This window comes from Geodermatophilus sp. SYSU D00697, from assembly GCF_054050175.1.
This window is the reverse complement of sequence record NZ_JBJGYV010000010.1, coordinates 1-115343: the sequence shown is the minus strand read 5'-3', so window position 1 is coordinate 115343 and position 115343 is coordinate 1. Positions and strand designations below refer to the sequence as shown.

Below are 115343 nucleotides of genomic sequence, written 5' to 3'. Positions count from 1 at the left end.
GGACTTCACGACCGCGCCGTCCGGGGACAGCGAGCCGCGCAGGATGGTCAGCCCGCCGGTCTTGTGGATCGGGTCGTCCATCGCGTGGACGATCGTGCCGTCCAGGTCCGGCGGGGCGATCTCGGCGAGGTTCTCGGCCATCGTCTTCCCGGTCACGGTGAGGACGTCGCCGTGCAGCAGCCCGGCGTCGAGCAGCGCGCGCAGCACGACCGGCACGCCGCCGACGCGGTCGATGTCGGTCATGACGAACCGGCCGAAGGGCTTGACGTCGGCCAGGTGCGGCGTGCGGTCGCCGATCCGGTTGAAGTCCTCGAGGGTCAGGTCGACCCCGGCCTCGTGCGCGATGGCGAGCAGGTGCAGCACGGCGTTGGTCGAGCCGCCGAGCGCCATGACCACGGTGATCGCGTTCTCGAACGCCTCGCGGGTCATGATCTGGCGGGCGGTGATGCCCAGGCGCAGCAGGTTCACCACGGCCTCGCCGGAGGCGATGGCGACCGCGTCGCGACGGCTGTCGGGGGCCGGCGGGGCGGCGCTGCCGGGCAGGGCCATGCCGAGCGCCTCGGCGACGCTGGCCATCGTGTTGGCGGTGTACATGCCGCCGCAGGAACCCTCGCTGGGGCAGGCCGCCTTCTCGATGGCGTCGAGCTCGTCGCGGCTGATGAGCCCGCGGGCACAGGCGCCGACGCCCTCGAAGACGTCGATGATCGTCAGGTTGTCCCGGTCACCGAGCCGTCCGGGCAGGATCGACCCGGAGTAGACGAACACGCTGGCGAGGTCGAGCCGGGCGGCGGCCATGAGCATGCCGGGCAGGGACTTGTCGCAGCCGGCCAGCAGGACCGTGCCGTCGAGGCGCTCGGCGAACACGACCGTCTCCACCGAGTCGGCGATCACCTCGCGGGAGACCAGCGAGGCGCGCATGCCCTCGTGGCCCATCGAGATGCCGTCGGAGACCGAGATCGTGCCGAACTCCAGCGGGTAGCCGCCGGCGGCGTGCACGCCCTCCTTGGCCCGCTTGGCCAGCCGGTCCAGGGAGAGGTTGCAGGGGGTGATCTCGTTCCACGACGACGCGACGCCGATCTGCGGCTTGTCCCAGTCGTCGTCGCCCATGCCCACCGCGCGCAGCATCGCCCGCGCCGGGGCCTTGGCGATGCCGTCGGTCACCTCGTAGCTGCGCGGCTTCAGGGGGCTGTGGGTCCCGCTGTGGGACTCGTGTCCGGGGATGAGGTCCTCGCCGATGCTCACGTCCGCAGAGCGTAGGCCGGTCGCGGGGTCCCGCCGAGAGAGCATCGATACTGGTACCGACACCACCACCGACGTCCCGGGAGCCGCCGTGCCGCCGTCCGCGCGCCGGGAGCTGGCCGACTTCCTCCGCTCCCGCCGCCGCCAGGTCGACCCCCGCGAGGCCGGGCTCCCGGCCGGCGGCGCCCGCCGCACGCCGGGCCTGCGGCGCGAGGAGGTCGCGCTGCTGTCGGGGGTGAGCCACACCTGGTACACGTGGCTGGAGCAGGGCCGCGACATCCGGCCCTCCCGCCAGGTCGTCGACGCCCTGGCCCGCACCCTGCGGATGTCACCGGCCGAGCACGAGTACGTCCGCCGGCTGACCGGGCACGGCAGCACGCCCGTGGCGGCCGCGCCGGAGGGGATGCCGGCCCACGTGCAGCGGCTGCTGGACGCCCTCGGCTCCTCCCCCGCCTACGTGATCACCCCGAGCTGGTCGATCGTCGGCTGGAACCGGGCCTACGAGCGGCTCTACCCGGGGGTGGCCGCCGTCCCGCCCGCCGACCGCAACCTGCTCTGGCTGGTCTTCACCGACCCGGCGGTGCGCGAGCTGCTCGGCGACTGGACGACCGACAGCCGGCGGTTCCTCACCCAGTTCCGCGCCGAGGTGGGGCCGCGGCTGGCCGACCGGGACGTGGTCGACCTCGTCGCCCGCCTGGAGGCGGCCAGCCCGCACTTCCGCGCCGGCTGGGCCAGCCACGACGTCGACCGGTTCAGCTCCTCCGAGCGGCGCTTCGAGCACCCCGAGGTCGGCACGCTGCTGCTCGAGCACCACCAGCTGACGCCCGCGGACGCGCCGGGCCTGCAGATGGTCGTGTACACCGCCGCGGAGGGCAGCGACGCCGCGGGCCGGCTCGCGCGGCTGGTCGACGGCGGCCGTCTGGGAGGATGAGCGACCGTGGTCGCTCCCGCCCGGTTGCGGATGAGCCGGACGGCGTTGCTCCCGGTCGGCTTCCTGTTCATCTGCGCCGTCCCGCTCGCCTTCGCCGCGTCCTGGACGCCGGTGTTCCTGCTCGTGCCCGTCCTCGTCGCGCTGTGGGTGCTCCGCGTCGGCGTGGACGTGGGGGACGACGGCATCACGGTGCGCTCCCTCGCCGGCCGGCGCCGGGTGCCCTGGGCCGAGCTGGCCGGCATCCGGGTCGCCGAGCGCGGTGACCTGTGGCTGGTCACGACCGGCGGCACGCAGGTGCGGCTGCCGGTGCTGAGGGCCCGCGACCTGCCCCGGCTGGCGGCGCTCTCCGGCGGCCGGATCCCCGACCCCGCCTGACCTCCGCCGCCCGGTCACGAGGCCCTTTTGCATGACCATTCACCGGCATGCATACTCTTACCCGTGTCCAAGGTGCTCACGTCCCTGCCCGTCGGCGAGCGCGTCGGGATCGCCTTCTCCGGCGGCCTCGACACCTCCGTAGCGGTCGCGTGGATGCGCGACAAGGGGGCGGTCCCCTGCACCTACACCGCCGACATCGGCCAGTACGACGAGCCCGACATCGCCTCGGTGCCCGGCCGTGCCAGCGCCTACGGCGCGGAGATCGCCCGGCTGGTCGACTGCCGGGCGGCCCTCGTGGAGGAGGGCCTGGCCGCCCTGACCTGCGGGGCGTTCCACATCCGCTCCGGTGGCCGGGCCTACTTCAACACCACCCCGCTCGGCCGGGCGGTGACCGGCACCCTGCTGGTGCGCGCCATGCTGGAGGACGACGTCCAGATCTGGGGCGACGGGTCGACCTTCAAGGGCAACGACATCGAGCGCTTCTACCGCTACGGCCTGCTGGCCAACCCCTCGCTGCGGATCTACAAGCCGTGGCTGGACGCCGACTTCGTCACCGAGCTCGGCGGCCGCAAGGAGATGTCGGAGTGGCTGCTGGCCCACGACCTCCCCTACCGGGACAGCACGGAGAAGGCCTACTCCACCGACGCCAACATCTGGGGCGCGACCCACGAGGCCAAGGCGCTCGAGCACCTCGAGACGGGCATCGAGATCGTCGAGCCGATCATGGGGGTGCGGTTCTGGGACCCCGACGTCGACATCGCCCCCGAGGACGTCACCATCGGCTTCGCCCAGGGCCGGCCGGTGACGATCAACGGCAAGGAGTTCGCCTCGGCCGTCGACCTGGTGCTCGAGGCCAACGCCATCGGTGGCCGGCACGGCCTGGGCATGTCCGACCAGATCGAGAACCGCATCATCGAGGCCAAGAGCCGGGGCATCTACGAGGCGCCGGGGATGGCGCTGCTGCACGCGGCCTACGAGCGGCTGGTCAACGCCATCCACAACGAGGACACCCTCGCCACCTACCACAGCGAGGGGCGGCGGCTGGGCCGGCTGATGTACGAGGGCCGCTGGCTGGACCCGCAGGCGCTGATGCTGCGGGAGGCGCTCCAGCGCTGGGTCGGGACGGCGGTGACCGGCGAGGTGACGCTGCGGCTGCGGCGGGGCGAGGACTACTCGATCCTCGACACCACCGGGCCCGCGTTCAGCTACCACCCGGACAAGCTGTCCATGGAGCGCACCGAGGACTCCGCCTTCGGGCCGGTGGACCGGATCGGCCAGCTGACCATGCGCAACCTGGACATCGCCGACTCCCGCGCCAAGCTCGAGCAGTACGCGGCGATCGGCATGGTCGGCGGCGCCCACCCCGCGCCCATCGGGGTCGCGCAGGCGGCCTCCACCGGGCTGATCGGCGCCATGGCGGAGGGCGGGGCCGAGGCGATCGCCTCGCGCGGCCGGGTCCCCACCGACGAGGAGCTGCTCGACCGCGCCGCGATGGAGTCCGGCACCGACTGAGCGCCCGGCGTCAGTAGACCCCGACCACGTTCGCCAGGGGCTCACCGGCCAGCACCCGCGCCAGCTGGTCGGTGACCGCGGCCGCGGCGCGCTCGTTCGTGCCGGGCACGTTGCCCGCGACGTGCGGGGTGAGCAGCAGGCCGGGGGCCGACCAGAGCGGGTGGCCGGGTGGCAGGGGCTCGGGGTCGGTGACGTCCAGGGCTGCCCGCAGGCGCCCGGACCGCAGCTCGGCCAGCAACGCGCCGGTGTCGACCACGACCCCGCGGGCGGCGTTGACCAGCAGCGCGCCGTCCCGCATCGCGGCGAGGAACCGGGCGTCGACCAGGCCGGTCGTCTCCTCCGTCACCGGGACGACGACCACGACGACGTCGGCCTCCGGGAGCAGCCGCGGCAGCTCGTCGGTGCCGTGCACGCCCTCGCGGGGAGTGCGGGCCACGTAGGTCAGGTCGACGTCGAACCCGGCGAGCATCCGGCCGACGGTGCGGCCGATGTCCCCCGCCCCGACCACCAGCACGCGCGCGCCCACCACGGTGCCGAACGCGCTCGGGGTCCAGCGGCCGGCGTCCTGCTCGCGGACCAGCTCCGGGATGCCGCGCTGGGTGGCCAGCACGGCCGCCACCACCCACTCGGCCGTGGCCGGAGTGTGCGCCCCGCGGGCGTTGCAGAGGACCACGCCCTCGGGCAGCCGGCCGACGAACCGCTCCGCGCCGGCGCTGAGCAGCTGGACCAGCCGCAGCCGCGGGAGCGCGGCGAGGAAGCCCTCGGGGACCCCGGTGCCGCCGCCGGGGACCCACACCTGCGCCTGCGCGGCCTCCCCGGACGGGGGCCCGCCGGCCGGCGGGACCCGGTGGGCGCGGACCCGTGGGGAGACCGCCTCCACGGCCGCGGCCAGGGCCGAGGAGGGGACGAGCACGTGCAGCGTCTCGTCCGGGCCGACGACCTGCGAACCGGTGATCTCGGGGGCCACGGCCATGAACCCTAGAAGGACCCCGTCCTCCCCACCCTTCGCGAGCTCAGGGCGGGACCCGGGACGGGGCCGCCCCCGCCCCCGCCGCTCGTCGGCTCGCAGCGGGCCCCTGCAGGGGAACCGCCCGTCCTCCCCACCCTCGCGAGCTCAGGGCGGGACCCGGGACGGGGCCGCCCCGCCCCCCGCCGCTCGCAGGCTCGCAGCGGGCCCCTGGAGGGGAGCCGCCCGTCCTCCCACCCTTCGCGAGCTCAGGGCGAGACCCGGGACGGGGCCGCCCCGCCCCCCGCCGCTCGCAGGCTCGCAGCCCGCCCCTGCGCGGCGCCGGGGCCCGGCACGGGGCCGCCAGGCGCACGTACTGTTCAGGTGTGGGCGGGCGGCGCGGCAGACGGGCGGGAGCCGCGGCAGGCACCGCCGTGCTGACGCTGGTCCTGGCCGCGTGCGGCAGTGGCGGCTACGAGCCGTCCGGCCCGTTCCGGCCGCTGCCCGAGGGCCCGCCGCCGCAGGTGGGGCCGCCGACCGAGTCGTCCCAGCCGCCCGCCCCCGGCGATCCCGCCGAGCCGAACTCCGGCGAGGAGGGCGGCGACCCCAACGTCGTCGCCTCAGGCCTGACCGTGCCCACCGGCCTGGTCGTGCTGCCCGACGGCAGCGCGATCGTCGGCGAGCGCGAGACCGGCCGGCTGCTGCAGGTCTTCCCGGACCGCTCCCCCGCCGAGGAGCTGATGACCGTCGGCGGCATCGACACCGCCGGGGACGGCGGGCTGCTCGGGCTGGCGCTGTCCCCCACCTTCGCCGAGGACGGCCTGCTCTACGCCTACGTGTCCACCGCGACCGACAACCGCGTGGTGCGCTTCCCGATCGGCGGCACGCCCAACCCCGTGCTCACCGGGATCCCGCGCGGCGAGACACACAACGGCGGCGGGCTGCTCTTCGGCCTCGACGGCACGCTGTACGTGGGCACCGGCGACACCGGCAACGCGGGCCTGGCCCAGGACCCCGCCTCGCTGGCCGGCAAGGTGCTGCACGTCGACGTCTTCGGCCAGCCGGTGGGCGGGGACGGCCCGGTGTTCAGCCAGGGCCACCGCGACGTCACGGCGCTGTGCCTCGGCGGGGACGAGACGGTCTTCGCCACCGACGACGCGGCGGACGGCGCGGACGAGCTCAACGCGCTCATCGACGGCGGCGACTACGGCTCGCCGGAGGACCGGCCGGACAGCCTCGGCCCCGTCGCCGACGTCCCGGCCGTGGAGGGCGGCCTGGGCGGCTGCGCCGTCTCCGGCCGCACCGTGTTCCTCGGCGCCCTCGACGGTCGGCGGGTGCACGCGGTCCAGCTCGACGCGACCGGGGTCGCCGTCGAGGAACCCACCGCGTTCCTGACCGACCGCTACGGCCGGCTGCGGACCGTCGTCCTCGACGCCGAGGGCGCGCTGTGGATCACCACGTCCAACCGCGACGGCATCGGCACCCCGGCCGAGGACGACGACAAGGTGCTGCGGATCCTCCCGCCGGGTGGCTCCTCCGACTCCCCGTTGTGAGCCCTCGTGCCCGAGCGGCCCGCGAGGGGTCCGCTCGGGCACGAGGGCCGGGGCTGCACGCAGCGGGGGCGGCACCTGGCCGCGGTGTCAGAGCACGCGCTCCTCGAGCATGCGCTTCACCGTCGCCGCGTCGGCCTTGCCGCGCGTGGCCTTCATGACCGCCCCCACGAGCGCGCCGAGCGCCTGCACCTTGCCGCCCTGCACCTTGGCGACGACGTCCGGCGCCCCGGCGATCGCGGCCTCGACCGCGGCCACGAGCTCGTCGGACTCCCCCAGGACCGCCAGGCCGCGGGCCTCGACGACCTGCTCCGGGTCGCCCTCCCCGGCCAGCACGCCGTCGAGCGCCTGGCGGGCCAGCTGGTCGTTGACCGTGCCGGCGGCGACCAGCGCGGTGAGCTCGGCGACCTGTCGCGGGGTGACCGCGAGCTCGGACAGCTCGACCCCGGCGTCGTTGGCCCGGCGGGCCAGCTCACCCAGCCACCACTTCCGGGCGTCGGCCGGGGTGGCGCCGGCCGCGACGGTGGCGTCGACCAGGTCGACGGCACCCGCGTTGGCGATCCAGGCCATCTCGGTGGCCGACAGGCCCCACTCCTCCTGGAGGCGGGTGCGGCGCGCGGCGGGGAGCTCGGGCAGCTCGGCGGCGAGCTTCTCCACCCACTCGGCGTCCGGCGCGACCGGGACGAGGTCGGGCTCGGGGAAGTACCGGTAGTCGGTGGCCTCCTCCTTGCTGCGCCCGGGCGAGGTGGTGCCGGTGTCCTCGTGGAAGTGCCGGGTCTCCTGCAGCACCCGCCCGCCGGCGTCGAGGACGGCGGCCTGGCGGCGCATCTCGTAGCGCACCGCGCGCTCCACGCTGCGCAGCGAGTTGACGTTCTTGGTCTCGGTGCGGGTGCCCCACTCGAGGCTCCCGCTGGGCGCCAGCGACGTGTTCACGTCGCAGCGCAGGCTGCCCTGCTCCATCCGGACGTCGGAGGCGCCGAGGGTCTGGATGATGTCGCGCAGCTCGGTGACGTAGGCGCGGGCCACCTCGGGGGCCTTGGCGCCCGCGCCCGGGATGGGCCGGGTGACGATCTCGACCAGCGGGATGCCGGCGCGGTTGAAGTCGACCAGCGAGTAGTCGGCCCCGTGGATGCGGCCGGTGGCGCCACCCACGTGCAGGTTCTTGCCGGTGTCCTCCTCGAGGTGCACCCGCTCGATCTCCACGCGGTGGGTCTCGCCGTCCACCTCGACGTCGAGGTGCCCGGCGGTGCACAGCGGCTCGTCGTACTGGCTGGTCTGGAAGCCCTTGGGGATGTCCGGGTAGAAGTAGTTCTTCCGGGCGAAGCGGCACCAGGACGCGATCCGGCAGCCCAGGGCCAGCCCGATGCGGATGGTCGCCTCGATGGCGGCCGCGTTGGCCACCGGCAACGAGCCGGGCAGGCCGAGGCAGACCGGGCAGGTGTGGGTGTTGGGCGGGGCACCGAAGGTGGTCGCGCAGCCGCAGAACATCTTCGACGCGGTGCCCAGCTCGACGTGGGTCTCCAGGCCGATGACCGGCTCGTAGCGGGTGAGGACCTCGTCGTAGTCGACGAGGGCCTCGCCGGTCCGGGTGGTGGTCATGAGGGGTTGCCCTCCTTCGGGCCGGTACGGCCGGAGAACCAGGCTCCGGCGGCGGTCAGCAGGCCCAGGACGATGAAGACGGCGAAGAAGACCTCGCCGGTCGCGATCCAGCCGACCAGACCCACGACGACGACGAACGCGGTGAGGGCCCAGGCGGCCTTGAGCGGCCCGTTCACGCGCGGACCCCCTGCGTCGCCGTCCGCCGGGACAGCTCGTCGAGCAGCCGGTGCCCACGGGCGGAGTCCAGCGCGGCCTCCACGGCGGCGGCGACCCGGTAGCACCGGTCGTCGGCCAGCGCGGGGGCCATCACCTGGAAGCCGACCGGCAGCCCGTCGGAGAGCCCGCACGGGACCGAGATCGCCGGCAGCCCGGCGAGGCTGGCCGGCAGGGTGCACAGGTCGGCGGCGTACATCGCCAGCGGGTCGTCGACCCGGGCGCCGATCGGCCACGCCACCGTCGGGCTGGTCGGGCTCACCAGGACGTCGACGTCGGCGAAGGCGGCGGTGAAGTCGCGGGTGATCAGCGTCCGGACCTTCTGCGCCTGGCCGTAGTAGGCGTCGTAGTAGCCGGCCGAGAGCGCGTAGGTGCCGAGGATGATGCGGCGCTTCACCTCCGCGCCGAAGCCCTGCTCGCGGGTCAGGGACATGACCTCGTCGAGGGAGTGGCTGCCGTCGTCGCCGACCCGCAGCCCGAAGCGCATGCCCTCGAAGCGGGCCAGGTTGGACGACGCCTCGCTCGGGGCGATCAGGTAGTACGCGGGCAGCGCGAGGTCGAACGACGGGCACGAGACCTCACGGACCTCCGCACCCATGCCCTCCAGCAGCGCGACCGTCTGCCGCACCCGGTCCAGGACACCGGGCTCGTAGCCGTCGGTGTGCCCATCGCCGCCGAGCTCGCGGACGACGCCCACGCGCAGACCGGCCAGCTCGCCGCGCGCGCCCTCCTGGGCGGCCTTCACCAGGACCGGCACGGGGGCGTCGATGCTGGTGGAGTCACGCGGGTCGTGCCCGCCGATCGCCTCGTGCAGGACGGCGGCGTCGAGGACGGTGCGCGCCATCGGCCCGGCCTGGTCGAGGCTGGACGAGAAGGCGATGAGCCCGTACCGCGAGACCGAGCCGTAGGTGGGCTTGTGCCCGACCAGCCCGGTGACCGCGGCCGGCTGGCGGATGGAGCCGCCGGTGTCGGTACCGAGCGCCCACGGGGCCAGGCCACCGGCGACCGCCGCCGACGACCCGCCCGAGGACCCGCCGGGGATGCGGTCGGGGTCCCACGGGTTGCGGGTCGGCCGGTAGGCGGAGTTCTCGGTGGACGAGCCCATCGCGAACTCGTCCATGTTGGTCTTGCCCAGCAGCACCGTGCCGGCGTCCTTGAGCCGCTTGGCCACGGTGGCGTCGTAGGGCGGCCGCCAGCCCTCGAGGATCCTCGAGCCGCTGGTGGTGGGCACGCCCTCGGTGACGAAGACGTCCTTGAGCGCGACGGGCAGGCCGGCCAGCGGGCCGAGCTCCTCCCCCGCGGCGCGGGCGGCGTCGACCTCGCCGGCGCGGGCCAGCGCGGCCTCGGCGTCGACGTGCAGGTAGGCGCCGATGGCGTCGTCCTCGGCGGCGATCCGGTCGAGGTAGGCGCGGGTCAGCTCGGCCGAGCTGACCTCGCCGGCGGCCAGCCTGCGGCCGAGCTCGGTGGCGTCGAGGTCGGTCAGCTCCACGCTCACTCCTCCTCCCCGAGGATCTGCGGCACCCGGAAGCGGTCGTCCTCCGCGGCCGGGGCCTGGGAGAGGACGACGTCGCGCGGCAGGCTCGGGGTGACGACGTCGGGCCGCGTGACGTTGGTGAGGGGCACCGCGTGCGTCATCGGGGGCACGTCCTCGACGTCGGCCTTGCCGACCTGCGCCACCGCGTCGAGCACCGCGCTCAGCTGACCGGCGAAGTGGTCGAGCTCCTCGTCGCTCAGGGCCAGCCGGGACAGCCGCGCCAGGTGGGCGACGTCGTCCCGCCCGAGGCCGGCGGTGTCCGGCGCCGGGCCGGCGGCGTCCCGCGCGGCGGCGGTTTCCTTCGGGGAGGGGGTGCTCATGCTCTGGCGGAACTCCACTTCGGCGGGGCCTCCGCGGCCCCGCTGGGGACCGGGATCCAACCCCGCCACTGTACGTGGGCCTCTAGCGCGACCAGCCGGCGCGGAGGTCTCCCGACGGTCGGCCGGGGGGCCTCTCGACCGCCGGCCGCCCCATGCGGGAAGCTGACGGCGCCCGCGATCGACGGAGATCGGCCCGTACCCCGCGCCCCGGAGGAACCGTGTCCTATCTCCTGCGGCTGGTCGTCCCCGACCGTCCCGGCATCCTCGGTGCCGTGGCCACCGCGCTCGGCACGGCCGGGATCGACATCGTGTCGGTCGACGTGCTGGAACGGGGTGGCGGCGTCGCCGTGGACGACGTCGTGGTCGACCTGCCCGCCGATCGGCTCCCCGACAGCCTGATCACCGCCGCGCACTCCGTGGACGGCGTGCAGGTCGAGTCGCTGCGGCCCTTCGCCGGGCCGCTGGACACCCACCGCGAGCTCGAACTGCTCGAGTCGCTGGCCCGCGCCGCCACCGATCCCCCACCCACCCTCGCGGTGAAGCTGCTCGCCGCCGAACTGCCCCGCGTGTTCCACAGCGGCTGGGCCGCGGTGCTGCAGGCCGAGTCCGAGGGGACGCCGTGCGAGGTGCTGGCCGCCTCCGATGCCGCGCCGACCTTCGACGGGATGACGATGCCGTGGCTGCCCCTGGCCGCGCCGCGGCTGCTGCCGAGCGATGACGACTGGCTGCCGGAGCGGTGGCGGGAGATGGCGATCGAGATGATGGCCGCCCCCTTCGGTGGCCCGGGGACGGCGGTGGTGCTGGGCCGGTCCGGCGGACCGGCCTACCGGCGGTCGGAGCTGCTGCGCCTGGTCCACCTCACCGGCATCGCCGCGAGCGTGGCCCACCTCCCTCCGGCCTGAAGGAGGGCCCTCCTGCCCCCCGCCACTCGCAGGCTCGCGGCGGGCCCCTGCAGGAGGGCCGTCGGTGAGGACACCGCCGCTCGGCCGGCGGTCAGGGTCCGGCGGGCTCGCTGCCGTCGCCGATCGTGGCCACCGCGCGGGCGGCGTCCGGCCCCTCCTCGAGCAGCACCCGGAAGCCGTCGTCGTCCAGGATCGTCGCCTTGACCTGCACGGCCTTGTCGTACTTGCTGCCCGGGTCGGCGCCCACGACGACGAAGCCGGTCTTCTTGCTCACCGAGCCGGTGACCTTGCCGCCGCGCTCCTGGATCGCCGCGATCGCCTGGTCGCGGCTGTGGTCACGCAGCGAGCCGGTGACGACGACGGTGACCCCGGTGAGCGGGCCCGGTCCGGCGTCCTCGCCCTCGTCGGCCATCCGCACCCCGGCCGCCCGCCACTTCTCCACGACCTCGCGGTGCCAGTCGACGGCGAACCAGTCCCGCACCGACCTCGCGATCGTGGGGCCCACCCCGTCGGCGGCCGCGAGCTCCTCCTCGGAGGCCTCGGCGATCCGGTCCAGCGAGCGGAAGTCGCGGGCGAGCGCCTGGGCCGCGGTCGGGCCGACGTGCCGGATCGAGAGCGCGACGAGGACCCGCCACAGCGGGACGTCCTTGCGGGTCTGCAGGTTGGCCAGCAGCTTGCGTCCGTTCGCCGACAGTGCGCCGTCCTTCTTGGTGAAGAACGCCGTGCGGCACAGCGCCTCCTCGTCGAGGGAGAAGATGTCGCCCTCGTCCTGCAGCAGGGAGCTCTCCAGCAGCGCGACCGCCGCCTCGTAGCCGAGCACCTCGATGTCGAAGGCGCCGCGCCCGGCGACGTGGAACACCCGCTCCCGCAGCTGCGCCGGGCAGGACCGGGCGTTCGGGCAGCGGATGTCGGCGTCCCCCTCCTTCTCCGGCCGCAGCTCCGTGCCGCACTCCGGGCAGTGCGTCGGCATGACGAACTCGCGCTCCTCGCCGGTGCGCGCGGCCGCCACCGGCCCCAGCACCTCGGGGATCACGTCGCCGGCCTTGCGGATGACGACGGTGTCCCCGATCAGCACGCCCTTGCGCTTGACCTCGCTGGCGTTGTGCAGCGTGGCCAGCTGCACGGTCGAGCCGGCCACCTTCACCGGCTCCATGAACGCGAACGGGGTCACCCGGCCGGTCCGGCCGACGTTGACGCGGATGTCGAGGAGCTTGGTGGTCGCCTCCTCCGGCGGGTACTTGAAGGCGATCGCCCAGCGGGGCGCGCGGGAGGTGGAGCCGAGCCGGCGCTGCAGCGCGATCTGGTCGACCTTGACGACGACGCCGTCGATCTCGTGCTCCACCGAGTGCCGCTGCTCGCGGTAGCGCTCGATGAAGGCCCACACGCCCTCGAGGTCGTCGACCACCGCGTAGCGGCTGCTCACCGGCAGGCCGAGCTCCCGCAGCCGCTCGTAGGCGGCCGACTGGAGCTCCGGGGTGAAGCCGTCCCGCGCGCCCAGCCCGTGCACGACCAGCCGCAGCGGCCGGGAGGCGGTGATGCGCGGGTCCTTCTGCCGCAGTGACCCGGCCGCGGCGTTGCGCGGGTTGGCGAAGGGCGCCTTGCCGGCCTCGACCATCCCCGCGTTGACGTCGGCGAAGGCTGCGACCGGGAAGTAGATCTCCCCGCGGACCTCGAGCAGCGCGGGCACGTCGTCGCCGGTCAGCTGCTGCGGGACGTCGTCCATCGTCCGCACGTTGGCCGTGACGTCCTCGCCGGTGACGCCGTCGCCCCGGGTGGCCGCCCGCACCAGCCGGCCACGCTCGTAGACCAGCGCCACCGCGACGCCGTCCACCTTGAGCTCGCACAGGTACGTGGCGACGCCGCCCACCTCCCGCTCCACGCGGGCGGCCCAGCCGGAGAGCTCGTCGCTGCTGAAGACGTTGTCCAGGCTCTGCATCCGCTCCAGGTGCGCGACCGGGGCGAAGGTGGCCGTGAAGCCGCCGTTGACCTTCTGGCTCGGTGAGTCCGGGGTGACCAGGGCCGGGTGCTGGGCCTCGATGCCCTTGAGCTCACCCATGAGCTCGTCGTACCGGGCGTCGCTGACCAGCGGCGCGTCCTGCACGTAGTAGGCGAAGGCGTACCGGTCGAGCTCCTCGGAGAGGTCCCGGTGGCGGGTGCGCGCCTCGTCGGGGACCTCGGTGAGGTCCTCCCGCTCGGTGGCGGCAGCCACCTCGGGCGCGTCGACCGACGACTCGTCCAGCTCGGCTTCGGTGGTCACGGCCGAACCGTATCCGGAGCCTGGGACAGCGAACCGGTCGTTCCCCCAGGCGTGTGCGTCACTCCGGCTGCAGGTACCGCGCCGCCTCGCGGACGTGGGTCATCGCCTCCCGCGCGTAGCCTGGGGTCGCGCCGGCCAGGCCGCAGGAGGGCGTGAGGGTGACGGCCGTGTGCAGCTGCTCGGCGGGGAAGCCGAGCTCGTTCCACCAGGCCTGCACCCGGGAGGCGGTCGCCTTCGGCGCCGGCAGGGTCGCGTCGGTGCCCGGGACGACGCCGGGCAGCAGGTGGGTGCCCGCGTCGACGGCGGTGCCGACGGCGTCCAGGTCCTGCACCAGCCCGAGGTCGAAGGACAGCGCCGCGGCACCGGCGGCCCGGAGCAGCTCCAGCGGGGCGCGGTTCGCACAGCAGTGCAGCACGACGGGCACCGGCAACGCCGCGACCACGGCAGCCAGCTCCTGCTCGACCACCGGGGCCGGGACGGCGGGCAGTCTGCCGAAGCCGCTCACGGTGGGCAGCGCCCCCTGCAGCACGGCGGGCACCGAGGGCTCGTCGAGCTGCACGACGATGCGGGCCCGCGGCACCCGGGCGGCGACAGCGGCCACGTGGGCGGCCAGCCCCTCGGCCAGTGACTGGCCGAGGTCCCGGCGCGCACCCGGGTCGACGACGGCCCGGTCGCCCCGGGTGCGTTCCAGCGCGGCGGCGAGCGTCCACGGCCCGGCCGCCTGCAGCTTGACCGGCCCGTCGTGGCCCTCGGCGACGTCGTGGAGGGCGTCGAGGTCGCGCGCCAGGAACTCCTGCGCCCGGCGCAGGTCGATGCCCGGACGCGGGACCAGCCGCCAGCCGGCCGGCGTCAGCTCGACGGCGAGGTCGACCAACAGCGCCGCGGTGCGCCCCACCATGTCGGCACCGGCGCCGCGGCCGGGCAGCTCCGGCAGGTGCGGGAACTCCGGCAGCTCACCGGTGACGATCCGCACCGCCTCGGCGGGGTCGGTGAGGGGCAGGGAGCCGACGCCGGTGGCCGGGCCCCACGTGGTCGGGGTCGCGGCGGCGTCGTCCGCTGTCGGGTCGCTGGGCGAGACGGGGTCGATCGGCGAGGCCACGACGGCGACGCTAGTCGCGCGGCCCCGGCCCAGGGGCCCCGGCCTCAGGCGGCGACGGGCCGCCCGGTGGCGACGACGGCGCCCTGGCCGAGCACGAGGTCGCCCCGCTCGGCGTCGGGCGCGTACAGCACGGCGGACTGTCCCGGCGCGACGCCCCGCTGCTCGGCGTCCAGCCGCAGCCGGAGGCCCCCGTCCTCGGCCGCGGTCACCTCGCAGGGCACCGGCGTCCCGTGGGCGCGCAGCTGCACCTCGGCCCGGAGGGGCAGTTCCGGCGCCGGACCGGTCCAGGACGGCGCCCCCGTGCGCACCTCGGTCACGCCGGCGAGGTCGGCGGTGCCGATGGTGACCGTGCGGCTCACCGGCTCGATGCCGAGCACGTACCGCGGCCGGGAGTCCCCGACGGCCACGCCGAGCCCCCGCCGCTGGCCGATGGTGAAGCCGTGGGTGCCGGCGTGCTCCCCCACCGTGGCGCCGGTGGCCGCGTCCACGACCGGCCCGGGCCGCTCCCCCAGCCGGCGGGCGAGGAAGCCGCGGGTGTCGCCGTCGGGGATGAAGCAGATGTCGTGCGAGTCGGCCTTGGTCGCGACGGCGAAGCCGCGCTCGGCGGCGATCTCCCGCACCCGCTGCTTGGTCATCGACCCGAGCGGGAACAGCGCCCCGGCCAGCTGGCCGGCCGTGAGGACGGCGAGCACGTAGGACTGGTCCTTGCCGGCGTCCACCGACCGCCGCAGCTGCCCGTCGGCCAGCCGCGCGTGGTGGCCGGTCACGACGGCGTCGAAGCCCAGCGCCCGCGCCCGGTCGAGCACCGCGGCGAACTTGATCTTCTCGTTGCAGCGCAGGCAGGGGTTGGGGGTCCGGCCGGCCGCGTACTCGGCGACGAAGTCCTCGACGACGTCCTCGGTGAACCGCTCGGCGAGGTCCCAGACGTAGAACGGGATGCCCAGCTCGTCGGCGACCCGGCGGGCGTCGTGCGCGTCCTCCACGCTGCAGCAGCCGCGGGCGCCGCTGCGCAGGGTCTGCCGGTCCGGCGACAGCGCCAGGTGGACGCCGGTGACGTCGTGCCCGGCGTCCACGGCCAGGGCCGCGGCGACCGCCGAGTCCACGCCCCCGCTCATCGCGGCGAGGACCCTCACGACCGGACCCGTCCGGCTCCGCGGTCGCTCCGCTCCTCGCTCGACGACATCGGTCGCCTCCGCGCTCGCTGCGCTCCTCGCTCGCTGGCGCTCGCTGCGATGCCCACTCGCTGTCGGCTCCGTGAGCTCGCCGCGAGGCCCACTCCCTGCCGCCTCACCGACGCCCCATCCCCGCCCGGCGCGCCCGCTCCACCACCGGCTCGATCACCTCGAGAACGGCGTCGACGTCGGCGTCGGTGGACGTCGTGCCGAAGGAGAACCGCAGCGAGCTGCGCGCCCGGTCGGGGTCGGCGCCCACGGCGAGCAGCACGTGGCTGGGCCGGGCCACGCCGGCGCTGCACGCCGACCCGGTCGAGCACTCCACCCCGCGGGCGTCGAGCAGCATGAGCAGCGCGTCGCCCTCCGCTCCGCGGAACGACAGGTGGGCGTTGCCCGGCAGCCGCCCCGGCCCCCCGGCGACGACGTCGTCGAGCGGAGCGCCGTTGAGCTGCACGTCGGGCACCTGTGCCATCACCCCGGCCACCAGCCGGTCGCGCAGCGCGGCCATCCGCGCGGTCCGCTCCACGCGGGTGCCGACGGCGGTGGTCGTGGCCACCTGCAGCCCGACGATGGCGGCGACGTCGAGGGTCCCTGAGCGCACGTCGCGCTCCTGGCCCCCGCCGTGCAGCAGCGGCGTGCACTCGGCGTCGCGGCGCAGCAGCAGCACGCCGGCGCCCATCGGCCCGCCCAGCTTGTGCCCGGTCATGGTCAGGGCGTCGACCCCGCTGGCGGTGAAGTCGACCGGCACCTGCCCGACGGCCTGCACGGCGTCGGTGTGCAGTGGCACGTCCACCGCGTGGGCGACCTCGGCGAGCGCGGCCAGGTCGCTCACGGTGCCGATCTCGTTGTTGGCCCACATGACGCTGGCCAGCGCCACGTCCTCCCCGTCGCCGAGCGCCGCGGCCAGCGCCTCCGGGGTCACCCGGCCGGTGGGCTCGACCGGCAGCCAGGTGATGTCGGCGGCGTCGTGCTTGGCCAGCCACTCGACGCTGTCGAGGACGGCGTGGTGCTCCGCGGGGCTCACCACGATCCGGCGGCGGCGGGAGTCGGCGTCGCGGCGCGCCCAGAACAGGCCCTTGACGGCCAGGTTGTCGCTCTCGGTGCCGCCGCCGGTGAAGAGCACCTCCGACGGCCGGGCGCCCAGGGCGTCCGCCAGCCGCTCGCGGGACTGCTCGGCGGCGCGGCGTGCGGCGCGGCCGCTGGCGTGCAGCGAGGAGGCGTTGCCCACGCGGCCGAGCTGCTCGGTCATCGCAGCCAGCACCTCGGGCAGCACCGGCGTGGTCGCCGCGTGGTCGAGGTAGGTCATGACGCAGCCAATGTAGTCGCGGGCGCGGGAGTGCCCGCCCCGGCCGGGGCGGCCGCCCGCGGGGCCACGACGGCGCCGAGCACGGCCAGCCCGGCGAGCAGCGCCGCGGCGAGGGCCACGGCGCCCGGCAGCGGCAGCAGCGCGGCGGTGGCCGCGGCGACCAGGACCCCCACCACCCCGACGCAGAGGGCCGATCCGGTGACGTCGGCGATCTGGAAGGCCGCCGAGTCCGCGCCCCGGCGGTGCTCCGGCGACGCGGCGAGCAGCAGCACGCCGACGGTGGGCATCCCCAGGCCCATGCCGAACCCGGCCACGGCCCAGGTCAGGTAGGCCGGCCACCCGCCGACCCCGGGGACGGCGACCAGCGCGCTGCCGCCGACGCCCAGGGCCAGGAGCACGAAGCCGGTCCGCAGCAGCCGGGCCCGGGACACCGCGGGACGGCGGCCCTGCAGCTGGGACGCGGTCGCCCAGCCCACCGCGCCGGCGGTGAGCGGGAGGCCGGCGGCGGTGGGGCTGGCGCCGTGCAGCTGGGTCAGCGCCAGGGGCAGGAGCACGTCCATGCCGAAGAACGCCCCGGCCAGCAGCCCGCGGGCGCCGACGACGGCCGGGAGCCCCGCCCGGGCGCGGACGACGCCGGCCGGCAGCAGCCGCCGCAGCCCCAGGGCGAGCGCGACCAGACCCGCGCCGGCCAGCGCCACCGCGGCGAGGTCCAGCCGCTGGCCGGCCACCTGCAGCGCGCCGATCCCGATCCCGGCGAGCCCGGCCCACGCCGTCCGGGCACGCCCGCCGGGACCGCCGGGGTCCGCCGGCGCCGCGAGGTCGCGCAGCGCCGGGAGCACCAGCAGCAGGCTGACCGCGGCCAGCGGGAGCAGCCCGAGGAACACCGCGCGCCAGCTGACGTGGGTGGTGACCAGCCCGGCGACCAGCGGCCCCACCAGCGCGGGGAGCACCCAGGCCGCGGAGATCGCGCCGAACAGGCGGGGCCGCAGCGCGGCGTCGTAGGCCTGCCCCGCGACGACGTAGAGGGAGACGGCGATCAGCCCGCCGCCCAGGCCCTGGACGGCCCGCGCGGCCACGAGCAGGCCCATGCCACCGGCCAGCCCGGCGGCCAGCAGGCCGGTGCCGAAGACGGCGACACCGGCCACCAGCGCCGCCCGGGGGCCGCGCCGGTCGCCGAGGTCGCCGCCCACGACCATCCCGACGACCGAGGCCACCAGGTAGGCGCTGAAGGGCCAGCCGTACCAGGCCAGCCCGTCGAGCTCGGCGACCACCGTCGGCATCGCCGTCCCCACGGCCATGGCCTCGAAGGCGACGAGGGTGACCAGCAGGAGCAACCCGGAGGTCGGCAGCCGGTGCCGCCGGTCGAAGATCCCGCCCCCCGGCGCCTGCACGTCCACCTCCCCGCCAACCGTTCCGCGCGGCGACGGCTTCCCGACACGCACCGAGCGCCGGCCCCGTCGGACGGGACCGGCGCTGGGCCTGGCCTCGCTGCAGGGGCCCGCGCCGAGCGTCAGCGAGGCGTGGGGGCAGCGAGGTCCTCCTACTTGCGGGCGGTGATCAGCTCGGTGGCCTGCGGGACGACGGTGTTGAGGTCGCCCACGACGCCGAAGTCGGCCAGCTCGAAGATCGGGGCCTCGGGGTCCTTGTTGACCGCGACGATCGTCTTCGAGGTCTGCATGCCGGCCCGGTGCTGGATCGCGCCGGAGATGCCGACGGCGATGTACAGCTGCGGGGAGACGGTCTTGCCGGTCTGCCCCACCTGGAAGGTGTGCGGGTAGAAGCCGGAGTCCACCGCCGCGCGCGAGGCGCCGACGGCCGCGCCGAGGGAGTCGGCGAGGGCCTCGATGATCGAGAAGTTCTCCGCCGAGGCGACGCCGCGGCCGCCGGAGACGACGATCGAGGCCTCGGTCAGCTCCGGGCGCGAGGACTTCTGCTCGACCACGCGGTCGACCACGCGGGTGGCCTTGGCGGCCTCGGAGACGGTGACGGCCACCTGCTCCTCGGCCGCGGCGGCCGGGGCCGGCTCGGGGGTGACCGAGTTGCCGCGCACGGTGTAGATCGGCGTCCCGGTGGTGACCTTCGAGTGCACGATCGTCGCGCCGGCGAAGGCCACCTGGGTGGCGGTGCCGTCGGGGGCGATGTCGGTGACGTCGGTGAGGAAGCCCGAGCCGGTCTTGACCGCCAGCCGCGCGGCGACCTCCTTGCCCTCCTGGGAGGAGGGGATGACCACGGCGGCCGGCGACGCGGAGGACACCAGCTGCGCGAGCACCTCGGCCTTGGGCGCGACGAGGAACTCGTCGACCTCCGGGGACTCGGCGACGTAGACCTTCGCCGCGCCGTACTCTGCCAGCTGCTCGCGGGCGGCGGCCGCCGAGCCGGGCGCGCCGACGACGACGGCTGCGGGCTCGCCGAGCGCGCGGGCGACGGTCAGCGCCTCCAGCGTGGTCTTGCGGACGCCGTCGCCGGTCGGGTTGAGCTCGACGAGGACCAGGACCTCAGCCATGGGGGTTGCCTCTCTCCTTCGTTTCGGTCCGGGTCAGACGATCTTCTGGCCGGCGAGGAAGTCGACCAGCTTCTGGGCGCCGTCGCCCTCGTCGGCGACCTTGACCCCGGCGCCCTTGGGCGGCCGGCCGGCGAAGTCGAGGACCTGGCTGGTGGCGGTGGCCAGGCCGACGGCCGAGGGGTCCAGGCCCAGGTCGGCCAGCGACTTCTTCTCCACCGGCTTCTTCTTCGCGGCCATGATCCCCTTGAAGGAGGGGTAGCGCGGCTCGTTGATGGTGTCCCAGGTGGACACGATCGCCGGCAGCGGCGCCTCCAACGCCCAGTAGCCGCCGTCGGTCTGCCGCTCCACCTTCGCCACACCGCCCTCGACGGTGAGCTTGCGGGCGCCCGACAGCTGTGGGATGCCCAGCCGCTCGGCCAGCAGCGCCGGCATCACCGACATCTGGCCGTCGGTGGACTCCGCGCCGCACAGCACGATGTCGTAGGACAGCTGGGACAGCGCCGCGGCCAGGACCGCGGACGTCTGCACCGCGCAGGAGCCGTGGATGGCGTCGTCGGTGACGTGCACGGCCTTGTCCGCGCCCATCGACAGCGCCTTGCGGATCGCGTCGGCGGCCGAGTCCGGCCCGACGGTCAGGACCGTGACCTCGCCACCGTGGGCCTCCTTGAGCTGGAGCGCCTCCTCGATCGCGTACTCGTCGATCTCGTTGACGACGTTGTCCGCGCTCCCCCGGGCGACGGTGTTGTCCGCCGCGTCCAGGGTGCGCTCGCTCCCGGAATCGGGGACCTGCTTGACCAGAACGACGATGTCCATCGCCAGACCCACCTCCGCGCTGGGGTCGGTGTCGCGGGTCGACGCCCGCCTGCTCGATACTGGAGGTTACCGCCGAGTAACGGGGCCGCCCGCCCGGGTCCGGGTGAGCCCGGTCACGCCCGCCGCGGACTACGCGCGGGGCTCCGCCGGCGCGACGAGGACCGGGCGCTGCGCGGGGGTCACGGTCACCGCGGTGCCCGGCACCAGGGCGGCGCTGTCGGCACTGGCGACGTCCACGGCCACCTCGACGTCGCCGGGCAGCGCGACTGCCAGGCGGGTCACCGCGCCCGAGAAGGTGCGCGTGACCACCCGCCCGGCGCCGTCCGGGTCGGCCGCGACCGCGAGCGACTCGGGCCGCACGAGGGCGACCACCGGACCGGCCGGCGGCACCGGCCCGGCGACGGGGCGGCGGACGCCGAGCAGCGCCACCTCGGAGCCGGCCCGCTCGGCGGGCAGCCGGTTCATCGTGCCGACGAACTCCGCGACGAACGCCGTCGCCGGGCGCTCGTAGAGGTCGTCGGGCGAGGCCACCTGCTCCAGCCGGCCCTGGCGCAGCACGCCGACCCGGTCGGCCACCGAGAGCGCCTCGGCCTGGTCGTGCGTGACGAAGACGGTGGTGATGCCCAGCTCCAGCTGGATCCGGCGGATCTCCTCCCGCAACTGCACCCGGACCTGGGCGTCCAGCGCCGACAGCGGCTCGTCGAGGAGCAGCACCTGGGGGGCGACGGCGAGCGCGCGGGCGAGGGCGACGCGCTGCTGCTGGCCGCCGGAGAGCTGGTGCGGGTAGTGGCGGCCGCGGTCGGCGAGACCGACCACCTCGAGCAGCTCCGCGGCCCGCCGGCGCTGCTCGGCCTTCCCCTGGCGGCGGACCCGCAGCCCGAACGCCACGTTGTCGGCGACGGTCAGGTTCGGGAACAGGCTGTAGGCCTGGAACACCATCCCCATGTCCCGCTTGCTGGCCGGCACGTCGGTGACGTCCCGCCCGTCGAGCAGCACCCGCCCGGCGTCGGGGCGCTCGAAGCCGGCGATGGCCCGCAGCGCCGTCGTCTTGCCGCAACCGGAGGGACCGAGCAGGGCCAGCAGCTCGCCGCCGGCGATGTCGAGGTCGAGCCCGTCGAGGGCCAGCACGGAGCCGTAGCGCCGGCTGACGCCGGCCAGCCGGACGGCGACCCCCGGGCGCTCCCGGAGGTCGGCCGGCGCCGCGGCGACCCGGGCGGCGGGCAGCGGGGTGGTGGTCATGCGGACTCCTTCCCCGCCCGCCGGCGGTCCAGCGCGGAGATCAGCAGCAACAGCAGCCAGGTGAGGACGAGGGACAGCACCGAGACGGCCACCGACAGCTGCGGCCGCGACCCGGAGATCTCCAGGATCCAGGTCGGGAAGGTCCGGAACCCGAGGATCTGGGCGATCGTGAACTCCCCCAGCACCAGGGCCAGGGTCAGGAACGACGCGTTGAGCACCGACGTCCGCAACAGCGGCAGCACCACCGAGACCAGCACCCGCGGCCAGGAGGCCCCCAGGTTGCGCGCGGCCTCGGTCAGGGTGCGCAGGTCGGTGCCCCGCAGGCCGGCGTCCAGGGCGCGGTAGACGAACGGCAGCGCCAGGACGACGTAGACGAGGACCAGGATCCACGGCAGCTCCGGGCGCTGGAGGGCGAAGAACGCCTCGGCCAGCGGGGTGCCGAAGAAGTGGTCGGGGGCCCAGGCCAGCACGCTGCGGACGCCGACGACCAGGGCGATCGGCGGCAGCACCAGCGGCAGCAGGGTCAACAGCTCCACCGTCGTCCGCAGCCGCGGCAGGCGCAGCTCGACCAGGACGACGGTCGGCACCATGAGCAGCAGCGACAGCAGCACCGTGAGGACGGCGATGGTCAGCGACCGCCCGAAGGTCTCGGCGAACCCCTCCGCGGTCGGGATGGTCGTGTAGTTCTCGGCGGTCAGGCCGCCGGTGCCGCGGTCCCGGATGGTGAACCACACCGACGCCCCGATCGGCACGAGGAAGTACAGGCCGGCCAGCGCCAGCACGGCCCAGCGCCAGGCCCCGGCGCCGCGGCGACCCGGCCGGACCGGGGTCTCGGGGGCGACGCTCCCGGCCCCGGCGATCCCCGAGGTCGACAGCGTCGTCACGACAGCCACCGCTGGGTGCGCCGCTGAACCCAGGCGTAGAAGGCCATGACCACGCCGATGAGCGCCACCATGCCCAGGGCCAGGGCCTTGCCGAGGTTCTCCGACCCGACGACCACGTCGCTGGACAGCGCGTCGGCGATCTGCAGGGTCACCAGCGGGATGCTGCTGCCCACCAGCGCCCGGGCGGTGGCGTAGGCCGCGAACGCCGAGGCGAACAGCAACATGGTGGCGCCGATGACCGGCGGGGCGAGCACCGGGCCACCGACGTACCGCCAGTACTGCCAGCCGCTCGCGCCGAGGTTGTCCGCCGCCTCGCGCCACTGCGGGCGCAGCGCCTCCAGCGCCGGCGTGATGGTGAGGACCATCAGCGGGACGAGGAAGTACAGGTACACCAGCGCGAGGCCGGCCATCGAGTACAGCGAGAAGCCCGACCACCCGAGGGTGTCGGTGAGCAACGCGGTGACCACGCCGGCGTTGCCGATGGTGGCGATGAAGGCGAACGCCAGCGGGATGCCGCCGAAGTTGGCCAGCACGCCCGACGCGGTCAGCACCAGCCGGCGCAGCAACCGGCCGCGCCGCGCGCGCAGCACGGCGACGGCCAGGGCCAGTCCCAGGGCGGCGCCCAGGACGGCGGTGACCACCGACAGCTGCAGGCTGCCGACGTAGGCCCGCCGGTAGGCGCCCTCGGTGATCGTGCCGAGGTTGGCCGCCGACCAGCTCTCCTCGAAGGTGACCGGGTCGGTCACCCGGAACGCCTCGACCGCCAGGACCGCGACCGGCAGCACGAGGAAGACCGCGACGTAGAGGAAGAACGGCACGGCACCGAGCCAGGTCAGCAGCCGGCCCCGGCCGCGACCGCGCACACGCGCAGGGTCCGGGGCGGCGACCGCGGGGTCGCCGTCCCGGACCGGGGTGCTCGCCGTGGTGCTCAGCCGGAGATCTCCGCGTTCCACCGCTGGCCGACCGCCTGCTGGGCGGCGGTCTCCTGCTCCTGGGTCGGGAAGTCCGCGGTGCCCTCGACCGGCGGCAGGGCCGCCAGCGCGTCGGCGTCGGCCGTGCCCGCCTCCTGCATCGCCGGCAGCCGCACCGGCCGCGCGCCGCCGTTGAGCCAGAGGTTCTGCCCCTGGTCGCTGTAGAGGAACTCCTGCCAGAGCCGCGCGGCGGCCGGGTGCGGCGCGAACTTGCTGATCGCCTGGCTGTAGTAGCCACCGAAGAGCCCGTCGCTCGGGACGGCGACCTGCCACTCGGCGCCCTGGTCGGCGAGGTCGTCGGTCAGCGCGGCGTTGTTGTAGTCCCAGTCGATGGAGATGGGCGTCTCGCCGCTGAGGATGGTCGCCGGGGTGATCTCCACCGGGTTGAAGTTGCCGACGTCCTTCACCTGGCGGAAGAAGTCGATGCCGGGACCGATGTCGTCGAGGCTGCCGCCGTTGGCGAGCGACGCCGCCCAGACCCCGGCGAAGGCCGCCGCCGCCTGGGTCGGGTTGCCGTTGAGCGCCACCTGGCCGGCGTACCGCGGGTCCAGCAGCTCGGCGAACGTGGCCGGGCACTGGTCGATGACCGAGGCGTTGCAGCCGATGGAGACGTAGCCGCCGTAGTCGTTGTACCAGTGGCCCTCGGGGTCCTTCTGGTCCTCGGGGATCTCGTCCCAGGTCTGCACCTTATAGGGCGCGAGCAGGTCCTGGGCCTGGGCCTGGCGGGCGAAGGTGGTCCCCAGGTCGAGGACGTCGGGGGCGCGGTCCTGCCCGCGCTGGCTGGTCACCGCGTTGAGCTCGTCCTGGCTCGAGCCGTCGGGCAGGGCGCTGTTGACGGTGATGCCGTACTCCTCCTCGAAGGTGGAGATCACCTCGCCGTAGTTGGCCCAGTCCGGCGGCAGCGCGATGACGTTGAGCTCCCCCTCGGCCTGCGCGGCCGCCACCAGGGCGTCGAGGTCCCCGAAGTCGGCCAGCGAGGTCGCGCTCGCCGCCTCACCGCCCGAGCCCCCGCCGCCGGAGCCGTCGTCCCCGCCGCCGCAGGCGGTCAGGGCCAGCGCCGCGGTGGCCAGCGCCGCCGCCGTCCGCACGGTGGGGCGTCTGCTCAGGGTCCTGCGCTGCACGTGTCTCCTCCAGGGGATGGGTCCGCGGCACCCGGTCGGGTGTCGGCGGGCGGGTTGCCGGGATGGTCGCAGAACCGAGGCGTCCGGAACGGGTCGCGCACGCCGACGGCAGGTGACGTCCCCGGGAACGGCTGGTGCGGTCAGCGCCCGCTGAACGTGGCCTTGCCCGGCCCGTTCTCGAGGAACGAGCGCATCCCGGACTTCTGGTCCTCGGTGTCGAACAGCCCGGCGAACAGCTCGGTCTCCAGCGCGAGCCCCCGCTCCAGCGGCACGTCGAGCCCCTCCTCGATGGCCCGCTTGGCCGCCGCGAGCGCGAGCGGCGGGCCGGCGGCGAACTTGCGCGCCATCGCGACCGCCGTGTCGTAGACCTCGGCGTCGGGGACGACGGCATCGGCCAGCCCCATCTCCAGGGCCTCCTCCGCGCCGACGTGCCGGCCGGTGAAGACCAGGTCCTTGGCCTTGGCCGGCCCGACCAGGCGGGCCAGCCGCTGCGTCCCACCCGCGCCGGGGATGACGCCCAGCAGGATCTCGGGCTGGCCGACCTTGGCAGCGGCGCCCATCACCCGGAAGTCCGCGCACAGCGCCAGCTCGTACCCGCCGCCGAGGGCGTAGCCGGTGATGGCGGCGATGACCGGCTTCGGGATGTGCTGCACCGCGGTGAAGGAGTGGGTGAGCTCCCGGCCCCAGGCGACCATGCCGGCGCCGTCCAGCTGCGACATCGCCTTGATGTCGGCCCCGGCGGCGAAGACCCGCTCCCCGCCGTAGAGGACCACCGCGCGGACGTCCTCGCGCTGCCCTGCCTCCAGGGCCGCGGCGCGCACCTCCATGTGCAGCTGCTCGTCGATCGCGTTCATCTTCGGCCGGTCGAGGCGGATGGTCCCCACCCCGTCGGCCACCTGCAGGGTCACGAACTCCGGCGCTGCCATGGCGGCCCTCCACCGAGCTGGGACGACGTCGTCGCCGCACCCTAGCCATGGGCGGGGACCCGCCGCCCGCCCACCCCGCCGTCAGCCGCCGCGCGCGGCCGGCAGGTGCTGCAGGCGCATGTTCTCCGGGACCGACCCGTTGGGCCGCACGAGCACCTCCGGCTCCCCCCGGACAGCGGCCAGCGCGTCGACCAGGTCCCCGCACCGCTCGGGGGAGGGCACGGAGAAGCCGCGGCCGGTCACCACCCAGATCGATGCTCCGCCGGCGCGGTCGAGGACGTCCGCGGCGACGGTCGCCGACGGGGTCCCGGTGACCCGGTCGACGTAGTCGGTCCAGTCGACCCGGTCGGCCGGGGCCAGGTCCGGGTAGACGACCAGGTCCAGCCCGCGTTCCGGCGGCAGGAGCCGGTCGACCGACGGGCCGAGCTGGTCCGGGCAGAAGACGACCACGTCCCCGGGCCGGGCGTCGGCCAGGGCGCGGGCCACCTGCCCGGCCTGCGTCCGGGGGTCGGTGAGCTGCGGCAGCGCCGTGCCCAGGCCGAGGGCGGCCACCAGGGCGAGCCCGACCAGCCGGGCGCGGACGGTGGGCAGGGCGACCAGGCCGAGTGCCGCCAGCGCCAGGAAGGGAACGACGGCCACGCTGGTGTACCGGCCGTGCACCGCGGTGCTGGAGACCCAGCTGACCAGCCCGGCGAGGACGAGGGTGCCGATCGAGAGGGCCAGCAGGGCGGCGCGTGCCGGCTGCAGGCGCAGCGACAGCAGCACCGTGGCGTCCCCGGGGCTGCGCGCCGTCCGGACGGCGAGGGCCCCGAGCGCGACCAGCAGCACCAGCGCCGTCCCGAGGACGTGGGCGGGGACCGCGAAGCCGCCGCGCCAGGCCTCCAGCGCGATCGGCAGGGCGGCCAGGCCCGGCGGCTGGGCCCACGGCGTGCCGGTGTGGGCCATCTGGAACAGCAGCGAGGGCAGCCACGGGAGGTACAGCAGGCCGCCCACGGCGAGGCCCGCCAGCACCCGGAGCACGGTGCGCCGTCGCGCGCGCAGCCCGGCGAGGGCGAGCAGCCCGGTCACGGCGACCAGGTGGAAGGCCCAGACGTGGGTGAGCAGCAGGGCGCCGGTCACCGCGCCCAGAGCGAGCACCGGCCAGGGACCCGGGCGGCGGACGACGGTGTGCACCGCGAGGCCGCCCAGCACCGCCAGGAGCACCAGCAGCGCGTACATCCGGGTCTCCGTCGCGTACCGGATGACGAACGGCGAGGTGGCCAGCAGGACGACCAGCGCGACGGCCACGCGGCGGCCGGCCATCCGCCGCGCCACGGAGCAGGCCACCAGCAGGGTGAGCACGCTGATGAGCGCCGAGAGGCCCCGGACCGCGGCCGCGCCCTGGCCGAAGAGCCCGATCCAGCCGTGCAGCAGCAGGTAGTACAGCGGGGGCGCGCCGTCCACGCGCAGCGCGGCGAACAGCTCCGGCAGCGGCAGGCGCGCGATCGCGACGCTCTGCGCCTCGTCCAGCCACAGGTCCGGCGGGGCGACGAACCGCGCCACGACACCGGCCGCGACGGCGGCCCCCACGAGGACGGCCAGCAACGCCGGGAGCACCGGCGTGCGCGACCGCTCCCCCGGCCGGGGCCCCGCGGCCGGCCGCGGCCGCGCCCCCGGCCGCGGCTCGTGCCGGTCGCGCGCCCCGGCCTCCGGCGCGGCGGCCGACGGCCCTGCGGCCCCCGGGCTAGGCGGCACGCGGGCGGCGGCGGGGCAGGACCGGGGCCTCCCGGCCGGTCCCTGCCCGCACGCTCCGCTCGCCGGCGGACGACTCCGACGCCGCGCCACCCTCGTGGTAGTCCTCCTCGACGTTGACCGCCCACACGTCGTGCGCGGTCCCGTCGGTGATGTTCTCGACGGTGAGCATCGCCGTCACCATCGAGTGGTCCTGGTTGTTGTACTTGTGCATGCCGTTGCGGCCGACCGGGTGGACGTTGGGCACCGCCTCCGCCAGCCAGGCGCGGATGACGTCGACCCGCTCGTCGTAGCCCGCGTCGTAGACGGGGTAGGCCTTGGGCATCCGCACGACGAAGCCGCGCTCCACCCGGTCGCCGTCCACCAGGCCGAGCGCGACCAGCTCACGGGTCGCCAGCTCGACCAGCGAGTCGTCGTCGCTCTCCCAGAGGTCGTCGCCCTCGTCGACGAAGTACTCCAGCCCCAGGCAGGTCCGCCCGTCCTTGACGAGGAACGGGGACCAGCTGCCGAAGTTCTGGATCCGGCCGACCCGGACCTCGGGCGAGTGGATGTAGATCCAGTTGTCGGGGAAGCCGGCCTCCTGGGGCACGACCAGGGCGACGGTGAGGAAGTCCCGGTGGGACAGCCCCTCGGCGGCCTCCCTGACGTGCGGCGGCGCCGGCGGGTCCATCGCGAGGACCAGCTCAGGCAGCGGCATGGAGGAGATCACGTGGTCGGCCGGGATGCGCCGGTCGGCCTCGGCGGGGTGCGGGCCGGGCCCGTCCGAGCGGGTCGTGACCGCCACCGCGCCGGTCTCGTCGCGGTGCACGGTGGTGCAGCGGGCGCCGAAGTGCACCAGGCCCCCGGCCTCCTGCACCTTCTCCAGCGTCCGCTCCCACATCAGCCCCGGGCCGGTCCGCGGGTACTGGAAGCGGTCGATGAGCGTGGTGATCTGCGGCCCCGAGTGGGGGCGCAGCGCGTGCACCACCGCCCGCCACAGGTCGAGGTCCTTGATCCGCTGCGCGGCCCAGTCCGCCTGGATCTCGGTGGCCGGGATGCCCCACACCTTCTCGGTGTAGGTCTTGAAGAAGATGCCGTACAGCCGCCGCCCGAAGCGCGCGGTCACCCAGCCCTCGAAGTGGCTCTGGTCCCGCGGGGGCCGCAGCCGCGCGGCCACGTAGGACGCCAGGCAGCGGACGGCCTCCACCGGGCCGAGGCCGCGCAGGGCGTTGAGCGGCCGCAGCGGGTAGTCGAACAGCCGGCCGGCGTAGTGGATGCGCGACAGCCGGGGCCGGGAGAGGAACTCGTCGTCCTCGAGCATCTCGTGCCACCACCGCTCGACGGCCGGCACCTTCGTGAAGAAGCGGTGGCCGCCGATGTCGAAGCGCCAGCCGTCCCGCTCCACGGTGCGGCTGATGCCCCCCACGACGGTGTCCGCCTCGAGCACGGTCACCGGCAGGCCGCGGCTGGTGAGCTCGTGGGCGGCGGTGAGGCCGGCCGGCCCCGCTCCGACGACGACGGTGTGTGGTCCGGTTCCCGCCTGTGGTCCGCGCACGCGTCCTCCGCCTCGTCCCTGCCCCGCAGGGCTCCGCCGCCAGCTCTCCTGGCAGCGACCGCACCGCCCTACCCCGGACCGATGCGGAGGGAAACCAGCTCAGCCGTTGCCCTCCGCACCCGACGAGCGCCCGTCGCCCGCCGCACCCCCGTCGGCCCGCCACACCGTCACCGACCCGGTCGGGACGGAGGTCGCGACGGGTCGGTAGTGGGCGGCGAGCTCGGCGAGGACGGCCCGGGTCCGCTCCGATCCTCGGACCTCCGGCGCCGCCCGGTCCAGTCCCAGGACGACGACGTAGTCGAGGTCACCCCGGACCGCGGGGAGGTCGACGGCCGGCGGGATGCGCTCCAGGCCGCCCAGCTCGGGGTCCAGCCGGCCGCGCAGGGAGCCCTGCTCCGGGAACTCCACCTGGAAGTACGCCTCGACGGCCTCGTAGTGGCCCAGGTCCACGGCTCCGCTGCGCACGGCCAGCCGGCTGGACTCGTGGCGCAGTGGATCGGGGGTGCCAGGCTCGGGTGCGACCACCGAGCGGCTGTACTGCAGCACGACCAGGGTCGACCCGGGCGCGATGGCGCCGGCCACCGACAGGAACTCGTCGACCTCGGCGGCCGCCGCGGCCTGCGCCGGCCACCGCGCCAGGGCGCCGGCCGACGCGGACACCACGAGGACGGCGGCGAGGACGGCGGCGAGCACCCGCCCCGGCGGCCGGGTCGCCGCCCACAGCGCCAGGAGCAGCGGCGGGAACCAGGCCAGCCGGCCCACCAGGAACCCGAAGTCGGGCCCCAGGCGCTCGGGCGTCAAGCAGACCGCGAGCAGCGCGCCCGCCACCAGCACACCCAGGGCTCCCCGGTCGGCCCGGGACCCGTGCCCGTCGGGGTCCGCGCGGCGCAGGGCGAGCAGCGCGAGCGCCACCAGCGCCGCGGTCCCGACCAGCGCCGCGGTGCGGCCCAGGTCCGGGACGCCGTCGACCCCCCAGCCGGTCAGGAAGGGGCGCTCACCGCGCAGCAGCGCCCCGACCCGCTCCAGCGAGGGCTCCCCCTCCGGCGTCGCCGGCGGCCCGTCGCCCGTGGCCAGGTAGGCGGCGGTGAGCGACACGCCCGGTGCCACGGCGAGCACGGGAGGGAGGACGTGCCGCCGGACGGCGGGGAGGACCGCCGTCCCACCCCGCGCGTCCGCCGCGGCGCGGGTCAGCGCGAGCAGCAGGACCCCGCCGGTGCCGACCACCCACGGCAGCAGGTGCGCCGTCCAGGTCAGCAGGGACACGACGGCGAGCACGAGGACCCCGCGCGGGGACCACCCCGACCGGCGGCGGAGGGCGACGCCCAGGACGAGCAGGGACCCGATGACGCCGAGCGCGAAGTTGTAGAAGCCGTAGGCGAGCAGGTGGCTGCTCCCGTACAGCAGCCCCGCCGCGCCGAGCCAGCCGGCCCGCCGGGACACCCCCCGGGCGGCGTACGCCAGCGCCACGACCAGGCCGACGACGATCCCGGCCACCAGCAGCCGCTCGGCGGCGTCCGGCCCGACGACCTGCAGCAAGCCGGTCAGCAGCAGGGTGGTGAGCATGTTGGGCACCGGGGACAGGTCGACCCGGTACTGCTCCCGGAGCACCTCCCCGACGCTCCCGTCGTCCCCCCGGTGGACCAGCGCCCAGGCTCCGGCGACGTGCGCCGGGCCGTCCTGGCTCAGGACGGTCGGGAAGGCCACCAGCGACGCCAGCTGCACCGCCAGGCCCGCGACCAGGAGCGCCGCGAGCAGCGCCGTCCGGACCGTCCCCGGCCCCCTCCAGGGCCTCCCCGAGCCTGCGAGGGGGGCCAGGAGGGGGCCGGTCATCAGGCGGCGGCGCGGCGGGCGGTCCAGCGTCCGTCGGCCCGCTGGACCTGCAGCGCCAGCCCGAAGGTCTCCGACAGCGCCTCCTGGATGAGCACCTGCTCCACCGGCCCGGCGGCCACCACCTGGCCGGCGCGCAGCAGCAGCGCGTGGGTGTAGCCCGGTGGGATCTCCTCGACGTGGTGGGTGACCAGCACCTGCGCCGGGGCGTACAGGTAGCGCGCCAGGTCCGACAGCCGGCTGACGAGGTCCTCGCGGCCGCCGAGGTCCAGCCCGGCGCCGGGCTCGTCGAGCAGCAACAGCTCGGGGTCGGGCATCAGCGCGCGGGCGATCTGCACCCGCTTGCGCTCGCCCTCGCTCAACGTGCCGAACGGCCGGTGGGCCATCGGCGAGACCCCCCACTGCTGCATGAGCATGGCCGCGCGGGTGAGGTCGTGGACGTCGTAGCGCTCGCGCCACCGGCCGACGACCGCGTACCCGGCCGAGAGGACCACGTCGCCGGTGCGCTCCGAGGGCTCGATGCGCTGGGCCAGCGCGGCGCTGGTCAGCCCGATCCGCGGCCGCAGCTCGAAGACGTCGACCGCGCCGAGGGTCTCCCCCAGCAGCGTGACGGTGCCGCGGGTGGGGTGCATGTGGGCGGCGGCCAGCTGCAGCAGCGTCGTCTTGCCCGCGCCGTTGGGCCCGAGCACCACCCAGCGCTGGTCCTCGTGCACCGCCCAGTCGATCCCCCGGAGCAGGTGCGCCTGCCCCCGGACGACGTCCACACCGTGCATCTCGACGACCGGCTCCCTCGACACCCCTCCATCCAACCAACCCGCCCGGCCTGACCGACGTGCCACCCGACCGGCGCGGGTCCTGTCAGGATCGACCCGTGCGCAGCAGCCCGGACGCCGTCGAGGTCTGGCCCGGCTCCCCCAGCCCCCTGGGGGCCTCCTGGGACGGGACCGGCACGAACTTCGCCCTGTGGTCGGGCGGCGCGCAGGCGGTGGACCTGTGCCTGTTCGACACCGACGGCACCGAGCACCGGCACCGGCTGCGGGAGACCACCCACCAGGTGTGGCACGGCCGGCTGCCCGGCATCGGGCCGGGCCAGCGCTACGGCTACCGGGTGCACGGCGGCTACGACCCCGGCTCGGGACTGCGGTACAACCCGGCCAAGCTGCTGCTGGACCCCTACGCCCGGGCCGTCGACGGCGAGCTCCGCCTCGACCCGGCGCTGTTCGGCTTCGCGGACGGCCCCGGCGAGGGCCGGCGCGGCGACGGCCCGCCCGACCTGCACGACTCCGCGCCGTACGTGCCGCGCGGCGTGGTGGTGCACGACCCGTTCCCGTGGGACGGGGACCGGCGGCCGGGCACGCCGTGGGCGGACACCGTGATCTACGAGGTGCACGTCAAGGGCGCGACCATGAACTGGCCGGACGTCCCGCCCGCGCTGCGCGGCACCTACGCGGGCCTGGCGCACCCGGCGTTCGTGGCCCACCTGCAGGCGCTGGGCGTGACCGCGATCGAGCTGCTGCCGGTGCACCACTTCGTCAGCGAGCCGCACCTGCTGCGCCGCGGCCTCACCAACTACTGGGGCTACAACACCCTCGGGTACTTCGCCCCGCACGCGGCCTACAGCTCCTCGGGCACCGCCGGGCAGCAGGTGACCGAGTTCAAGGCGATGGTGAAGACGCTGCACGCCGCCGGCATCGAGGTCATCCTCGACGTCGTCTACAACCACACCGCCGAGGGCGACCACACCGGGCCGACCCTGTCGTTCAAGGGCATCGACAACGGCGGCTACTACCGGCTCGACGGGGGCGACCCGTCCCGCTACACCGACTACACCGGCTGCGGGAACACCCTCGACGTCCGCCGTCCCCCGGTGCTGGCGCTGCTCATGGACTCGCTGCGCTACTGGGTCACCGAGATGCACGTCGACGGCTTCCGGTTCGACCTCGCCGCCGCGCTGGCCCGCTCGATGCACGACGTCGACCGGCTCTCGGCCTTCTTCGACGTCGTCCACCAGGACCCGGTGGTCAGCCAGGTGAAGCTCATCGCCGAGCCGTGGGACGTCGGCGAGGGCGGCTACCAGGTCGGGAACTTCCCGCCGCTGTGGACCGAGTGGAACGGCAAGTACCGCGACACCGTCCGGGACGTGTGGTCCGGGGCGCACGTGGGGGTCCGCGACCTCGCCTACCGGCTCACCGGCTCCTCGGACCTGTACCGCTCCGACGGGCGGCGGCCGTTCGCCAGCATCAACTTCGTCACCGCCCACGACGGGTTCACCCTCGCCGACCTGGTCACCTACCAGCGCAAGCGCAACGAGGCCAACGGCGAGGACAACCGGGACGGCGAGAGCCACAACCGCAACTGGAACTGCGGTGTGGAGGGCCCCACCGACGACCCGGAGGTCACTGCGCTGAGGGCCCGGCAGGTGCGCAACCACCTGGCCACGCTGCTGCTGTCGACCGGGGTGCCGATGCTCACCGCCGGCGACGAGCTCGGCCGGACCCAGCACGGCAACAACAACGCCTACTGCCAGGACAACGAGATCTCCTGGATCGACTGGAAGTCCCTCGACGAGGACCTGTTCGCGTTCGTCTCCCGGCTGGTGGCCCTGCGGCGGTCCTCCCCCGTCCTGCGGCAGGAGGCGTTCTTCGAGGGTCACGAGATCCCGGGCACCGGCGGCACCCGCGACCTGGCGTGGTTCCACCCCGCCGGGCACCAGCTGAGCACCGCGGACTGGTTCGACGTCGGGCTGCAGACGATCGGGATGTACCTCGACGGCCGCGGGATCCGGCACCGGGACCAGCGCGGCCGCCCGGTGCAGGACGACTCCTACCTGGTGCAGCTGCACGCCGGCCCGGCTCCGGTGACCGTGCACCTGCCGGGCCCGCCGTGGGCCGACGGCTACGAGTTCGTCGTCTCGACGGAGTACGCCACCGGAGCGCCGCCGCGCCCGGCCGTGGTCGCTCCCGGGCCGCTGGAGATGCCGCCGCGCACCGTGTGGCTGCTGCGGGTGCTGCGCCGGCCCTGAGCCCGCCCGACGCCGCGCCACCGTTGCGGTCTCCCGCTCGCTCCCGCGGTGGTGCACGGGCGCAGGAGCGGGGAGAGGACCGCACGAGCGCGGACGGTCCGGACGCCGAGAGCCCCGGGTCCGCGAGGGATCCGGGGCTCTCGTGGCCGGCCTCCTGCAGGGTCCCGCCGCGAGCCTGCGAGTGGCGGGTGCGGTCCGGAGGACCGCAGTGACTCAGTCGGGCTGCTGCTCGAAGGTGATGACCGTCCAGCCCAGCAGCAGGCGGTCGCCGTCGGAGAGCGGGTGCGCGACGCCGGGCTCGAGCTGGGTCCACTCGGTCGCCTCGGGGCCGGCCACGTGCGTGCCGTTGAGCGAGCCGAGGTCGACCAGCGACACCTCGCGGCCGTCGCGCTGGATGGCGGCGTGCGCCGAGGACAGCACGTTCTGGGTGTCGGCGATCGGCACCGGCCGGGCCGACCCGCCGGTGACCAGCTCGTGGTTGTCGGGACGGCGGCCGAGGACGAGGTCCTCGTCGACGGTCACGACCAGGCCGTCGTCGAACCGGAGGATCGGGGCCGCGGCCGGCTCGGGCTTCCAGAAGGCGGTCGCCTCGCCGCCCTCGTCGTCCTGCCGGGACGGGGCCGCGGTGGCGCCGAACCCGGAGGAGCCGGGGGAGCCGGAGGAGCCGGTGGACGCCCCGGCGCTGCCGAAGCCGGCGTCGGTGCCGGCGGAGAACGGCGAGGGGCTCGACTGCGGGACGGCGGCCGTCGACGGGTGGGCGACCGCGGCCAGCTGCAGCATCGCGCCGGAGCCGGGGACGGTCCCCTCCACCAGGTCGTAGGCCACACCCGGGGGCATCGACGGGACCGGCTGGCCGGGGCCGACGTAGAGCGTCTGGCCCAGGTGGAAGCCGCTGGCGAGGGTGCAGCCGTCGACCGACGAGCCCGACACCGGGACGCCGTCGACCGCGGGCTGGCCCTTGCCGGACCACAGCGCCACGCCGGTGCCGGTGCCGCCGGCGGTGTCGACCAGGACCAGGGCGAAGGAGGACGAGCCGCCACCGAGCGCGGCGACCTGGCCGGCCACGGCGCCCAGCACGCGCTCGGCGCCGGGGCCGGAGACCCCCAGGCAGGCGTGGAGCGCGGCCACGAGAGCGGGCGCCCCCGGCGCGTCGACCCAGAGCAGACCGCCTCCCCGTCGAGCGACGACGGAGTCTCCGGGCAGTACTTCACAGCGGTCGGGCATGGCGCAAGCCTAATGACCTCAGGCACGCGCGGGCGGACCGGGAACGCCGCCACGCCGGATCGTCGCGACGCTCCCGGTACCCGTGCGACCCGCGTGGCGGATGTGCCTCGAGTCGCCTCGGGGCGGCCCTGCGGGGGTCCTCCTCAGGCGGTCGTGACCAGTCCCAGCTCGGCCGGGTCGGCCATGTGCGCGGAGTGCGGGAGGACCCGCACCGTGTAGCCGAATGCCCCGGGGCGCTCGAGCGGGAGCGTGGCGGTGAACCAGTGACGGGAGCCGTCGGTGTGCTCGTGCCGCATCGGCAGCGTGGTGACCTCGTGCAGCCCGTCGGCGTCGTCGACCCGGCCGTAGGCCGCCTGCACCTCCACGTCCGAGGGGGTGAGGCCGGGCAGCTCCACCTCCGCCCGCAGCGCCAGCGTCGACCCGATCTCGGGGGTGTCCCCGGCGCCGGTGGCCTCGACGTGGGCGACCCGGACGGTGCCCCAGTTCTCCGACACCTGCGCCCGCCAGCTCGCCTCGGTGCGGGCCGCGCCGTAGCCGCCCTCGGCCATCACGCGGGCGGAGCCGGCCGCGGGCACGTACAGCTGCTGCACGTAGTCGCGCACCATGCGGGTGGCCAGCACCTTGGGTCCGGTCTCGCGCAGCGTGTGCCGCACCATCTCCACCCAGCGGGTGGGGACGCCGTCGCGGTCGGTCTCGTAGAAGCGGGGCAGCACCTGGTTGCCGAGCAGCTCGTAGATGGCCCGGGCCTCGATCTCGTCCCGCCGGTCGGGGTCGGCGACGCCGTCGGCGGTGGGGATGGCCCAGCCGTTCTGGCCGTCGAACCACTCGTCCCACCAGCCGTCTCGGATGGAGAGGTTCAGCCCGCCGTTGAGCGCGGCCTTCATCCCGGACGTGCCGCAGGCCTCGAGGGGCCGCAGCGGGTTGTTCAGCCAGACGTCGCAGCCCCAGTAGAGGTAGCGGGCCATGCCGATGTCGTAGCCGGGGAGGAACGCGATGCGGTGCCGGATCTCCGGGTCGTCGGCGAACTTCACCATCTGCTGGATCAGCTGCTTGCCGCCGTCGTCGGCCGGGTGGCTCTTGCCGGCGATCACCAGCTGGATCGGCCGCTGGTCGTCGAGCAGCAGGGCCTTGAGCCGCTGGGGGTCGCGCAGCATGAGGGTCAGCCGCTTGTAGGAGGGCACCCGGCGCGCGAAGCCGATGGTGAGGACGTCGGGGTCGAAGGCGCTGTCGGTCCAGCCCACCTCCGACTCGGCGGCCCCCCGGGCCAGCGCGGTCGCCCGCAGCCTGCGGCGCACCTCGTCGACCAGCCGGCCCCGCAGCAGCCGCCGGGTGCTCCACAGCTCCCCGGACGGGATGCGGTCGACGCCGTCGAAGTGCACCTCGCCCTCGACCTCGACCGGGTCGCCCTGGCCGGTCGTCTGCGTGCCGAGCTCGACCAGCTCGCGCGCCGTCCAGGTCGGGGCGTGCACGCCGTTGGTGATCGAGGTGATCGGCACGTCGCCCTCGTCGAAGCCCGACCACAGGCCCCGGAACATCGAGCGGCTGACGTGCCCGTGCAGCCGGCTGACGCCGTTGGCCCGCTGGCCCAGGCGCAGGCCCATGTGCGCCATGTTGAACTTGCTCGGGTCCTCCTCGGCGCCCAGCGGGATCAGCTGGTCCAGGGGGACGCCGAAGCCCGCGAAGTAGCGCTCGATCAGCGCCCGCGGGAAGCGGTCGATGCCGGCCGGCACGGGGGTGTGCGTGGTGAACACCGTGCCGGCGCGCACCGCCTGCAACGCCTCGGGGAACGACAGCCCGTGGGACTCGGTGAGCTCGCGGATCCGCTCGACGCCCTGGAACCCGGCGTGGCCCTCGTTGGCGTGGAACACCTCCGGCGCCGGGGTGCCGGTGAGCTGGCAGTAGGCCCGCAGCGCCCGCACCCCGCCGATGCCCAGCAGCATCTCCTGGCGCAGCCGGTGGTCCTCGTCGCCGCCGTAGAGCCGGTCGGTGACCAGCCGCTCCGACGGCGTGTTCTCCTCGATGTCGCTGTCGAGCAGCAGCAGCGACACGCGGCCGACCTGGGCGCGCCAGACGTGGGCGTGCAGCGTGCGCCCCTCGGGCAGCGGGACGGTGATGACCACCGCCGACCCGTCGGGCTGGCGCAGCAGCTTGACCGGCAGGCCGTGCGGGTCCAGCGACGGGTAGTGCTCCAGCTGCCAGCCGTCGGGCGAGAGGCCCTGCTCGAAGTAGCCGGCCCGGTAGAGCAGGCCCACCCCGATCAGCGGGACGCCGAGGTCGGAGGCGGCCTTGAGGTGGTCCCCGGCCAGGATGCCCAGGCCGCCGGAGTACTGCGGCAGCACCTCGGTGATGCCGAACTCGGCGGAGAAGTAGGCGACGGAGGCCGGGGCGTCCGCGCCCAGCGACTGGTACCAGTGCGGGCCGGACAGGTAGTCCTGCAGGTCGTCGACGACGTCCTGCAGCCGGCGCAGGAACCGGCGGTCCCGGGCGAGGGTGGCCAGCCGCTCGGCGGAGACCTCGCCAAGGACCTTCACCGGGTCGCCGTTGCAGCGCAGCCACAGCTGCGGGTCCAGCGCCTCGAACAGGTCCCGGGTCTCCGGGTGCCAGGACCAGCGGAGGTTCATCACCAGCTGGGAGAGCGGCATCAGCTCCTCGGGGAGCGAGGCCCGGACGGTGAACCGACGGAGAGCGCGCACCGCCCGAGACTAACCAGGCCCCCCCCACGCCGGCGGGGTGCCGAGAGGTGTGCCCCGGCCCGCGTCACACGCCGCACACCCGCCCCGGAGGAGGGCTCCACCGCCGATGTGCCCGCGGGCCGGGACCTCGATAGCGTGGCCGGGATGACTGGCCGCGCTGACCTCCGTCTCGGCATCACCGATGTCGCCCCCGTCGTGTCCTGCGGGTCGTTCTCGGCCCGCGCCGTGGTCGGTGAGCACCTGCCGATCACCGCCACCGTGTTCCGCGAGGGCCACGACGCCGTCGCGGCGAACGTCGTGTGGACCCCGCCCGGCGCGGACGGCGAGGAGCAGCCGCTGCGGCGCATGGTCCACTTCGGCCCGGAACCCGACCGCTGGATCACCACCGTCGTCCCCGACCGGGAGGGGCCCTGGAGCTTCCGGGTGGAGGCCTGGAGCGACCCGCTGGCGACCTGGCACCACGCGGTCGAGGTGAAGATCGCCGCCGGTCAGGGCGCCGACGAGCTCGCCAACGACCTGGAGGAGGGCGCCCGGCTGCTCGACCGGGTGACCGCCGCGGCCGACGGGGAGTGGAAGCAGCGGCTGACCGACGCGGCCGCCGCGCTGCGCGACACCTCCCTCGACGTGCCCGCCCGCGTGGCGCCCGCGCTGGCCGAGGGGCTGCAGGAGTACCTGTACGAGCACCCCGTCCGGGAGCTGGTCACCCAGGGGCCCCGCTACGAGGTGTGGGTCGACCGGCAGCGGGCGCTGTTCGGCTCCTGGTACGAGTTCTTCCCGCGGTCCACCGGCCCCGTGGTCGGGGACAGGCCGACCCACGGCACCTTCGCGACCTCCGCCGACCGGCTGCCGGCGATCGCCGGGATGGGCTTCGACGTCGTCTACCTCCCGCCGATCCACCCGATCGGCACGGTCAACCGCAAGGGCCCGAACACGCCGCTGTTCCCGGGCGGCAACCCCAACGAGGTGGGCCCGGACGACGTCGGCTCACCGTGGGCCATCGGCAGCGCCGAGGGCGGTCACGACGCCGTCCACCCGGAGCTCGGCACGATGGAGGACTTCCGGGACTTCGTGCGGCGGACCGGCGAGCTGGGCATGGAGGTGGCCCTCGACCTGGCCCTGCAGGCGGCGCCGGACCACCCGTGGGTGGCCAGCCACCCCGAGTGGTTCACCACCAAGCCCGACGGCACGATCGCCTACGCCGAGAACCCGCCGAAGAAGTACCAGGACATCTACCCGATCAACTTCGACAACGACCCCGAGGGCATCTACGCCGAGGTGCTGCGGGTCGTGCGGGTGTGGATGGACGCCGGCGTGCGGATCTTCCGCGTCGACAACCCGCACACCAAGCCACTGAACTTCTGGCACTGGCTGATCTGGGAGGTCAAGCGCACCGACCCCGACGTCCTCTTCCTGGCCGAGGCGTTCACCCGGCCGGCGATGATGCACCAGCTCGCCCGGCTGGGGTTCACCCAGTCCTACACGTACTTCACCTGGCGCACCGCGCGCGGGGAGCTGGAGGACTACGGCCGCGAGCTGGCCACCAACTCCCACTACATGCGGCCGAACTTCTTCGTGAACACCCCGGACATCCTGCACGCGTCGCTGCAGTACGGCGGCCCGCCGATGTTCAAGATCCGCGCCGTCCTGGCCGCGATGATGAGCCCGACCTGGGGGGTCTACTCCGGGTACGAGCTGTTCGAGCACGTCGCCGTCCGGCCGGGCAGCGAGGAGTACCTCGACAGCGAGAAGTACCGGCTCCGGCCGCGGGACTACGCCGGGGCCGAGGCGGCCGGGCACAGCCTCGCGCCCTACCTGCGGCGGCTCAACGAGGTCCGCCGCGCCCACCCGGCCCTGCAGCAGCTGCGTACGCTGCGGTTCCACGCCGTGGACAACCCGAACCTGATCTGCTTCTCGAAGACCGACCCCGGCTCGCAGGACGCGGTGCTGGTGGTCGTGGCGCTCGACAGCCACAACACCCAGATCGGGACGACGGCCCTCGACCTGCCGGTGCTCGGCCTCGACTGGCACGAGCGCTTCACCGTCACCGACGAGCTCACCGGCGCCACGTACGACTGGGGCCAGTTCAACTACGTCGAGCTCGACCCGCACCGAGAGCCGGCGCACGTCTTCTCGATCACCCACCACCGGCCGGTGCAGGTCCCGCCGCCGGTGGCGTGACCCCCCACCCGCACACTGCACGAGATCGAGGGCGACTCCCTGCGATGACCGTTCCTGTCCCTGACCTCCCCGACGCGGTCGCGTCGACGCTGCCGGCGCCCGGCACCGACCCCGAGTGGTACAAGCGCGCCGTCTTCTACGAGGTGCTCGTCCGCGGCTTCGCCGACAGCAACGCCGACGGCGTCGGCGACCTGCGCGGCATGATGGACAAGCTCGACTACCTGCAGTGGCTCGGCGTCGACTGCCTCTGGCTGCCGCCCTTCTTCGCCTCACCGCTGCGCGACGGCGGCTACGACGTCAGCGACTACACCGCGGTGCTGCCGGAGTTCGGCGACATCGAGGACTTCCGGGAGCTGCTGGCCGCCGCCCACGCCCGGGGCATCCGCGTGATCATCGACTTCGTCATGAACCACACCTCGGACCAGCACCCCTGGTTCCAGGCCAGCCGCAGCGACCCCGACGGGCCCTACGGCGACTTCTACGTGTGGTCCGACGACGACACCGGCTACCCCGACGCGCGGATCATCTTCGTCGACACCGAGAGCTCCAACTGGACCTTCGACCCGGTGCGCAAGCAGTACTTCTGGCACCGGTTCTTCTCCCACCAGCCCGACCTCAACTTCGAGAACCCCCGGGTGCAGGAGGCGATCATCGACGCCCTGCGCTTCTGGCTGGACCTGGGCATCGACGGCTTCCGGCTCGACGCCGTCCCCTACCTGTTCGAGGAGGAGGGGACCAACTGCGAGAACCTCCCCAAGACCCACGAGTTCCTCAAGCAGGTCCGCAAGGTCGTCGACGCCGACTACCCCGACCGGGTGCTGCTGTGCGAGGCCAACCAGTGGCCGGCCGACGTCGTCGAGTACTTCGGCGAGGACGGCGACGAGTGCCAGATGGCCTTCCACTTCCCCGTGATGCCGCGCCTGTTCATGGGCGTGCGGCGGGAGCAGCGATTCCCGATCTCGGAGATCATGGCCCAGACGCCGGACATCCCCGGCAACTGCCAGTGGGGCATCTTCCTGCGCAACCACGACGAGCTGACCCTCGAGATGGTCACCGACGAGGAGCGGGACTACATGTGGGCGGAGTACGCCAAGGACCCCCGCATGAAGGCCAACATCGGCATCCGCCGCCGGCTCGCGCCGCTGCTCGACAACGACATGGACACCCTCGAGCTGTTCAACGCGCTGCTGCTGTCGCTGCCCGGCTCGCCGGTCCTGTACTACGGCGACGAGATCGCGATGGGCGACAACATCTGGCTCGGTGACCGCGACGGCGTCCGCACCCCGATGCAGTGGACCCCGGACCGCAACGGCGGCTTCTCCACGGCCGACCCGCAGCGGATGTACCTGCCGCTGAACCAGGACCCGGTGTACGGCTACCAGGTCACGAACGTCGAGTCCCAGCTGCGCAACACCAACTCGATGCTGCACTGGATCCGGCAGATGATCCGCGTGCGCAGGGAGCACCCGACCTTCGGCCTGGGCAGCTACGCCGAGGTCGGCTCGCGCAACCCGACGGTGCTCTCCTTCGTCCGCGAGTTCGGCGACGACATCGTGCTGTGCGTCAACAACCTGTCCCGGTTCCCCCAGCCGGTGGAGCTGGACCTGCGCCGCTTCGAGGGCTACACCCCCGTCGAGCTGACCGGGCGGGTCGAGTTCCCGCAGATCGGCGTGCTGCCCTACATGCTCACCCTCGCCGGGCACGGCTTCTACTGGTTCGAGCTGAGCCGGCCGGCCGAGCCCGCGACCGAGGAACCCGAGGACTGGGAGAGCACCGCCTCGAGCGCGGTCGCGGAGTCCCTGCTGGCGGCCGGCGTGGTCACCGCCGCCGAGGAGATCCACGGCGACAGCGACACCCGCACCGGCACCGACGTCCCCCCGAGCCCCGGAGGACCCCGATGAGCGCACTCACCGACCTGCTCCGCGAGTGGATGCCCCACCAGCGCTGGTTCGGCGGCAAGGGCCGGGAGTGGGCCGAGGTCACCGAGGAGGGCTTCCTGCTCGACCAGGCCGACCCGGTGCTGTCGGTCCACCGGGTCCGCGTCACCTACACCGACGGGGTCGTCGAGACCTACCTGGTCCCGCTGTCCTGGCGCGAACACCCGACCGAGGAGCTCAGCGCGGCGTTCCTCGGTGCGGTGCCCGGCAAGGACCGGGAGAACTACGCCTACGACGCCATGCGCGACCGGGACGCCACGACGCCGTGGCTCATCCACCTGGTCAACGCCTCCACCATCGGGCCGATGCACTTCCACCCGGCGGGGGTCGCCTACATCCCCGAGGGCCTGCCCGGCGACATCCTCTCCACCGAGCAGAGCAACACCTCGCTGGTCTACGGCCAGGAGGCGATCTTCAAGCTGTTCCGCCGGCTGGAGCCCGGGCTCAACCCGGACGTCGAGATCCACGACGCACTGCGCAAGACGCAGAACCCGCACATCGCGCCGCTGCTGGGCCACATCGAGATCGACGACCCCGACCCGTCGGCGGAACCGGCCACGGTGGCCATGCTGCAGACGTTCGTGCCCAACGCCAGCGACGGGTGGCGGCTGGCCACCGCCAGCGTGCGGGACCTCTATGCGGAGGGCGACCTGCACGCCGACGAGGTGGGCGGGGACTTCGCCGCCGACAGCGAGCGACTCGGCGCCGCGACCGCCTCGGTGCACGCAGACCTGGCGAAGGTCCTGCCCACCGAGACCGCCGACGCGGGGTGGTTCGCCGCCGTGGCCGAGCAGATGACCGAGCGGCTGGAGGCGGCCATCGCCGTCGTCCCGCAGCTGGCCGAGCACGCCGACGGCCTGCGCGCGGTCTACGCCGCCGTCGCCGGTGCCGACGAGACCGTCGTGCGCCAGCGGGTGCACGGCGACCTGCACCTCGGTCAGGTGCTGCGCACCGCCACCGGGTGGATCGTGCTCGACTTCGAGGGCGAGCCGGCCCGGCCGCTGGCGGCCCGCCGCGAGCTCGACAGCCCGATGCGCGACGTCGCGGGGATGCTGCGCAGCTTCGACTACGCCGCACGTCACATGCTCGTCGAGCAGCCCGGCGACCCCCAGCGTGCATACCGCGCGCAGGAGTGGGCAGAGCGCAACCGCAGCGCGTTCTGCGCCGGGTACTCGGCGGCGAGTGGCATGGACCCCTGCGGCGACTCCCCTCTGCTGCGGGCCTTCGAGGCGGACAAGGCCGTCTACGAGTGCGTCTACGAGGCGCGCAACCGCCCGCACTGGCTGATGATCCCGCTGCAGTCGCTGTCCCGGCTCACCGCCGCGGGCTGACGCGCGCACCCGAGACCACCGACAGACCGGCACGGAAGAGGACGGCGACGCGATGACATCCCCCGAGGGGACCACCGAGGACAGGGCCACCGGCACTCCCGAGCCGACCGTCGACTCCGGCGATCGGCCGCCGGCCACCAAGGAGGAGCTGCAGGCGGTCGTCGAGGAGAAGACCGCGCGGGCCGAGGCCGCCGAGGCCGAGCCGGTCGTCAACGCCCCGGCCCGCAAGCCCGCGGCCAAGAGGGCGCCCGCGGCCAAGAAGGCCCCCGCGGCGAAGAAGACGACGGCGGCCAAGAGCACCACGGCGAAGAAGACCACCGCGAAGAAGACGGCCGCGGCGGTGGCCGACGGCGCGGCGGCCGTCGACGACGCGGCTCCGGCGAAGAAGACCGCCAAGCGCGCACCGCGGAAGAAGGCGGCGCAGGCCGAGGTGGTCGCCGAGCAGGGCGGGACCGCGGCCCCCGTGGTGGCCCCGGCGCCCATCGCCGAGCCGGGCAGCCCCGCGGGCGCACCCGCACCCCAGCCCGAGCCGCCCAGCCCCTCCCCCGACGAGCCCAGCACCCCGCAGGCCCCCGACGACCACGACACCGCGATCGCGCACCGCTCGGGCTCCTCCGGCGGCGTCGTCACCGAGCCGGTCACCGACGGATCCCCGCCCGGCGCCACGACCGAGGCCTCGACCGGCGGCGCGACCGGTGGCTCGACCGGCGGCGAGGTCACCAGTGACGACCCCTCCCTCGCCGACGTGGTCGCCGAGGACACCACCATCGGCGAGGGCGGGCAGCCGTCGGTCCAGGGGGTCACCGAGGAACAGCTGCGGGCCATCGTGGACGGCTGGTCCTACGCCCCGCACAGCGTGCTCGGCGCCCACCCGGCCGGCACCGGCTGGGTCGTGCGCACCCTGCGGCCCGACGCCGTCTCCGTCGTCGTGGTCGACGAGGACGGCTCCCGGTACGACGCCCACCACGTGCACGCCGGCGGCATCTTCGAGGCCGCCCTGCCCGGGCAGCCCGGGGACTACCGGCTCGACGTCACCTACTCCGACGGCGAGGGCAGCACCAACACCTTCGTCGTCGACGACCCCTACCGCTGGCTGCCGACGGTCGGGGAGCTCGACCAGCACCTGATCCGGGAGGGCCGGCACGAGCGGCTGTGGGAGGTGCTGGGCGCGCACGTCCGCCGCTACGACACCCCCCGCGGGCAGGTCCAGGGCGTCTCCTTCGCGGTCTGGGCGCCCAACGCCCAGGGCGTGCGGGTGACCGGCGACTTCGACTACTGGGAGGCGCGCGCCTACCCGATGCGGTCGCTGGGCTCCTCCGGCGTCTGGGAGATCTTCATCCCCGGTGTCGCGGTCGGGACCCGCTACCGCTACCACGTGCTCGGCCGCGACGGCGTGTGGCGGCACAAGGCCGACCCGCTGGCCTTCGCCACCGAGGTGCCACCGCTCAACGCCTCGGTCGTCACCGAGTCCACGCACGAGTGGGCCGACGACGAGTGGCTCACCGAGCGGGCCCGCGGCGGCTGGCACCAGCGGCCCATGAGCATCTACGAGGTGCACGCCGGCTCCTGGCGGCAGGGCCTGTCCTACCGGGAGCTCGCCGACGAGCTGGTCGACTACGTCGTCTCGGCCGGCTTCACCCACATCGAGCTCATGCCGGTCGCCGAGCACCCGTTCGGCGGCTCCTGGGGCTACCAGGTCACCTCCTACTACGCCCCGACGGCGCGGTACGGCAGCCCGGACGACTTCCGGTACCTCGTGGACCGGGCCCACCAGGCCGGCATCGGGGTCATCGTCGACTGGGTCCCGGCGCACTTCCCCAAGGACGACTGGGCCCTGGCCCGCTTCGACGGCACGCCGCTGTACGAGCACGGCGACCCGCGCCGCGGTGAGCAGCTGGACTGGGGCACCTACGTGTTCGACTTCGGCCGCTCGGAGGTGCGCAACTTCCTGGTCGCCAACGCCCTGTTCTGGTGCAAGGAGTTCCACATCGACGGCGTCCGCGTCGACGCGGTGGCCTCGATGCTCTACCTGGACTACTCCCGCGACGAATGGGTGCCCAACGTGCACGGCGGGCGGGAGAACCTGGAGGCGGTCGCCTTCCTGCAGGAGATGAACGCGACGGTCTACCGCGAGGTCCCCGGCGTGGTCACCATCGCCGAGGAGTCGACCGCCTGGCCCGGCGTCACCCGGCCCACCCACCTCGGCGGCCTGGGCTTCGGGTTCAAGTGGAACATGGGCTGGATGCACGACTCGCTGGGCTACATGACCAAGCAGCCGGTGCACCGCAGCTACCACCACGGCCAGATGACGTTCTCGATGATCTACGCGTACTCCGAGAACTACGTGCTGCCGATCAGCCACGACGAGGTCGTGTACGGCAAGGGCTCACTGCTGCGGAAGATGCCCGGCGACCGGTGGCAGCAGCTGGCCAACCTGCGGGCCTACCTGGCCTACATGTGGGCGCACCCGGGCAAGCAGCTGCTGTTCATGGGCTCGGAGTTCGCCCAGGACGCCGAGTGGGCCGAGAGCCGGTCGCTGGACTGGTGGCACCTCGACGACCCCGCCCACCGCGGCGTGCTGTCCCTGGTCACCGACCTCAACGCCCGGTACAAGGAGCTGCCGGCGCTGTGGTCGCAGGACGTCGACCCCGCCGGCTTCCAGTGGATCGACGCCAACGACTCGGCGAACAACGTGCTGTCCTTCGTGCGCTACGGCAGCCGGGACGCCGACGGCGGGGCGGCCGGCAGCGGCCAGGCCCTGGCCTGTGTGGCCAACTTCGCCGGCATGCCGCACCACGGGTACCGGGTCGGACTGCCCCGGCCCGGGTTCTGGCGCGAGGTGGTCAACACCGACTCGGAGGGCTACGGCGGGTCCGGCGTGGGCAACCTCGGCGGCATCGAGGCGGTCGAGGAGCCGTGGCACGGCCAGCCGTACTCCGCGACCCTGTCGGCGCCGCCGCTGGCCACCGTCTGGTTCGTGCACGAGGGCTGAGCGAACGGGCGCACCGGGGGCCGGACGGCGGGCGCCGTCCGGCCCCCCGGTGCGTGTCGGGACGGCTCCCCGTGCGCGGCACCGCCCGCGACCTCGGCGTCTGGCGCTGACTCCCGGGGCGGACTCCCCTGCGGCGGCGCGGCCGCGATGAGACGATGCCGGGGACATGGCTGCCCTCCCCTCGTGCCGGGCGGTCGTGGCCCTGCTGGCCGCGACCGCCCTGTTCCTGTTGTCCGGGTGCTCGGTCGTGGTGCTCGGCCGGCCGACCGCGGCACAGCCCCTGCCCGACGACGCCGACCCCGGTGAGGTCACCGTCGTCGGCGCCACCGACACCCCCATCGACGTCCTCGCCCGCAACGCGCTGGCCGACCTCGAGCAGTTCTGGACCGGCCAGTTCCCCGATGTCTTCGGCACCCGGTTCACGCCGCTCACCGGCGGCTACTTCAGCGTCGACCCCGGCGACATCGACCGCGGCGTGTACCCGCAGGGGGTCGGCTGCGGCGCGGACCCGAGCGAGGTCGAGGGCAACGCCTTCTACTGCCAGGCGCCGAACACCCCGAACTCCGACTCGATCACCTACGACCGCGCCTTCCTCGGCGAGCTCGCCAACGGCTACGGGCGGTTCATCCCCGCCCTGGTCATGGCGCACGAGTTCGGGCACGCCGTCCAGGCCCGGGTCGGTTACCCCCAGGCCTCCATCGCGACCGAGACGCAGGCCGACTGCTTCGCCGGGGCCTGGACCGCGTGGGTCGCCGGCGGCGAGGCCGAGCACTCCCGCATCCGCGAGCCCGAGCTCGACGAGCTGCTGCGCGGCTACCTGCAGCTGCGCGACCCGGTCGGGACCAGCCGCAGGGAGGACCAGGCGCACGGCTCCTACTTCGACCGCGTCTCGGCCTTCCAGGAGGGTTTCGACGACGGCCCGACGGCCTGCCGCGACCGGTTCGGCCCCGACCGCGTCTTCACCCAGGGCGAGTTCACCAGCGACGAGGACTTCCTCAGCGGCGGCAACGCGCCCTACGGCACCATCGTCTCGATCGTCGAGACCTCCCTGCCGGAGTTCTGGGGCCGCGCCTTCACCGAGGTGTTCGACGACCGGTTCACCGCCCCGGAGCTGCAGGGGTTCGACGGGTCGGCGCCGTCCTGCGCGGCCGACGACGTCGACCTCGTGTACTGCCCGCCCGGGGAGGGTGGCTCCGAGGGGGGCCTGGTCGGCTACGACGAGGCCGACCTCGCCGGACCGGCCTACGAGGCGCTGGGCGACTACGCCGTCCCCACCGCCGTGGCCATCCCCTACGCGCTGGCCGCCCGGGACCAGCTCGGGCTGCCCGCGGAGGGCCAGGACGCGTTGCGCTCGGCGGTCTGCCTGGCCGGCTGGTACAGCGCGCAGGTCTACAACCAGGAGCTGACCAACGTGGTCATCTCCCCCGGCGACCTCGACGAGAGCGTGCAGTTCCTGCTCGAGTACGGCAACGACCCGCAGGTGCTCGGCGAGGTCGACGTCTCCGGGTTCCAGCTGGTCGACCTGTTCCGCGGCGGGTTCCTCGAGGGCGCCGGCGTGTGCGACGTCGGGGTCGGCTGACCGCGACGTCGCGGCCAGCCGACCCGCTCAGTAGAGGGCGAGGGTGAGCTGCCGGCGGGCGTCGGCGACCCGGGGGTCCTGGTCCCCGACGACCCCGAAGAGCTCCACCAGGTGCCTGCGGGCCTGGTCGCGGTCCTCCCCGGCGGTCCGGCGGACGACGTCGAGCAGCCGGGCGAAGGCACCCTCGACGTCCCCGGTGCCGAGCAGGAAGTCGGCGGCGCGGGTCTGCGCCGTCACGTCGTCAGGAGCGGCGTCGGCCGCCGCCAGCGCGTCGGGGCCGGCCTCGTCGGCGCGGCGGAACAGCTGGACCTGACGCAGCGCGAGGCCCGCGACCGGGTGATCGGGCTCGGCGTCGACGATCGCCTGGTAGGCGGCCTCGGCGGCGGCGAGGTCACCCCGCTCGAGGGCGGCCTCGGCGGCGTCGAGCCGGGGGTCGTCGACCTCGGCACCCTCGTCCCCCGCCCCGGGCACCGCGCCGCCGGTGGTGGCCCGGACCAGCTCGGTGACGAACTGCCGCGCCTGCTCCTCGGGGATGGCGCCGGTGAACTCCGCGACCAGCTGGCCCTGCCACACGGCCTTGACCGCCGGGATGCCCTGCACCCGCAGGCCCTGGGCCAGCGCGGGGTTGGCGTCCACGTCGACCTTGGCCAGCACCCAGGAGCCACCGCCCTCGGCGGCCAGCCGCTCGAGCACGGGCGAGAGCTGCTTGCACGGCCCGCACCACTCGGCCCACAGGTCCAGCACGACCGGCACCTGGAACGAGCGGTCGAGCACCTCGGCCTGGAAGGTCGCCTCGGTGACGTCGACGACGGCCGCGCCGGGCCCACCGGCCGGGGTGGCCGCGCTCGGCGGGGGTGCTGCCTGGGCGCGGGCCGCGGCCTCGGAGCGGGCCTTGACGGCGGCGAGGTCGACCGCGCCGGCGAGTGAGGCGGCCAGCTGGGCCTGCTGGGCCTGCGCGCGCGGGTCGGGGCGTCCGGGGCGAGAAGGCTGCATGACCTCGATCATCCCACCGCCCGACGAGCGGTGTGGGGCGTGGTCAGCGCACCGCCGGCTCGACGTCTGCCACGTCGCCGGCCCCCAGCCGGACCCGCTTGAGGATGTCGAACAGCGTGTCCAGCTCGGCCGCGGGCAGGTCGCCCAGCCCGAACTCCAGCGCGGTGAGGGCCGCGGTGGCCTCCTCGACGACGGCCCGGCCGCGGTCGGTGATGCCGGCCAGCACCCCCCGGCCGTCGGCGGGGTTGGGACGGCGGTCGACGAAGCCGGCCGCGACCAGCCGGTCGATGGCGTTCGTGACGCTCGTCGGGTGCACCATCAGCCGGCTGCCGATCACCTTGAGCGGCAGCTCCCCGCTGCGACTGAAGGTGAGCAGCACCAGCACCTCGTACCGGGCGAAGGTCAGCCCGTGCGGCCGCAGGGCCTCGTCGAAGCGGGAGAGCAGGATCTGCTGCACGCGGAACACCGACGTGGCGGCGCGCATCGCCGCGGCCGGGCCGAAACGCTGCTCCCACGTCTCGCCGGCGCGCTCGATGGGATCGAAGGGCAACCCCAGCGGTCGGACCATGGCGGCGACGCTACCGGCCCGCCGTCCGCGGCTCCGGGGGAACGGCCTCAGGTGAGGGCGGGCGGGGCGGGTCGCAGCGGCGGCACGTGCCGCAGGCCGAAGACCTCCCGCAGCGCCACCTGTGCGGCGTTGTCGCCGCAGGCCCCGTGGACGGCGGGACCCGGCGGCGTCGCCGACGAGGCGAGGTAGGTCCCCCGCACCGGCGTCTTGTACGTGTTCCACCGCGGCACCGGCCGGGCCAGCATCTGCCGCAGCGTCGCCTGGCCGTTGGAGATGTCCCCGCCCAGGTAGGTGGGGTTCCACGCCTCCATCTGGACGGCGTTCTTGGTGGCCCGCTCCACCACCGTGTCCTTGAACCCGGGGGCGAAGCGCTCCACCTGGTCCTCGATGGCCGCGGTCATGTCGACGTCGGCACCGTGCGGCACGTGCACGTAGGCCCAGAAGACGTGCCCGCCCTCGGGCGCCCGCGAGGGGTCCGGGACCGTCGGCTGCACGGCGAGGACGTACGGGCGGTCGGTCAGCTGCCCCTGGTTGGGCGCCCGCTCGCCGGCGATCGTCTCGTCGAGGGTGCCGGCGACGTGGATGGTCCCGGCGCGGCGCACGTCGGGATCGGTCCAGGGCACCGGGTCGGACAGGATCCAGTCGACCTTGAAGACGCCGGCGCCGTGCCGGTAGCGCGACACCCAGCGGCGGTAGCCCTCGTGCACCCGGTCGCCGGCCATGTCCACGAACGCCTCGGGCGTGGTGTCCAGCAGCACGGCCGGCACCCCGTCGAACTCCCGCAGGTCGGTGACCAGGTGGCCGGTGACGACCTCGCCGCCCTGCTGCTCGAGCGCGGTGACCATCGCGTCGGCCAGCTCCTGCGAGCCGCCCTCGATCAGCGGCCAGCCGACGTGGTGGGAGAGCATGGTCAGCAGCATCCCGAGCGCCGAGGTCAGGGGCTGGCTCAGGTCGAGCATCCCGTGTGCGGCCGCGCCACCCAGGAGAGCCCGGGCCTCCTCGGTCTCGAAGTACCGGTGCGCCAGCCACCGCACGTTGGGCAGCCCGTTGAGCCCGAACTTCGTGATCGGCCCGACGCTGCGCGTCGGCAGCCGCCGCAGCCGGCTGGTCAGGAAGAAGTCGACGACGTCGGTCCCGTGCTCGACCAGCGGCTCGAACAGGCGGCGGTAGGCCGGTCCGTCCGGCCCGAGCGCCAGGGCGGTCTCCTCCAGCGACCGGTACGACACCGCGGCCCGGCCCCCGTCCAGGGGGTGGGCGAAGTTGACCTCGGGGTGGACCAGCCGGACCCCGCGGCTGGCGAGGTCGAACTCGCGGAAGAAGGGCGCCGCGGCGGCCATCGGCTGCACGATCGAGCAGACGTCGTGGCGGAAGCCCGGGCGGATCAGCTCCTCGGTGCGCATGCCGCCACCGGGTCGCTCGGCCTGCTCCACGACCTGGACCCGCAGGCCCGCGGCGGCCAGCCGGAGGGCCGCGGCCAGTCCGTTCGGTCCGGCTCCGACGACGACGGCGTCCGGCTTCCCGTTCACCCCGCCATCGTGCCCTCAGCCGGTCAGAGCTGCCCGGTCAGCTCGTCGGCGGCCCGGAAGGGGTCGGTCTCCCCCGCGACCACCCGCTCGGCGAGGACGTCGAGGGCGACCGATCCGCGCACCGCCCCCATCCGCGCCCGGAGGCCGGTCAGGGCGACCGCCTCGATCTCCCGTGCCGCCCGTCGGACCCGGCGCCGCCGCCCCTCGCCGGAGGACTCCAGCCACCGCCGGTGCTCCTCCACGGCGGTCAGCAGCCCGTCGACGCCGTTGTCGGTGTCCCGCACGGCGACCGTCCGGCAGATCGGCGCCCGCCAGGCACCCGCGGCCCCGGACCGGCTCCCGTCGTCCGGTCGGCCCGGGGACAGCACGGAGCGCAGGTCCCGCACCGTCTGCTCGGCGCCGTCCCGGTCGGCCTTGTTGACGACGAGCACGTCGGCGACCTCGAGGATGCCGGCCTTGGCCGCCTGGATCCCGTCGCCCATGCCCGGCGCGAGCAGCACCAGGGTGGTGTCGGCCAGCGAGGCGATCTCCAGCTCCGACTGCCCGACCCCGACGGTCTCCACGAGCACGACGTCGCACCCGGCTGCGTCGAGCACGCGCAGCGCCTGCGGGGTGGCCCACGCCAGCCCGCCGAGGTGTCCGCGGGTGGCCATCGAACGGATGTAGACCCCGGTGTCCTGCGCGTGCGACTGCATGCGCACCCGGTCGCCGAGCAGCGCCCCGCCGGAGAAGGGGGACGTCGGGTCGACCGCGAGGACGCCCACCCGCATGCCGGCCCGCCGGTAGGCGCCGACCAGCGCGGCCGTCGTCGTCGACTTGCCCACGCCCGGCGCACCGGTCAGGCCGATGACCTGGGCGGAGCCGGTGTGCGGGGTCAGGGCCGCGGCGACCTCCCGCAGCAGCGGGCTGCCGTCCTCGACGAGCGAGATGAGCCGCGCCACCGACCGGGCGTCGCCCTCGCGGGCACCGGCCACCAGTGCGGGGACGTCCACAGCGCGACGGCCCCGCCTCCCCTGGGGGGAGGCGGGGCCGGGCGTCGGGACCGGGGTCGTCTCGGGCGCGTCCGTCACGCCCGGGCGGGCACGCGCAGGACGAGTGCGTCGCCCTGCCCGCCGCCGCCGCAGAGGGCGGCCGCGCCGACCCCGCCGCCGCGACGGCCGAGCTCGAGGGCCAGGTGCAGGGTGATGCGGGCGCCGCTCATGCCGATCGGGTGGCCGAGGGCGATCGCGCCGCCGTTGACGTTGACCTTCTCCGGGTCGATGCCGAGCTCGCGGGTGGAGGCGATGCCCACGGCGGCGAAGGCCTCGTTGATCTCGACCAGGTCGAGGTCGGCCGGCTCGATGCCCTCACGGGCGCAGGCCTTGGCGATCGCCTTCGACGGCTGGCTCTGCAGCGTGGCGTCGGGGCCGGCGACGACGCCGTGCGCGCCGATCTCGGCCAGCGGGGTCAGCCCGAGCTCCGCGGCCTTCTCCGCGGACATGACCACGACCGCGCAGGCGCCGTCGGAGATCTGCGAGGCCGAGCCCGCGGTGATGGTGCCGTCCTTGGCGAAGGCCGGCTTGAGCCGGCCCAGGCTGTCGGCGGTGGTGTCGGGGCGGATGCCCTCGTCGTCGCGGAACTCGATCGGGTCCCCCTTGCGCTGCGGGATGAGCACCGGGGTGATCTCGTCGTCGAACAGGCCGTTCTTGGCCGCGGCGGCGGCCTTCTGGTGGCTGGCCGCGGCGAAGGCGTCCTGCTCCTCGCGGGTCAGCCCGTAGCGGGCGTTGGCCTGCTCGGTCAGCTCGCCCATCGCCACCTGGTCGAAGGTGTCCGACAGCCCGTCGTGGGCCATCGAGTCGAGCAGCTTCGTGTCGCCGTACTTCACGCCGGTGCGCGAGTTGGCCAGCAGGTGCGGGGCCTGGGTCATCGACTCCATGCCGCCGGCGACCACGACGTCGAACTCACCGGCCCGGATCAGCTGGTCGGCCAGGGCGATGGCGTCGATGCCGGACAGGCAGACCTTGTTCAGCGTCAGCGACGGCACCGACATCGGGATGCCGCCGGCCACGGCCGCGGGACGGGCGGGGTTCTGCCCGGCGCCGGCCTGCAGCACCTGACCCATGATCACGTAGTCGACCTGGTCGCCGGAGATCCCGGCCCGCTCCAGGGCGGCCTTGATCGCGATGCCGCCGAGGTCGGCCGCGGAGAAGTCCTTCAGCGAGCCGAGCAGCCGGCCCATCGGGGTGCGAGCGCCGCTGACGATGACCGATCGGGGCATGGGGGCCTCCAGTGCCGGGCCGCCTCCGCCGGCGGCCGGGAGTGCGTGCTGGCCGCCGGTGGCGGCCTCCGGGCTACCGCTCAGGATAGGCCGGGGGGACCCGCCTCCGGCGCTCCTGAGGCCGCATGTGACTCCCGTCACAGGGAAGTGTCGTCCCAGACGTCTCTCCAGGAGGATCCGGCCATGACCCCCAGGAGGATCCGGCCATGACCCCCGACGCCCGCACCGGCCTGCCCGCCGACCTGTTCACGGCCATCGACCACGTGGGCATCGCCGTCCCCGACCTGGACGAGGCGATCGCCTTCTACGCGCAGGCCTTCGGCGTGCACTCGGTGCACGAGGAGGTCAACGAGGAACAGGGGGTGCGCGAGGCGATGCTCGCCGTGGGCGGCGGCGAGACCCGCATCCAGCTCCTGGCGCCGCTCACGCCCGAGTCGACGATCGCCAAGTTCATCGGCCGGTCCGGCCCCGGCCTGCAGCAGCTGGCCTTCCGGGTGGACGACGTCGAGGCGGTCAGCGCCACGCTGCGCGAGCGCGGCCTGCGACTGCTCTACGACACCCCGAAGCGCGGGACCTCCGACAGCCGGGTCAACTTCGTGCACCCCAAGGACGCCGGCGGCGTCCTCGTCGAGCTCGTCGAGCCCGCCGGCCGGCCCTGACGACCTCCCGCACGGGGGCTGCCCTCGGGGCTACTCACCGGTAACATCCGCGCCACCACACCGCCTCCGCGCCAACGACGACCGGGAGACGCACGTGCTCGAGATCAGGGACGCCATCCTCGCCGACTCCACCGACGCCCTGGCCGGCCTGCCGGTGCCGGAGTCCTACCGCGCCGTGCTGGTCCGCAAGGACGAGCAGGACATGTTCGAGGGCCTGCCCACCCGCGAGAAGGACCCGCGCAAGTCGCTGCACGTGGAGGAGGTGCCCACCCCGGAGCTGGGCCCGGGCGAGGCGATCGTGGCGGTGATGGCCTCGTCGGTGAACTACAACACCGTCTGGACGTCGATCTTCGAGCCGGTCTCGACCTTCGGGTTCCTCGAGCGCTACGGCCGGCTGCACGACCTGGCCAAGCGGCACGACCTGCCCTACCACGTGGTCGGCTCCGACCTGGCCGGCGTCGTCCTGCGGGTCGGCCCGGGTGTGCACAAGTGGCGGCCCGGCGACGAGGTGGTCGCCCACTGCCTGTCGGTGGAGCTGGAGGACCCGGCCGGCCACGACGACACGATGCTCGACCCGCAGCAGCGGATCTGGGGCTTCGAGACCAACTTCGGTGGCCTGGCCGAGCTCGCGCTGGTCAAGAGCAACCAGCTGATGCCCAAGCCCGCGCACCTGACCTGGGAGGAGGCGGCCGCGCCAGGGCTGGTCAACTCCACCGCCTACCGGCAGCTCGTGTCCCACCACGGCGCGGGCATGAAGCAGGGCGACGTCGTCGTCATCTGGGGCGCCTCGGGGGGCCTGGGCTCCTACGCCACACAGATGGCCCTCAACGGCGGCGCCATCCCCGTCTGCGTGGTCTCCAGCCCGGAGAAGGCCGACATCGTGCGGTCGATGGGCGCCGAGCTGGTCATCGACCGCTCCGCCGAGGGGTACGCGTTCTGGAAGGACGAGCACACCCAGGACCCGCGCGAGTGGCAGCGGTTCGGCAAGCGGATCCGCGAGCTGACCGGCGGCGACGACCCCGACATCGTCTTCGAGCACCCCGGCCGGGAGACCTTCGGCGCCAGCGTCTACGTCGCCAAGAAGGGCGGCACCATCGTCACCTGCGCCTCGACCAGCGGGTACCTGCACCAGTACGACAACCGCTACCTGTGGATGAACCTCAAGCGGGTCATCGGCTCGCACTTCGCCAACTACCGCGAGGCCTGGGAGGCCAACCGGCTCATCGACCGCGGCCTGATCCACCCGACGCTGTCGAAGGTCTACCCGATGGAGGAGGTCGGCCAGGCCGCCTGCGACGTCCACCGCAACGCCCACCAGGGCAAGGTCGGCGTCCTCACCCTCGCCCCCGAGGAGGGCCTGGGCGTGAAGGACGGCGAGAAGCGCGAGCGGCACCTGACGGCGATCAACCGCTTCCGCGGCATCTGAGGGCCTCGCTGCCGGGTCGCCCGCGCACGTAGCGCGTTGCCAGGGAGGACTGGCACCCTGCAGGGAGGCGTTCCGCGACAGACCGACCTCGGTCTCCCGACTCTGCGAGGATGGACGCATGGACGATCCCCGCCGTGACCTGATGCCCATGCGTGAGGCCCAGCACTCGTTCGACGTGGTGCTGCGGGGCTACGACCGGCACCAGGTCGCCGAGACGATCGAGCGGCTCGAGGCCGACATCCGGGTGGCTCTGGCCGACCGGGACGCCGCGATGAACCGGTCTGCCGACCTGGCCGGTCAGCTCTCGGCCCTGCACGGGGAGATCGACAGCCTGCGGCGCAAGGCGGCCTCGTCCGGGCCGCCCACGTTCGAGAACATGAGCGAGCGCATCCAGCACATGCTCCGGCTGGCCGAGGAGGAGGCCGCCGACATCCGGCGGGGCGCCGAGCAGGAGGCCCAGGCGGTGCGGGAGCAGACCGCCGCCGAGGAGCGGGCCATGCACGAGCGGCACGCCGCCGGGCAGGCCGAGGTCGAGCGCATGATCGCCGAGGCCCGTCAGGCCGCCGAGCAGATCGCCAGCAAGGCCCAGATCCGCGCCGACGAGCTGGTCAGCAAGGCGCAGGAGAAGGTGGCCCGGCTCGACGCGGAGTCCCAGGCGCGGCGGACCAAGGTCGAGGAGGACTTCGAGATCGCCCAGCGGGCGCGCCGGCAGGAGTCCGCGCGCCTGGAGGCCGAGCGCGACCGCACCTCGGCCGAAGCCGCCCGCCAGCGGGTCGCCGCCGCCGAGCAGCACGCCGCCAAGGTGGTCAGCGAGGCCGAGGCGGCCGCGGCCGCCATCCGGGCGGTGCGCGACGAGCTGACCGGCCGGCTGCTCGAGGCCCGGCGGGTGCTGGAGAAGCTGCCCGACCTCGGTGACCGGCAGCCCGAGGCCCCGGCCGGCCAGCGCCCCCCCGTCCCCGCGCAGGACCGGCCTCAGCCGGGCCCGCGCCAGCCCGCGCCGCAGCCGGGCCCGGCGCAGCCGCAGGCCCAGCGGACGACCGCCCCCGAGCCGGTGGGCCCGGCGACCGCGCAGCAGCCCGCCGTCCGGCCGACGACCGCACCACAGCCGGCGGTCGCCCGCCCCGGTGAGCCGCCGCGGACGGGCAGCGGCGAGGCCGCCGCGGCCCGCCAGCCCACCCGTCCCCCGGCTCCGCAGCACGCGGCCCCCGCCACCGGGCCGCAGCCGGCCGCGCCGCAGGGGCCGGGACCGCAGGGTCAGGGGGCGCAGGGCCCGGCTCCGTCCCAGGCGCCCGCGCCGTCGGGACAGTCCGGCCCGGCCGCACCGCCGCCGTCGCAGACCCAGGTGATCTCCCCCGTGCCCTCGGGGAGCTCCGCCGCGGGGGCGCCACCGAGGACCGACCCGCCCACGCTGGTCCAGCCCGCGGTCAAGCCCGACGCCACCGACACCGGCAGCCAGCCGGTCACCCCCGGCCGCCGCTGAGCGGCGCGAGCCCCGGTCCGCGCGCCCCAAGCGCTCGGACCGGGTCGCCGAGGACGCGCGGGAGGACGACGCTGCCCCGAACGACCCGCGTGCTCGCGGTCGTGCTGCTCGCCGTGGGGGCCGCCCTCGGCACCGCGCCGGCGGCGGCCGCGGACGCCGGCCTGCTCCGGCTGGCGCACCTGTCGCCCGACACGCCCGCGGTCGACCTCACCGTCGACCCGGTGGGCGAGCCCGGTGCCGGGACGACCGTGGGCGGCCTCGGCTACGGGGACGTCTCCGACCACCGGGAGCTGCGCGCGGGGACGTATGCGGTCAGCGTCCGCACCGTCGGTGCCGCCTCCACCAGCCCGCCGGTCCTGTCCACCACGGTGGAGGTACCGGCCGGGGGTGCCCGCACGGTCGCCGCCGTGGGGGGCTTCGCCGACCTGCGGCTGACCGTGCTCGAGGACGACCTCTCGCCGCCGCCGGGAGGCTCGGCCCGGGTGCGCGTGGTCGACGCCGCGACGACCGCGCCGTCGGTCGACGTCACCACCGCCGACGGCACCGCGCTGGCCACCGGCCTGGCCTTCGCCACGGCCGGGACCGCGACCACCGTGCCCGGGGGCCCCACGACCCTGCAGGTGGCCGCCGGCGGTCCCCCGACCGGCGTCCCGGCCGACCTGGCCCCCGGCTCGGTCCACACCGTGCTCGTCCTGGACCGGCCGGAGGGCGGGCTGACGGTGCGGACGCTGCTCGACGCCGCCGGCGCCGCCGTGGTGCCCACCGGTGGCGTGGAGACCGGGGCGGGAGGGACGGCCGGCCCCTCGCCGGGGGCGGTCGTCCTCGCCACGGCCGCGGTCCTCGGCGCGGTCGCGCTCCTGTGGCCGCGGACGCGGCGCCGGTGAGCGGACGCCGCTGCGCGCTGCCCGCCCTCCGCCGGCTGCTGGCCGCCACGGCGCTGGTCGCCGGCGCGGTGGCGCTGCTCTCCCCGGCCCAGCCGCCTGCAGAGCCCTCGCCCACCCCCGTCGCCGCGGCGGCCGCCGACCGGGCGGCCGACCGGGCGGCCGACCCCGTCCGCCTGCGCATCCCGGCGATCGGCGTCGACACGCCGCTCGCGCGGCTCGGGGTCGACGCCACCGGGGCCCTGGTGCCACCGGCGGCGTTCGACGAGGCGGGCTGGTACACGGGCGCGGCGACCCCCGGGGACGTCGGCCCGGCGGTCCTGGCCGGGCACGTGGACTCGCGCAGCGGGCCGGCGGTCTTCTGGCGGCTGGGCGACCTGCGCCCCGGCGACGCGGTGCAGGTCGACCGCGCGGACGGGACGGCCGTGCACTTCACCGTCACCCGGACGGCCCGCTCCCCCAAGACCGGTTTCCCGACCGAGGCCGTCTACGCGCCCACGCCGCGGGCGGAGCTGCGCCTGGTCACCTGCGGTGGGGACTTCGACCGCTCGGCGCGCAGCTACACCGACAACGTGGTCGTCTTCGCCCAGGCGACGTGAGGCCCCGTCCAGCGCACCGCCCTGAGCGTGCGGAGGGCGGGGAGGACGGGGTCCTCCCCCGGTGGGGAGCGGGAGGTCCTCTCTAGCGCCGGCGGCCCCGCGCCCGCCAGCAGGCGGTGTGCCAGTGCCGCCGCCGGTCGGCCGCCGACTCGGTGTCCCAGGGGTCGAGGTCGGAGTCGCGGGCGTAGGCCGGCCAGGTGACGACGTGCGGCGTCCCGGGCCGGATCTCCTGGTCACAGCCGGGGCAGCGGTAGGTCTTGCCGGTGGCCGAGCCGGTCAGGGCGCGCACCACCCAGTCGCCGTCCGCGGCCTCCTCGACCGGGTCGGACCGGCGGAACGGGTCGCCGCCGCGCGGCCGCGACCCGTTCCGTCCGCTCCTCCGGGGCACCCGGGGCTCAGCGGGCGGCGTGGTCGCGGAAGCCGCGGCCGGCCTTGCGGCCCAGGTAGCCGGCGGTGACCAGGTGCTCGAGCAGCGGCGCCGGGGCGAACCCGGGCTCGCGGAACTCGGTGTAGAGCTCCCGCTCGATGGCCAGCGCGACGTCGAGGCCCACCACGTCGAGCAGCTCGAAGGGGCCCATCGGGTACCCGCAGCCGACCTTCATCGCCGCGTCGATGTCGTCGGCGGTCGCGTAGTGCGCCTCGAGCATCTTCACCGCGTCGTTGAGGTAGGGGAACAGCAGCGCGTTGACGATGAACCCGGCCCGGTCGGTGCAGGACACCGGGTGCTTGCCCAGCTGCAGGGCGACCGCGTGCGCGGTGGCCGCGACGTCGGGTGCGGTCGCGATCGTGGAGACGACCTCCACCAGCTTCATCACCGGGGCGGGGTTGAAGAAGTGCAGGCCCACGACGTCGGCCTGGCGGCCACTGGCGCGGGCGCACTCGATCACCGGCAGGCTCGAGGTGGTCGTGGCCAGGACCGCGCCGGGCTTGCAGATCTCGTCCAGGTTGGCGAACAGCGCCTGCTTGACGCCGAGGTGCTCGACGACCGCCTCGACGACCAGGTCGACGTCGGCGAGGTCGTCGAGGGAGGTGCTGGGCGTGACCCGGCGCAGCGCCGCGTCGCGGTCGGCCTCCTCGAGCCGGCCGCGGACCACCTGCTTGTCCAGCGACCTGCCCAGCGCGGCCTGCACCGCCTCGGCCTTGTCCAGGGTGCGGGCGACGAAGACGACCTCGTAGCCGGCCTTGGCGGCCACCTCGACGATCCCCGTCGCCATGGTGCCCGAGCCCACGACCCCGACGCGGCGCACCGGGCGGGCCCCTTCGACGGCGCTGTCCGGAGCCGGGGTGAGCGCGTCGGGCACGACCTCCGCGGAGTCCCGCTCGGCGTAGGTGTAGAAGCCGCGGCCGACCTTCCGGCCCAGCAGGCCCGCGGTCATCATCTGCTTGATGACCGGGGTGGGCGCGTGCAGCCGGTTGCGCGACTGCTTGTACATCGTGTCGAGGATCTCGTAGGCGGTGTCGATGCCGATGAGGTCCATCAGCGCCAGCGGGCCCATCGGCAGGCCGCAGCCCAGCCGCATGGCCGCGTCGATGTCCTCGCGGCTGGCGTAGTGGTTCTCGTACATCGAGACCGCGTGGTTGAGGTAGCCGAACAGCAGCGCGTTCGCGATGAACCCGGCCTTGTCGCCGATGGTCACGTCCACCTTGCCCAGCCGCTCGGCCAGCGCCTCGACGTCCTCGACCACCGACGGCTCGGTGACGACGGTGCGCACCACCTCCACCAGCTTCATGACCGGCGCCGGGTTGAAGAAGTGCATCCCGATGACCTTGCTCGGCCGGCCGGTGGCCACGGAGATCTCGGTGACCGACAGGCTGGAGGTGTTCGTGGCGAGGATGGTGTCCGGCGGGCAGATCTTGTCCAGCGCGGAGAAGATCTCGCGCTTGAGCTCCATCCGCTCGGGGACGGCCTCGATGACCAGTTCGGCCTGCGCGAGGTCCTCCAGCGACGTGCTGAAGCGGATCCGGCCGAGGATGGCGTCGCGGTCGGCGGCGTCGAGCTTGCCGCGGCGGACCGCCCGGTCGGTGGAGTGCTCGAGGTGCTGGCGCCCGCGGCCCACCGCTGCCTCGTCGACGTCGACGGCGGTCACCGCCAGGCCCGCCCGGGCGAGCACCTCGGCGATGCCGGCGCCCATGGTGCCCAGGCCCACGACGCCGACCTCGTTCAGTTCCCTGGCCACGCTGCCATCTCCCTCGAGCTGCGGTGCCCCCGGCACCGTCGTCCGGAGTCGGGGGCAGTCTCCCACCCGGGACCGGTCCCGGGGATGGCGGCCTACCAGCCGGTAACCGTCAGAACAGCCGCTGGGAGGGGTCGTCGGTGCCCTTGAGCACGGCGTAGTCGACGGTCAGGCACTCGATGCCCCGGTCACCGGCGAGCACCCGCGCCTGCGGCTTGATCTCCTGCGCGGCGAACACCCCGCGGACCGGCGCGAGCAGCGGGTCGCGGTTGAGCAGCTCCAGGTAGCGGGTCAGCTGCTCCACGCCGTCGATCTCCCCGCGGCGCTTGACCTCCACGGCCACGGTGGCACCCGAGGCGTCCCGGCAGAGCAGGTCCACCGGGCCGATGGCGGTCGGGTACTCGCGGCGCACCAGCGACCAGCCGGTCCCGAAGGTCTCGACGTGCAGGGCCAGCAGCCGCTGCAGCTCGGCCTCCACGCCGTCCTTCTGCAGGCCCGGGTCGACGCCGAGCTCGTGCGAGGAGTCGTGCTCGACCGACTCGATGGTGATGACCAGCTGCTCGCCGGCCTTGTTCGTCACCGTCCACGTGCCGCTGCCGTCGGCGAGCTGCTCCTTGAGCGCGCAGGGCGGGCTCATCCAGTTCAGCGGCTTGTAGGCCCGGTCGTCGGCGTGGACCGACACCGATCCGTCCGCCTTGACCAGGAGCAGGCGCGGGGCCATCGGCAGGTGGGCGGTGAGCCGCCCGATGTAGTCGACCGAGCAGCGGGCGATGACCAGGCGCACGGGGTCCGACGGTACCGAACCGCTAACGACCGGGCCGGGACGGCGGGACGGGGCGCGCGACGGGGGCATCCTGACGCCGTGACCAGAGCCCTGCGCCCCGCTGCCGCCCTGGTGCTGCTCCTGCTGCTGTCCGCCTGCGCCCAGCGGGGGGATGCCGGCACCCGGCCGACCCCGCCGGCCGAGGGCCCGGGCCGGCTGGTGCTGCAGGTCGAGCACGTCGGCGGGTTCGTGACCCCGGAGATGCTCGCCGGCCGCCTGCCGCTGGTCACCGTCTACTCCGACGGCCGGGTGATCGCCCAGGGTCCGCAGATCGCGATCTATCCCGCCCCCGCCCTGCCCAACCTGCTGGTGTGGCAGCTCGACGAGGCCGGCGTGCAGACCGTCGTCGACCGGGCCGTGGCCTCCGGCGTGACCGAGACCGGCGACCTCGGCAGCCCACCGGTCGCCGACGCCCCGGCGACCCGCTTCACCCTCGTCACCGAGGAGGGCACCTACGTGCGGGAGGTGCAGGCGCTCTTCGCGCTGCCCGACGACGGCGGCCTGACCCCCGAGCAGCAGACCACCCGCGGCGAGCTGATGGGCCTGGTCGACGTGCTCACCTCACCGGAGGGACCGTTCGGCGCCGCGGGGCCGGAGTCCTACCGGCCGGACGCGGTCGCCGCCGTGGTCACCGCGTGGGCGCCCGGCCCCGAGCCGGAGCTGGTGCAGCCGGAGGTGGCCTGGCCCGGCCCGGCGCTGCCCGGTGAGCCGCTGGAGGCGCGGCTGGGCCTGTCCTGCGTGGTCGCGCGCGGGGCCGAGGCCGCGGCCGTCCTCGACGCGGCGGCCGGCGCCAACGCCCTCACCCCCTGGACGGCGGAGGACGGCAGCCACTGGGCGCTCACCCTGCGGCCGCTGCTCCCGCACGAGACCGGCTGTGCGGACCTCCGGCAGCAGTAGGGACGACGCGGGCCCGGCCCTCCCGAGGGAGGACCGGGCCCGTGAGGTGTGCGGCCGCTAGACCGTGGCGGGCTCGCGCCGGTCGGCGTCGGTCCCGTCGACGTCGACGCGGGCCAGCGGGTCGACCGTCGACGTGGACCGGTACCGCTCCAGGTCGAGGATGCCCTCGCGCTTCGCGACGATCGTCGGGACCAGCGCCTGGCCGGCGACGTTCACCGCGGTGCGGCCCATGTCGAGGATCGGGTCGATCGCCAGGAGCAGGCCGACCCCGGCCAGCGGCAGGCCCAGCGTGGAGAGGGTCAGGGTCAGCATGACCACCGCGCCGGTGACCCCGGCGGTGGCGGCCGAGCCGACGACCGAGACCAGGGCGATGAGCAGGTAGTCGGTGATCGACAGGTCCACGCCGAAGAACTGCGCCACGAAGATGGCCGCCAGGGCCGGGTAGATCGCCGCGCAGCCGTCCATCTTCGTCGTCGCGCCCAGCGGGACGGCGAAGGAGGCGTAGGACCGCGGGACGCCGAGGTTCTGCTCGGTGACCCGCTCGGTCACCGGCAGGGTGCCGATCGACGAGCGCGACACGAAGGCCAGCTGGATCGCGGGCCAGGCGCCGGCGAACCAGCGCAGCGGCGAGAGGCCGTGCAGTCGCAGGAGCACCGGGTAGACGACGAACAGCACGAGCGCGAGCCCGGCGTAGACGGCGCCGGCGAAGACGCCGAGCGACCCCAGGGACTCCCAGCCGTAGCTGGCGACCGCGTTGCCGATCAGGCCGACGGTGCCCAGCGGGGCCAGCAGGATGACCCACCACAGCACCTTCTGGACGATCGCCAGGGCCGAGCGGGTCAGCGCGAGGAACGGCTCGGCGGGCTCACCGACCTTGAGCGCGGCGACGCCGATCGCCACGGCCAGCACGATCAGCTGGAGGACGTTGAACGACAGGTCGCCCTCGGGCGAGGACTGCAGGCCCAGGATGTTGTGCGGCACCAGGCCGGTGAGGAAGTCCCACCAGGAGCCGGTGGTCTCGGGCACCTCCTGGGCGGCGGCGTCGACCGAGCTGTTGCGGCCGGGCTCGGTGAGCAGCCCCAGGCCGATGCCGAGGGAGACCGCGATCAGCGCGGTGATGCCGAACCACAGCAGGGTCTGGCCGGCCAGCCGGGCGGCGTTGGAGACCTGCTTGAGGTTGGCGATGCTGACGATCACGGCGGTGACGATCAGAGGTGGGACGAGGACCTTGAGCAGCGTCACGAAGGTGCTGCCGACGGTCTGGAGGGTGCTGGTCAGCCAGTTCGGGGTGCCGTCACCGACGGGACCCATGTCCCGGGCGACGAGGCCGAGGGCGATGCCCAGGACGAGGCCGAGGAGGACCTGCGCCGCGAAGGGGACGCGGCGGAGACGAGCGAGCACGGGGAGGGTGCCTTCCGGGGAGTTCGGGGAGGGGACGACGAGGCGCGGCGCGCGCACTCAGCCGTCGGCCGTCATCCGTCCGAAGTCGAGCGCGCGCCGGCGGGTGAGCCCCCAGACGTTGCGCACGCAGGGGTCAAGGCGCCCCGCGGTCCCGACCATCCCCGGTGTGTCCGGATTCACCGCGCGCGGCGCCGCCTCCGGAGCCCTCCCCGGAGGCGGCGCCGACCGGCTCGTCAGACGTCGCTGTCCCGGTCCTCGGGCTTCTTGGACGTCTCGATCTCGGTCTCGGTGAGCGGGGCGTCGCTCGCCTCGTCCATCCCGCCCCGCTCGACCTCGTCCTCCGGAGCCTGCTCGCTCATGCGCTGGACCTGCCCTTCCCCGCTCGACGTGGTCGCCGCAGCCCTACCCCGAACCGCACGGCGCGCACACCTGAGGGCCTAGTCCGGCCAGACCGGCCGGCGCTTCTCCAGGAAGGAGGTCATCCCCTCGACGGCGCCGGGGAGCTGGCTGGCCGAGGCCATGACCTCGACGGCGGTCGCGTAGGCGTCCCGTTCCGGGCGGTCGAGCTGGGCGTACATCGTCTGCTTGCCCCAGGCCTTGCTCGCCCGCGAACCCCGGGTGGCGCGGGCCATGAGGTCGGCGACGGCCGCGTCGAGCTCGGCGTCGGGGACGACCCGGTTGACCAGGCCCCAGTCCAGCGCGGTGGCGGCGTCGATGACGTCGCCGGTGAGGGCCAGCTCCATGGCCCGTTTGCGGCCCACGTTGCGGGCGATCGCGACCATCGGCGTGTGGCAGAACCAGCCGCCCTTGCCGCCCGGAGCGGCGAAGCCGGCCGACTCCGCGGCGACGGCGAGGTCGCAGGAGGCGACCAGCTGGCAGCCGGCGGCGGTGGCCAGGGCGTGCACCCGGGCCAGCACCACCTGCGGCACGCCCTGGAGGGTCTGCATCAGCTCGGTGCACAGCTGCAGCAGGCTGCGCACCTCGGTCACCGGACGGCCCGCGACGTCGGCGAAGTCGTGGCCGGCGCTGAACACCGGCCCCTCGGCCGCCAGCACGATCCCGGCCGCGTCGCTCTCCCCCACCTCGGTGACCGCGGCGAGCAGCTGGCCGAGGTGCTCCCGCGAGAGGGCGTTGCGCTTGGCGGGTCGGCACATCGTGATGGTGACGACGTCGCCGTCGCGGGCGACCCGGGGTGCACCGTCTCCACTCATGGCCCGACGCTAGCGGACCTCGACGGGGCGGTGACCGCTGTCCAGACGTCCCCGGCCGCTCGCCTTGGCGCCGTACATGGCCAGGTCGGCCTCCTGCAGCACCTCCTCGAAGGACACCCCCGGCGCGGCCATGGCCAGCCCGATGCTCGCCGACACCCGCACGCTGCGCCGTCCCACCACGACCTCGTCCACCAGCGCGGCGACGAGACGCTCCCCGACCGTCTCGGCCGCCGCCCGGTCCACCCCGGGCAGGACGGCGGCGAACTCGTCGCCGCCGAGCCGTCCCACCACCGCGTCCGGGACGTCCACCAGCTGGGCGCGCAGGCGGTCGGCGAGCCGGACGAGCAGCTGGTCGCCGACCGCGTGTCCCCCGCGGTCGTTGACCTCCTTGAACCGATCGACGTCGATGAACAGGACGGCGCCGCCACCGGTGAGCGCCGCCCGGCCGGCGTCGAGGAGGTGGGCGCGGTTGGCCAGCCCGGTCAGGGAGTCCTGCCGCGCCACCCGGGTCATCGCCCGGCGCCACCCGTCGGCGTCGGCGGCCACGGCGGTCAGCCGGTCGACGGTCTCGGTCAGGGCCCGCTGCTGCTCGACGTCGGCGTCCGGCGCCAGGTCGCGGACCGCGGCGGAGAGCAGGTCGAGGACCGCCTCCAGCGGAGCGCCGGTGGCCACGGCCTCGAGCGCCCGGCCCTGCGCCGCCAGCAGGCGGGCGTCCCACCGGTGCGCCGCGACCTGGCGCCGCAGCGAGAGCACGCTGCGCACGAGGCGGACCTGGATCTCCAGCGTGTCGAGGTCCTCCCCCGAGAAGCAGCGGACGTCGTCGTCGAAGACGCCCAGGGACCCGAGGACGAAGCCGTCCTCGTCGATCAGGGGCACCCCGAGGTAGGAGCGGATCGCGCCGGCCGCCACCGCCGGGTTCTCCGCGAACACCGGGTGCGCCAGCGCGTCGGACACCTCCAGCGGCTCCCGCATCGCCACCACGTAGGCGCAGAAGGACAGCTCGTCGGGGACGTCGGAGAACGGCACGCCGACGCCGATCTCTGCGGGGAAGCACTGCAGGTCCGGGCCGACGAGGTTGATCACCGCGATGGGTGCGTCCAGCGCACGGGCCATGTAGGCGACCACGGCGTCGAGGTCGGCGTCGCCGGCGTGCCCGCCGAGCCGGTAGCTGGCGATCGCGGCGAGCCGGTCGGGGTCGGCCACGGCGAGGCGGGGGCTCTCCACGCGCGGCACCGTAGCGGGTGTCGGTGACGATGTGTGTGCACAGCGGTACGGCTGGTCTCGGAGGTCCGGCAGGCGCGGGCTCGGGCATGATCGCCGCATGGATCCCGTCCGGTTCGGCCTGGTGGGGTACGGCTTCGGCGGCCGGTACTTCCACGCACCCCTGCTGGCCGCCGCCCCGGAGTGCGAGCTGCTCGGGGTCGTGACCACCTCGCCCGAGCGGCGCGCGCAGGTGGCCGCTGACCACCCCGGGCTGGCGACGTTCGCCTCGCTGGAGGAGCTGGCCGCCGCCGGCGCCGAGGCGGTCGCGATCTCGACGCCGGCCGACACCCACACCGCGCTGACCGAGCAGGCGCTGCAACTGGGCCTGGCCGTGCTCTGCGACAAGCCGTTCGCGCTGGACGCCGCGGCCGCCCGCGGGACGGTGCAGCTGGCCGCCGCGCGGCGCCTGCCCCTGACGCCGTACCAGAACCGTCGCTGGGACTCCGACTTCCGCACCGTCCGCGCGCTGGTCGCCGACGGACGGCTGGGCACGGTCACCCGGTTCGAGTCGCGCTTCGAGCGCTTCGCCCCCGAGCCCGGCCCGCCGGCCTCCGGGGGCGGCACGCTGCTGGACTTCGGCAGCCACCTGGTCGACCAGGCCCTCGTCCTGCTGGGCCCGGTCACCGCGGTCTACGCCGAGTGGCGACTGCGCGACGACGGCCTCGACGACGACGTCTTCGTGGCCCTGACCCACGCCGACGGCGCCCGCTCGCACCTGGAGGGCAGCTGGAGCCAGGGCGCGCCCGGCGACCGGTTCCGGGTCGCCGGCACCGAGGGCGCCTACGTCGTCGGCGGTCCGATGGACGGGCAGGAGGCGCTGCTGCTGACCGGGGAGACGCCGGCGACCCTCGGCGAGCGGTGGGGCACCGAGCCGGAGGAGCGGTGGGGCCGGCTGCGCCGTGGGGACGACGGCGAGACGGTGCCGACCCACCGCGGGCGCTGGGACACCGTCCACCCGGCCTTCGCCGCCGCCGTGCGCGGGCAGGGGCCGGTGCCGGTCGACCCGTGGGACGCCGTCGCCACCGCCACCGTCCTCGACGCCGCGCGGCGCAGCGCGACCGAGGGCGTCGTCGTCCCGCTGTAGCGGAGTGGGAGGGGCGCGCCTCCCGCGCACTCCCACCCCGCTCAGGCGTTCGCGGGGGTCCTCGCGTCGAGGCCGCGGGCCTCGCGGACGACGTCGACGACCTGGCCCATGATGTCGGTGAGGCCGACGTCCTTGGGCGTGAAGACGCGGGCGACCCCCTGCTCGCGCAGCCGGCGCGCGTCGCTGTCCGGGATGATCCCGCCGACCACCACGGGGACGTCGTCGAGCCCGGCCTCGCGCAGGCCGCGCAGCACCGCCGGGACCACCTGCAGGTGGGAGCCCGAGAGCACCGACAGCCCGACGACGTCGACGTCCTCCTCCACCGCCGCGGACACGATCTGCGCCGGGGTCAGCCGGATGCCCTGGTAGACCACCTCGAAGCCGGCGTCCCGGGCGCGGACGGCGATCTGCTCGGCGCCGTTGGAGTGCCCGTCCAGGCCCGGCTTGCCGACGAGGAACCGCAGCCGGCCGCCCAGCTCCTCCCCCGTGGCCCGGACCCGCTCCCGGACGCCGGCCAGCGTCGCGTCGGCCGGCCCACCCCCGCCGGCCGCGGCGACGCCGGTGGGCGCCCGGTACTCGCCGAACACCTCGCGCAGCACCCCGGCCCACTCCCCCGTGGTCACGCCCGCGCTGGCGCAGTCGAGGGTGGCGGCCATGAGGTTCTCGTCCGTGCCGGCCGCCGCCCGGAGGCGCTCGAGGGCCCGCCGCACCGGCTCCGGGTCACGCTGGGCGCGCCACGACCGCACCGCCGCGCAGGCCGCGGCCTCGACCGCCGGGTCGACCACCTGGATGGCGGCGTCGAGGTCGGCCAGCAGCGGGTTGGGCTCGGTCGTCTCGAAGCGGTTGACGCCGACGACGACGTCCTCCCCGCTCTCGAGCCGCCGCCGCCGCTCGGCGAGCGAGGCGACCAGCCGGCCCTTCATGTACCCGGACTCGACCGCGGCGACCGCGCCGCCCAGCTCGGCGACCCGGGCCATCTCCTCCCGGGCCCCCTCCACCAGCTCGCCGACCTTCGCCTCGACGACGACCGACCCGGTGAACAGGTCCTCGTACTCCAGCAGGTCCGTCTCGTGGGCGAGCACCTGCTGCAGCCGCAGCGACCACTGCTGGTCCCACGGACGGGGCAGGCCGAGGGCCTCGTTCCAGGCCGGCAACTGGACCGCGCGGGCCCGCGCGTCCCGCGAGAGGGTGACCGCCAGCATCTCCAGCACGATCCGCTGGACGTTGTTCTCCGGCTGCGCCTCGGTCAGGCCCAGCGAGTTGACCTGGACGCCGTAGCGGAACCGCCGCTGCCGGGGGTCCTGCACGCCGTAGCGCTGCTCGGTCAGCTCGTCCCAGAGACGGGCGAAGGCGCGCATCTTGCACATCTCCTCGACGAACCGGACACCCGCGTTCACGAAGAAGGAGATGCGCGCGACCACCTCGCCGAAGCGCTCGGGCGGCACCTGCCCGGAGTCGCGCACCGAGTCCAGGACGGCGATCGCGGTCGAGAGCGCGTAGGCGATCTCCTGCACCGGCGTCGCCCCGGCCTCCTGCAGGTGGTAGCTGCAGATGTTGATCGGGTTCCACCTCGGCATCGCCGTCACGGTGTAGGCGACCATGTCGGTGGCCAGCCGCATCGAGGGCCCGGGTGGGAAGACGTAGGTCCCCCGCGACAGGTACTCCTTGATGATGTCGTTCTGCGTCGTCCCGGCGAGCTCCGCCAGGACTGCGTCCGGATCGGAGCCCCTGCGCTCCGCCTGCTCCTGGGCCACCGTCTGGTAGAGGGCGAGCAGCCACATCGCCGTGGCGTTGATCGTCATCGACGTGTTCATCTCGCCGAGCGGGATGCCGTCGAAGAGCGCCCGCATGTCGCCGAGGTGCGCGACCGGGACGCCGACCTTGCCGACCTCCCCCACCGCCAGCTCGTCGTCGGGGTCGTAACCGGTCTGCGTCGGCAGGTCGAAGGCCACCGAGAGGCCGGTCTGGCCCTTCGCCAGGTTCCGCCGGTACAGCGCGTTGGACTCCGCCGGCGAGGAGTGTCCGGCGTAGGTCCGCATGACCCAGGGTCGGTCGCGGTCCTCCGGCGTCGAGGGGAACGGCATGCCCGCGGAGTGTAGGGCTCGTTACCCGTCAGTAGCACCGTCGCGGCCGGAGGTGGCGGTGGCACACTCACGGGGGCACGCGCGAGGAGGTCGCCCATGCCGAACGGGGCGGGCAGCACCCTGCACCCCCTGGTGGGGCCGGTGATCGCCTTCGCGGTCCTGGCGCTCCTCGCGCTGTTCCTGCGCTGGGCCTTCGGCTCTGATGAACGCCGCCGCCCGCCGTCCGACGACGGGCTCCTGACCCGCGTCGCCACGCTCTCCCGCCGCGAGTCCGCCCTGGCCCTGCGGGCGGTCCTCTCCGACGCCGGCATCCGCTCCACGGTCCGCTGCCCCGGGCCGCACCGCGCTGACGTGCTCGTCTTCCCCGAGGACGCCGACCGGGCCCGCCGGCTGGCGTCGTCCTTCCCCGGCACGTGAGCTCGAGCCCCGACCGGGTGCTCAGGACGGCCCGCGTGCAGGGGCCCGCGCCGAGCGGAGCGAGGTCCGGGGGGCATGAGGGCCCTTCGTCAGTCCGGGCGCTGGATCCGCTCGATCTGCACCCCGAGGCCGCGCAGGTGCTCGACGAAGTCCGGGTATCCGCGGTCGACGTGGTGGACGTCCTGCACCTCGGTGACGCCGTCGGAGACCAGCCCGGCCAGCACCAGCCCGGCTCCGGCGCGGATGTCGGTGGCCAGCACCGGCGCGCTGGAGAGCCGCTCGCGCCCGCGGACGACGGCGTGGTGCCCGTCGATGCGCACCGAGGCACCCAGCCGCACCAGCTCGTTGACGAACATGAACCGGCCCTCGAACACGTTCTCGGTGATCAGCGCCGTGCCGGTGGAGACCGCCGCGAGCGCGACCGCCATCGGCTGCAGGTCGGTCGGGAAGCCCGGGTAGGGCAGCGTGACGACGTCCACCCCGCGCGGCCGCTCGGTCATGGCGACGCGCACCCCGTCGGGCAGCGGATCGACGTGCGCGCCGGCGTCGACGAGCTTGTCCAGGGCGACGGTGAGGTGGTCGGCGACCGCCCGCTCGATGACGACGTCCCCGCGGGTCATCACCGCGCCGATGGCCCACGTGCCGGCGACGATCCGGTCGGGCACGGTCGTGTAGGTGACCGGCTTGAGCTCGGTCACGCCCTCCACGGTGATGGTCGAGGTGCCCGCCCCGTCGATGGTGGCCCCCATCGCGGTGAGCATGGCGCAGAGGTCGACGATCTCGGGCTCGCGGGCCGCGTTGTCGATGACCGTGGTGCCCTCGGCGAGGACCGCGGCCATGACCAGGTTCTCCGTCGCCCCCACGGAGGGGAAGTCCAGCCAGATCGACGTGCCGGTCAGCCGCGGTGCGGTGGCGACGAGGAAGCCGTGCTCGCTCTCGATCCGTGCGCCCAGCCGCTCCAGGCCGGAGATGTGCATGTCCAGGCCGCGCGAGCCGATCGCGTCCCCGCCGGGCAGCGCCACCCGGGCCGAGCCGCACCGCGCCACGAGGGGGCCCAGCACGCTGATCGAGGCGCGCATCTTGCGCACCAGGTCGTAGTCGGTCTCGGTGCCCGGCGCGTCCGGGACGTCGACCACCACCCGGCCGCCACCGCCGACCGGATGGCGCTCGTAGGTGACGTCGCAGCCGAGGCGGCGCAGCACCTCGCTCATGATCGCGACGTCGAGGATGTCCGGGACCTCCTCGATGGCGCTGCGGCCCGACGCCAGCAGCGCGGCGGCCATGAGCTTGAGGGCGCTGTTCTTGGCGCCGGTGACGCGCACCCGCCCGCTCAGGGCCGTGCCGCCGGTGACCACGAAGCACTCCACCGCACCACCCTACGGTGGCCCCGCTGCGGGGTCCCGCCGCGAGGGGGAGGACCCCGTCCTCATCCCTCGCACGCTCGGGACGGACCTCGGGACGGGGCCAGGGGGCGAGGGCTCCCTTCTCCTAGGCTGCGGGCATGACCGTCCGGCTGACCCGCATCTACACGAAGACCGGTGACGCCGGGCAGACCCACCTCGGCGACATGAGCCGGGTGGCCAAGACCGATCCGCGGCTTGCCGCCTACGCCGACGTCGACGAAGCCAACAGCGTGCTCGGCGTCGCGCTGGCGCTCGGTTCGCCGGAACCCGAGCTCGCCGCGCTGCTGCGCACCGTGCAGAACGACCTGTTCGACGTCGGCGCGGACCTCAGCACGCCGATCGCCCCGGACCCGGAGTTCCCGCCGCTGCGGGTGACGGCCGCCTACACCGAGCGGCTCGAGGCGGCCTGCGACGCGCACAACGCGGCGCTACCACGGCTCACCAGCTTCATCCTCCCCGGCGGCACCCCGCTGGCCGCGCTGCTGCACCAGGCTCGGGTCGTCGTCCGCCGGGCCGAGCGCAGCGTCTGGGCCCTGCTGGCCGTCGACGCCGACCGCACCAACGCCGAGACCGCCCGCTACCTGAACCGGCTGTCGGACCTGCTGTTCATCCTCGCCCGTGTGGCCAACCCCGGCGGTGACGTGTTGTGGGAGCCCGGCGCGCACAGCGGTGCACACGCGCAACGGGCCGCGGCCCCGCACGGCGAGGCCGACTGACCCGGCTCACCGGACCGGCGGCGCGGACTCCACCCAGGAGAGGAACCCGGTCACGGTCGCCGGGTCCATGGCCAGCTCGCGAGGCCCGGCGGCGGTGGCACAGGACAGGACGACGACGTCCGGGGGCAGCGCCACGTCCTCGGGGGTGACCGCGCGCCGGCTCTCGACCTGGAACTCCGCGCGGCACAGCCGCTGCTGGGGGCGCGGCGACAGGGACAGCGCCCGGTACCAGAGCAACGCGTCGCCGCCGTACCAGGCCACCCCGACCGACCAGCGGGCCGAGCCGGCCGGCCGCAGCCACATGGTGACCGCGCCCAGACCGGAGAGCAGGAATCGCCGGCGCAGCAGGAAGGCGACGACGAGCCCGACCACGAGCGCGACGGCCAGGACGATCAGTGCGGTCGTCATCCTGGGCGCCGGCGCATCGAGGAGGAGTCCCGCCGGGGCTCAGGCGTCCTGTCCGGCCGCCCGCAGGCGCGACTGCGCACGGCGCGCGGCGGCCAGGGCCTCCGGGTCGTCCCCGGCGTCCCCAGCGCGGCGCAGGGCCTCGCGGGCCCGCTCGACGTCGATCTCGGAGGAGATCTCCGCGGTCTCGGCCAGGATCGAGACGCCCCGGTCGGTGACCGACAGGAAGCCGCCGTGCGCGGCCACGACGAGGTCCTCGCCCTCGGCGGTGCGGATGGTCACGACACCGCCCTCGGCGAGCTGGCCGAGCAGCGGCGCGTGCCCGGGCAGGACGCCGAGCTCGCCCTCGGTGGTGCGGGCGATGACCATGTTGGCCTCGCCTGACCAGATCAGCCGCTCGACGGCCACCAACTCGACCTGCAGGGTCGCCACGACACTCCTCGGGGTCCACCGACGGGCGGTGCGGGGTCACCGGTCCGGGGAGGACGCGGCGACGGGTCACCGTCACTGTATCGGCCGCACCGTGCTCCCCGATCGGGCGATCCCCGCGCCCGGCGCACCGGGCCCGGAGAGGACGGGTCCTCCCTCAGGCGGCCCGGCGGTAGAGCAGCGTCCACCGGCCGACCCGGACCCACGGGTGACGCACGGTCGAGGCCGGGGCCCAGCGCTCGGTGACGTACTGCTGCTGGCCGGCGTACGGGCCTGCGGACGGCGGCCAGCTCCAGTCGGCGCCGTCCCACCTGGTCCCCGTCGTCGCGTCCACGGCCTTCTCCCGTACGTCACCCGGGCCCTCCGGGCTCTCCGTCCTGGTTGATCGGCACGCAGCATCCCGCGCTTGAGCCGGTCGGCACCAGGGCTTTCGTCCGTGTGTGCGCAGAAGGCCGGGAGCTCAAACCCCGGAACGCCGGACGGCCGGGCCCCCGAGGGGACCCGGCCGTCCGGGACATCGCTGAGGCCCCGCTGCAGGGACCCTCGCTGAGCCTGGGAAGCGGGGGGGCAGCGGGGTCCTTCGTCAGCCCCGCTTGAGCTTGTCGGCGTTGCGCTCGAGGTCCTCGAGGCCACCGCACATGAAGAACGCCTGCTCGGGGACGTGGTCGTACTCGCCGTCGGTGATCGCCTTGAAGGCCTGCAGCGTCTCCGCCAGCGGCACGAAGGACCCGGGCTGCCCGGTGAACGCCTCGGCCACGAACATGTTCTGCGAGAGGAAGCGCTCGACGCGCCGCGCCCGCTGGACGGTGACCTTGTCCTCCTCGGAGAGCTCGTCGATGCCGAGGATGGCGATGATGTCCTGCAGCTCCTGGTAGCGCTGCAGCACCTGCTTCACCGTCTGCGCGACCGCGTAGTGCTCCTGCCCGACGTACTGCGGGTCGAGGATCCGGCTGGTCGAGTCCAGCGGGTCCACGGCCGGGTAGATGCCCTTCTCCGAGATGGGCCGGGAGAGCACCGTCGTCGCGTCGAGGTGGGCGAAGGTGGTGTGCGGCGCCGGGTCGGTGATGTCGTCTGCGGGCACGTAGATCGCCTGCATCGAGGTGATCGAGTGGCCGCGGGTCGAGGTGATCCGCTCCTGCAGCTCGCCCATCTCGTCGGCCAGCGTCGGCTGGTACCCCACGGCCGAGGGCATGCGGCCCAGGAGCGTGGAGACCTCGGAGCCGGCCTGGGTGAACCGGAAGATGTTGTCGATGAAAAGCAGCACGTCCTGGCCCTGCTCGTCGCGGAAGTACTCCGCCATCGTCAACGCCGAGAGCGCCACCCGCAGCCGGGTGCCCGGCGGCTCGTCCATCTGGCCGAACACCAGCGCCGTGGAGTCGATGACCCCGGACTCGGTCATCTCCGTGATCAGGTCGTTGCCCTCACGGGTGCGCTCGCCGACGCCGGCGAACACCGACACACCGCCGAACTCCTGGGCGACGCGGCGGATCATCTCCTGGATGAGCACCGTCTTGCCCACGCCGGCGCCGCCGAACAGGCCGATCTTCCCACCCGCCACGTAGGGGGTGAGCAGGTCGATCACCTTGATGCCGGTCTCCAGCATCTCGGTGCGGCCCTCGAGCTGGTCGAACCGCGGCGCGTGGCGGTGGATCTCCCAGCGCGGCGCGTTCGCGCCGTAGCCCGGGGTGTCCAGGCACTCGCCGAGGGCGTTCCACACGTGACCGGTCGTCACGTCGCCGACCGGCACGGAGATGGCCGAGCCGGTGTCGGCGACCTCGGCACCGCGGATGAGGCCGTCGGTCGGCTGCATCGAGATGGTGCGGACCACGTTGTCGCCCAGGTGCTGGGCGACCTCGAGGGTCAGCGTCTTGCCCAGGTCGGCGAGGGTGACCTCCACCTTCAGGGCGTTGAACAGGTCGGGCATCGCGTCGCGCGGGAACTCGACGTCGACGACCGGCCCGGTGACCCGGACGACGCGGCCGGTCGTCTGGGTGGTCGGACGGTCCTCGGTGACGGTCATCTCTACTGCTCTCCTGCCCTCGGGCTCGGTGTTCTTCGCGTCTTCGGTGTCCCCGCCGCGCGGGGAGGTGGTCAGTCGTCGGCGCCGGCCGACACGAGCGCGTCGGCACCGCCGACGATCTCGCTGATCTCCTGGGTGATCTCCGCCTGGCGGGCCTGGTTGGCCTGCCGGGACAGGTTCTTCGCCAGCTCCTCGGCGTTGTCCGACGCCGACTTCATCGCCCGTCGCCGGGAGGCCGACTCCGAGGCCGCCGCCTCCAGCATCGAGGCGTAGATGCGCGCGTTGACGTACTTGGGCAGGAGCGCGTCGAGCAGCGCGTCGGCCGAGGGCTCGAACTCGTAGGACGTCGGCACCCCGCTCTCGCCGGTGACGCCGCGCTCCCTGTCCTCCCGCTCGTAGTCGAACTCCTCGACCTCCTCGACCTCCAGCGGGGCCATCCGCTTGGCGACCGGGACCTGCGAGAGCAGCGACCGGAACTCGGTGTAGACGATGTGCAACTCGTCCACGCCCAGGACCCCGTCGGCCCCGGCACCCCCCGACTCGTCGTCGTCCGCGCCGGCGGTGAAGGCGTCGATGAGCGCCTCACCGACCCGCTGGGCGTCGACGAAGTTCGGCTGCTCCGAGAAACCGGTGAAGGTCTCGGCCATCTCGCGGTCGCGGAAGGAGTAGTAGGTCTCCCCCTTCCGGCCCACCACGTAGAGGACCGGCTGCTTGCCCTCCTGACGCAGCAGCGAGAGCAGCTCCTCGGTGCGGCGGAGCACGTTGACGTTGTACGAGCCGGCGAACCCGCGGTCGGAGGTGATCACGAGGACCGCCGCACGGCGCGGGTTCTGCCGCTCGGTGAGCAGCGGGTGGTCCAGCGACGCCGAGGACGCCAGCGCCGACAGCACCCGGGTGATCTCCCGGGCGTAGGGCTTGGAGGCCTCCACCCGGGCCTGGGCGCGGACGATGCGGGCACCGGCGATCAGCTCCTGCGCCGAGAAGATCTTCTTCGTCGACTGGGTGGAGCGGATGCGGCGCCGCAGGGCGCGCAGGTTGCCGGCCACGGTCAGGCGCTCCGCTTGACCTGGACGCGCTCCTGGCCGCGCTCGGACGCGTCCATCGCCTCGGCGTCGGGCTCGTTGAGGTGCAGGTTCTCGCCCTCGGAGGTCTGGAACTGGCGGTAGAACTCCTCGACCGCGGACTCGAGGCTGCGGACGGCGTCGTCCCCGAGCGCCTTGCTCTGCCGGATCTCGTCGTAGATGCCGTTGCTGCCCCGGCCGACGTAGTCGAGGAACTCGGCCTCGAAGCGGCGGACCTCCGACACCGGCACCCGGTCGAGCTTGCCGGTGGTGCCCAGCCAGATGGAGACGACCTCGCGCTCCACCGGGTAGGGCTGGTACTGGCCCTGCTTGAGCAGCTCCACCAGGCGCTGCCCGCGCTCGAGGGTCGCCCGGCTGGAGGCGTCCAGGTCCGAGGAGAACGAGGCGAACGCCTCGAGCTCGCGGTACTGGGCCAGGTCGAGCCGCAGCCGGCCGGCGACGGACTTCATCGCCTTGATCTGCGCCGACCCACCGACGCGGGACACCGAGATGCCGACGTTGATGGCCGGCCGGACACCGGAGTTGAACAGACCCGTCTCGAGGAAGATCTGCCCGTCGGTGATCGAGATGACGTTGGTCGGGATGTACGCCGACACGTCGTTGCCCTTGGTCTCGATCAGCGGCAGGCCGGTCATCGAGCCGGCACCGAGCTCGTCGGAGAGCTTGGCGCAGCGCTCCAGCAGCCGGGAGTGGAGGTAGAAGACGTCGCCCGGGTAGGCCTCACGGCCCGGCGGACGACGCAGCAGCAGGGAGACCGCGCGGTAGGCCTCGGCTTGCTTGGACAGGTCGTCGAAGACGATCAGGACGTGCTTGCCCTCGTACATCCAGTGCTGGCCGATGGCCGAGCCGGTGTAGGGGGCGATGTACTTGAAGCCCGCGGCCTCCGACGCCGGGGCGGCGACGATCGTCGTGTACTCCATGGCGCCGGCGTCCTCGAGGGCGGCGCGGATGGCGGCGATCGTCGAGCCCTTCTGACCGACGGCGACGTAGATGCAGCGGACCTGCTGCTTCGGGTCGCCGGTGGCCCAGGCTTCCTTCTGGTTGATGATCGTGTCGGTGACGATCGCGGTCTTGCCGGTCTGCCGGTCGCCGATGACCAGCTGGCGCTGCCCGCGGCCGATCGGCGTCATGGCGTCGATGGCCTTGATGCCGGTCTGCATCGGCTCGTGCACCGACTGCCGCTGGACCACGGTCGGGGCCTGCAGCTCCAGGGCCCGGCGGCCGGTCGTGGCGATCGGGCCGGCACCGTCGATCGGGTTGCCCAGCGGGTCGACGACGCGGCCGAGGTAGCCGTCGCCGACCGGGACCGAGAGGACCTCGCCGGTGCGGCGGACCTGCTGGCCCTCCTCGATGCCGGCGTAGTCGCCGAGGATGACGACACCGACCTCGCGCACGTCCAGGTTCAGGGCGAGGCCGCGGACGCCGCTCTCGAACTCGAGCAGCTCGTTCGTCATGACCGAGGGCAGCCCCTCGACGCGCGCGATGCCGTCGCCGGCCTCGGTGACGATGCCGACCTCTTCCCGGGAGACGTCCGGGGCGAAGTCGGTGACGTAGTTCTGGATGGCACTGCGGATCTCGTCTGCGGAGATCGTCAGCTCGGCCATGGCTCTGAGTCCTCTTCCCTGCGGGGTGGTGTCTGTCTGGGGGCTCGGGTGCGGGTCAGCCGACGAAGCGCCGTCCGGCGGCCTCGAGACGGTGGGCGATGCTGCCGTCGATGACCTCGTCACCGACGCGGATGACCAGGCCGCCGAGGACGTCGGGGTCGACGGTCACCTGGAGCCCGATCGGCCTCCCGTAGAGACGGCTGAGCACGTCTCCCAGTCTGCGCTCCTGCGCATCGGTGAGCGCCACGGCGCTGGTGACGTGGGCCACCGACCGGCCACGGCGGGCCGAGGTCACCTCGGAGAGCCGCTCGATGGCGTTCTCGGCGTTGCCGACGTGCCGGCTGGTCAGGTGGCTGCGCAGCAGGAGCGCGGAGATCGGGCTGACCCGACCGCCGAGCAGCCGCTCCAGCAGCGCGGACTTGCCGGCGGCGGGTGCGGTGCGGTCGGTGAGGATCCGCGACAGCTCGGGGTTCGCCGCGACGATCCGGCCGAACCGGAACAGCTCGTCCTCCACCCCGTCCAGCTCGCCGCGGGCGTCCGCGGCGTCGAGGGCGGCGTCGGTCGCGAGGGTCTCGGTGGCCTCGACCAGGTCCAGCGGCCGCGACCAGCGCTGCCGGGCCACCGTCTCCACGAGGTCGAGGGTGGCCCCGGACACCTTGCCGCCGAGCAGCCGGCGGGCCAGGCCGGCCCGGTCGGCCGGCTTGCCGGACGGGTCCGACAGCGCCCGGCGCAGGGACACCTGGTCGTCGAGCAGGCGGGCGACGGCGAACAGCTCCTCGGACAGGCCGAGGAGCTCGTCGCCGGACGCGGCGCGGGACTGCCCGGTCAGGCGGTCCCGCGCCCTCTCGACCAGGCCCGAGGCGGGTTGGGAGATCTCGGTCAGGCGCTCACGCGCCTGCGCGAGCGCCGCCCGGCTGGAGGCGTCCATCAGCGGTTGCCCTCCGGGGCGTACACCGAGCTGCCGCTGCGGCCGTCCGGGGACCCGGCTGCCATCCCGTCGAGCTGGTCGAGGAACCGGTCGACGGTGCCGCTGCGGCGGGCCTGGTCCTCGAGGGACTCCCCGACGACACGGCCGGCGAGGTCGACGGCGAGCGCGCCGATGTGGCCGCGCAGCTCGTTGACGACCTGCTGCCGGGAGGCGGCCAGCTGCTCCTCGCCGCGGGCGAGGATCCGCGCGGACTCCTGCTGGGCCTGGGCGCGCAGCTCCTCGAGGATCTGCTGCCCCTCCGCACGGGCCTGGTCGCGGATCTGCGCCGCCTCGGTACGGGCCTCGGCCAGCTGGGCGCGGTACTGGTCCAGCGCCGCCTTGGCCTCCGCCTGCATCGCCTCGGCCCGCTCGATGCCGCCCTCGATCGCCTCGCGGCGGGCCCGGAAGACCTGCTCGAAGCGCGGGGCGACGAACTTGGCGAACACGAAGAAGACGATCGCGAACGCGATCAGCCCGATGATGATCTCGCCGACGGGCGGCAGCAGCGGGTTGTGTGCCTCCGCAGCCTGGATGCTCATGTCTGTGTCCCTATGTCAGATGGGTCCGACCTGGAGGGAACGGGTCAGCCGGCGTTGCCGGGCCCGAAGATGAAGGGGACGACCAGGCCGATCAGCGCGAGCGCCTCGGAGAGGGCCGCACCGAGGAAGGCGTAGGTGCGGGTGAGGCCGGCGGACTCGGGCTGGCGGGCCGTGGCCTGGATGTAGGCGGCCCAGACGATGCCGACGCCGATACCCGGGCCGATCGCGGCGAGGCCGTAGCCGACCGAACCGATGCTGCCGACGAGCTCTGCCATGACGTCCATGCGGGGTGGTTCCTCCTGTGTCGGTCGCCCGGGCTTCCCGGGCGGCTGGCTTGGGGGGTGGTGCGGTCAGTGAGCGGGCTCGACGGCGCCGTTGAGGTAGGTCGCCGTGAGCACGGTGAAGACGTAGGCCTGGAGCACGATCACCAGGAGCTCGAAGAACGTCATGACCACGGCCATGACGAACGAGGCGGCCCCGAAGAGGGGGAAGATGCCGCCCGCGGTGAACAGGTAGACCGCGCCCAGGGAGAAGACGACCAGCAGCATGTGGCCGGCGAACATGTTCGCGAAGAGCCGCACGGCCAGGGTGAAGGGCCGGATCACGAACACCTGGAGCAGCTCGATGGGCGTGACCAGGATCAGCGCGCCGACCGGCACGCCGGGCGGGATCGCGGCGTCCTTGAAGTACCGGCCCGCCCCCTGCTCGCGGATGCCGACCCAGTTGTAGAGCACCCACACGATGACCGCGAGGACCAGCGGGAACCCGAACTTCGACATCGGCGAGATCTGCGCGAACGGGATGATGCTCATCGCGTTGTTCGCGAGGATGAAGAAGAACAGCGAGGCCAGGAACGGCGCGAACGGCAGGCCCTTGGGGCCGATGACGTCGCGGGCCATGCCGTCGCGGATGAGGGAGTAGCCGCTCTCGCCGAGCCACTGCAGCTTGCCGGGGACGATCGAGGGCTTGCGCACCGTGGCGACCAGCAGGGCGAGGATCGCCGCGGTGGCGATCCACAGGAGGATCGTGATGCGGGTGATCTCGAAGTCGATCCCGAGGAGGGAGAACGAGGCCAGGGGCTCCGGGTAGAACTCCGCGATGGTCGGAGCCTGGAAACCGCCTTCCTCACCACCTTCGGCGGCGAGCACGTCGACGAGCGCGAGGGCGCTGGAGGTCACCGTTGTCCCTTCTGCGTCCTGGTCGGGCGGCGTCGCCCGCCCCGGGTGGAGCCGGTGCGCCGGTCCCCCTCGGCCGGGGGCACGACGCCGTACTTGACGACCACCAGGTAGATGGCCACCGTGAGGCCGAGGAGTACGCCGATCAGGGCGACGAAGCGCGTGCCCCACCAGCGGTCGAGCAGCAGCCCGACCCCGCCCCACACGATGATCCCGGAGAGCATGGTCCCGGTGATCCCCCAGCCGATGTCGGCCCCGCTGGGCTGACGGTCGGTGGGCGTTGCAGGTCGAGGTCGAGAACCCCCGCGAGAGGAGCTGTCCTCGGCCATCGCTGCGGACACTATCAGCCGCGTGTCGCGGGCCCCTCCGGCGGAGTGGCCGTTCCCCCGGTCGAGGGCGGTGCGGGGGGTTGCACGTAGTAGATGCGCCGGGTCCAGACCCACCGCTGCTGCACGACGCTCCACAGCAGCGCACCGGCGATGACCGTCCACGCCAGCGTGCGCCGGTCGACCCAGCCGTCGGCCGGCAGGGACTCCAGGACCACGGCCAGGACCAGGACCTTCACGAAGAAGGACCCCAGCGCGGCGGGCAGGGTGAAGGCGTCGCCGTGGCGGCCCGCCCACGCGATGACCAGCCCGGACGCGGCGAAGAAGGCGGTCACCACCACCGCCCCGACCACGACCGCATAGGCGTCGTCCGCACCGCCGAGCAGGCCCGCGAGCGGGGCGGCGACGGCGGTGAGCCCGGCGGTGACCAGGCCGCCCACCCGGAGGAAGGAGAGGTCCCAGGGGATCTCGCGCTGGGACGTGGTCTGGGTCATCGGACTCCCTGCCCGGCACCCGCCGCCCGCGGGGACGGCTCGGCGGGCTGGTCCGGGGACCGGCCGGGACTGCTCGTGGTGGCGCGGAGGGCCCGCGCCGTGGGGTGGTCGGCGCGGCTGCGCTCGCGCTGGGCGGCCAGCTCGGCGGCCCGAGCCTCCCGCGCGGCCCGGCGGGCCCGCGGGCTGAGGACGACGACGACGCCGACCACGAGGAGGACGCCGATGGCGACCAGGAGCTCGGCGGTGCCCCCGGTGATCGACAGCGTGACCGCGCCGAAGGACAGCAGCGCCGCCCAGAAGTACATGACCATCACCGCGCGCCGGTGCGAGTGGCCGATGGCCAGCAGCCGGTGGTGCAGGTGCATCTTGTCCGGCGAGAACGGCGACTGCCCGCGGCGGGTGCGCCGGATGACGGCCATCACCAGGTCGATGAACGGGATGGACAGCACCGCGACCGGGACGAGCAGCGGCAGGGCGAGCGGCAGCAGGCTCGCCGCGGAGTCGAACGACTGCGGGTCGACCCGGCCGGTCGCGGTGACCGCGGCGGCCGAGAGCATCAGCCCGACGAGCATGGACCCCGAGTCGCCCATGAAGATCCGCGCCGGGCTGAAGTTGTGCGGCAGGAAGCCGAGGCAGGCGCCGGCGAGCACGGCGGTGATCAGGGCCGGGGCGCTGGCGACCTCGTCGTAGCCGACCAGGCCCAGGTTGTAGCTGTAGGCGAAGAAGGCCAGCGCCGCGACCGCCGAGACGCCCGCGGCCAGCCCGTCGAGACCGTCGATGAAGTTGAGCGCGTTGACCGTGAGGACGGTCAGCAGGATGGTCAGCGGGACGCCGATGTCCGGGCCGAGGGAGAGCGTGCCGATGTCGGCGACCGGCAGGAAGACGAAGGCCAGCTGGACGCCCATCAGCACCATCACGCCGGCGGCCGCGATCTGGCCGGTGAGCTTGGTGAGCGCGTCCAGACCGAACTTGTCGTCGAGGACGCCCAGCGCGCAGATGAGCCCGCCGGCGACCAGGACGGCCGCGGTCTGGGAGTCCTCGAAGGTGCGTTGCAGCGCCGGCAGCCGGGTCGCCACGAGCACCGCCGCGGCCACGCCGAGGTACATCGCCACCCCACCGCCCCGGGGGGTGGGGATCACGTGCACGTCCCGCTCGCGCGGGGCGGCCATCATGCGCAGCCGGACCGCCACCATGCGCACCACCGGGGTGGCGAGGAAGGTGACCAGCCCGGCGGTGAGCAGGACGACGACGTACTCGCGCATCGGTCAGCCGGGGCCGGGAGGAGTCCCGGCTGCACGGCCCGCCACCCGGCCGGTGGCCCAGGAGGGGGTGCTCATGGCGGCAGTGCTCCCGGCGGGATCGGCGACGGAGGGTCCTCCCACGGTAGCGCTCCCGACGGGCGTCCACCCCGACGGCGCGGGCTCCCCGCTCCCCCGGGCCCTCAGTCGGTGAGCTCGGGCACGACCTCGCGGAGGCGGTCGACGGGGATCGCGCCGATGCGCAGGACCCGGGGGGTGGGGCCGGTGCAGTCGACGATCGTGCTGGCCGCCGAGGAGTTCCGCGGCCCGTCGTCGAGGACCACCGCCGCGTGCATCCCCAGCTGGGTGATCGCCTGCTCGGCGGTCGTGGCGGCCGGCCGGCCCGAGCGGTTGGCGCTGGACACGGCCAGCGGTCCCGTGCGGCGCAGCAGGTCGCGGGCGACGTCGTCGTCGGGCAGCCGGACGGCGACGGTGCCCTCGGCGTCCCCCAGGTCCCAGGCCAGCGAGGCCGCGTGCTCGACCACCAGGGTCAGGCCGCCGGGCCAGAACGCCTCGGCCAGCCGCGTGGCCACCGGCGGCACGCTGGTCGCCAGGCCGGCCAGGGTGGAGGCCTCCCCGATGAGCACGGGCACGGGCATGGTGCGGCCGCGGTTCTTCGCCGCGAGCAACCGGGTGACCGCCGCGGGGGTGAACGCGTCGGCGGCGACGCCGTAGACGGTGTCGGTGGGCAGCAGCACCAGCTCACCGGCGCCGATCGCCGTCACCGCGGCGTCCAGCCCGGCGGTCCGGGCCTCGGGGTCGGTGCAGTCGTAGGTCGCCGGGGTCGGAGATGGGGCCACGGGACCGGAGTCTGTCACCCCGACCGCCGCCGGGCGGTGGTGTACCGGGGGCGGCCGGCCAGGTCGGCGTGGTCGGCCACGTCGGTGAAGTCCCCGTGCGCCCGCACGAGCGCCGGCAGCGCGCCGCCCTGCTGGTCGGCGTGCTCGATGCCCAGCGCTCCTCCGGGACGCAGCAGCCGGGCGGCGGTCCGCACCAGGCCGCGGACGACGTCCAGCCCGTCCGGGCCGCCCCACAGGGCCAGCGGCGGGTCGTGGTCGGCGACCTCGCGCGGCACCCGGGCGCCGTCGGGCACGTACGGCGGGTTGGAGACGACGACGTCCACGGCGCCGTCGAGGGCGGTCAGCAGCCGCGGGTCGGTCATGTCGCCGGACAGCACCTCCACCGGGGTGTCCCCCGCGGCGGCCCGCTCGGCGGCGTTGTGGCGGGTCCACTCGATCGCTCCGGCGTCCCGCTCGACGGCGGTGACGCGGGCGCCGGGGTGCTCGTGCGCGATCGACAGCGCGATGGCGCCCGATCCGCTGCCGAGGTCGACCACGACGGGCTCCGGGATGCCGGCGAGGCGGCCCAGCACCCACTCCACGAGGAGCTCGGTCTCCGGGCGGGGCACGAACACCCCCGGGCCGACGGCGAGCTCCAGGTGCCGGAACGGTGCACGCCCGGTGAGGTGCTGCAGCGGCACCCGGCCGGCCCGCTGGTCGAGCAGCCCCGCGAACCGGTCGGCCGCGTCACCGGGGACGTCGCCCAGGGTCAGCAGGCCCGTGCGGGAGACGCCGAGCACGTGCGCCAAGAGCAGCTCGGCGTCCACGCGCGGGGACTCGACGCCCGCGTCGGAGAGCCGGCGTACCGCATCGGCGAGCAGCCCGCGCGCGTTCAGGACCCGGCTGCCAGGAGCTCGGCGGTGTGCGCGCGGGTGAGGGCGTCGATGACCGGGTCGAGCTCGCCGTCGAGCACCTGGTCGAGGTTGTGCGCCTTGAACCCCACCCGGTGGTCGCTGATCCGGTTCTCCGGGAAGTTGTAGGTGCGCACCCGCTCGCTGCGGTCCACGGTGCGCACCTGGCTGCGCCGCTGGTCGCTGGCCGCGGCGGCGGCCTCCTCGCGGGCGGCGGCGAGCAGCCGCGAGCGCAGGATCCGCAGCGCGGACTCCCGGTTCTGCAGCTGGCTCTTCTCGTTCTGGCAGCTGACCACGATGCCGGTGGGCAGGTGGGTGATCCGGACGGCGGAGTCGGTGGTGTTCACGCTCTGCCCGCCGGGGCCGCTGGACCGGAAGACGTCGATGCGCAGGTCGTTCGGGTCGACGGTGACGTCGACCTCCTCGGCCTCGGGGAGCACGAGGACCCCGGCGGCGGAGGTGTGGATGCGCCCCTGGCTCTCGGTGACCGGCACCCGCTGGACGCGGTGCACGCCGCCCTCGAACTTCAGCCGCGACCAGATGCCCTCGTCCCCGCGCGACTTGATGGCCACCGAGACGTCCTTGTAGCCGCCGAGGTCGGCCTCGACCGCATCGATGACCTCGGCCGACCAGCCGCGCCGCTCGGCGTAGCGCAGGTACATGCGCAGCAGGTCGCCGGCGAACAGGGCGGACTCCGCGCCCCCCTCCCCCGCCTTGACCTCGAGGATCACGTCCTTGTCGTCGTCGGGGTCCTTGGGCAGCAGCAGCTCGCGCAGCCGCTCCTCCAACTCCGGGACGCGCTGCTCGAGCGCCCGGGCCTCCTCCCGGAAGGACGGGTCCTCAGCGGCCAGCTCCCGGGCGGCGGCCAGGTCGTCGTGCGCGGCGTCCAGGGCTCGCTTGGTCTCCACGACGGGCGCGAGCTGCGCGTAGCGGCGGCCCAGCCGCCGGGCGCGGGCCGCGTCGGCGTGGACGGCCGGGTCGGCCAGCTCCTGCTCCAGGGCCGCGTGCTCGGCCAGCAGCCCGGTCACCCGGTCGGGCGCGGCCTCGGTGGGGCTGCTCAACGAAGGTCACCTCTGTCGGTGGGGGTGGGCGCGGGGGCGGACACGACGACGGCGCCCGTCCCACGCGAGGTGGGACGGGCGCCGTCGGGGGTGCTACTTCTCGGCGTTCGCGCCGCGCTTGCCGAAGCGCTTCTCGAAGCGGGCCACGCGGCCGCCGGTGTCGAGGATCCGCTGCTTGCCCGTGTAGAACGGGTGGCACGCGGAGCAGGTCTCCACGGTGAGCGTGCCGCCGGGGGCGGTGCTGCGGGTGGTGAAGGTGTTCCCGCAACCACAGGTCACCGTGGTGGTGTGGTAGTCGGGGTGGATGCCGGGCTTCATGATGCTGCCTCTTCCGGGGACGTCGGTGCTGTCTGGCTGAACGCCGGCGGCCGGCCGGTCATTCCGGGCGCGCAGCGGGGCTCGGCGGTCCAGTGTCCCAGACGGCCGGACCCCGCTGCAGCGGTGGTCAGTCGCGCTCGGGGCCGAGCGTCGTCTTCTGGATCTGCATGAGGAACTCGATGTTGTTGCGCGTCTTGCGCAGCTTGTCGAGCAGCAGCTCCAGGGCCTGCTGGGGCTCCAGCGCGGCGAGCACCCGGCGCAGCTTGATGACGATGGCCAGCTCGTCGGGCGACATGAGGATCTCCTCCTTGCGCGTGCCCGACGCGTTGACGTCGACGGCCGGGAAGACCCGCTTGTCCGCCAGGCGGCGGTCCAGCTTGATCTCCGCGTTACCGGTGCCCTTGAACTCCTCGAAGATGACCGTGTCCATCGTGGACCCGGTCTCCACCAGCGCCGAGGCGATGATGGTCAGCGAGCCGCCGTTCTCGATGTTGCGGGCGGCGCCGAGGAAGCGCTTGGGCGGGTAGAGCGCCGTGGAGTCGACACCACCGGAGAGGATGCGCCCGCTGGCGGGGGCCGCCAGGTTGTAGGCGCGGCCCAGGCGGGTGATCGAGTCCAGCAGGACGACGACGTCGTGGCCCATCTCGACCAGGCGCTTGGCCCGCTCGATGGACAGCTCGGCGACCGTGGTGTGGTCCGACGGCGGCCGGTCGAAGGTCGAGGCGATGACCTCGCCCTTCACCGAGCGCTGCATGTCGGTGACCTCCTCGGGCCGCTCGTCGACGAGGACGACCATGAGGTGGCACTCGGGGTTGTTCGTCGTGATCGCGTTGGCGATCGACTGCAGCACCATCGTCTTGCCGGCCTTGGGCGGGCTCACGATCAGCGCGCGCTGCCCCTTGCCGATCGGCATGACCAGGTCGATGACGCGGGTGGTCAGCTGGTGCGAGTCGGTCTCCAGCCGCAGCCGCTCCTGCGGGTAGAGCGGGGTCAGCTTGGTGAACTCCGGACGCTGCCGCGCCTGCTCGGGGTCGAGACCGTTGACGGTGTCGAGCCGCACCAGCGCGTTGTACTTGTCCTTGCGCTCGCCGTCGCGCGGCTGCCGGACGGCACCGGTGATGGCGTCACCGCGACGCAGGCCGTAGCGGCGCACCTGCGAGAGGGACACGTAGACGTCGTTCGGGCCGGTCAGGTAGCCCGACGTCCGGACGAACGCGTAGTTGTCGAGGACGTCGAGGATCCCGGCCACCGGCAGCAGGACGTCGTCCTCGCTGATGGTGGGCTCGCCCTGGTCGAACCGCTCCCGGCCGTTGTTGCCCCGGCGGTTGCGGTCCCGGTAGCGACGACCGCGGCGGCCGCGGCCACCCTCGAAGTCGTCGTCGTCCTCGTCGTTGCGGGCGTCGGCGCCACGGTCGTCGCGACCGCTGCCCCGGTTGTCGTTGCGGTTGTCCGGCCGGCCTCCGCGCTCACCGCGCTCGGGGCCGCGGTTGCCGTCACGGCTGCCGCGCTCGGCCCGGTCACCGTCGCGGGGGCCACGCTCGGCCCGGTCGCCCCGCTCCTCGCGGGGGCCGCGCTCGGCCCGGTCACCGTCGCGGGGGCCACGCTCGGCCCGGTCGCCCCGCTCCTCGCGGGGGCCGCGCTCGGCCCGGTCACCGTCCCGCTCGGTGCGGTCGCCGCGGTTGCGGCCGCTGCGCTCGCGGTTGCGCTGCGGGCGGTCGCCGTCGGTGCGGTCGTCGTCGGTCTTCTCGGGAGCCGGAGCCGCGGCCGTGTCGCCGGCGGGCGCCTCGGCGCGGACGTCGGGGGTGGCGGTGGTGGCCGCGGCGGACGGGGCGGCCGTCTCGGCCGCCGGTGCGCCCGCGGGACGGCTCGCCGCGCGACGGCGCCGCGGCGCGGCCTCGGCGGTGCCCTCCGCCGGTGCGGTGACCGGACCGCCGTTCGCGCCGCCGCTGACCGGGGCCTCGAGGGGTGCGGCCGTGGCCGCGACGCCGCGGGCGCTGTCGGCGCTCCGTGCGGTCGGGATGCCGGCCGTCGTGCCGGTGTCCTCGGTGGCGGGCGCGCCGCTGGCGCCCTCACCACCCACCTGACGGGCGGAGATGGCGGCGACCAGGTCGCCCTTGCGCATCCGGCCGGTGCCGGAGATGCCGAGCTCGGCCGCCAGCCGCTGCAGTTCGGGCAGCAGCATGCCGGACAGCCCGCTGCCGCGGCGACGGGTCCGGCCCGTCGTCCCAGAAGCGGCAGGTGCCTCGTCGGTACCCGCACTCTGCGGGGTGACGAGGTCGGTGGTCTCGCTCACGTACAGGTCCTTCCCTGCGGAGACCTGCGCCTAGCAGCGCAGGGGGTGACCCGGTTCCCCTCCCTACTGACCTGTCCAGGGCAGCGAGAAGAACGGGATCGAGTGGGTGCGAGGCGGTATCTGCGGCGACGGAACATCGTCTGCATCGCCCCGCGCGAGGCTCGCCCTACTGGGCGGCTACGTCGTGAGCCTAAACCGCGCTCACGGACACGACAACACCGTCCGACACGGGTGTGTTCCTCGTTACCGAGACGATACCTGACGCTGACCTGCGAGCACGCAGGCACCGGTCCGGTCGACGTCGAGCGGCAGCACGGTCCACCCCGTCGGGGTGAGATGGGACACGTCCGCACCGGCAGCCGCGCCTCCCGCGAGCACGAGGACGGTCGGCCCGGCCCCGGAGACGACCGCGGCGTGGCCGGCGGCCCGGAGCCGGTCGACCAGGTCGAGGGACGCAGGCATCGCCGAGGCCCGCTGCCGCTGGTGGAGCCGGTCCTCGGTCGCCGCCAGCAGCAGTGCCGGCGCGGTCGTGAGCGCGTGGACCAGCAGCGCGGCACGGCCGGCGTTGGACGCGGCGTCGGCGTGCGGGACGGCGTCGGGCAGCAGCCCGCGCGCGACGTGCGTCGACAGGGTCTCGTCGGGGACGAACAGCACCGGGACGACGTCGGGGTGCACGTCGAGCCGCTCGGCACGCGCGCCGGTGCTCTCCATCCAGGACAGCGTCGCCCCGCCCAGCAGGCAGGCGGCGACGTTGTCGGGGTGCCCCTCCAGCGCGGTGGCCAGCCGGAGCACGACGGCGTCGTCGACCGCCTCGACCTCTGGGCACAGCGCCCACGCGCCCAGCACCCCGGCCACCACCGCCGCCGCGGAGGAGCCCATCCCCCGACCCTGCGGGATGCCGTTGCGCGCGAGGACCCGCAACCCCGGCGGGGTCCAGCCGAGCTCGTCACAGGCGGCCCGGAAGGCCCGCACCACCAGGTGGGACTCGTCGAGCGGCAGGTCGTGCGCGCCCTCGCCCGTCACGGAGACCTCGAGCCCGGTGGGGGCGACGGCGAACCCGACCACGTCGTGACGGGTGAGGGCCAGGCCGGCGCAGTCGAAGGCCGGACCGAGGTTGGCGCTGGTCGCCGGGACGCGGACCTGCACCGCATCTCCCTGCGGCGGGGTCACAGGCCCAGCTGCGCGGCGGCCACGGCGGCGTCGACGGGGACGGTCACGGGAGCCGGGGCGCCGGAGATGGCCCACTCCGGGTCCTTGAGGCCGTTGCCGGTGACGGTGCAGACCACCCGCTGCCCGGACTCCAGCTCCCCGGCCTGCGCCACCTTGAGCAGGCCGGCCACCGAGGCGGCCGAGGCGGGCTCGACGAAGACCGCCTCGCTGCGGGCCAGCAGCCGGTAGGCGGCGAGGATCTCCCGGTCGGTGACCGCGTCGATGCGCCCGCCCGACTCGTCCCGGGCGGCCAGCGCCTTGGTCCAGGACGCGGGGTTGCCGATCCGGATCGCCGTGGCGATGGTCTGCGGGTTCTCGACGACCTGCCCGCTGACGATCGGCGCGGCGCCCGCGGCCTGGAAGCCCCACATCCGCGGTGTCCGGGACGCCGTCCCGTCGGCGGCGTACTCCCGGTAGCCCTGCCAGTAGGCGGTGATGTTGCCGGCGTTGCCCACGGGCAGGCAGTGGATGTCGGGGGCGTCGCCGAGGACGTCGACGATCTCGAACGAGGCGGTCTTCTGTCCCTCGATGCGGAACTGGTTGACGCTGTTGACCAGGCTGACCGGGTAGTCGATCGCGAGCTTGCTGGCCAGCGCCAGGCAGTCGTCGAAGTTGCCGTCGACCTGCAGCAGCTTGGCCCCGTGCACCAGCGCCTGGGCCAGCTTGCCCAGCGCGATCTTGCCCTGCGGCACGAGGACGGCGCAGACGAGGCCGGCCCGGGCGGCGTAGGCGGCGGCGCTGGCGCTGGTGTTCCCGGTGGAGGCGCAGATGACCGCCTGCGACCCCTCCTCGACGGCCTTGGTGATGGCCATCGTCATCCCGCGGTCCTTGAACGACCCGGTCGGGTTGGCGCCCTCGACCTTGAGGTAGACCTCGCAGCCGGTGCGGCGGGAGAGCTCCGCGGCCGGCACCAGCGGGGTCGCCCCCTCCTGCAGGGTCACCACGGGCGTGCTGTCGCTGACCGGCAGCCGCGACCGGTAGGCCTCGATGAGCCCCGGCCACAGCGGCGAGACGGTGCCGCGCACGGGCAGCTGCGTCGTCATGACAGTCCCTCCACACGCAGGATGCTGGTCACGGCGCGGACGGCCGGCATCTCCCGCAGCGCGGTGACCGTCGCCGACAGCGCGGCGTCGGGGGCGCTGTGGGTGACGATGACCAGCGTCGCGGCGTCCCCGTGCCCGTCCTGCCGCACGGTGGCGATGCTGACCCCGTGCCGCGCGAACTCCTGCGCGACCGTCGCCAGCACGCCGGGCTTGTCCGCCACGTCGAGGCTGACGTGGTACCGGGTCGGCGTCTCGGCGATCGGCCGGGCGGGCAGGCCCGCGTAGGTGGTGACGCCGGGACCGGCGACGCCGGACACCCGGTTGCGCGCCACGGCCACCAGGTCGCCGAGGACGGCGCTGGCGGTGGCGTCGCCGCCGGCCCCCTGGCCGTAGAACATCACCTGCCCGGCGGCCTCGGCCTCGACGAAGACGGCGTTGAACGCCCCGCCGACGGCGGCCAGCGGGTGCGTCGTCGGGATCATCGCCGGGTGCACGCGGACGGCGACGGAGTCCCCGCCCTCGCCCGGGACCCGCTCGCAGATCGCGAGCAACTTGACCGTGCAGCCGATCTCGGCGGCGCGGGCGACGTCGGTCGCGGTGACCGTGCTGATCCCCTCGCGGTGGACGTCGCCGGCGGTGACCTCGGTGTGGAAGGCCAGCGAGGCGAGGATCGCGGCCTTGGCGGCGGCGTCGAAGCCGTCGACGTCCGCGGTCGGGTCGGCCTCGGCGTAGCCCAGCTCGGTCGCCTCGGCCAGCGCCTCGGTGAACCCGTGCCCGGTCTCGGCCATGCGGGACAGGATGTAGTTCGTCGTCCCGTTGACGATGCCGACCACCCGGCGCAGCTGGTCGCCGGCCAGCGACTCGCGCAGCGGGCGCAGCAGCGGGATCGCCCCGGCCACCGCCGCCTCGTAGTACAGGTCGACGCCGGCCTTGGCGGCGGCCGCGTGCAGCTCGGTGCCGTCGTCGGCCAGCAGCGCCTTGTTGGCGCTGACGACCGACTTGCCCGCCTCGAAGGCGGCCAGCAGCAGCGAGCGCACCGGCTCGATCCCGCCGATGACCTCGACGACGATGTCGACGTCGGGCCGGGTCACCAGTCCGTGCGCGTCGGTGGTCAGCAGGTGCGCCGGGACGTCGGGATGCCGGTCGGGGCGGCGGACGGCCACCCCCGCCACCTCGACCGGCCGGCCGATCCGGGCGGCGAGGTCGCCGGACTGCTCACCGAGCAGGCGCAGCACCGCGCTGCCGACCGTGCCGCAGCCGAGCAGGGCGACCTTCAGCGGCGTCGTCACGAGGTGGCTCCCACGGGGTTCTCGGGCGCGGGCTGGTCGATCGCCGGCGAGGGGGCGGGCACGTCGGCGAGGACGGCGTCGAGGGCGAACACGTCCGACAGTGTCTGACGCCGCACGATCTCCGTGGCGATGCCGTCCCGCACGGCCACCACCGGCGGCTTGAGCAGGTAGTTGTAGTTGCTCGCCATCGACCAGCAGTAGGCGCCGGTCGCCGCGACCGCGAGCAGGTCGCCGGGCTGCACGTCCGAGGGCAGCCACAGGTCCCGCACCAGGACGTCGCCGCTCTCGCAGTGCTTGCCGACGACGCGGCACAGCGCCGGCGGGGCGTCGGACACGCGGTTGGCCAGCACGCAGGTGTAGGCGGCGTCGTAGAGCGCCGTGCGGATGTTGTCGCTCATCCCGCCGTCGACGGAGACGTAGTTGCGCACCATCGGCGCCCCGGGGGTGCCGCTCGCGCCGAGTCGGACCGGCTTGATGGTGCCGATCTCGTAGAGGGTGACCGTGCCGGGCCCGGCGATCGCCCGGCCGGGCTCCACGGCCAGCCGCGGCACGGGGAGCTGCGCCATCGCGCACTCGGCCTCGACCACCGCGCGCAGCCGCCGGGCGACGTCGGCGGGGCTGACCGGGTCGTCCTCGGCGAGGTAGGCGATGCCGAACCCGCCGCCGAGGTTGAGCTCCTCGAGCACCTGCCCGGTCGCCTGGTGCACCTGACCCATGAGCCCGACCACGCGGTGCGCGGCGGCCTCGAAGCCGGCCGTGTCGAAGATCTGCGAGCCGATGTGGCTGTGCATCCCGGTCAGGCGCAGCGCCGGCTCCCGGATCACCCGCACCGCCGCGGTCAGCGCGTCGCCGGTGGCCAGCGAGAAGCCGAACTTCTGGTCCTCGTGGGCGGTGGCGATGAACTCGTGGGTGTGCGCCTCGATGCCGACGGTGGCGCGGATGAGCACCGGGACCGGCGCGCCACCGGCCGCGACCCGCGCCGACGCCAGGGGCACCAGCCGCTCGATCTCGTCGAAGGAGTCCAGGACGACGTGCCCGATGCCGGCGTCGACGGCCAGCCGCAGCTCGACCAGCGACTTGTTGTTGCCGTGCAGGGCGATCCGCTCGGCCGGGAACCCCGCGGCCAGCGCGACGGCGAGCTCGTTGCCCGAGCAGGCGTCCAGGTGCAGGTCGTCCTCGGCGATCCAGCGCGCCACCTGCCCGCACAGGAAGGCCTTGGAGGCGTAGTGGACGTCGGCGCCGTCGAACGCGGCGGCGAAGTCGGCGGCGCGACCGCGGAAGTCGGCCTCGTCGAGGACGAACAGCGGGGTCCCGTGCGCGCGGGCCAGCTCGGTCACCGGCCGGCCCCCCAGGTGCAGCTCGCCGTCGACCCGGGTCGCCGAGCGCGGCCACACGCGCTCGTCGAGCGTGCCCAGGTCGGCCGGGGGCGGCCCGGCCGCCGGCGGCGGGGTGACGTTGCCGTGCAGCGGCCCCGCGGGGTGCGCCCTCACATCCGCTCCGGGGCGCTCACGCCCAGCACGCCCAGGCCGTTGCGGAGGACGACGGCGGTCGCGGCACACAGCCACAGCCGGGCGGTGGTCAGCGCGGTCGGCTCCTCGTCGCCGCGGGGCAGCACCCGGCAGGTGTCGTAGAAGCGGTGGTAGGTGCCGGCCAGCTCCTCGAGGTAGCGCGCCACCCGGTGCGGCGCGCGCAGCTCGGCGGCCGAGGTCAGCACCCGCGGGAACTCCCCGATCGCCCGGAGCAGGTCGTTCTCCCGCTCGTGGCCCAGCTGCGCGGCGTCGACGTCCCCGGCCTCGCCGAGCACCAGGCCGAGGTCGGCGGCGTTGCGCAGCACCGAGGAGATGCGGGCGTGGGCGTACTGGACGTAGAAGACCGGGTTGTCGTTGGTCTGCCGGCTCCAGAGGTCGACGTCGATGTCGATCTGCTGGTCGACCGAGGCGCGCGCCAGCGCGTACCGGGCGGCGTCCACGCCGATCGCGTCGACCAGGTCGGAGAGCAGCACGATCGTGCCGGCCCGCTTGCTCATCCGGACCGGCTCCCCGCCGCGGAGCAGGTTGACCAGCTGGCCGATGAGGATCTCGAGGTGGCTGTCGGGGTCGTCCCCGGCCGCGGCCACCAGCGCCTTGTACCGGCCGACGTAGCCGGAGTGGTCGGCGCCCAGCATGATCACGACCCGGTCGAAGCCGCGGGCCCGCTTGTCCAGGTAGTAGGCGCAGTCGGAGGCGAAGTACGTCGTCTCGCCGTCGGCCTTGACCAGCACGCGGTCCTTGTCGTCGCCGAAGTCGGTGGTCCGCAGCCAGACGGCGCCGTCGGCCTCGTAGACGTGCCCCTGCTCCCGCAGGCGGGCCAGCGCCTTCTCCACCGCGCCGGAGCCGTACAGCGACGCCTCGCTGAACCAGACGTCGAAGGCGACCCCGAAGTCCTCCATCGACCGGCGGATCTCGTCGAGCATCAGCGCGACCCCGCGCTCCCGGAACACCCGCACCTGCTCGGTGTCGTCCCGGCCCAGGACGTCGGGCTCGACGGCCTGGACCTGGGCGGCGATGTCGGCGATGTAGGTGCCGCCGTAGCCGTCCTCCGGGACCTGCTCCCCCTTCGCCGCGGCCTGCAGGCTCCGCGCGAAGCGGTCGATCTGCGCGCCGGCGTCGTTGATGTAGTACTCGCGCGTCACGTCCGCGCCGCTGGCCTCCAGCAGCCGGCCGATCGCGTCGCCGACCGCGGCCCACCGGCTGCCGCCGATGTGCACCGGCCCGGTCGGGTTGGCCGAGACGAACTCCAGGTTCAGCCGCTGCCCGGTGAGGGTGCCGGTCCGCCCGTACCCCTCCCCCGCGGTGACCGCCTCGACGGCGATGCGCCCGAGCGCGCCCTGCGCGAGGGTGATGTTGAGGAAGCCGGGACCGGCGACGTCGACGGCGGCGATGCCCGGCTGCGCGCGCAGCTCCTCGGCCAGCACCTCGGCGACCGCCCGCGGCGGCTTCCCGGCCGGCTTGGCCAGGCGGAGGGCGACGTTGGTGGCGTAGTCGCCGTGCTCGGGGTTCTTGGGGCGCTCGACGAGCACCTCCTCGGGGACCGCGACGGGCAGCGCGCCGCGGTCGACGGCGGCGGCCACGGCGGTCCGGACGACGTCGCGCAACTGCTCCGGTGTCACCGCACGAGCGTACTGACCGCCGATCCGGCCCCCGGCGGCCCTCCGGGCGCGCGCGTGCCCGGGCCTGCCGGGTCGCCGACCTACAGTGGGGCCCGAGGGGGCGGGCACCGGCTCGTCCCCGGGCCCGGCGCGCCCGCCCGGCCCGCGAGCACCGCCCGACGAGCACGAGGAGCAGGCCGTGGCCAAGGACCGTAAGCCCCAGGACGGCCGCGCGCGCGGCGGGTCCGGCACGCCGGGCTCCGGTTCGGGCAGCCGGCCGGCCGGCGGCACCGCCGGCAGGGGCGGGCGCACCCGCCCGCCGGTCACCAACGTCGTCAGCCCGCAGCGGCCCTGGGGGCTGATCGCCGCCGCGGTCGCCGTGGTGGTGTTCGCCGCCGCCGTCATCACCTACGCGGTGGTGCAGGTCAACGAGGCCGACGCCGCGCGCGTGGACTCCGTCGACGAGATCGCCGGCGTCCAGACCTTCGACTACGCCGCCGGCCAGGAGCACGTGACCACCCCCGTGCAGTACGAGCAGTCCCCGCCGGTGGGCGGGCCGCACGACGGCGAGTGGGCCGACTGCACCGGCACGGTCTACGACGTCGACATCCGGCACGAGAACGCCGTCCACAGCATGGAGCACGGCGCGGTGTGGATCGCCTACAACCCCGACGAGGTCTCCGGTGCCGACGTCGAGACGCTCGCCGACGTCGCCAGCGAGTCCGGCCGGATGCTGTCGCCGTATGCCGGGCTGGACTCCCCGGTCAGCCTGCAGTCCTGGAACCACCAGCTGAAGGTCGACTCGGTCGACGACCCGCGGATCGAGCAGTTCGCCGACTTCCTCACCTTCAACCCCGACTTCTACCCCGAGGTCGGTGCCAGCTGCGAGAACCCGCAGTTCGTCAGCGACCCGCTGACCGTCGACGACGGCAGCCGCGGCACCAGCGCCATGACGACCGACGCCCCGTCGACGCCCACGGCCGCGGCGGAGACCGGCACGCCGTGACCCGCGGGGACGCGCCGGGCGGCGGGCTGCGGACGGCCCTGCTCGCGGTCATCGCCGTCGGGCTGCTCCTGCTCGGCGGCGGGGCGGCGGTGGCGCTGGGCATCGGCCGGGACGAGGTCCCCCCGACGCCGACCTCCGGCTCGGTGGACGCCGGCTTCTCCCGGGACATGGCCACGCACCACCTGCAGGGGGTGGAGATGGCCAACGTCGCCCTGGAGCGCAGCACCGGCCCGGAGGTCCGCCAGCTGGCGTTCGACATCTCCGCCACGCAGACCAACCAGGTCGGCCGGATGCAGGGCTGGCTGTCGCTGTGGGGGCTGCCACCGTCGGGCGGCGACCCGATGGCGTGGATGGCGTCCGAGGCCGGGCACACGGGGCACGACGGGTCGGGGACGTCCGGCGGGCTGATGCCCGGGATGGCCACCGAGGAGGAGCTCGCCGAGCTGCGCGGGCTGTCGGGCACGGCGTTCGACGTCCGGTTCCTGCAGCTGATGATCCGCCACCACCAGGGTGGCCGGGACATGGCCGAGTACGCCGCCGCGCACGCGACCGTGCCGGCCGTCGCCACCCTCGCCCGCACGATCGCCGAGACCCAGACCGCCGAGACGACGACGATGACCGGGATGCTGACCGCCCGCGGCGGTACCCCGCTCCCGGCTCCCTGAGCGCCGGCACCCGGGGAGCCGCCGTCCGGGCCGTCGGGTGGGCCTGGTAGGTTTCTCCCTGCCCCACCGCAGAGCCCCCGTAGCTCAGGGGATAGAGCACCGCCCTCCGGAGGCGGGTGCGCAGGTTCGAATCCTGCCGGGGGCACCCACCGCGGCCATCGTGGCCGGCGCACCGGCCGACAGCCGTCAGAGCGGGTGACCCCGGACGGCGGAGACGACGAGCTCCGGGACCGGGGCGTCGGAGCTGCCCGGAGAGGCACGGCCCGGGAAGTCGAACACGCCGAGCATCAGCTGCACCGGGTAGTCCGGGGCCTGGTCGACGCGCCGGGCGACCTCGCCGTCGACGGTGAAGACCAGCGACCCCGGGGTCCAGTCCACGGCGTAGGTGTGGGACCGGGTCAGGTCGACCGGCAGCCGCTCGGCGGTGAAGTCCTCGGCCAGGCGCGGGTCGCGGAACCGGTGCAGCCCCATCCCCACCGCCGCCGACCCGTCGCGGACGGTGTCGCCGAAGACCTCGACCACGCAGATCTCCCCCGAGTGCTCGGGGCGGTCCTCGATGCCCGACAGCCAGAAGGCGACCATCGAGCGCTCGGTGACCGTCGCGCGCAGAGTCACCTCGACGTGCCCGTAGCAGGGCGTGTAGCCCCGGAACTCCGGCTGCTCCTCGCGCACGACCAGGCCCTCGGCGAAGGGCTGCTGCCCGACGGTGCTGCCCAGCGGGCCTGCGGAGCTGCCGGTCTGCAGGCAGGACACCCGCAGCGGCTCCGGGTGCAGGTCCGGGCACCACAGCGGCTGGTCGGCGGGGACGGTCAGGCGCAGCTCGCCGTCGCGCACCGTGTACGCCGCCGCGGACGCGGCCCGCGAGCTCCAGTGCGGCAGGTAGTACGGGAACCACACGTCGGTGTCGAGCGCCTCCCCGGGGAAGCGCTCGTCGAGCTCCTCGCGCACGGCGGGCAGCGTAGGGCCGGCCGTGCCCCGGCGTCAGCTGGTCAGCAGCCCGCCCTCGACCGGCAGCGTCGTCCCGGTGACGTAGCCGCCGGCGTCGCTGACGAGGAACACCAGCGCCGCGGCCAGCTCGTCCGGGTCCCCCTTCCGGCCGGCCAGCACGCGGGACATCTGGCCCTCGATGTAGCCCTCCGGGTACTGGTCGGTCATCTCCGACTCGAAGAAGCCGGGCGCGAGCGCGTTCACCCGGATGCCCTTGCGGCCGGTCCACTGCTGGGCGAGGTCGCGGGTGAGGCCGATCAGCCCCGCCTTGCTGGCGGCGTACGCCGCCTGGGGCAGGCCGGCCGTGGTCAGCCCGAGGATGCTGGAGATGTTCACGATCGAGCTGCCCGGCTGCATCACCCGCGCGCAGGCCTGCGCCATCCAGTAGCAGCCGTTGAGGTTGACGTCGATGACCTGCCGGAACTGCTCCGGGGTCTCGCGGGTGGCCGGGACGGCGGTGCCGACGCCGGCGTTGTTCACCAGGACGTCGACCTTGCCGAACTCGGCCACGGCGGCGTCGACGAGCCCCTGACAGTCCTCGGGCCGGGCGACGTCGGTGCGCACGGTGATCGCCCGGCGGCCCGTGGCCTCCACGGCCTCCCGGGTGCCGGCCAGGCGGTCCTCCCGCCGGGCGCCGAGCGCGACGTCGCACCCGGCCTCGGCCAGGGCCCGGGCGAAGACCGCCCCCAGCCCGGACGACGCCCCGGTCACGATCGCCACCCGGCCGTCCAGCCGGAACATGTCGAGGATCGTCCTGCCAGCCACGTCGTCGCTCCCGTCGTCGGTGTCGGTCCGGGGCGAGCCTGTCGCGCGACGCGCCCGGCCGCCACCGCGGCGAGGCTGTGGGGTAGACCACAGCGGCGCCGGGTAGGGGGCTGGCCCCGAGTCCCGAGCACAGGGAGACACCGTGGTCAACCTCGCGCAGCACCTGCTGGACACGGCAGCCGGACACGGCGACCGCACCGCCCTGCGCATGGACGACGCCGTCCTGACCTATGACGGGTTCCGGGACGCCGCCGCGCGGGTGGCCGCCGGCCTCCGGGCGCGGGGGGTGACCCCGGGCGACCGGGTCGGCATGGTGCTGCCCAACGTCCTGAGCTTCCCGGTGGTCTTCTACGGCGCGCTGATGGCCGGGGCGGCGGTCGTCCCGATGAACCCGCTGCTCAAGGCCCGCGAGGTCGAGTACTACCTGCGCGACTCCGGCGCCCGGCTGGTCGTGGCGCTGGACTCGGTCGCGGGGGCGGCCACCGAGGCCGCCGGCGAGGTCGGCGTCGACGCGGTGACCGTGGGGCCGACCGATGCCGGTGACGCGCTGGCCGGGGACGCGGGTGGGGACGTCGTCGACCGGGACGACACCGACGCGGCAGTGATCCTCTACACGTCCGGCACGACCGGCCAGCCCAAGGGCGCCGAGCTCACCCACGCCAACCTGCGCGGCAACGCGCGGACCACCCAGGAGACGCTGCTCGAGGGCACGCCGGACGACGTCATCATGGGCTGCCTGCCCCTGTTCCACGTCTTCGGGCTGACCTGTGCGCTGAACGCCGGCGTCCTCGCCGGGGCGTGCCTGACCCTGCTGCCGCGGTTCGACGGCGCCAAGGCGCTGGAGATCGTCCAGCGGGACCGGGTGACGGTGTTCGAGGGCGTGCCCACGATGTTCGCCGCGATGCTGCACCAGCCCGACCGCGATCGGTACGACGTGTCCAGCCTGCGGCTGTGCGTCTCCGGCGGCTCCGCCATGCCGGTCGAGGTGATGCGCGGCTTCGAGGAGGCCTTCGGCTGCATCGTGCTGGAGGGCTACGGGCTGTCGGAGACCTCCCCGGTCGCCTCGTTCAACCACCCGCACGCCGAGCGCAAGCCCGGCACGATCGGCACGCCGATCCGGGGCGTGGAGATGCGCCTGGTGGACGACGAGGGACGGGACGTGCCCGAGGGCGAGGTCGGCGAGATCGCCATCCGCGGCGAGAACGTGATGAAGGGCTACTGGCGCAAGCCGGAGGAGACGGCGAAGGCGATCCCCGACGGCTGGTTCCGCACCGGGGACCTCGCCCGGCGGGACGCTGACGGCTACTACGCCATCGTCGACCGCAAGAAGGAGATGATCATCCGCGGCGGCTACAACGTCTACCCGCGGGAGATCGAGGAGGCGCTCTACGAGCACCCGGCGGTCGCCGAGGCCGCCTGCGTCGGTGTCCCGCACGCCGACCTCGGCGAGGAGGTCGCCGCCGCGGTCGCGTTGAAGCCCGGCGCCAGCGCCGACCCCGCCGAGCTGCAGGCGTGGGTGAAGGAGCGGGTCGCCGCCTACAAGTACCCGCGGCACGTCTGGCTGGTCGAGGCCCTGCCCAAGGGGCCGACCGGCAAGATCCTGCGCCGCGCCGTCGAGGTCCCCCAGGAGGTCAGGGCATGAGCACCGCAGAGGTCGGCACGGAGCAGGACCCGGCTCGCGGCAACACCGGGCAGGACCCGGCGCGCGGCAACACCGGGCAGGACCCGGCGCGCGGGAACACCGGGCAGGACCTGGCCAGCGGGAGCGCGACGCAGCAGCGGCCGGCCGACACGGGGGTCGGGCCGAGCTCGGTCCCGCACCTGGGCGAGGCGCTGGGCACGGACTTCTTCTCCGTGCGCGAGCAGCTCACCGAGGAGCAGTGGGAGAAGTTCATCGCCGTCCGCCGGTTCGTCGACCGCGAGGTGCTGCCGGTCGCCGGTGACTACTGGGAGAAGGCCGAGGTCGCGTGGCCGCTGATCCGCCGGCTGCCCGAGCTGGGCGTCGTCGGGGGCAGCATCAAGGGCTACGGCGCGGCCGAGATGAGCCCGATGGCGGCCGGGCTGGTGCAGATGGAGCTGCACCGCGGTGACGGCAGCCTGGGCACGTTCCTCGGGGTGCACGCCGGTCTGGCGATGCAGTCGATCGACATGTGCGGCTCCGAGGAGCAGAAGGCGCGCTGGCTGCCCGCGATGGCGCGGCTGGAGAAGCTGGGGGCGTTCGCGCTCACCGAGCCGCAGCACGGGTCGGACTCCGTCGCCCTGGAGACGACCGCCCGCCGGGAGGGCGACACCTGGGTGCTCGACGGCGCCAAGCGGTGGATCGGCAACGGCTCGCTGGCTGACCTGGTCGTCGTGTGGGCGCGGGACGAGGGCGACGGGCAGGTGAAGGGCTTCGTCGTCGAGACCCCGGCCGAGGGGTACGAGGCGACGGTCATCACCGGGAAGATGTCGCTGCGCTCGGTGTGGCAGGCCGAGATCGCGCTGCACGGCGTCCGGGTGCCCGAGGAGAACCGGCTGCAGGAGGCGCACAGCTTCGCCGACACCGGCCGGGTGCTGGCCACCACCCGCGGGGCCTGCGCCTGGATGGCGCTGGGCCACGCGACCGCGGGCTACGAGGCGGCCCTCACCTACACCAAGGAGCGCCGCCAGTTCGGCAAGCCGCTGGTCAGCTTCCAGATCGTGCAGGAGCGGTTGGTGCGGATGCTCGCCGACCTGACCGGGATGCAGCTGTACTGCATGCAGATCGGCCGGCTGGCCGAGGCCGGGCGGCTGTCCCCCACCGTCGCCGGGCTGGCCAAGATGCACAACACCCGCACCGCCCGCGCGATCCTCGCCGAGGCCCGCGACCTGCTCGGGGGCAACGGGATCCTGCTGCAGAACCACGTCATCCGGCACATGGCCGACATCGAGGCGATCCACACCTTCGAGGGCACCGAGACGGTGCAGACGCTGATCGTCGGCCGGGACATCACCGGGGTCGGCGCCTTCACCTGAGCCGCCCCGGAACCGCCCGGGATCTCGTCCGGAGGGAGACCGCATGGCCGACGCCCGCCCACCGCTGTGGCGGCAGGCCTTCGACGCCGCCGAGCGCCGCGTCACGCCGCGTGCCGAGGAGTTCGTCCGCACCGACACCTTCGCCATCGGCGCGGCGCTGGTGCGCCGGGCCACCACGCTGGCCCGCGACTCCGCGCGCGGCGCCACCACCCGCGCCTGGCACCTGCTGAACCTGCCCGCCGGCACCGACGTCAGCCGGCTGCGGGCGCAGGTCGGCGCGCTGGACCGGGAGGTCCGGCGGCTCACCCTGCAGCTGGAGGCCGAACGGCGCCGCGCTCCCGAGGAGGACCATGCCGACCGTCCCGAGCCCGCAGACCATCCTCGACCGCGTCCGCCGCGACGTCGAACGCAACGCCCTCCGCGCCCGTAACGGCCTCAAGCTGGTCGCGGGCGTCGACCGGCCGGGGGTGGGCCAGACCCCCAGGGACGTCGTCTGGCAGCGCGGCCGGACCCAGCTGTGGCACTACCGCAACGAGGACGTGCGGTACTCCCCGCCGCTGCTCATCGTGTTCAGCCTGGTCAGCCGCAGTTACATCCTCGACCTGACGCCGGGCAACAGCTTCGTCGAGCAGCTGCTGGACGCCGGGTTCGACGTGTACCTGCTCGACTGGGGCGAGCCCGACGCGCGGGACGCGGCCAACACCCTCGAGGACTACGTCGACGACTACATCCCGGCCGGCGTGCAGCGGGTGCTGGAGGTCTCCGGCGCCGATGAGGTCAACCTGTTCGGCTACTGCTTCGGCGGCGACCTGGCGCTGCTCTACGCGGCCCACCACCCCGAGGCACCGCTGCGCAGCCTCTCCGTGCTGGCCACCCCGGTCGACTTCCGCCACATGGGCCCGCTGGCCGACCTGTTCCGGGTCGGCGGTCTCGACGTGCGCGACGTCCTCGACGCCGACGGCAACGTGCCGCCACAGGTGGTGCTGCAGGGCTTCCGGGCGCTGACGCCGACCGCGGAGGTCACCCGCTACGTGACCCTGTGGGAGCGGCTCTGGAACGACGAGTACGTCGCGGCCTACCAGGCGATGACCGGTTGGTCGGACGACCACGTGCCCTTCCCGGGGGCCGCCGCCGAGGAGACGGTGCGGATGCTGGTGCGTGACAACGGGATGGTCACCGACCGGCTGAGCGTCGGCGGCGACCGGGTGCGCCTGTCCGACATCACGGTGCCGTTCCTGACCGTCCGCGCCGACCGGGACCACATCGTGCCGGCGGAGGCCAGCGCGCCGCTGATCGACCTGGTCGGTTCCCCGGACAAGCACGAGCTGCGACTCCCGGCCGGGCACATGGGCCTGGTGGTCGGCCGGACGGCGGCCCGGACGACGGTGCCGCAGATCATCGACTTCCTCCGCCGGCGCAGCGAGCCGGTGGGGCCGACCGCCGAGGAGGCCGCGCGGTGACCGACGTCCGTTCCGCCGTCACCGAGCTCACCGACGCGCACTGCGACGCGCTGCTGGACTTCTTCACCGGGCTCCCCGAGGGCGACCGCACGTTCATCCGCGAGGACGTGACCGACCCCGACGTGGTGCGCGGCTGGGCGACCGGGGGGACCCCGGGCGTGCGCCGCTGGGTGGCGACGGACGACGGCGGGCAGGTCACCGGCTACGTGGCCGTCCTGCGGCTGCCCGGCTGGTCCGACCACGTCGGTGAGGTCCGCCTGGTCGTCGCACCCGGCGCGCGGGGCGGCGGGCTGGGCCGCACGCTGGCCCGCCACGCGCTGGTGGCGGCCGTCGAGGACGGGCTGACCAAGCTCGTCGTCGAGGTGGTCGCCGAGCAGGGCGCGGCGCTGGCCCTGTTCACCGAGCTCGGGTTCACCGGGGAGGCGCTGCTGGTCGACCACATCCGCGACCGGGAGGGGCAGCTGCGGGACCTGATGGTGCTCGCCCACCACGTCCGGGACACCTGGTCGGGGATGAGCACCGTCGGGCTGCCCGAGGCGCTCGGCGAGGACCTCTCCTGAGCCAGCCCGCCGTCCCCCGCACCCGCGCCTGGGTGCCGGTCGCCGCGACGCTGTTCGCGATCGGCTGGGGTGCCAACCAGTTCGTCAGCCTGCTGGTCGCCTACCGCGAGCGCAGCGGGCTGTCGGTCGCCACCGTGGACGCGCTCGTCGGCGTCTACGCCCTCGGGCTGATCCCGGCGCTGCTGGTGCTCGGGCCGGTGTCCGACCGGCACGGGCGGGCTCCCGTGCTCCGCGTGGCGCTGCTGGTCTCCCTGGTCGCGACGCTGGTGCTGCTGCTGGAGGGCCTGCCCGCGCTCTACGCCGGCCGCTTCCTGGCCGGGCTGGCCAGCGGAGCGGCGTTCGCGGCCGGCAGCGCGTGGGTGAAGGAGTTGTCCGGCGCGCCCTGGGACCCGGCCGCCCCCGACGGCGCCGGCGCGCGCCGGGCGGCCATGGCGCTGACCGCCGGATTCGGCCTCGGTCCGGTCGTGGCCGGCCTGCTCGGCCAGTGGGCACCCGCGCCGCTGGTGACCGCCTACCTGCCGCACCTGGCCGTCGTCCTCGCCGTCCTCGTCCCGCTGTGGCGGGCGCCGGAGACGGTCGCCGACGCGGGCCCGGAGACGGGGTCGCTGTGGTCGCGGATGCGCGTGCCCTCGGCCGCCGACCCGCGCTTCCGCCGGCACGTGGCGCCGGTCGCGCCGTGGGTGTTCGGGGTGGCCACCATCTCGATCGCCGTCCTGCCCGGGCTGGTGCGCGACTCGACCGCGGGCTGGACGGTGGCCTTCAGCGCCGTCGTCGCGGGCGTCACCCTCGGCACCGGCGTCGTGGTGCAACCGCTGGCCCGCCGGGTGGCGGCGGCCGACACGCGACGGGGATCGGCGATCGGGATGACCGCGGTCGTCGCCGGCCTGCTGGTCGCCGCGGCCGCCGCCGCGACCACCCGCCCGGCCCTGGTCGGCCTGGCCGCGGTCACCCTGGGCTCCGGGTACGGGTTGTGCCTGGTCGCCGGGCTCCTCGAGACCCAGCGCGTCGCACCGCCGCGGGAGCTGGCCGGGCTGACCGCCGTCTACTACGCGCTGACCTACCTCGGCTTCGCCGCCCCCGTCGTCCTCGCGGGGCTGGCCGCCCTGGCCCCCTACTCCGCGCTGCTGGCCACGCTGGCCGTCCTCGCCGCCCTCACCCTGCTGCTCACCCTCCGGTCGGCCGCGCGACCGTCCCCCGACCGTCCTCCCGTCGCTCCCTGAGCGTCATCGGCCGGTCACCTGCGCCCGCGACGCTCGCGGCACGCGGGCCCGTCCGGGCCCCGAGCGCTCCGGAGGTGCCGGTGCCCCGACCCGACGTGCTCCCGCCCGACCGCTCCCGCCTGCTGCGCGCCGGCGCCGTGCTCGCCGCCGAGCGGCTCCGGCCCGGCAGTCCCCGGCACCGGGCGGTGTGCGGCGCCGCCCGACTGCTCACCGGCCTCGGCGTGCGGGTCGCCGTCCGGTCCCCGTCGGTCGCGTGGCCCCGTGCCACGCGCGGCCGCGGCCTGCTCCTGGTGGCCAACTCCGTCTCCCCGCTCGACCCGCTGGTGCTGCTGACGGCACTGCCCGGCGTCGTCGTCGCCACTGCGGGACACGACCGGGTCGCCGGCGTGCCCTGCCCCACCGTCCCCGCGACCGTCGAGGGCGTGGCCGCCGCGCTGGCCGACGGGGCGAAGGTCGTCGTCCGCCCCGAGCTCCCGGCGGACGGCCCGGCGACGCTGGGCCGCTTCTCCCCCGAGCTGTTCGCCGCCGCCGTCGGCACCGGCGCGGCGGTGTGCCCGGTCGCCCTCCGCTACACCGGGGACGGCGGCGCGCCGCCCCCGGCGCCCGGCGGCCGGTCCCTGCGCGCGGCGCTGCGCTGGATCGGCGTCACCCGGGACGTCGTCGTCGAGGTGCGGCCGCTGCCGGCCCTCACCTGGGACGGCGCGACGCCCGCCGAGCTCGCCACGCTCGCGGAGTACGCGGTCGCCGCCGAGCTGGACGCCGCGCCCGCCGCTGCCGCGCCCGGGACGCGCTGAGGACGGATCAGGCCCCCACCGCTGCGGCCAGCGCCGCCCGCTCCTCGGCCTCCAAGCTGGCGAACGGGTGGTCGACGACGTACAGCCAGCCGCCGTCGTCCTGGCGTCGGGCGACCTCGGCGGTGACCGCCGACATCGACTGGTCCCCCACGGTCAGCGTCCACTCGTTGCTGAGGACTGCCAGATCGCCCGCCTCGATGGCGTAGCGGCTGCGGACGGTCATCCGCCCCTGCAGCTGGAGGATCCCGGCCCAGGCCTCGCGGATGGCCTCGGTGCCGGTCACCGTGCTCCCGTCCAGCCCGACCAGGGACGCCTCGGGCGCGTACAGCGCGACGAGGCCCTCCAGGTCCTGGGCGTTGACCCCCGCCTCGACGGCCGGGTGGATGTCCTCGAGTGCGACGCCACCTGACATGAGCCTCTCCCCACGTGCCCGGGTCCGGAGCCGCAGAGGGTAGGGCGTTGCAGCCCGCAACGGGGCCGGCGACCGCGCCAGGCGGCCCTCTGCGGGGGCCCTGCCGCGAGCGTGCGAGCGCGGGGGCAGGACGGCCCCCTGCAGGGTCCCGCCGCGAGCCTGCGAGCGGTGGGGGGCCGGGGGTCCTCTCACTACTCGGTGACCCGCCCGCCGTCCACGGTGAGGCGGCGGGTGGTCGCCACCTGCGCCAGCATCCGGCGGTCGTGGGTGACCAGCAGCAGCGTGCCGCGGTAGGCCGCGAGGGCCTGCTCGAGCTGCTCGATCGCGGGCAGGTCGAGGTGGTTGGTGGGCTCGTCGAGCACCAGCACGTTGATCCCGCGGGCCTGGAGCAGGGCCAGCCCGGCGCGGGTGCGCTCGCCGGGCGAGAGCGTGTCGGCCGGGCGCAGCACGTGCTCCGCGGTGAGGCCGTACTTGGCCAGCAGGGTGCGCACCTCGGCGCTCGGCCAGTCAGGGACCTCGGCGGAGAAGGCGTCCAGCAGCGTCTCCGAACCCAGGAACGCCTCCCGGGCCTGGTCGATCTCCCCGATCCGGACCGACGGGCCCAGCGTCGAGCGGCCCTCGTCCAGCGGCACCCGACCGAGCAGGGCGGCGAGCAGGGTCGACTTGCCGGCGCCGTTGGGGCCGGTGATCGCCACCCGGTCGCCCCAGTCGACCTGCACGTCCACCGGGCCGAGCGTGAAGTCGCCCCGCCGCACGACCGCCCCGGTCAGGGTGGCCACCACCGCGCCGGCCCGGGGTGCCGCGGCGATCTCCATCCGCAGCTCCCACTCCTTGCGGGGCTCCTCGACGACCTCCAGCCGCTCGATGCGCCGGTCGGTCTGCCGGGCCTTGGCCGCCTGCTTCTCCGAGGTCTGCCGCTGGAAGTTCTTGACGTGCTTGTCCGGGTCCTTCTGCTTGCGGACGGCGTTGCGCAGGCCCTTGTCCATCCAGGAGCGCTGGGTGCGTGCCCGCGCCTCCAGCCCGGCCCTGGTCTCGGCGTACTCCTCGTACTCCTCGCGGGCGTGCCGGCGGGCGACCTCCCGCTCCACCAGGTAGGCCTCGTAGCCGCCGTCGTGCACCCGTACCAGCTGCTGGGCGAGGTCGAGCTCGACCACCCGCGTCACGGTCCGGGCGAGGAACTCCCGGTCGTGGCTGACCAGCACGATGCCGCCGCGGGCGTCACGGACGAACCACTCCAGCTGCGCGAGCCCGGCGAGGTCGAGGTCGTTGGTGGGCTCGTCGAGGAGCAGGACGTCGTACCGGGACAGCAGCAGCGCGGCCAGCCCGACCCGCGCCGCCTGACCGCCGGAGAGCCCGGTCGTCGCGGCGTCCAGGTCGACCCCGGGCGCCACGTCGGCGACCACCTGCTCGGCGCGCTCGTCGAGGTCGGCGCCACCCAGGGCCAGCCAGCGCTCGAGCGCCTCCCCGTAGGCGTCGTCGGCGCCGTCGGTCCCGGCGGTGAGCGCCTCGGTGGCGGCGTCGAGCGCGGCCTGCGCGGCGGCCACCCCGGTGCGGCGGGCCAGTGCCTGGCGCACCGACTCCCCGGGCCGGCGGTCGTGCTCCTGGGGCAGGTACCCGAGGGTGGCCGTCGGCGGGCTCACCGTCACGCTGCCGGACTCGGCGGGCAGCTCACCGGCCAGCGTGCGCAGCAGCGTGGACTTCCCCGCGCCGTTCACCCCGACCAGGCCCACGACGTCACCGGGGCCGACCACGAGGTCGAGGCCGGAGAACAGGACGCGGGCGCCGTGGCCGGCAGCCAGCCCGCGGGCGACGAGGGTGGCACTCACCGGCTCATCCTCCCCGAGGCGCCCCGCCGTCCCCGCCGGTGTCACCGGATCCGTCCTCACCGGTCGGCTCCCGCGGTGCGAGGACCTCGTCGGTCATCTCGTCGAGCATCCGCTCCAGGTCCAGCAGCGCCGCGGCGTCGTCGCCCTCCCCCTGCGGACGGCGGCGGACCAGCCACGGCTGGAGCTGGTCGTAGCCGCGCACCGACACCCGCCGCAGCGGCCGCACCCGGTACCGCGTCAGTCCCCGGAGGTGCCGCGCCAGCTCGCGATCGACCAGCAGCGCCCCTGGGTGGGCGATCGAGGTGAGCCGGCTGGCCAGGTTCACCACCGGCGAGTAGACGTCCCCGAGGTGGGTGATCACCGTGCCGTGGGCGGCGCCCACCCGCAGCGGCGGGCGGTCCTCGGCCGCCCACGCGTCGGGCAGCTCCAGGCCGATCTCCACAGCGTCGATCGCCGACACGGCGGTGTAGAGGACGCCGTCCCCGACCGTCTTCACGACCCGGCCGTGGTGCCGGGCGATGACCTCGGCGGCGGTGGCCTCGAAGTCCTCCACCATCTCGCCGAGCTCGCGGCCGCCCATGCCGCGGCTGCGGCTGGTGTAGCCGACCAGGTCGGCGAAGCCGACGGCGAGTTCCCGGCGGTCGCCCCCGGCCTCGGCGGCGAGCAGCCGGTCGGCGTTGGCGGCCAGGTGCCGCCGCCAGACGTAGTCCTGCACGGCGCGCAGCAGCGGCAGCAGCCGGCGGGTGCTCTCCGCCGCCCGCTCGGGGTCGATCGGCGCGCGCTCGGCCCCGGCGCCCTGCCCGCGGGTCAGGACGTCGGCGAGCATGTCGGTCTGCCAGTCGGCCAGGCGGGACAGGGACTGCGCCATGGCGCGGGCGATGGAGGCCTCGGCGTCCTCGTCGACGAAGCCGGTGTCGATGAGCGCGGAGAGCAGCCCGAGCGCCTGGACGTCGGCGTCGGTGAAGACCAGGTCGTCGTCGGCGGCATCCGGGAAGCCCAGGGCGCGCCACAACCGCTGGGTGCGGTGCGACGGCATGCCGGCCATCTGCGCGACCTGCAGCCGCGTGTAGCGCCGCGGGCCCCCGAGGAGCAGGCGCTCCAGTGCCTCCCGGGCGTCGGGTGCGCCGGGGGTGTCCCCCGGTGGGGTGTCCGGCAGGGCTCAGCCCGTCGTGTGCACGACCAGCACGTCGACCGGCGAACGGCGGGTCACGTCGGAGGGGACCGAGCCGAGCAGCCGGCCCTTGAGGCTGTTGAGCCCGCGGTTGCCGACCACGAGCAGGTCGGCCTTCTCGCGGCTGACGACGTCGAGCAGCGTCTCCACCGGGGAACCGACCACGGCGATCGGCGCGACGTCGGTCGCGCCGGCCTCCCGAGCGCGCTGACCGGCGGTGCGCACGGTGTCCTCGGCCGGCGCCGACCCGATCACCTGGTAGGCCTCGTCGCCGAAGACGGTGCGCGCCTCCTCGATCTCGCGGTCGTCGACCCGCGGGGGCAGGTAGGCGCAGACGATGACCAGCCGGGCACCGCAGGCACCGGCCAGCGCTCCGGCGCGGCGCACCGCCAAGAGGGAGGACTCCGACCCGTCGGTCCCGACGACCACCGTGCGATAGGCGCTCACGGGCGGGGAACCTACCGGGAACGGCGCGGCGGCGCGGGCGGAGGCCAGCCACCGGGGGCTCGGAACACGCCGCCCCACCGGCCGGGACGCCCGTCCGGTCGGCCCCGTGCGCTTGGATGGGCCCGCACCCGGCCGACGACGAGGAGACTCCCATCCACCCCGGCTCCACCGCCCACCGCGACCCCGTGCGGGTCGAGGTCCGCGGCCTCACCAAGACCTTCGGCGCGGTCCGCGCCGTCGACGACCTGACCTTCACGGTCGAGCCCGGCTCCGTGACCGGCTTCCTGGGTCCCAACGGCGCCGGGAAGACCACGACCATGCGCATGGTGCTGGGGCTGGAGCGCCCGGACTCCGGGACGGCGACCTTCAACGGCGCCGCCTATCCCGACCTCCCCTCGCCGGTCCGCACCGTCGGCGCGGTCCTCGAGACGGCCTTCCACCCGGCCCGGTCGGGTCGCAACCACCTGCGCGTGTACTGCCGCGCGGCCGGCCTGCCGCTCACCCGCGCCGACGAGACGCTCGCCCAGGTGGGCCTGACCGACGCGGCGAACCGCCGGGCCGGCGGCTACTCGCTGGGCATGCGCCAGCGGCTGGCCCTGGCCACGGCGCTGCTCGGCGACCCCGCCGTGCTGGTCCTCGACGAGCCGGCCAACGGGCTCGACCCCGAGGGCATCCAGTGGCTGCGCGGCTTCATCCGCCACCTCGCCCACGACGAGGGCCGCACCGTGCTGGTCTCCAGCCACCTGCTGTCGGAGATGGAGCACACCGCCGACCGGGTGGTCATCGTCGGGGCCGGCCGGCTGGTCCGGGAGGGGTCGATCGCCGAGCTCCGCTCGGGTGCCCAGGGCGCCGGCACCGTCGTCGTCCGCAGTCCGGAGGCCCGCCGGCTGGCCGAGGTCCTCGACGGCGCGGGGTTCGCGGTGACCCCGGACGGCGACGGCCTGGTGACCGTCAGCGGCACGACCCCGGCCGCGGTCGGGGCCCGTGCCTTCGCGGCGGGCATCGAGCTGCACGAGCTGCGGGCCGAGACCAGCGGCCTGGAGGAGCTGTACTTCCGGCTCACCGCCGGCCAGGAGCAGTACGCCGCCTTCTCGACCGACCCGACCCCGCAGGGAGCTGCTCGATGACCCCGCTCGTCCGCGCCGAGTGGACGAAGCTGTTCACCACCCGCGTCTGGCTCGGGCTGCTGCTCGGGTCCTGCCTGATGGTGGCCGGCTTCGCGGTGCTGTTCACCTCGTTCGCCGGCGGTGCCGAGAGCGGGCTGCCGCCGGTCGGCACCGAGCAGTACGAGCAGCTGGTCCTCGCCATCACCGCGAACGTCACGGTGCTGTTCCTGATCCTGGGCATCATCGGGATGACGCAGGAGTACCGGCACCGGACCGCCACGCCGACGTTCCTGACCACCCCCCGGCGCGGCCGCGTCGTGATCGCCAAGCTCCTGGGCTACGCCCTCGTGTCAGTGCCCTTCGCCCTCGTCGTCATGGCCGTGAACTACCTGGTCGTCGCCCTGCACGCCGGCGCGCGAGGCGCGGTGCCCTCGCTGACCGGCGACAACCTGCGGATCCTGGCCAGCAGCGGGCTGGCCCTGGTCATCTACGCGGTCATCGGCGTCGGCCTCGGCGCGCTGCTGCGCAACCAGGTGGGCGCCATCGTCGGCGGGCTGGTCTACCTGTTCGTGATCGAGCCGATCGTCCGCTCGATCCCGGCCACGGCCCCGGCCTACAAGTGGCTGCCCGGTGGAGCGCTCGAGGCGATGACGGCGACCTTCCAGGGGCCCGACCTCCTCGCCCCCTGGCAGGGCGGCCTGCTGCTGCTCGGTTACGGTCTGGTCGCCGCCCTGCTGGGCACCCTGCTCGCCGTCCGCCGCGACGTCGTCTAGTCCGTCGCGTCGGGCCATCCCGACTCCGAACGGGGCTCTCCCGATGACCACCCGCATGACCGCGCAACGGCTGGGCCGGCTGATCGCCGACGGCGACGTCGAGGCCGTCCGCACGGCCGTCACCGACACGCCCCGCCTGCTGTCCGCCACGGTGGAGCGCGCCGGCCAGGGCGGCTGGACGCCGCTGCACGTGGCCGTGGCCGAGGGCCGGACCGAGATCGTGCGGCTGCTGGTGGCCGCCGGTGCCGACGTCGCCGCCCGCACCGAGCACGACCGCACGCCGCTGCACCTGGCCCTCCAGTCCGCCCCCGACCTGGTGCCGGTGCTCCGCGAGCTGGGCGCCCCGGTGGACGCGCCCAGTGCCGCCTACCTCGACGACCTCGACCGGCTCACCGTGGAGCTCGACGCCGGGGCCCCGCTGGCCGACCCGGTCACCGGCGTGGACCTGCTCAGCTGGGCCGCGGCCGGCGGCGCGGCGACCACCGCGCGGGCGCTGCTCGATCGCGGGGCCGACGCCGACGGCGGCGCGCTGCACGCCGCCGCGGCCGGCGCCCGGCTGGAGCTGGTCCGCCTGCTGCTGGCCGCCGGCGCCGACGTCAACCGGCGCGAACCGGACACCGGCCGTGCCCCGCTGCACGTCGCGGTCGCCTCGGGGACCGACGGCGACGCGCCCGACGTCGTGCGCGTGCTCCTCGACGCCGGGGCCGACGTCAACGCCACCACCACCGACGGCGCCTCCGCCCTGGACATCAGCCGGGTGGCCGCCGCCCGCACCCGGCGCGACGCCGCAGGCCAGGCCGGCGTCCACGACGCCCTCGCCGACCTCCTGGTCGCGCGCGGCGCCACCGACTGAGGGAGGACCGCGTCCCCCCACCCCCTCGCGAGCTGGGGGTGGTGCCCTGGACGGGGCTGCGCCGCGTCCTGTCCACGCACAGGTGCGGGCGTAGACTCACCACCCGGTCCAGAGACGTCCACCGACGACGAAGAAGGCACTCGACCCCGTGTCAAGCGTGAGTTCATCCCGGCCGTCCTCCACTCCTTCCTCCTCAGCGGTGGCAGGCTTCGGCACCAACGAGTGGCTGGTCGAGGAGATGTACCAGCAGTACCTCGCCGACCCGTCCAGCGTGGACCAGGCGTGGCACGAGTTCTTCGCCGACTACCGGCCCGGCAGCCCGGTCTCGGCCAGCGACGACCGCCAGCAGCCGGCCGCCGCCTCCCCCAACGGGGGCCCGGCCACGCAGCCGCCGGCCACCTCGTACGCGAGCCCGGCGCCGTCGCAGGAGGCCGCCCCCGCGGCATCGGCGCCCGCCGCCCCCCAGGCCCCCGCGGCCGCGCCGCAGCAGCCGGCCGGGAGCAGCGGCGAGCCGTCCCGCGCCACCCCCGTCGAGCCGAAGACCGAGGCCACCGTCGTGCACCGCGCCGCGGACACCGCCGCGGGCCAGCAGAAGGCGGCTCCCGCCACGAAGCCGGCCGCAGGGCCCGCCGCCAAGGCCGCGCCGAAGGCGACCGGTGAGGGTCCGAAGCAGACCCCGCTGCGCGGCGCTGCCGCCAGCATCGTCAAGAACATGAACGCGTCGCTGACCGTGCCGACGGCGACCAGCGTGCGCGCGGTGCCGGCCAAGCTCCTGGCCGACAACCGCATCGTCATCAACAACCACCTCGCGCGGGCGCGCGGCGGGAAGGTCTCCTTCACCCACCTCATCGGCTACGCGCTGGTGCGGGCGCTGGACGACTTCCCGGAGATGAACGCCTCCTACACCGAGGTCGACGGCAAGCCGACCCTGGTGCAGCCCGAGCACGTCAACTTCGGGCTGGCCATCGACCTGCCCAAGCCCGACGGCTCCCGCTCCCTCGTCGTCGCCTCGATCAAGGCCGCCGAGGAGATGGACTTCGCCCAGTTCTGGGCCGCCTACGAGGACGTCATCCGCCGCGCCCGCGCCGGCAAGCTGACCCTCGAGGACTACTCGGGCACCACGATCAGCCTGACCAACCCCGGCACCATCGGCACCAACCACTCTGTGCCGCGGCTGACCGCCGGCCAGGGCACGATCGTCGGCGTCGGGGCCATGGAGTACCCGGCCGAGTTCCAGGGGATGAACCCCGAGACGCTCACCGAGATGGCGGTCAGCAAGATCATCACGCTGACCTCCACCTACGACCACCGGATCATCCAGGGCGCCCAGTCCGGTGACTTCCTGCGCCGGCTGCACCAGCTGCTGCTCGGCGAGGACGGGTTCTACGACGCCGTCTTCCGCTCGCTGCGCATCCCGTACGAGCCGGTGCGCTGGATGCCCGACGTGCGGGTGACCCGCGAGGGGCAGATCGACAAGGAAGCCCGGGTCATCGAGGTCATCGAGGCCTACCGGCGCAACGGCCACCTCATGGCCGACACCGACCCGCTCGAGTTCAAGGTCCGCAGCCACCCCGACCTCGACATCCTCCAGCACGGCCTGACGCTGTGGGACCTCGACCGGAAGTTCCCCGTCGGCGGGTTCGCCGGCGAGCGGCTGATGGCGCTGCGCGACATCCTCGGGGTGCTGCGCAACTCCTACTGCCGCACGGTCGGCGTCGAGTACATGCACATCACCGACCCCGAAGAGCGGGAGTGGATCCAGCGCCGGGTCGAGGTCAAGGCCGACCAGCCCGAGCGGGAGAAGCAGAAGCACATCCTGGGCCGGCTCAACGCCGCGGAGGCGTTCGAGACCTTCCTCCAGACCAAGTACGTCGGTCAGAAGCGGTTCAGCCTCGAGGGCGGCGAGTCGGTCATCCCCCTGCTGGACGAGGTGCTGATCGCCGGCACCGACCACGAGCTCGACGAGATCGCGATCGGCATGGCCCACCGCGGCCGGCTCAACGTGCTGGCCAACGTGCTGGGCAAGAGCTACGCGAAGATATTCGGCGAGTTCGAGGGCAACATCGACCCCGGCACCGTCCAGGGCTCCGGTGACGTCAAGTACCACCTCGGCGCCGAGGGCACGTTCCGCAACCCGTTCCGGCCCGACGCCGAGATCGCCGTCTCGCTGGCCAGCAACCCCTCGCACCTGGAGACGGTCAACCCCGTCCTCGAGGGCGTCGTCCGTGCCAAGCAGGACATGATCGACAAGGGCGAGCAGGGCTTCACCGTCCTGCCGGTCCTGCTGCACGGTGACGCGGCCTTCGCCGGTCAGGGCGTCGTGGCCGAGACGCTCAACCTCTCGCAGCTGCGCGGCTACCGCACCGGCGGCACCGTGCACGTCGTCATCAACAACCAGGTCGGCTTCACCACGAGCCCGGCGCAGTCCCGGTCGAGCCTCTACTCGACCGACGTCGCGCGGATGATCGGCGCGCCGGTCTTCCACGTGAACGGCGACGACCCCGAGGCCTGCGTGCGCGTGGCGCGGCTGGCGGTCGAGTACCGGCAGGCGTTCAAGAAGGACGTCGTCATCGACCTCGTGTGCTACCGCCGGCGCGGGCACAACGAGGGCGACGACCCGTCGATGACCCAGCCGCTGATGTACGACATCATCGACCGCAAGCGCTCGGTCCGGAAGCTGTACACCGAGGCGCTCATCGGCCGCGGCGACATCACGCTGGCCGAGGCCGAGGAGGCGCTGAAGGACTACCGCGGCCAGCTGGAGCGGGCCTTCGCCGAGACCCACGACGCGCAGGAGACCTCCAAGCCGCAGCCGGCGATGGACCAGCCGGCGCAGGAGTCCACCACGGTGGCCACCGCGATCTCCACCGAGGTGCTCAAGGCGATCGGCGACGCGCACGTCTCGCTGCCGCAGGACTTCACCGTCCACCCGAAGCTGCAGCGGATGCTCGAGCGGCGCGCGGCCATGGTGAGCGAGGGCGGCATCGACTGGGCGATGGGCGAGCTGCTCGCCTTCGGGTCGCTGCTCATGCAGGGCGTCCCGGTCCGCCTGGCCGGCCAGGACTCCCGCCGCGGCACCTTCGTGCAGCGGCACTCGGTGCTCATCGACCGCGAGTCGGCCGCGGAGTACACGCCACTGGCGCACCTCTCCGAGGACCAGGCGAAGTTCTTCGTCTACGACTCGCTGCTCAGCGAGTACGCGGCGCTGGGCTTCGAGTACGGCTACTCGCTGGCCAACCCCAAGGCCCTGGTGCTCTGGGAGGCGCAGTTCGGCGACTTCGTCAACGGCGCCCAGATGGTCATCGACGAGTACGTCAGCTCCGGCGAGGCCAAGTGGGGCCAGCGCTCCGGCGTCGTCCTGCTGCTGCCGCACGGCCTCGAGGGCCAGGGGCCGGACCACTCCAGCGGCCGGATCGAGCGCTTCCTGCAGCTGTCGGCGGAGAACAACATGACCGTCGCCAACTGCTCGACGCCCGGCAACTACTTCCACCTGCTGCGCCGGCAGGCACTGTCGGACGTGCACCGGCCGCTGGTCGTGTTCACGCCCAAGTCGCTGCTGCGGGCCAAGGCCGCGGTCAGCCCGGTGGCGGACTTCACCGAGGAGACCTTCCGGCCGGTGCTGCCCGACCCGGGTGTCGGCGGCGAGCCGCTCGACGACGGGGCCGTTCGCCGGGTGCTGCTGTGCAGCGGCAAGGTCGCCTACGACCTGCTCGCCCAGCGGGAGTCCGACGGCACCGCCGACACCGCGGTGGTGCGGGTCGAGCAGCTCTACCCGCTGCCCGCCGAGCAGATCCGCCAGCAGTTGGACCGCTACCCGAACGCGCAGGACGTCGTCTGGGTGCAGGAGGAGCCGGCCAACATGGGCGCCTGGCAGTTCATGGCGGTCAACCTGCCCGAGCACCTCGGGGGCCGGCCGCTGCGCCGCATCAGCCGCCGCGCCTCTGCCAGCCCGGCCGTCGGCTCGGCCAAGGTGCACGAGGTCGAGCAGAAGCAGCTGGTCGCGCAGGCCTTCGCCGACTGAGACCACGCGCCCCGCGACGCCCGGTTCCCGAACGCCTCGGGAGCCGGGCGTCGTAGGTTCCATGCCGTGTACTTCACCGACAGGGGTCTCGAGGAGCTGGCCGAGCGGCGGGGCGACGAGCAGGTCACCCTCGCCTGGCTCGCCGACCAGATGCAGGCGTTCGTCGACCAGTTCCCGGACTTCGAGGTGCCGGTCGAGCGGCTGGCGACCTGGCTGGCCCGCGGCGGCACGGACGACGACGAGTAGAAGGACCCCCTGCCCCCCACCGCTCGCACGCTCGCGGCGGGACCCTGCAGAGGGCCTCGGCCGGGACGGGCTCAGCGCGACAGGGGTACGGAACCTGGCCGCGGTGGTCGGCTCGAGGAGCGGGGGGCCGGAGGCCTCCCCGACGAGGGCCGGCAGGGGCTCAGCGCGACAGGGGTACGGGCCGCGGTGGTCGGCTCGAGGAGCGGGGGGCCGGAGGCCTCCCCGACGAGGGCCGGCAGGGGCTCAGCGCGACAGGGGTACGGGCCGCGGTGGTCGGCTCGAGGAGCGGGGGGCCGGAGGCCTCCCCGACGAGGGCCGGCAGGGGCTCAGCGCGACAGGGGTACGG

101 protein-coding genes and 1 tRNA gene (1 of these 102 running past the window's edge) are annotated in these 115343 nt (G+C 74.5%); 35 read left to right on the top strand and 67 right to left on the bottom strand.

From position 1 onward, the window contains the following. Positions 1-1242: the 5' portion of a dihydroxy-acid dehydratase gene (ilvD, locus tag ACI79C_RS11100; protein WP_456945710.1), read on the bottom strand. It extends 486 nt beyond the left edge of the window; 1242 of the gene's 1728 nt are visible here — the first part of the coding sequence; the start codon lies at positions 1240-1242; its stop codon lies off the left edge, out of view. 88 nt (positions 1243-1330) lie between these two features. Here ilvD and ACI79C_RS11095 point away from each other — a divergent pair, with 88 nt between their 5' ends. The 3 genes from ACI79C_RS11095 (at position 1331) to argG (ending at position 4057) form a co-directional block, all read left to right on the top strand. After that, positions 1331-2170 (top strand): helix-turn-helix transcriptional regulator, encoded by an 840-nt coding sequence (locus ACI79C_RS11095; RefSeq protein ID WP_456945709.1) that lies wholly within the window; start codon positions 1331-1333, stop codon positions 2168-2170. 6 nt (positions 2171-2176) lie between these two features. Beyond that, on the top strand, positions 2177-2545 hold the full coding sequence (locus ACI79C_RS11090; protein ID WP_456945708.1) for a PH domain-containing protein: 369 nt from the start codon (positions 2177-2179) through the stop codon (positions 2543-2545). A gap of 63 nt (positions 2546-2608) precedes the next feature. Further along, the gene (gene argG / locus ACI79C_RS11085; protein ID WP_456945707.1) at positions 2609-4057 is read left to right on the top strand and encodes an argininosuccinate synthase; all 1449 of its coding nucleotides are present in this window, start codon (positions 2609-2611) and stop codon (positions 4055-4057) included. A gap of 10 nt (positions 4058-4067) precedes the next feature. Here argG and ACI79C_RS11080 read toward each other — a convergent pair whose 3' ends face one another. Then, positions 4068-5024, bottom strand: a complete 957-nt coding sequence (locus ACI79C_RS11080) for a 2-hydroxyacid dehydrogenase (protein ID WP_456945706.1) — start codon at positions 5022-5024, stop codon at positions 4068-4070. 413 nt (positions 5025-5437) lie between these two features. On the opposite strand from ACI79C_RS11080, the gene ACI79C_RS11075 reads away from it, so the two are divergent. Then, positions 5438-6556 carry a PQQ-dependent sugar dehydrogenase gene (locus ACI79C_RS11075; RefSeq protein ID WP_456945705.1) on the top strand — a complete coding sequence of 373 codons (1119 nt, stop codon included), beginning with the start codon at positions 5438-5440 and terminating at the stop codon, positions 6554-6556. Between the two features lie 87 nt (positions 6557-6643). Here ACI79C_RS11075 and gatB read toward each other — a convergent pair whose 3' ends face one another. The 4 genes from gatB to gatC are packed head-to-tail and all read right to left on the bottom strand — an operon-like array spanning position 6644 to position 10219. Beyond that, positions 6644-8152, bottom strand: coding sequence for an Asp-tRNA(Asn)/Glu-tRNA(Gln) amidotransferase subunit GatB (gatB, locus tag ACI79C_RS11070; protein ID WP_456945704.1), 1509 nt, complete (start codon positions 8150-8152; stop codon positions 6644-6646). Next, positions 8149-8328 (bottom strand): hypothetical protein, encoded by a 180-nt coding sequence (locus tag ACI79C_RS11065; RefSeq protein ID WP_456945703.1) that lies wholly within the window; start codon positions 8326-8328, stop codon positions 8149-8151. Before ACI79C_RS11065 ends, gatB begins: the two co-directional genes overlap by 4 nt. After that, complete coding sequence (gene gatA, locus ACI79C_RS11060; RefSeq protein WP_456945702.1) at positions 8325-9854, bottom strand: Asp-tRNA(Asn)/Glu-tRNA(Gln) amidotransferase subunit GatA; 1530 nt, start codon at positions 9852-9854, stop codon at positions 8325-8327. The genes ACI79C_RS11065 and gatA overlap by 4 nt, the downstream gene beginning before the upstream one ends. Before the next feature lie 2 nt (positions 9855-9856). Then, the gene (gatC, locus tag ACI79C_RS11055; protein WP_456945701.1) at positions 9857-10219 is read right to left on the bottom strand and encodes an Asp-tRNA(Asn)/Glu-tRNA(Gln) amidotransferase subunit GatC; all 363 of its coding nucleotides are present in this window, start codon (positions 10217-10219) and stop codon (positions 9857-9859) included. 218 nt (positions 10220-10437) lie between these two features. On the opposite strand from gatC, the gene ACI79C_RS11050 reads away from it, so the two are divergent. After that, the gene (locus tag ACI79C_RS11050) at positions 10438-11121 is read left to right on the top strand and encodes an ACT domain-containing protein (RefSeq protein WP_456945700.1); all 684 of its coding nucleotides are present in this window, start codon (positions 10438-10440) and stop codon (positions 11119-11121) included. A 91-nt stretch (positions 11122-11212) separates the two neighbouring features. Here ACI79C_RS11050 and ligA read toward each other — a convergent pair whose 3' ends face one another. The 16 genes from ligA to ACI79C_RS10970 all read right to left on the bottom strand — a co-directional run bounded on the left by ligA (position 11213) and on the right by ACI79C_RS10970 (position 31301). After that, positions 11213-13378 carry an NAD-dependent DNA ligase LigA gene (ligA, locus tag ACI79C_RS11045; protein ID WP_456945699.1) on the bottom strand — a complete coding sequence of 722 codons (2166 nt, stop codon included), beginning with the start codon at positions 13376-13378 and terminating at the stop codon, positions 11213-11215. Between the two features lie 58 nt (positions 13379-13436). Continuing rightward, positions 13437-14477, bottom strand: a complete 1041-nt coding sequence (locus ACI79C_RS11040) for a methionine synthase (protein WP_456945698.1) — start codon at positions 14475-14477, stop codon at positions 13437-13439. Between the two features lie 44 nt (positions 14478-14521). Next, positions 14522-15610: a tRNA 2-thiouridine(34) synthase MnmA gene (gene mnmA, locus ACI79C_RS11035; protein WP_456945697.1), complete on the bottom strand. Its 1089-nt coding sequence runs from the start codon at positions 15608-15610 to the stop codon at positions 14522-14524. 154 nt (positions 15611-15764) lie between these two features. After that, positions 15765-16955, bottom strand: coding sequence for a cysteine desulfurase family protein (locus ACI79C_RS11030; RefSeq protein WP_456945696.1), 1191 nt, complete (start codon positions 16953-16955; stop codon positions 15765-15767). Beyond that, positions 16952-18346 (bottom strand): MFS transporter, encoded by a 1395-nt coding sequence (locus ACI79C_RS11025; protein ID WP_456945695.1) that lies wholly within the window; start codon positions 18344-18346, stop codon positions 16952-16954. Before ACI79C_RS11025 ends, ACI79C_RS11030 begins: the two co-directional genes overlap by 4 nt. A gap of 149 nt (positions 18347-18495) precedes the next feature. Beyond that, on the bottom strand, positions 18496-19458 hold the full coding sequence (locus ACI79C_RS11020) for an electron transfer flavoprotein subunit alpha/FixB family protein (RefSeq protein ID WP_456945694.1): 963 nt from the start codon (positions 19456-19458) through the stop codon (positions 18496-18498). Positions 19459-19491: 33 nt separating this feature from the next. Then, on the bottom strand, positions 19492-20271 hold the full coding sequence (locus ACI79C_RS11015) for an electron transfer flavoprotein subunit beta/FixA family protein (protein ID WP_456945693.1): 780 nt from the start codon (positions 20269-20271) through the stop codon (positions 19492-19494). Positions 20272-20400: 129 nt separating this feature from the next. After that, on the bottom strand, positions 20401-21510 hold the full coding sequence (locus ACI79C_RS11010; protein WP_456945692.1) for an ABC transporter ATP-binding protein: 1110 nt from the start codon (positions 21508-21510) through the stop codon (positions 20401-20403). After that, the gene (locus ACI79C_RS11005) at positions 21507-22394 is read right to left on the bottom strand and encodes an ABC transporter permease subunit (protein WP_456945691.1); all 888 of its coding nucleotides are present in this window, start codon (positions 22392-22394) and stop codon (positions 21507-21509) included. Before ACI79C_RS11005 ends, ACI79C_RS11010 begins: the two co-directional genes overlap by 4 nt. Continuing rightward, positions 22391-23257 carry an ABC transporter permease gene (locus ACI79C_RS11000; protein WP_456945690.1) on the bottom strand — a complete coding sequence of 289 codons (867 nt, stop codon included), beginning with the start codon at positions 23255-23257 and terminating at the stop codon, positions 22391-22393. Before ACI79C_RS11000 ends, ACI79C_RS11005 begins: the two co-directional genes overlap by 4 nt. Before the next feature lie 65 nt (positions 23258-23322). Further along, positions 23323-24486, bottom strand: a complete 1164-nt coding sequence (locus ACI79C_RS10995) for an extracellular solute-binding protein (protein ID WP_456945689.1) — start codon at positions 24484-24486, stop codon at positions 23323-23325. Positions 24487-24626: 140 nt separating this feature from the next. After that, the gene (locus ACI79C_RS10990; protein WP_456945688.1) at positions 24627-25412 is read right to left on the bottom strand and encodes an enoyl-CoA hydratase/isomerase family protein; all 786 of its coding nucleotides are present in this window, start codon (positions 25410-25412) and stop codon (positions 24627-24629) included. A gap of 81 nt (positions 25413-25493) precedes the next feature. Then, positions 25494-27008, bottom strand: a complete 1515-nt coding sequence (locus tag ACI79C_RS10985; RefSeq protein WP_456945687.1) for a glycosyltransferase family 39 protein — start codon at positions 27006-27008, stop codon at positions 25494-25496. 127 nt (positions 27009-27135) lie between these two features. Then, entirely contained in the window at positions 27136-28677 is a 1542-nt protein-coding gene (locus ACI79C_RS10980; RefSeq protein WP_456945686.1) for an NAD(P)/FAD-dependent oxidoreductase, read from the bottom strand. Positions 28678-28776: 99 nt separating this feature from the next. Beyond that, entirely contained in the window at positions 28777-30507 is a 1731-nt protein-coding gene (locus ACI79C_RS10975; RefSeq protein WP_456945685.1) for a hypothetical protein, read from the bottom strand. Then, a complete protein-coding gene (locus ACI79C_RS10970) occupies positions 30507-31301 on the bottom strand; it encodes an ABC transporter ATP-binding protein (RefSeq protein ID WP_456945684.1) in 795 nt (264 codons plus the stop codon). Before ACI79C_RS10970 ends, ACI79C_RS10975 begins: the two co-directional genes overlap by 1 nt. Positions 31302-31375: 74 nt before the next feature. On the opposite strand from ACI79C_RS10970, the gene glgX reads away from it, so the two are divergent. Then, complete coding sequence (glgX, locus tag ACI79C_RS10965; RefSeq protein ID WP_456945683.1) at positions 31376-33526, top strand: glycogen debranching protein GlgX; 2151 nt, start codon at positions 31376-31378, stop codon at positions 33524-33526. Positions 33527-33739: 213 nt separating this feature from the next. Here the strand turns inward: glgX and ACI79C_RS10960 are convergent, their stop codons facing one another. Then, the gene (locus ACI79C_RS10960) at positions 33740-34750 is read right to left on the bottom strand and encodes an FHA domain-containing protein (RefSeq protein ID WP_456945682.1); all 1011 of its coding nucleotides are present in this window, start codon (positions 34748-34750) and stop codon (positions 33740-33742) included. A 143-nt stretch (positions 34751-34893) separates the two neighbouring features. Continuing rightward, entirely contained in the window at positions 34894-37443 is a 2550-nt protein-coding gene (glgP, locus tag ACI79C_RS10955; protein WP_456945681.1) for an alpha-glucan family phosphorylase, read from the bottom strand. A 144-nt stretch (positions 37444-37587) separates the two neighbouring features. Between glgP and ACI79C_RS10950 the strand changes: the two genes are divergently transcribed. The 5 genes from ACI79C_RS10950 to ACI79C_RS10930 all read left to right on the top strand — a co-directional run bounded on the left by ACI79C_RS10950 (position 37588) and on the right by ACI79C_RS10930 (position 47460). Continuing rightward, positions 37588-39621: an alpha-1,4-glucan--maltose-1-phosphate maltosyltransferase gene (locus ACI79C_RS10950; RefSeq protein ID WP_456945680.1), complete on the top strand. Its 2034-nt coding sequence runs from the start codon at positions 37588-37590 to the stop codon at positions 39619-39621. A 44-nt stretch (positions 39622-39665) separates the two neighbouring features. Then, positions 39666-41522 (top strand): maltose alpha-D-glucosyltransferase, encoded by a 1857-nt coding sequence (gene treS, locus ACI79C_RS10945; RefSeq protein WP_456945679.1) that lies wholly within the window; start codon positions 39666-39668, stop codon positions 41520-41522. After that, positions 41519-42889, top strand: coding sequence for a maltokinase N-terminal cap-like domain-containing protein (locus ACI79C_RS10940; protein WP_456945678.1), 1371 nt, complete (start codon positions 41519-41521; stop codon positions 42887-42889). Before treS ends, ACI79C_RS10940 begins: the two co-directional genes overlap by 4 nt. A gap of 52 nt (positions 42890-42941) precedes the next feature. Further along, a complete protein-coding gene (glgB, locus tag ACI79C_RS10935; protein ID WP_456945677.1) occupies positions 42942-45881 on the top strand; it encodes a 1,4-alpha-glucan branching protein GlgB in 2940 nt (979 codons plus the stop codon). Between the two features lie 166 nt (positions 45882-46047). After that, positions 46048-47460, top strand: a complete 1413-nt coding sequence (locus tag ACI79C_RS10930) for a neutral zinc metallopeptidase (protein WP_456945676.1) — start codon at positions 46048-46050, stop codon at positions 47458-47460. 27 nt (positions 47461-47487) lie between these two features. Here ACI79C_RS10930 and ACI79C_RS10925 read toward each other — a convergent pair whose 3' ends face one another. The 5 genes from ACI79C_RS10925 to ACI79C_RS10905 form a co-directional block, all read right to left on the bottom strand. Then, positions 47488-48453, bottom strand: a complete 966-nt coding sequence (locus tag ACI79C_RS10925; protein ID WP_456945675.1) for a tetratricopeptide repeat protein — start codon at positions 48451-48453, stop codon at positions 47488-47490. Positions 48454-48496: 43 nt separating this feature from the next. Further along, positions 48497-49021, bottom strand: coding sequence for a MarR family winged helix-turn-helix transcriptional regulator (locus ACI79C_RS10920; protein WP_456945674.1), 525 nt, complete (start codon positions 49019-49021; stop codon positions 48497-48499). Positions 49022-49068: 47 nt separating this feature from the next. Next, complete coding sequence (locus ACI79C_RS10915) at positions 49069-50547, bottom strand: phytoene desaturase family protein (protein ID WP_456945673.1); 1479 nt, start codon at positions 50545-50547, stop codon at positions 49069-49071. A gap of 23 nt (positions 50548-50570) precedes the next feature. Further along, positions 50571-51539 carry a methylmalonyl Co-A mutase-associated GTPase MeaB gene (meaB, locus tag ACI79C_RS10910; RefSeq protein WP_456945672.1) on the bottom strand — a complete coding sequence of 323 codons (969 nt, stop codon included), beginning with the start codon at positions 51537-51539 and terminating at the stop codon, positions 50571-50573. A 74-nt stretch (positions 51540-51613) separates the two neighbouring features. Then, entirely contained in the window at positions 51614-52804 is a 1191-nt protein-coding gene (locus ACI79C_RS10905; protein WP_456945671.1) for an acetyl-CoA C-acetyltransferase, read from the bottom strand. Between the two features lie 206 nt (positions 52805-53010). On the opposite strand from ACI79C_RS10905, the gene mce reads away from it, so the two are divergent. The 5 genes from mce (at position 53011) to ACI79C_RS10880 (ending at position 57849) form a co-directional block, all read left to right on the top strand. Further along, the gene (gene mce, locus ACI79C_RS10900) at positions 53011-53463 is read left to right on the top strand and encodes a methylmalonyl-CoA epimerase (RefSeq protein WP_456945670.1); all 453 of its coding nucleotides are present in this window, start codon (positions 53011-53013) and stop codon (positions 53461-53463) included. 94 nt (positions 53464-53557) lie between these two features. Next, on the top strand, positions 53558-54889 hold the full coding sequence (ccrA, locus tag ACI79C_RS10895) for a crotonyl-CoA carboxylase/reductase (RefSeq protein WP_456945669.1): 1332 nt from the start codon (positions 53558-53560) through the stop codon (positions 54887-54889). 118 nt (positions 54890-55007) lie between these two features. Beyond that, entirely contained in the window at positions 55008-56369 is a 1362-nt protein-coding gene (locus tag ACI79C_RS10890; protein ID WP_456945668.1) for a hypothetical protein, read from the top strand. A gap of 89 nt (positions 56370-56458) precedes the next feature. After that, positions 56459-57253, top strand: coding sequence for a DUF4397 domain-containing protein (locus ACI79C_RS10885; RefSeq protein WP_456945667.1), 795 nt, complete (start codon positions 56459-56461; stop codon positions 57251-57253). Beyond that, entirely contained in the window at positions 57250-57849 is a 600-nt protein-coding gene (locus ACI79C_RS10880; RefSeq protein ID WP_456945666.1) for a class F sortase, read from the top strand. The genes ACI79C_RS10885 and ACI79C_RS10880 overlap by 4 nt, the downstream gene beginning before the upstream one ends. An 82-nt stretch (positions 57850-57931) precedes the next feature. Here the strand turns inward: ACI79C_RS10880 and ACI79C_RS10875 are convergent, their stop codons facing one another. From ACI79C_RS10875 to nucS, 3 genes are all read right to left on the bottom strand, one after another. After that, complete coding sequence (locus ACI79C_RS10875) at positions 57932-58237, bottom strand: hypothetical protein (protein WP_456945665.1); 306 nt, start codon at positions 58235-58237, stop codon at positions 57932-57934. Between the two features lie 7 nt (positions 58238-58244). Next, complete coding sequence (locus ACI79C_RS10870; RefSeq protein WP_456945664.1) at positions 58245-60026, bottom strand: 3-hydroxyacyl-CoA dehydrogenase family protein; 1782 nt, start codon at positions 60024-60026, stop codon at positions 58245-58247. Between the two features lie 109 nt (positions 60027-60135). After that, positions 60136-60807 (bottom strand): endonuclease NucS, encoded by a 672-nt coding sequence (nucS, locus tag ACI79C_RS10865; RefSeq protein WP_456945663.1) that lies wholly within the window; start codon positions 60805-60807, stop codon positions 60136-60138. Positions 60808-60885: 78 nt separating this feature from the next. Between nucS and ACI79C_RS10860 the strand changes: the two genes are divergently transcribed. Then, a complete protein-coding gene (locus tag ACI79C_RS10860; protein ID WP_456945662.1) occupies positions 60886-61743 on the top strand; it encodes a hypothetical protein in 858 nt (285 codons plus the stop codon). A 57-nt stretch (positions 61744-61800) separates the two neighbouring features. Here the strand turns inward: ACI79C_RS10860 and ACI79C_RS10855 are convergent, their stop codons facing one another. The 4 genes from ACI79C_RS10855 to ACI79C_RS10840 all read right to left on the bottom strand — a co-directional run bounded on the left by ACI79C_RS10855 (position 61801) and on the right by ACI79C_RS10840 (position 65579). Further along, the gene (locus ACI79C_RS10855) at positions 61801-63144 is read right to left on the bottom strand and encodes a dicarboxylate/amino acid:cation symporter (protein ID WP_456945661.1); all 1344 of its coding nucleotides are present in this window, start codon (positions 63142-63144) and stop codon (positions 61801-61803) included. A 233-nt stretch (positions 63145-63377) separates the two neighbouring features. Next, entirely contained in the window at positions 63378-63503 is a 126-nt protein-coding gene (locus ACI79C_RS10850) for a hypothetical protein (protein WP_456945660.1), read from the bottom strand. A 78-nt stretch (positions 63504-63581) separates the two neighbouring features. Then, positions 63582-64355 (bottom strand): enoyl-CoA hydratase-related protein, encoded by a 774-nt coding sequence (locus ACI79C_RS10845; RefSeq protein WP_456945659.1) that lies wholly within the window; start codon positions 64353-64355, stop codon positions 63582-63584. Positions 64356-64364: 9 nt separating this feature from the next. Then, positions 64365-65579 (bottom strand): diguanylate cyclase domain-containing protein, encoded by a 1215-nt coding sequence (locus tag ACI79C_RS10840; protein ID WP_456945658.1) that lies wholly within the window; start codon positions 65577-65579, stop codon positions 64365-64367. 97 nt (positions 65580-65676) lie between these two features. Here ACI79C_RS10840 and ACI79C_RS10835 point away from each other — a divergent pair, with 97 nt between their 5' ends. After that, a complete protein-coding gene (locus ACI79C_RS10835) occupies positions 65677-66702 on the top strand; it encodes a Gfo/Idh/MocA family protein (protein ID WP_456945657.1) in 1026 nt (341 codons plus the stop codon). A 41-nt stretch (positions 66703-66743) separates the two neighbouring features. On the opposite strand, the gene ACI79C_RS10830 is transcribed toward ACI79C_RS10835, so the two are convergent. Then, positions 66744-68786, bottom strand: coding sequence for a protein meaA (locus ACI79C_RS10830; protein WP_456945656.1), 2043 nt, complete (start codon positions 68784-68786; stop codon positions 66744-66746). A gap of 96 nt (positions 68787-68882) precedes the next feature. Between ACI79C_RS10830 and ACI79C_RS10825 the strand changes: the two genes are divergently transcribed. Continuing rightward, positions 68883-69203 (top strand): hypothetical protein, encoded by a 321-nt coding sequence (locus tag ACI79C_RS10825; RefSeq protein WP_456945655.1) that lies wholly within the window; start codon positions 68883-68885, stop codon positions 69201-69203. 89 nt (positions 69204-69292) lie between these two features. On the opposite strand, the gene murA is transcribed toward ACI79C_RS10825, so the two are convergent. Beyond that, a complete protein-coding gene (gene murA / locus ACI79C_RS10820; protein ID WP_456945654.1) occupies positions 69293-70570 on the bottom strand; it encodes a UDP-N-acetylglucosamine 1-carboxyvinyltransferase in 1278 nt (425 codons plus the stop codon). Between the two features lie 134 nt (positions 70571-70704). Here murA and ACI79C_RS10815 point away from each other — a divergent pair, with 134 nt between their 5' ends. After that, positions 70705-71322, top strand: a complete 618-nt coding sequence (locus tag ACI79C_RS10815; protein WP_456945653.1) for a cob(I)yrinic acid a,c-diamide adenosyltransferase — start codon at positions 70705-70707, stop codon at positions 71320-71322. A 6-nt stretch (positions 71323-71328) separates the two neighbouring features. Here the strand turns inward: ACI79C_RS10815 and ACI79C_RS10810 are convergent, their stop codons facing one another. The 23 genes from ACI79C_RS10810 to argS all read right to left on the bottom strand — a co-directional run bounded on the left by ACI79C_RS10810 (position 71329) and on the right by argS (position 93712). Then, entirely contained in the window at positions 71329-71730 is a 402-nt protein-coding gene (locus ACI79C_RS10810; protein ID WP_456945652.1) for a DUF2550 domain-containing protein, read from the bottom strand. Positions 71731-71769: 39 nt separating this feature from the next. After that, complete coding sequence (locus ACI79C_RS10805) at positions 71770-72159, bottom strand: F0F1 ATP synthase subunit epsilon (RefSeq protein WP_456945651.1); 390 nt, start codon at positions 72157-72159, stop codon at positions 71770-71772. A 154-nt stretch (positions 72160-72313) separates the two neighbouring features. Further along, positions 72314-72490: a hypothetical protein gene (locus ACI79C_RS10800; protein ID WP_456945650.1), complete on the bottom strand. Its 177-nt coding sequence runs from the start codon at positions 72488-72490 to the stop codon at positions 72314-72316. A gap of 249 nt (positions 72491-72739) precedes the next feature. Continuing rightward, positions 72740-74176, bottom strand: a complete 1437-nt coding sequence (gene atpD / locus ACI79C_RS10795) for a F0F1 ATP synthase subunit beta (protein WP_456945649.1) — start codon at positions 74174-74176, stop codon at positions 72740-72742. A gap of 71 nt (positions 74177-74247) precedes the next feature. Then, positions 74248-75222: a F0F1 ATP synthase subunit gamma gene (locus ACI79C_RS10790; RefSeq protein WP_456945648.1), complete on the bottom strand. Its 975-nt coding sequence runs from the start codon at positions 75220-75222 to the stop codon at positions 74248-74250. A 2-nt stretch (positions 75223-75224) separates the two neighbouring features. Next, complete coding sequence (atpA, locus tag ACI79C_RS10785; RefSeq protein WP_456945647.1) at positions 75225-76862, bottom strand: F0F1 ATP synthase subunit alpha; 1638 nt, start codon at positions 76860-76862, stop codon at positions 75225-75227. Between the two features lie 55 nt (positions 76863-76917). Next, complete coding sequence (locus tag ACI79C_RS10780) at positions 76918-77790, bottom strand: F0F1 ATP synthase subunit delta (protein ID WP_456945646.1); 873 nt, start codon at positions 77788-77790, stop codon at positions 76918-76920. After that, entirely contained in the window at positions 77790-78368 is a 579-nt protein-coding gene (locus tag ACI79C_RS10775; protein WP_456945645.1) for a F0F1 ATP synthase subunit B, read from the bottom strand. The genes ACI79C_RS10780 and ACI79C_RS10775 overlap by 1 nt, the downstream gene beginning before the upstream one ends. A gap of 44 nt (positions 78369-78412) precedes the next feature. Next, the gene (atpE, locus tag ACI79C_RS10770) at positions 78413-78652 is read right to left on the bottom strand and encodes an ATP synthase F0 subunit C (RefSeq protein ID WP_100498270.1); all 240 of its coding nucleotides are present in this window, start codon (positions 78650-78652) and stop codon (positions 78413-78415) included. Positions 78653-78718: 66 nt separating this feature from the next. Beyond that, positions 78719-79546: a F0F1 ATP synthase subunit A gene (atpB, locus tag ACI79C_RS10765; RefSeq protein WP_456945644.1), complete on the bottom strand. Its 828-nt coding sequence runs from the start codon at positions 79544-79546 to the stop codon at positions 78719-78721. Further along, a complete protein-coding gene (locus ACI79C_RS10760; RefSeq protein ID WP_456945643.1) occupies positions 79543-79767 on the bottom strand; it encodes a hypothetical protein in 225 nt (74 codons plus the stop codon). Before ACI79C_RS10760 ends, atpB begins: the two co-directional genes overlap by 4 nt. 119 nt (positions 79768-79886) lie before the next feature. After that, positions 79887-80363 (bottom strand): hypothetical protein, encoded by a 477-nt coding sequence (locus ACI79C_RS10755; RefSeq protein WP_456945642.1) that lies wholly within the window; start codon positions 80361-80363, stop codon positions 79887-79889. Then, positions 80360-81625, bottom strand: a complete 1266-nt coding sequence (locus ACI79C_RS10750; RefSeq protein ID WP_456945641.1) for a glycosyltransferase family 4 protein — start codon at positions 81623-81625, stop codon at positions 80360-80362. The genes ACI79C_RS10755 and ACI79C_RS10750 overlap by 4 nt, the downstream gene beginning before the upstream one ends. Before the next feature lie 179 nt (positions 81626-81804). Next, positions 81805-82461 (bottom strand): L-threonylcarbamoyladenylate synthase, encoded by a 657-nt coding sequence (locus ACI79C_RS10745; protein ID WP_456945640.1) that lies wholly within the window; start codon positions 82459-82461, stop codon positions 81805-81807. Between the two features lie 14 nt (positions 82462-82475). Continuing rightward, positions 82476-83321 (bottom strand): peptide chain release factor N(5)-glutamine methyltransferase, encoded by an 846-nt coding sequence (gene prmC / locus ACI79C_RS10740; protein WP_456945745.1) that lies wholly within the window; start codon positions 83319-83321, stop codon positions 82476-82478. An 11-nt stretch (positions 83322-83332) separates the two neighbouring features. Beyond that, positions 83333-84412, bottom strand: a complete 1080-nt coding sequence (prfA, locus tag ACI79C_RS10735; protein WP_456945639.1) for a peptide chain release factor 1 — start codon at positions 84410-84412, stop codon at positions 83333-83335. 93 nt (positions 84413-84505) lie between these two features. Then, on the bottom strand, positions 84506-84730 hold the full coding sequence (gene rpmE / locus ACI79C_RS10730) for a 50S ribosomal protein L31 (RefSeq protein ID WP_073421697.1): 225 nt from the start codon (positions 84728-84730) through the stop codon (positions 84506-84508). A gap of 127 nt (positions 84731-84857) precedes the next feature. Next, the gene (gene rho / locus ACI79C_RS10725) at positions 84858-87023 is read right to left on the bottom strand and encodes a transcription termination factor Rho (protein ID WP_456945638.1); all 2166 of its coding nucleotides are present in this window, start codon (positions 87021-87023) and stop codon (positions 84858-84860) included. Positions 87024-87266: 243 nt separating this feature from the next. Continuing rightward, the gene (thrB, locus tag ACI79C_RS10720) at positions 87267-88169 is read right to left on the bottom strand and encodes a homoserine kinase (protein ID WP_456945637.1); all 903 of its coding nucleotides are present in this window, start codon (positions 88167-88169) and stop codon (positions 87267-87269) included. 20 nt (positions 88170-88189) lie between these two features. Further along, positions 88190-89275, bottom strand: a complete 1086-nt coding sequence (gene thrC, locus ACI79C_RS10715; protein ID WP_456945636.1) for a threonine synthase — start codon at positions 89273-89275, stop codon at positions 88190-88192. Continuing rightward, positions 89272-90564, bottom strand: coding sequence for a homoserine dehydrogenase (locus ACI79C_RS10710; protein ID WP_456945635.1), 1293 nt, complete (start codon positions 90562-90564; stop codon positions 89272-89274). The genes thrC and ACI79C_RS10710 overlap by 4 nt, the downstream gene beginning before the upstream one ends. After that, positions 90561-92054, bottom strand: a complete 1494-nt coding sequence (gene lysA / locus ACI79C_RS10705; RefSeq protein ID WP_456945634.1) for a diaminopimelate decarboxylase — start codon at positions 92052-92054, stop codon at positions 90561-90563. The genes ACI79C_RS10710 and lysA overlap by 4 nt, the downstream gene beginning before the upstream one ends. Then, on the bottom strand, positions 92051-93712 hold the full coding sequence (argS, locus tag ACI79C_RS10700) for an arginine--tRNA ligase (RefSeq protein WP_456945633.1): 1662 nt from the start codon (positions 93710-93712) through the stop codon (positions 92051-92053). Before argS ends, lysA begins: the two co-directional genes overlap by 4 nt. A gap of 178 nt (positions 93713-93890) precedes the next feature. Here argS and ACI79C_RS10695 point away from each other — a divergent pair, with 178 nt between their 5' ends. The 3 genes from ACI79C_RS10695 to ACI79C_RS10685 all read left to right on the top strand — a co-directional run bounded on the left by ACI79C_RS10695 (position 93891) and on the right by ACI79C_RS10685 (position 95507). Then, positions 93891-94697, top strand: a complete 807-nt coding sequence (locus ACI79C_RS10695; RefSeq protein ID WP_456945632.1) for a DUF3105 domain-containing protein — start codon at positions 93891-93893, stop codon at positions 94695-94697. Beyond that, positions 94694-95362: a DUF305 domain-containing protein gene (locus ACI79C_RS10690; RefSeq protein WP_456945631.1), complete on the top strand. Its 669-nt coding sequence runs from the start codon at positions 94694-94696 to the stop codon at positions 95360-95362. The genes ACI79C_RS10695 and ACI79C_RS10690 overlap by 4 nt, the downstream gene beginning before the upstream one ends. A gap of 73 nt (positions 95363-95435) precedes the next feature. Next, positions 95436-95507, top strand: a tRNA-Arg gene (locus ACI79C_RS10685). A gap of 41 nt (positions 95508-95548) precedes the next feature. Here the strand turns inward: ACI79C_RS10685 and ACI79C_RS10680 are convergent. Together ACI79C_RS10680 and ACI79C_RS10675 are read right to left on the bottom strand one after the other, a co-directional pair. Beyond that, on the bottom strand, positions 95549-96310 hold the full coding sequence (locus tag ACI79C_RS10680) for a glycoside hydrolase family 16 protein (protein WP_456945630.1): 762 nt from the start codon (positions 96308-96310) through the stop codon (positions 95549-95551). Positions 96311-96343: 33 nt separating this feature from the next. Further along, positions 96344-97114 carry an SDR family NAD(P)-dependent oxidoreductase gene (locus ACI79C_RS10675; protein ID WP_456945629.1) on the bottom strand — a complete coding sequence of 257 codons (771 nt, stop codon included), beginning with the start codon at positions 97112-97114 and terminating at the stop codon, positions 96344-96346. 142 nt (positions 97115-97256) lie between these two features. Here ACI79C_RS10675 and ACI79C_RS10670 point away from each other — a divergent pair, with 142 nt between their 5' ends. The 7 genes from ACI79C_RS10670 (at position 97257) to ACI79C_RS10640 (ending at position 104142) form a co-directional block, all read left to right on the top strand. Next, positions 97257-98756 (top strand): long-chain-fatty-acid--CoA ligase, encoded by a 1500-nt coding sequence (locus ACI79C_RS10670; protein WP_456945628.1) that lies wholly within the window; start codon positions 97257-97259, stop codon positions 98754-98756. Then, positions 98753-100108 (top strand): acyl-CoA dehydrogenase family protein, encoded by a 1356-nt coding sequence (locus tag ACI79C_RS10665; RefSeq protein WP_456945627.1) that lies wholly within the window; start codon positions 98753-98755, stop codon positions 100106-100108. Before ACI79C_RS10670 ends, ACI79C_RS10665 begins: the two co-directional genes overlap by 4 nt. 43 nt (positions 100109-100151) lie before the next feature. Then, entirely contained in the window at positions 100152-100538 is a 387-nt protein-coding gene (locus ACI79C_RS10660) for a hypothetical protein (RefSeq protein WP_456945626.1), read from the top strand. Next, on the top strand, positions 100459-101568 hold the full coding sequence (locus ACI79C_RS10655) for an alpha/beta fold hydrolase (protein ID WP_456945625.1): 1110 nt from the start codon (positions 100459-100461) through the stop codon (positions 101566-101568). Before ACI79C_RS10660 ends, ACI79C_RS10655 begins: the two co-directional genes overlap by 80 nt. After that, positions 101565-102128, top strand: coding sequence for an N-acetyltransferase family protein (locus tag ACI79C_RS10650; protein WP_456945624.1), 564 nt, complete (start codon positions 101565-101567; stop codon positions 102126-102128). Before ACI79C_RS10655 ends, ACI79C_RS10650 begins: the two co-directional genes overlap by 4 nt. Positions 102129-102160: 32 nt before the next feature. Then, positions 102161-103348 (top strand): MFS transporter, encoded by a 1188-nt coding sequence (locus tag ACI79C_RS10645; RefSeq protein WP_456945623.1) that lies wholly within the window; start codon positions 102161-102163, stop codon positions 103346-103348. A gap of 80 nt (positions 103349-103428) precedes the next feature. After that, positions 103429-104142: a hypothetical protein gene (locus tag ACI79C_RS10640; protein ID WP_456945622.1), complete on the top strand. Its 714-nt coding sequence runs from the start codon at positions 103429-103431 to the stop codon at positions 104140-104142. Positions 104143-104149: 7 nt separating this feature from the next. Here ACI79C_RS10640 and ACI79C_RS10635 read toward each other — a convergent pair whose 3' ends face one another. The 4 genes from ACI79C_RS10635 to ACI79C_RS10620 all read right to left on the bottom strand — a co-directional run bounded on the left by ACI79C_RS10635 (position 104150) and on the right by ACI79C_RS10620 (position 107998). Then, positions 104150-104554, bottom strand: coding sequence for a YybH family protein (locus tag ACI79C_RS10635; RefSeq protein ID WP_456945621.1), 405 nt, complete (start codon positions 104552-104554; stop codon positions 104150-104152). A gap of 191 nt (positions 104555-104745) precedes the next feature. Next, complete coding sequence (locus ACI79C_RS10630; RefSeq protein WP_456945620.1) at positions 104746-106380, bottom strand: ABC-F family ATP-binding cassette domain-containing protein; 1635 nt, start codon at positions 106378-106380, stop codon at positions 104746-104748. Between the two features lie 4 nt (positions 106381-106384). Continuing rightward, entirely contained in the window at positions 106385-107425 is a 1041-nt protein-coding gene (locus ACI79C_RS10625; protein ID WP_456945619.1) for an adenylate/guanylate cyclase domain-containing protein, read from the bottom strand. Positions 107426-107539: 114 nt separating this feature from the next. Continuing rightward, entirely contained in the window at positions 107540-107998 is a 459-nt protein-coding gene (locus ACI79C_RS10620) for a universal stress protein (protein ID WP_456945618.1), read from the bottom strand. 116 nt (positions 107999-108114) lie between these two features. Here ACI79C_RS10620 and ACI79C_RS10615 point away from each other — a divergent pair, with 116 nt between their 5' ends. The 5 genes from ACI79C_RS10615 (at position 108115) to ACI79C_RS10595 (ending at position 114997) form a co-directional block, all read left to right on the top strand. Further along, entirely contained in the window at positions 108115-109125 is a 1011-nt protein-coding gene (locus ACI79C_RS10615) for an ABC transporter ATP-binding protein (protein ID WP_456945617.1), read from the top strand. Further along, positions 109122-109877 carry an ABC transporter permease gene (locus ACI79C_RS10610; protein ID WP_456945616.1) on the top strand — a complete coding sequence of 252 codons (756 nt, stop codon included), beginning with the start codon at positions 109122-109124 and terminating at the stop codon, positions 109875-109877. The genes ACI79C_RS10615 and ACI79C_RS10610 overlap by 4 nt, the downstream gene beginning before the upstream one ends. A 55-nt stretch (positions 109878-109932) precedes the next feature. Continuing rightward, positions 109933-110730 (top strand): ankyrin repeat domain-containing protein, encoded by a 798-nt coding sequence (locus tag ACI79C_RS10605; RefSeq protein ID WP_456945615.1) that lies wholly within the window; start codon positions 109933-109935, stop codon positions 110728-110730. A 148-nt stretch (positions 110731-110878) separates the two neighbouring features. Continuing rightward, the gene (locus tag ACI79C_RS10600; protein WP_456945614.1) at positions 110879-114751 is read left to right on the top strand and encodes a multifunctional oxoglutarate decarboxylase/oxoglutarate dehydrogenase thiamine pyrophosphate-binding subunit/dihydrolipoyllysine-residue succinyltransferase subunit; all 3873 of its coding nucleotides are present in this window, start codon (positions 110879-110881) and stop codon (positions 114749-114751) included. A 66-nt stretch (positions 114752-114817) separates the two neighbouring features. Continuing rightward, positions 114818-114997, top strand: a complete 180-nt coding sequence (locus tag ACI79C_RS10595) for a DUF6104 family protein (RefSeq protein WP_456945613.1) — start codon at positions 114818-114820, stop codon at positions 114995-114997. The last annotated feature ends 346 nt before the right edge of the window (positions 114998-115343 follow it).

Excerpts from the sequence above, each read along its gene's own strand:
- gatB (WP_456945704.1), bottom strand. The coding sequence starts at position 8,152 with ATGACCACCACCCGGACCGGCGAGGCCCTCGTCGACTACGACGAGGTC.
- gatC (WP_456945701.1), bottom strand. The coding sequence starts at position 10,219 with ATGAGCACCCCCTCCCCGAAGGAAACCGCCGCCGCGCGGGACGCCGCC.
- ACI79C_RS11030 (WP_456945696.1), bottom strand. The coding sequence starts at position 16,955 with ATGACCTACCTCGACCACGCGGCGACCACGCCGGTGCTGCCCGAGGTG.
- ACI79C_RS11020 (WP_456945694.1), bottom strand. The coding sequence starts at position 19,458 with ATGGCTGAGGTCCTGGTCCTCGTCGAGCTCAACCCGACCGGCGACGGC.
- ACI79C_RS11015 (WP_456945693.1), bottom strand. The coding sequence starts at position 20,271 with ATGGACATCGTCGTTCTGGTCAAGCAGGTCCCCGATTCCGGGAGCGAG.
- ACI79C_RS11010 (WP_456945692.1), bottom strand. The coding sequence starts at position 21,510 with ATGACCACCACCCCGCTGCCCGCCGCCCGGGTCGCCGCGGCGCCGGCC.
- ACI79C_RS10990 (WP_456945688.1), bottom strand. The coding sequence starts at position 25,412 with ATGGCAGCGCCGGAGTTCGTGACCCTGCAGGTGGCCGACGGGGTGGGG.
- ACI79C_RS10975 (WP_456945685.1), bottom strand. The coding sequence starts at position 30,507 with ATGACCGGCCCCCTCCTGGCCCCCCTCGCAGGCTCGGGGAGGCCCTGG.
- ACI79C_RS10960 (WP_456945682.1), bottom strand. The coding sequence starts at position 34,750 with ATGCCCGACCGCTGTGAAGTACTGCCCGGAGACTCCGTCGTCGCTCGA.
- ACI79C_RS10950 (WP_456945680.1), top strand. The coding sequence starts at position 37,588 with ATGACTGGCCGCGCTGACCTCCGTCTCGGCATCACCGATGTCGCCCCC.
- treS (WP_456945679.1), top strand. The coding sequence starts at position 39,666 with ATGACCGTTCCTGTCCCTGACCTCCCCGACGCGGTCGCGTCGACGCTG.
- ACI79C_RS10940 (WP_456945678.1), top strand. The coding sequence starts at position 41,519 with ATGAGCGCACTCACCGACCTGCTCCGCGAGTGGATGCCCCACCAGCGC.
- glgB (WP_456945677.1), top strand. The coding sequence starts at position 42,942 with ATGACATCCCCCGAGGGGACCACCGAGGACAGGGCCACCGGCACTCCC.
- ACI79C_RS10930 (WP_456945676.1), top strand. The coding sequence starts at position 46,048 with ATGGCTGCCCTCCCCTCGTGCCGGGCGGTCGTGGCCCTGCTGGCCGCG.
- ACI79C_RS10925 (WP_456945675.1), bottom strand. The coding sequence starts at position 48,453 with ATGCAGCCTTCTCGCCCCGGACGCCCCGACCCGCGCGCGCAGGCCCAG.
- ACI79C_RS10920 (WP_456945674.1), bottom strand. The coding sequence starts at position 49,021 with ATGGTCCGACCGCTGGGGTTGCCCTTCGATCCCATCGAGCGCGCCGGC.
- ACI79C_RS10905 (WP_456945671.1), bottom strand. The coding sequence starts at position 52,804 with ATGCCCCGATCGGTCATCGTCAGCGGCGCTCGCACCCCGATGGGCCGG.
- mce (WP_456945670.1), top strand. The coding sequence starts at position 53,011 with ATGACCCCCGACGCCCGCACCGGCCTGCCCGCCGACCTGTTCACGGCC.
- ACI79C_RS10890 (WP_456945668.1), top strand. The coding sequence starts at position 55,008 with ATGGACGATCCCCGCCGTGACCTGATGCCCATGCGTGAGGCCCAGCAC.
- ACI79C_RS10850 (WP_456945660.1), bottom strand. The coding sequence starts at position 63,503 with ATGAGCGAGCAGGCTCCGGAGGACGAGGTCGAGCGGGGCGGGATGGAC.
- ACI79C_RS10845 (WP_456945659.1), bottom strand. The coding sequence starts at position 64,355 with ATGAGTGGAGACGGTGCACCCCGGGTCGCCCGCGACGGCGACGTCGTC.
- ACI79C_RS10835 (WP_456945657.1), top strand. The coding sequence starts at position 65,677 with ATGGATCCCGTCCGGTTCGGCCTGGTGGGGTACGGCTTCGGCGGCCGG.
- ACI79C_RS10830 (WP_456945656.1), bottom strand. The coding sequence starts at position 68,786 with ATGCCGTTCCCCTCGACGCCGGAGGACCGCGACCGACCCTGGGTCATG.
- ACI79C_RS10825 (WP_456945655.1), top strand. The coding sequence starts at position 68,883 with ATGCCGAACGGGGCGGGCAGCACCCTGCACCCCCTGGTGGGGCCGGTG.
- ACI79C_RS10815 (WP_456945653.1), top strand. The coding sequence starts at position 70,705 with ATGACCGTCCGGCTGACCCGCATCTACACGAAGACCGGTGACGCCGGG.
- ACI79C_RS10810 (WP_456945652.1), bottom strand. The coding sequence starts at position 71,730 with ATGACGACCGCACTGATCGTCCTGGCCGTCGCGCTCGTGGTCGGGCTC.
- atpD (WP_456945649.1), bottom strand. The coding sequence starts at position 74,176 with ATGACCGTCACCGAGGACCGTCCGACCACCCAGACGACCGGCCGCGTC.
- atpA (WP_456945647.1), bottom strand. The coding sequence starts at position 76,862 with ATGGCCGAGCTGACGATCTCCGCAGACGAGATCCGCAGTGCCATCCAG.
- ACI79C_RS10780 (WP_456945646.1), bottom strand. The coding sequence starts at position 77,790 with ATGGACGCCTCCAGCCGGGCGGCGCTCGCGCAGGCGCGTGAGCGCCTG.
- ACI79C_RS10775 (WP_456945645.1), bottom strand. The coding sequence starts at position 78,368 with ATGAGCATCCAGGCTGCGGAGGCACACAACCCGCTGCTGCCGCCCGTC.
- atpE (WP_100498270.1), bottom strand. The coding sequence starts at position 78,652 with ATGGACGTCATGGCAGAGCTCGTCGGCAGCATCGGTTCGGTCGGCTAC.
- ACI79C_RS10760 (WP_456945643.1), bottom strand. The coding sequence starts at position 79,767 with ATGCTCTCCGGGATCATCGTGTGGGGCGGGGTCGGGCTGCTGCTCGAC.
- ACI79C_RS10755 (WP_456945642.1), bottom strand. The coding sequence starts at position 80,363 with ATGACCCAGACCACGTCCCAGCGCGAGATCCCCTGGGACCTCTCCTTC.
- ACI79C_RS10750 (WP_456945641.1), bottom strand. The coding sequence starts at position 81,625 with ATGCGCGAGTACGTCGTCGTCCTGCTCACCGCCGGGCTGGTCACCTTC.
- rpmE (WP_073421697.1), bottom strand. The coding sequence starts at position 84,730 with ATGAAGCCCGGCATCCACCCCGACTACCACACCACCACGGTGACCTGT.
- thrC (WP_456945636.1), bottom strand. The coding sequence starts at position 89,275 with ATGACGACGCAGCTGCCCGTGCGCGGCACCGTCTCGCCGCTGTGGCCG.
- ACI79C_RS10665 (WP_456945627.1), top strand. The coding sequence starts at position 98,753 with ATGAGCACCGCAGAGGTCGGCACGGAGCAGGACCCGGCTCGCGGCAAC.
- ACI79C_RS10660 (WP_456945626.1), top strand. The coding sequence starts at position 100,152 with ATGGCCGACGCCCGCCCACCGCTGTGGCGGCAGGCCTTCGACGCCGCC.
- ACI79C_RS10655 (WP_456945625.1), top strand. The coding sequence starts at position 100,459 with ATGCCGACCGTCCCGAGCCCGCAGACCATCCTCGACCGCGTCCGCCGC.
- ACI79C_RS10635 (WP_456945621.1), bottom strand. The coding sequence starts at position 104,554 with ATGTCAGGTGGCGTCGCACTCGAGGACATCCACCCGGCCGTCGAGGCG.
- ACI79C_RS10625 (WP_456945619.1), bottom strand. The coding sequence starts at position 107,425 with ATGGCCGGCATGCCGTCGCACCGCACCCAGCGGTTGTGGCGCGCCCTG.
- ACI79C_RS10615 (WP_456945617.1), top strand. The coding sequence starts at position 108,115 with ATGGGCCCGCACCCGGCCGACGACGAGGAGACTCCCATCCACCCCGGC.
- ACI79C_RS10610 (WP_456945616.1), top strand. The coding sequence starts at position 109,122 with ATGACCCCGCTCGTCCGCGCCGAGTGGACGAAGCTGTTCACCACCCGC.
- ACI79C_RS10605 (WP_456945615.1), top strand. The coding sequence starts at position 109,933 with ATGACCGCGCAACGGCTGGGCCGGCTGATCGCCGACGGCGACGTCGAG.